General features: G+C 60.6%; 91 protein-coding genes. 43 read left to right on the top strand and 48 right to left on the bottom strand.

Annotation, left to right across the window (positions count from 1 at the left end; genetic code table 11):
• Positions 1-179 precede the first annotated feature (179 nt).
• From BMZ24_RS08060 to BMZ24_RS08020, 9 genes are all read right to left on the bottom strand, one after another.
• Positions 180-1,151, bottom strand: a complete 972-nt coding sequence (locus BMZ24_RS08060) for a hypothetical protein (RefSeq protein ID WP_092191073.1) — start codon at positions 1,149-1,151, stop codon at positions 180-182.
• Position 1,152: 1 nt separating this feature from the next.
• Entirely contained in the window at positions 1,153-2,157 is a 1,005-nt protein-coding gene (pyrC, locus tag BMZ24_RS08055) for a dihydroorotase (protein WP_143077855.1), read from the bottom strand.
• 4 nt (positions 2,158-2,161) lie between these two features.
• Positions 2,162-2,596: a YqaA family protein gene (locus tag BMZ24_RS08050; protein WP_092191069.1), complete on the bottom strand. Its 435-nt coding sequence runs from the start codon at positions 2,594-2,596 to the stop codon at positions 2,162-2,164.
• Position 2,597: 1 nt separating this feature from the next.
• On the bottom strand, positions 2,598-3,617 hold the full coding sequence (locus tag BMZ24_RS08045; protein ID WP_092191441.1) for a tRNA dihydrouridine synthase: 1,020 nt from the start codon (positions 3,615-3,617) through the stop codon (positions 2,598-2,600).
• 123 nt (positions 3,618-3,740) lie between these two features.
• Positions 3,741-4,166: a hypothetical protein gene (locus tag BMZ24_RS08040; protein ID WP_092191067.1), complete on the bottom strand. Its 426-nt coding sequence runs from the start codon at positions 4,164-4,166 to the stop codon at positions 3,741-3,743.
• A 121-nt stretch (positions 4,167-4,287) separates the two neighbouring features.
• Positions 4,288-7,413, bottom strand: coding sequence for an efflux RND transporter permease subunit (locus BMZ24_RS08035; RefSeq protein ID WP_092191065.1), 3,126 nt, complete (start codon positions 7,411-7,413; stop codon positions 4,288-4,290).
• Entirely contained in the window at positions 7,410-8,510 is a 1,101-nt protein-coding gene (locus BMZ24_RS08030) for an efflux RND transporter periplasmic adaptor subunit (RefSeq protein ID WP_244150307.1), read from the bottom strand. The genes BMZ24_RS08035 and BMZ24_RS08030 overlap by 4 nt, the downstream gene beginning before the upstream one ends.
• Positions 8,507-9,256, bottom strand: a complete 750-nt coding sequence (locus BMZ24_RS08025) for a TetR/AcrR family transcriptional regulator (RefSeq protein ID WP_092191063.1) — start codon at positions 9,254-9,256, stop codon at positions 8,507-8,509. The genes BMZ24_RS08030 and BMZ24_RS08025 overlap by 4 nt, the downstream gene beginning before the upstream one ends.
• Positions 9,257-9,722: 466 nt before the next feature.
• Complete coding sequence (locus tag BMZ24_RS08020) at positions 9,723-11,132, bottom strand: mannose-1-phosphate guanylyltransferase/mannose-6-phosphate isomerase (protein ID WP_092191061.1); 1,410 nt, start codon at positions 11,130-11,132, stop codon at positions 9,723-9,725.
• 231 nt (positions 11,133-11,363) lie between these two features.
• Here BMZ24_RS08020 and BMZ24_RS08015 point away from each other — a divergent pair, with 231 nt between their 5' ends.
• The 7 genes from BMZ24_RS08015 (at position 11,364) to mltG (ending at position 22,458) form a co-directional block, all read left to right on the top strand.
• Positions 11,364-12,197 (top strand): rhodanese-like domain-containing protein, encoded by an 834-nt coding sequence (locus tag BMZ24_RS08015; protein ID WP_161949085.1) that lies wholly within the window; start codon positions 11,364-11,366, stop codon positions 12,195-12,197.
• Positions 12,190-13,101: a DUF362 domain-containing protein gene (locus BMZ24_RS08010; protein WP_143077854.1), complete on the top strand. Its 912-nt coding sequence runs from the start codon at positions 12,190-12,192 to the stop codon at positions 13,099-13,101. The genes BMZ24_RS08015 and BMZ24_RS08010 overlap by 8 nt, the downstream gene beginning before the upstream one ends.
• A gap of 51 nt (positions 13,102-13,152) precedes the next feature.
• Positions 13,153-15,453, top strand: coding sequence for a carbamoyltransferase HypF (gene hypF / locus BMZ24_RS08005; RefSeq protein WP_092191055.1), 2,301 nt, complete (start codon positions 13,153-13,155; stop codon positions 15,451-15,453).
• A gap of 14 nt (positions 15,454-15,467) precedes the next feature.
• Complete coding sequence (gene sppA, locus BMZ24_RS08000; RefSeq protein WP_092191053.1) at positions 15,468-17,303, top strand: signal peptide peptidase SppA; 1,836 nt, start codon at positions 15,468-15,470, stop codon at positions 17,301-17,303.
• A gap of 168 nt (positions 17,304-17,471) precedes the next feature.
• The gene (locus tag BMZ24_RS07995) at positions 17,472-21,023 is read left to right on the top strand and encodes an FAD-binding and (Fe-S)-binding domain-containing protein (protein WP_092191051.1); all 3,552 of its coding nucleotides are present in this window, start codon (positions 17,472-17,474) and stop codon (positions 21,021-21,023) included.
• Positions 21,020-21,421, top strand: coding sequence for a Holliday junction resolvase RuvX (ruvX, locus tag BMZ24_RS07990; protein ID WP_092191049.1), 402 nt, complete (start codon positions 21,020-21,022; stop codon positions 21,419-21,421). Before BMZ24_RS07995 ends, ruvX begins: the two co-directional genes overlap by 4 nt.
• Positions 21,418-22,458, top strand: a complete 1,041-nt coding sequence (gene mltG / locus BMZ24_RS07985) for an endolytic transglycosylase MltG (protein ID WP_092191047.1) — start codon at positions 21,418-21,420, stop codon at positions 22,456-22,458. The genes ruvX and mltG overlap by 4 nt, the downstream gene beginning before the upstream one ends.
• A 21-nt stretch (positions 22,459-22,479) precedes the next feature.
• Here mltG and BMZ24_RS07980 read toward each other — a convergent pair whose 3' ends face one another.
• Genes BMZ24_RS07980 through BMZ24_RS07970 form a run of 3 tightly spaced genes read right to left on the bottom strand, consistent with a single transcriptional unit; the run spans position 22,480 to position 28,520 of the window.
• Positions 22,480-23,589, bottom strand: a complete 1,110-nt coding sequence (locus BMZ24_RS07980; RefSeq protein WP_244150306.1) for an HD-GYP domain-containing protein — start codon at positions 23,587-23,589, stop codon at positions 22,480-22,482.
• Entirely contained in the window at positions 23,589-27,677 is a 4,089-nt protein-coding gene (locus BMZ24_RS07975) for a hybrid sensor histidine kinase/response regulator (protein ID WP_092191043.1), read from the bottom strand. Before BMZ24_RS07975 ends, BMZ24_RS07980 begins: the two co-directional genes overlap by 1 nt.
• Positions 27,678-28,520: a PhnD/SsuA/transferrin family substrate-binding protein gene (locus BMZ24_RS07970; protein WP_208599816.1), complete on the bottom strand. Its 843-nt coding sequence runs from the start codon at positions 28,518-28,520 to the stop codon at positions 27,678-27,680.
• 328 nt (positions 28,521-28,848) lie between these two features.
• Between BMZ24_RS07970 and BMZ24_RS07965 the strand changes: the two genes are divergently transcribed.
• From BMZ24_RS07965 to BMZ24_RS07930, 8 genes are all read left to right on the top strand, one after another.
• Positions 28,849-30,393, top strand: a complete 1,545-nt coding sequence (locus tag BMZ24_RS07965; protein ID WP_092191041.1) for an ABC transporter substrate-binding protein — start codon at positions 28,849-28,851, stop codon at positions 30,391-30,393.
• A gap of 142 nt (positions 30,394-30,535) precedes the next feature.
• Complete coding sequence (locus BMZ24_RS07960) at positions 30,536-31,510, top strand: ABC transporter permease (RefSeq protein ID WP_092191039.1); 975 nt, start codon at positions 30,536-30,538, stop codon at positions 31,508-31,510.
• Positions 31,510-32,427, top strand: coding sequence for an ABC transporter permease (locus BMZ24_RS07955; RefSeq protein WP_092191037.1), 918 nt, complete (start codon positions 31,510-31,512; stop codon positions 32,425-32,427). Before BMZ24_RS07960 ends, BMZ24_RS07955 begins: the two co-directional genes overlap by 1 nt.
• A gap of 3 nt (positions 32,428-32,430) precedes the next feature.
• Complete coding sequence (locus tag BMZ24_RS07950; protein ID WP_092191035.1) at positions 32,431-33,405, top strand: ABC transporter ATP-binding protein; 975 nt, start codon at positions 32,431-32,433, stop codon at positions 33,403-33,405.
• A gap of 3 nt (positions 33,406-33,408) precedes the next feature.
• Positions 33,409-34,431: an ABC transporter ATP-binding protein gene (locus BMZ24_RS07945; protein WP_092191033.1), complete on the top strand. Its 1,023-nt coding sequence runs from the start codon at positions 33,409-33,411 to the stop codon at positions 34,429-34,431.
• 38 nt (positions 34,432-34,469) lie between these two features.
• The gene (locus tag BMZ24_RS07940) at positions 34,470-34,931 is read left to right on the top strand and encodes an acyl-CoA thioesterase (protein WP_092191435.1); all 462 of its coding nucleotides are present in this window, start codon (positions 34,470-34,472) and stop codon (positions 34,929-34,931) included.
• Positions 34,932-35,044: 113 nt separating this feature from the next.
• Positions 35,045-35,668: a queuosine precursor transporter gene (locus tag BMZ24_RS07935; RefSeq protein ID WP_092191031.1), complete on the top strand. Its 624-nt coding sequence runs from the start codon at positions 35,045-35,047 to the stop codon at positions 35,666-35,668.
• 249 nt (positions 35,669-35,917) lie between these two features.
• Positions 35,918-37,924, top strand: coding sequence for a methyl-accepting chemotaxis protein (locus BMZ24_RS07930; protein ID WP_092191029.1), 2,007 nt, complete (start codon positions 35,918-35,920; stop codon positions 37,922-37,924).
• Positions 37,925-38,041: 117 nt separating this feature from the next.
• On the opposite strand, the gene BMZ24_RS07925 is transcribed toward BMZ24_RS07930, so the two are convergent.
• Positions 38,042-39,298 carry an OmpP1/FadL family transporter gene (locus BMZ24_RS07925; protein WP_092191027.1) on the bottom strand — a complete coding sequence of 419 codons (1,257 nt, stop codon included), beginning with the start codon at positions 39,296-39,298 and terminating at the stop codon, positions 38,042-38,044.
• A gap of 267 nt (positions 39,299-39,565) precedes the next feature.
• On the opposite strand from BMZ24_RS07925, the gene BMZ24_RS07920 reads away from it, so the two are divergent.
• Positions 39,566-40,216: a TetR/AcrR family transcriptional regulator gene (locus tag BMZ24_RS07920; RefSeq protein ID WP_161949084.1), complete on the top strand. Its 651-nt coding sequence runs from the start codon at positions 39,566-39,568 to the stop codon at positions 40,214-40,216.
• An 81-nt stretch (positions 40,217-40,297) separates the two neighbouring features.
• Here BMZ24_RS07920 and BMZ24_RS07915 read toward each other — a convergent pair whose 3' ends face one another.
• The 4 genes from BMZ24_RS07915 to BMZ24_RS07900 form a co-directional block, all read right to left on the bottom strand.
• Positions 40,298-41,380, bottom strand: coding sequence for an LptF/LptG family permease (locus BMZ24_RS07915; protein ID WP_092191023.1), 1,083 nt, complete (start codon positions 41,378-41,380; stop codon positions 40,298-40,300).
• The gene (gene lptF, locus BMZ24_RS07910) at positions 41,377-42,546 is read right to left on the bottom strand and encodes an LPS export ABC transporter permease LptF (protein ID WP_244150305.1); all 1,170 of its coding nucleotides are present in this window, start codon (positions 42,544-42,546) and stop codon (positions 41,377-41,379) included. Before lptF ends, BMZ24_RS07915 begins: the two co-directional genes overlap by 4 nt.
• 5 nt (positions 42,547-42,551) lie before the next feature.
• The gene (locus tag BMZ24_RS07905) at positions 42,552-42,734 is read right to left on the bottom strand and encodes a hypothetical protein (RefSeq protein WP_092191019.1); all 183 of its coding nucleotides are present in this window, start codon (positions 42,732-42,734) and stop codon (positions 42,552-42,554) included.
• A 68-nt stretch (positions 42,735-42,802) separates the two neighbouring features.
• A complete protein-coding gene (locus BMZ24_RS07900) occupies positions 42,803-45,133 on the bottom strand; it encodes a DNA internalization-related competence protein ComEC/Rec2 (protein ID WP_092191017.1) in 2,331 nt (776 codons plus the stop codon).
• A gap of 230 nt (positions 45,134-45,363) precedes the next feature.
• Between BMZ24_RS07900 and BMZ24_RS07895 the strand changes: the two genes are divergently transcribed.
• Both BMZ24_RS07895 and BMZ24_RS07890 read left to right on the top strand, forming a co-directional pair.
• On the top strand, positions 45,364-45,783 hold the full coding sequence (locus BMZ24_RS07895) for a response regulator (RefSeq protein ID WP_092191015.1): 420 nt from the start codon (positions 45,364-45,366) through the stop codon (positions 45,781-45,783).
• A 28-nt stretch (positions 45,784-45,811) separates the two neighbouring features.
• Positions 45,812-48,970, top strand: coding sequence for a hypothetical protein (locus BMZ24_RS07890; RefSeq protein ID WP_092191013.1), 3,159 nt, complete (start codon positions 45,812-45,814; stop codon positions 48,968-48,970).
• Between the two features lie 196 nt (positions 48,971-49,166).
• Here BMZ24_RS07890 and BMZ24_RS07885 read toward each other — a convergent pair whose 3' ends face one another.
• The 6 genes from BMZ24_RS07885 to BMZ24_RS07860 all read right to left on the bottom strand — a co-directional run bounded on the left by BMZ24_RS07885 (position 49,167) and on the right by BMZ24_RS07860 (position 55,298).
• Positions 49,167-49,619: a metal-dependent hydrolase gene (locus tag BMZ24_RS07885; RefSeq protein ID WP_092191011.1), complete on the bottom strand. Its 453-nt coding sequence runs from the start codon at positions 49,617-49,619 to the stop codon at positions 49,167-49,169.
• Between the two features lie 61 nt (positions 49,620-49,680).
• On the bottom strand, positions 49,681-50,862 hold the full coding sequence (locus BMZ24_RS07880) for a SufB/SufD family protein (RefSeq protein WP_092191433.1): 1,182 nt from the start codon (positions 50,860-50,862) through the stop codon (positions 49,681-49,683).
• Complete coding sequence (locus BMZ24_RS07875; RefSeq protein WP_092191009.1) at positions 50,850-51,617, bottom strand: ABC transporter ATP-binding protein; 768 nt, start codon at positions 51,615-51,617, stop codon at positions 50,850-50,852. The genes BMZ24_RS07880 and BMZ24_RS07875 overlap by 13 nt, the downstream gene beginning before the upstream one ends.
• Positions 51,618-51,704: 87 nt before the next feature.
• Positions 51,705-52,418, bottom strand: coding sequence for a rhomboid family intramembrane serine protease (locus BMZ24_RS07870; protein ID WP_092191007.1), 714 nt, complete (start codon positions 52,416-52,418; stop codon positions 51,705-51,707).
• A gap of 3 nt (positions 52,419-52,421) precedes the next feature.
• Positions 52,422-54,002, bottom strand: coding sequence for a dephospho-CoA kinase (gene coaE, locus BMZ24_RS07865; RefSeq protein ID WP_092191005.1), 1,581 nt, complete (start codon positions 54,000-54,002; stop codon positions 52,422-52,424).
• A gap of 171 nt (positions 54,003-54,173) precedes the next feature.
• On the bottom strand, positions 54,174-55,298 hold the full coding sequence (locus BMZ24_RS07860; protein WP_092191003.1) for an OmpA family protein: 1,125 nt from the start codon (positions 55,296-55,298) through the stop codon (positions 54,174-54,176).
• Between the two features lie 202 nt (positions 55,299-55,500).
• Between BMZ24_RS07860 and dinB the strand changes: the two genes are divergently transcribed.
• The 9 genes from dinB to BMZ24_RS07815 all read left to right on the top strand — a co-directional run bounded on the left by dinB (position 55,501) and on the right by BMZ24_RS07815 (position 64,338).
• Positions 55,501-56,739 carry a DNA polymerase IV gene (gene dinB / locus BMZ24_RS07855; protein ID WP_092191001.1) on the top strand — a complete coding sequence of 413 codons (1,239 nt, stop codon included), beginning with the start codon at positions 55,501-55,503 and terminating at the stop codon, positions 56,737-56,739.
• A 68-nt stretch (positions 56,740-56,807) separates the two neighbouring features.
• The gene (locus BMZ24_RS07850) at positions 56,808-57,566 is read left to right on the top strand and encodes a dimethylarginine dimethylaminohydrolase family protein (RefSeq protein ID WP_092190999.1); all 759 of its coding nucleotides are present in this window, start codon (positions 56,808-56,810) and stop codon (positions 57,564-57,566) included.
• A 63-nt stretch (positions 57,567-57,629) separates the two neighbouring features.
• A complete protein-coding gene (locus BMZ24_RS19890; protein WP_092190997.1) occupies positions 57,630-57,794 on the top strand; it encodes a hypothetical protein in 165 nt (54 codons plus the stop codon).
• A 35-nt stretch (positions 57,795-57,829) separates the two neighbouring features.
• Positions 57,830-58,651, top strand: coding sequence for a transporter substrate-binding domain-containing protein (locus BMZ24_RS07840; protein ID WP_092190995.1), 822 nt, complete (start codon positions 57,830-57,832; stop codon positions 58,649-58,651).
• 75 nt (positions 58,652-58,726) lie between these two features.
• Positions 58,727-59,731, top strand: a complete 1,005-nt coding sequence (locus BMZ24_RS07835; protein WP_092190993.1) for an amino acid ABC transporter permease — start codon at positions 58,727-58,729, stop codon at positions 59,729-59,731.
• A 9-nt stretch (positions 59,732-59,740) separates the two neighbouring features.
• Entirely contained in the window at positions 59,741-60,487 is a 747-nt protein-coding gene (locus BMZ24_RS07830) for an amino acid ABC transporter ATP-binding protein (protein ID WP_092190991.1), read from the top strand.
• 31 nt (positions 60,488-60,518) lie between these two features.
• The gene (locus tag BMZ24_RS07825; RefSeq protein ID WP_092190989.1) at positions 60,519-61,004 is read left to right on the top strand and encodes a hypothetical protein; all 486 of its coding nucleotides are present in this window, start codon (positions 60,519-60,521) and stop codon (positions 61,002-61,004) included.
• Positions 61,005-61,505: 501 nt separating this feature from the next.
• Positions 61,506-63,398: an RNA-binding domain-containing protein gene (locus BMZ24_RS07820; protein WP_092190987.1), complete on the top strand. Its 1,893-nt coding sequence runs from the start codon at positions 61,506-61,508 to the stop codon at positions 63,396-63,398.
• A 148-nt stretch (positions 63,399-63,546) separates the two neighbouring features.
• Complete coding sequence (locus BMZ24_RS07815) at positions 63,547-64,338, top strand: ATP-binding protein (RefSeq protein WP_092190985.1); 792 nt, start codon at positions 63,547-63,549, stop codon at positions 64,336-64,338.
• Positions 64,339-64,388: 50 nt separating this feature from the next.
• On the opposite strand, the gene BMZ24_RS07810 is transcribed toward BMZ24_RS07815, so the two are convergent.
• Entirely contained in the window at positions 64,389-65,390 is a 1,002-nt protein-coding gene (locus tag BMZ24_RS07810) for a DMT family transporter (protein ID WP_092190983.1), read from the bottom strand.
• Between the two features lie 101 nt (positions 65,391-65,491).
• On the opposite strand from BMZ24_RS07810, the gene BMZ24_RS07805 reads away from it, so the two are divergent.
• Positions 65,492-67,009, top strand: coding sequence for an AAA family ATPase (locus BMZ24_RS07805; RefSeq protein WP_092190981.1), 1,518 nt, complete (start codon positions 65,492-65,494; stop codon positions 67,007-67,009).
• 75 nt (positions 67,010-67,084) lie between these two features.
• On the opposite strand, the gene BMZ24_RS07800 is transcribed toward BMZ24_RS07805, so the two are convergent.
• Genes BMZ24_RS07800 through rpsF form a run of 5 tightly spaced genes read right to left on the bottom strand, consistent with a single transcriptional unit; the run spans position 67,085 to position 70,937 of the window.
• The gene (locus BMZ24_RS07800; RefSeq protein WP_092190979.1) at positions 67,085-68,377 is read right to left on the bottom strand and encodes a phenylacetate--CoA ligase family protein; all 1,293 of its coding nucleotides are present in this window, start codon (positions 68,375-68,377) and stop codon (positions 67,085-67,087) included.
• 39 nt (positions 68,378-68,416) lie between these two features.
• Positions 68,417-69,865 (bottom strand): replicative DNA helicase, encoded by a 1,449-nt coding sequence (gene dnaB / locus BMZ24_RS07795; protein ID WP_092190977.1) that lies wholly within the window; start codon positions 69,863-69,865, stop codon positions 68,417-68,419.
• Positions 69,837-70,346 (bottom strand): 50S ribosomal protein L9, encoded by a 510-nt coding sequence (rplI, locus tag BMZ24_RS07790; protein ID WP_192623959.1) that lies wholly within the window; start codon positions 70,344-70,346, stop codon positions 69,837-69,839. Before rplI ends, dnaB begins: the two co-directional genes overlap by 29 nt.
• Positions 70,347-70,357: 11 nt before the next feature.
• A complete protein-coding gene (gene rpsR, locus BMZ24_RS07785) occupies positions 70,358-70,621 on the bottom strand; it encodes a 30S ribosomal protein S18 (protein WP_015774011.1) in 264 nt (87 codons plus the stop codon).
• Position 70,622: 1 nt separating this feature from the next.
• Positions 70,623-70,937 (bottom strand): 30S ribosomal protein S6, encoded by a 315-nt coding sequence (gene rpsF, locus BMZ24_RS07780; RefSeq protein ID WP_177193261.1) that lies wholly within the window; start codon positions 70,935-70,937, stop codon positions 70,623-70,625.
• 148 nt (positions 70,938-71,085) lie between these two features.
• Here rpsF and BMZ24_RS07775 point away from each other — a divergent pair, with 148 nt between their 5' ends.
• Together BMZ24_RS07775 and BMZ24_RS07770 are read left to right on the top strand one after the other, a co-directional pair.
• Complete coding sequence (locus BMZ24_RS07775; RefSeq protein WP_092190971.1) at positions 71,086-73,470, top strand: ATP-binding protein; 2,385 nt, start codon at positions 71,086-71,088, stop codon at positions 73,468-73,470.
• Complete coding sequence (locus BMZ24_RS07770; protein ID WP_092190969.1) at positions 73,467-74,828, top strand: sigma-54-dependent transcriptional regulator; 1,362 nt, start codon at positions 73,467-73,469, stop codon at positions 74,826-74,828. Before BMZ24_RS07775 ends, BMZ24_RS07770 begins: the two co-directional genes overlap by 4 nt.
• A gap of 28 nt (positions 74,829-74,856) precedes the next feature.
• Here the strand turns inward: BMZ24_RS07770 and BMZ24_RS07765 are convergent, their stop codons facing one another.
• From BMZ24_RS07765 to BMZ24_RS07755, 3 genes are read right to left on the bottom strand one after another with little or no spacing between them, the layout of a single operon-like run.
• Complete coding sequence (locus BMZ24_RS07765) at positions 74,857-76,239, bottom strand: sigma-54-dependent transcriptional regulator (RefSeq protein ID WP_092191431.1); 1,383 nt, start codon at positions 76,237-76,239, stop codon at positions 74,857-74,859.
• Positions 76,239-78,449, bottom strand: a complete 2,211-nt coding sequence (locus BMZ24_RS07760) for a sensor histidine kinase (protein WP_092190967.1) — start codon at positions 78,447-78,449, stop codon at positions 76,239-76,241. The genes BMZ24_RS07765 and BMZ24_RS07760 overlap by 1 nt, the downstream gene beginning before the upstream one ends.
• 21 nt (positions 78,450-78,470) lie before the next feature.
• On the bottom strand, positions 78,471-78,998 hold the full coding sequence (locus tag BMZ24_RS07755; RefSeq protein WP_161949082.1) for a DUF4390 domain-containing protein: 528 nt from the start codon (positions 78,996-78,998) through the stop codon (positions 78,471-78,473).
• Between the two features lie 230 nt (positions 78,999-79,228).
• On the opposite strand from BMZ24_RS07755, the gene sucD reads away from it, so the two are divergent.
• Positions 79,229-81,298 carry a succinate--CoA ligase subunit alpha gene (sucD, locus tag BMZ24_RS07750; RefSeq protein WP_092190963.1) on the top strand — a complete coding sequence of 690 codons (2,070 nt, stop codon included), beginning with the start codon at positions 79,229-79,231 and terminating at the stop codon, positions 81,296-81,298.
• Between the two features lie 100 nt (positions 81,299-81,398).
• On the opposite strand, the gene BMZ24_RS07745 is transcribed toward sucD, so the two are convergent.
• The 7 genes from BMZ24_RS07745 to potA all read right to left on the bottom strand — a co-directional run bounded on the left by BMZ24_RS07745 (position 81,399) and on the right by potA (position 88,312).
• Complete coding sequence (locus tag BMZ24_RS07745; RefSeq protein WP_092190961.1) at positions 81,399-82,724, bottom strand: UDP-glucose dehydrogenase family protein; 1,326 nt, start codon at positions 82,722-82,724, stop codon at positions 81,399-81,401.
• Between the two features lie 32 nt (positions 82,725-82,756).
• Positions 82,757-84,064 (bottom strand): L-cysteine desulfidase family protein, encoded by a 1,308-nt coding sequence (locus tag BMZ24_RS07740; protein ID WP_092190959.1) that lies wholly within the window; start codon positions 84,062-84,064, stop codon positions 82,757-82,759.
• A 63-nt stretch (positions 84,065-84,127) separates the two neighbouring features.
• On the bottom strand, positions 84,128-84,325 hold the full coding sequence (locus BMZ24_RS07735) for a hypothetical protein (RefSeq protein WP_092190957.1): 198 nt from the start codon (positions 84,323-84,325) through the stop codon (positions 84,128-84,130).
• A gap of 211 nt (positions 84,326-84,536) precedes the next feature.
• Positions 84,537-85,565, bottom strand: a complete 1,029-nt coding sequence (locus BMZ24_RS07730; RefSeq protein ID WP_092190955.1) for an extracellular solute-binding protein — start codon at positions 85,563-85,565, stop codon at positions 84,537-84,539.
• Positions 85,562-86,326 (bottom strand): spermidine/putrescine ABC transporter permease PotC, encoded by a 765-nt coding sequence (potC, locus tag BMZ24_RS07725; RefSeq protein WP_092190953.1) that lies wholly within the window; start codon positions 86,324-86,326, stop codon positions 85,562-85,564. Before potC ends, BMZ24_RS07730 begins: the two co-directional genes overlap by 4 nt.
• Positions 86,326-87,177, bottom strand: coding sequence for a spermidine/putrescine ABC transporter permease PotB (gene potB, locus BMZ24_RS07720; protein WP_092190951.1), 852 nt, complete (start codon positions 87,175-87,177; stop codon positions 86,326-86,328). Before potB ends, potC begins: the two co-directional genes overlap by 1 nt.
• The gene (gene potA / locus BMZ24_RS07715) at positions 87,167-88,312 is read right to left on the bottom strand and encodes a spermidine/putrescine ABC transporter ATP-binding protein PotA (protein WP_092190949.1); all 1,146 of its coding nucleotides are present in this window, start codon (positions 88,310-88,312) and stop codon (positions 87,167-87,169) included. Before potA ends, potB begins: the two co-directional genes overlap by 11 nt.
• Positions 88,313-88,579: 267 nt before the next feature.
• Between potA and BMZ24_RS07710 the strand changes: the two genes are divergently transcribed.
• The 4 genes from BMZ24_RS07710 to BMZ24_RS07695 are packed head-to-tail and all read left to right on the top strand — an operon-like array spanning position 88,580 to position 92,305.
• Positions 88,580-90,136: an NAD(P)H-hydrate dehydratase gene (locus tag BMZ24_RS07710; RefSeq protein ID WP_092190947.1), complete on the top strand. Its 1,557-nt coding sequence runs from the start codon at positions 88,580-88,582 to the stop codon at positions 90,134-90,136.
• The gene (locus BMZ24_RS07705) at positions 90,112-90,567 is read left to right on the top strand and encodes a CBS domain-containing protein (RefSeq protein WP_092190945.1); all 456 of its coding nucleotides are present in this window, start codon (positions 90,112-90,114) and stop codon (positions 90,565-90,567) included. The genes BMZ24_RS07710 and BMZ24_RS07705 overlap by 25 nt, the downstream gene beginning before the upstream one ends.
• Positions 90,564-91,040 carry a tRNA (adenosine(37)-N6)-threonylcarbamoyltransferase complex ATPase subunit type 1 TsaE gene (gene tsaE / locus BMZ24_RS07700; RefSeq protein WP_092190943.1) on the top strand — a complete coding sequence of 159 codons (477 nt, stop codon included), beginning with the start codon at positions 90,564-90,566 and terminating at the stop codon, positions 91,038-91,040. The genes BMZ24_RS07705 and tsaE overlap by 4 nt, the downstream gene beginning before the upstream one ends.
• 14 nt (positions 91,041-91,054) lie before the next feature.
• Positions 91,055-92,305, top strand: coding sequence for a replication-associated recombination protein A (locus tag BMZ24_RS07695; RefSeq protein WP_425266266.1), 1,251 nt, complete (start codon positions 91,055-91,057; stop codon positions 92,303-92,305).
• Between the two features lie 233 nt (positions 92,306-92,538).
• Here the strand turns inward: BMZ24_RS07695 and radA are convergent, their stop codons facing one another.
• From radA to BMZ24_RS07670, 5 genes are read right to left on the bottom strand one after another with little or no spacing between them, the layout of a single operon-like run.
• Entirely contained in the window at positions 92,539-93,870 is a 1,332-nt protein-coding gene (gene radA / locus BMZ24_RS07690) for a DNA repair protein RadA (protein ID WP_092191427.1), read from the bottom strand.
• A gap of 53 nt (positions 93,871-93,923) precedes the next feature.
• Entirely contained in the window at positions 93,924-95,048 is a 1,125-nt protein-coding gene (locus BMZ24_RS07685) for a DUF3426 domain-containing protein (RefSeq protein ID WP_092191425.1), read from the bottom strand.
• 38 nt (positions 95,049-95,086) lie between these two features.
• Entirely contained in the window at positions 95,087-95,611 is a 525-nt protein-coding gene (hpt, locus tag BMZ24_RS07680) for a hypoxanthine phosphoribosyltransferase (RefSeq protein WP_092190941.1), read from the bottom strand.
• Between the two features lie 30 nt (positions 95,612-95,641).
• The gene (locus BMZ24_RS07675; RefSeq protein WP_092190939.1) at positions 95,642-96,109 is read right to left on the bottom strand and encodes an N-acetyltransferase; all 468 of its coding nucleotides are present in this window, start codon (positions 96,107-96,109) and stop codon (positions 95,642-95,644) included.
• Between the two features lie 28 nt (positions 96,110-96,137).
• Positions 96,138-98,549 (bottom strand): homocysteine S-methyltransferase family protein, encoded by a 2,412-nt coding sequence (locus tag BMZ24_RS07670; RefSeq protein ID WP_092190937.1) that lies wholly within the window; start codon positions 98,547-98,549, stop codon positions 96,138-96,140.
• A gap of 179 nt (positions 98,550-98,728) precedes the next feature.
• Here BMZ24_RS07670 and BMZ24_RS07665 point away from each other — a divergent pair, with 179 nt between their 5' ends.
• The 8 genes from BMZ24_RS07665 to glpX are packed head-to-tail and all read left to right on the top strand — an operon-like array spanning position 98,729 to position 106,805.
• On the top strand, positions 98,729-99,799 hold the full coding sequence (locus BMZ24_RS07665; protein ID WP_192623942.1) for a sigma-70 family RNA polymerase sigma factor: 1,071 nt from the start codon (positions 98,729-98,731) through the stop codon (positions 99,797-99,799).
• Complete coding sequence (locus tag BMZ24_RS07660; RefSeq protein ID WP_092190935.1) at positions 99,789-100,562, top strand: HD domain-containing protein; 774 nt, start codon at positions 99,789-99,791, stop codon at positions 100,560-100,562. Before BMZ24_RS07665 ends, BMZ24_RS07660 begins: the two co-directional genes overlap by 11 nt.
• Positions 100,559-102,256 carry a tetratricopeptide repeat protein gene (locus BMZ24_RS07655; RefSeq protein ID WP_092190932.1) on the top strand — a complete coding sequence of 566 codons (1,698 nt, stop codon included), beginning with the start codon at positions 100,559-100,561 and terminating at the stop codon, positions 102,254-102,256. The genes BMZ24_RS07660 and BMZ24_RS07655 overlap by 4 nt, the downstream gene beginning before the upstream one ends.
• Complete coding sequence (locus BMZ24_RS07650) at positions 102,253-103,023, top strand: hypothetical protein (protein WP_092190930.1); 771 nt, start codon at positions 102,253-102,255, stop codon at positions 103,021-103,023. Before BMZ24_RS07655 ends, BMZ24_RS07650 begins: the two co-directional genes overlap by 4 nt.
• 20 nt (positions 103,024-103,043) lie before the next feature.
• Entirely contained in the window at positions 103,044-103,370 is a 327-nt protein-coding gene (locus tag BMZ24_RS07645; RefSeq protein WP_092190928.1) for a hypothetical protein, read from the top strand.
• Positions 103,371-103,820 (top strand): ribose 5-phosphate isomerase B, encoded by a 450-nt coding sequence (gene rpiB, locus BMZ24_RS07640; protein ID WP_092190926.1) that lies wholly within the window; start codon positions 103,371-103,373, stop codon positions 103,818-103,820.
• A 29-nt stretch (positions 103,821-103,849) separates the two neighbouring features.
• A complete protein-coding gene (gene tkt, locus BMZ24_RS07635) occupies positions 103,850-105,823 on the top strand; it encodes a transketolase (RefSeq protein WP_092190924.1) in 1,974 nt (657 codons plus the stop codon).
• Position 105,824: 1 nt separating this feature from the next.
• Positions 105,825-106,805: a class II fructose-bisphosphatase gene (glpX, locus tag BMZ24_RS07630; protein ID WP_092190922.1), complete on the top strand. Its 981-nt coding sequence runs from the start codon at positions 105,825-105,827 to the stop codon at positions 106,803-106,805.
• An 881-nt stretch (positions 106,806-107,686) separates the two neighbouring features.
• On the opposite strand, the gene BMZ24_RS07625 is transcribed toward glpX, so the two are convergent.
• The 4 genes from BMZ24_RS07625 to BMZ24_RS20350 all read right to left on the bottom strand — a co-directional run.
• A complete protein-coding gene (locus tag BMZ24_RS07625) occupies positions 107,687-108,217 on the bottom strand; it encodes a DUF6691 family protein (protein ID WP_092190920.1) in 531 nt (176 codons plus the stop codon).
• Positions 108,214-108,753: a YeeE/YedE thiosulfate transporter family protein gene (locus tag BMZ24_RS07620; protein WP_244150303.1), complete on the bottom strand. Its 540-nt coding sequence runs from the start codon at positions 108,751-108,753 to the stop codon at positions 108,214-108,216. The genes BMZ24_RS07625 and BMZ24_RS07620 overlap by 4 nt, the downstream gene beginning before the upstream one ends.
• Positions 108,754-109,126: 373 nt before the next feature.
• Positions 109,127-110,515: a TolC family outer membrane protein gene (locus BMZ24_RS07615; protein WP_244150318.1), complete on the bottom strand. Its 1,389-nt coding sequence runs from the start codon at positions 110,513-110,515 to the stop codon at positions 109,127-109,129.
• Between the two features lie 548 nt (positions 110,516-111,063).
• The coding region (locus BMZ24_RS20350; protein ID WP_143077853.1) for a tandem-95 repeat protein at positions 111,064-115,343 on the bottom strand (4,280 nt) is incomplete at its 5' end.

The raw sequence follows: 115,343 nt of genomic DNA, 5'->3' as shown, positions 1-115,343 counted from the left end.
ATGCGACGGCTCATATGCCTTTCCCATTTTCTTGTCATCAGACTTATGCCCCGGACGGCGCAAATTTTTTGAAATTTTCAAAAATATTTCAAAGAGGCCCGCCAAGGGCGCGAAGGAAGGAAAAAATCCAGTGGTTCAAGAGGGTTCAAACCCAATGAGGCAGGGATGATCGAAGGACCCTATTCGGGCTTTGAGGACACGATGCGCTTGTAGGTTTCGAGCAGTTCCACAAAGGCGTCATGATCCCCGCCCTTGTCCGGATGCATGGACATGGCCTTCTTGCGGAAGATGCGCGCGAACTCGCGCCTGGTCATGCTTCGGATCTCGGCCATGCCCATGCCGAAGAGTTCGCGCACCCGTTCCGGAGCGACGGTTCTCGGACGTGGACGGGGACGGCGAAAATCGTTCATGAAATCGCGAAAGATGCGCTCGAAACCAGCCGACGCGGCAAAATCGAAATCATAATGCAGACACGCATAACGCCGCAGATACGTCCGCGCATCGGTGTGGCCGAAGGCAAAGCCCGCATCGTCCCACAGGGCGCAGAATTCATGCATGAAGGCTTCGTCAAGACCGGCCGGGTCCAGGGCTTCGGGCATGGTCCGGGCCGCCGGGGAAGTGAAATGGCGTTGCAGATTGAACACCGCATGCACGTAGCCGCGCACCTCCTCCATGGGCAGGGAGCGCTCCAGACGCAGGAAGAGCTGCTCGATTTCGTCCCGGCTCTTGTCCAAGAGGCTCAAAAACAGCTTGGGGCTGACTTCGTCGATGCGGCTCAGGTTGATCTCGCCCGAACGCATGAAAGCCATGCGTCTGCGATCAAAGGGATGCAGGGCGCGGATGAGGTCTTCCTGCGTGCGGGTCAGCACCGTTCGCGTCCATGTCCGGGAGCGCCCGGCCCGGTCCCTGAAATCCTGCGGGGCAAAGGGAGCAAACGCCTCGTCGAGCTCATCCATGTCCAGGTCCAGACCCGCCAGCGCCTCAAGAAGCTCCTCGGCATAGGATATCCCGAAACGGCCGAAACGGACCATGCGGCCAGGGTCCGCCCCCAGGTCTAGAAGGGTCTCAAAACCGAAGCCGCCGTCCACCGGCACGGAACGCCGCAACTCGAAGCGCAACGGCCTGCCTTCTCCCAGCACCGCCACGTACATGTCAGTTCACCACCTGCCAGGCCAGGGTCTGACCCGCAAGATAGGGCACGACGGAACCGAAGCGCTCCGGCACGGTCCAGGCGCGGCGCTCAAGACGCACCTCCCTGGCCATGGGGGTCAGGCCGTAGGCGGCGCGGGCGCGGTCCGAAACAAAGGCCTGCAGCAGGTCCAGGGCGTCCAGCTCCTCGAAGAGACCGGCCAAGGCAGGCAAGGCCACGGGCGCGGAAAAGATTCCGGCCGCGCAGCCGGGCGCTTCCTTGGCCGTGATCGGATGCGGGGCCGTGTCGCTGCCGAAGAACGCCCGGGGGTGATGCAGCGCCGCCTGTCGCAGGGCGTCGCGATCCTCCGGACGTTTGGCCACGGGCTTGCAGAAAAGATGGGGCCGCATGAGCCCGCCGAGCACGTCATCAAGGGTGATGAGCAGATGGTGCAGGGTGACCGTGGCGAAAAGGTTGTCGAAGCGGTCCAGCAGCTCCACCCCGGCGCGGGTGGTTACGTGTTCGAGAACAATGCGCAGCCGGGGAAACGAGCGCGCCCACTCCGCCACCACGGGCAGAAAAACCGCCTCGCGGTCCATGACGAATCCGCATCCCTCCCCATGGATCAAAAGGGGGATGTCCAGCTCCTCCATGATGGCCAGGGTTGCGTGGGCCTGCCGCATGTCGGCCAAACCGGCCTCGGAGTTGGTCGTCATTCCGGCGGGATAGAGCTTGAGCCCGATGATGTGCGGCCTTGCGGCCAGCAGCTCGTCCCTGGAGTAGGACTTGAAAAAAAGAGTCATGAGCGGGGAGAACGATTCTCCCGCCACGCGAAGTATTTTCTCCCGGTAGTCCAGCACCTGCGTAAGCTCGGTCACTGGCGGGGTCAGGTTGGGCATGACCACGGCGGCGACGAAGTCCCGGGCCGTGTGTGGCGCCACCAGGGCCAGCATGTCGCCCTGGCGCAGGTGGACATGCATGTCCAGGGGAGAATGCAAGATCAGCATGAAACCTCCAGGAAATACCATTATGTCAGGAAAGAAGATAGGCAAGTCCGGCATAGCGGGCAAGCTTGCCGAGCAGCACAGGCGGGACAAAGCGCTTCAGGGACAGCCCGAAGAGGCCGGCCACGGCGCAGAGCGGGTCCCCGAGTATGGGCGTCCAGGCCAGCAGCAGGCTCCACGAGCCATAACGGGCGAAAAGGCGCACCGCCCGCTCCCGCTGCGCGGCGGAAAGGCGCAGCATCCGGGTCAGAAAGGGCTCGCTCCCCCACCGTCCGATCCCCCAGGTGGTCATGGCCCCCAGGGTGTTGCCGGCGGTGGCCGCCGCTACGCAGGCATATGGATCGACGCCGGCCAGAATCAGGGCTGCAAGGGCGGCCTCGGAGACCACGGGCAGAAACGTGGCGGCCAGGAAGGACAGGATGAAAAGCCCGGTCAGTCCGTAATCAAGGAGCAGCTCTTCCATGTCAGGACGTGAACAAAAAGGCGTTGGGGGTGGACGCGACCCGGGGCCTCTTGCCCAAAACCCGCATGGCGTTCTCGGCCATGTCCTCGCGGGTGAGCCCCCGTGCCAGCTCCGGCCAGAGGCTGTGGCCGAAGACGAAATTGGCGGCCAGATAGGGCAGGTATTTCTTGTACATCTTGATGGCGCGCGTGGGCTCGAAATGCTTCCAGATGGCGTCGATGATCTTCAGCGCCGTGTTCAGAAAAATGTCCTCGTCGGGCTCGAAGCCATGCACCAGCTGGGCGAAAATCCAGGGCCGGGCGATGGCCATGCGGCCGATGGACACTCCCGCGCAGCCGGTCTCGGCGACCATCCGGGCGCAATCCTCGCCGGAAAAGGCGTTGCCGTTACCGAGCACGGGAATTGAAACGGCAGCGGCCACGGCCCGAATATGCGCCCATTTGGGCGGACGGGACCGGCGATCCGGCGCGATGCGCGGGTGAAAGGTCAAGAGGTCCGCGCCCGCGTCCTCGAAACGCCTGGCCAGATCCACGGCCAAATCCGGAGAGTTCTCCCAGCCGCTGCGGAATTTGACCATGACCGGACAGCGCACGGCCTGGCGCACGGCCCGCACGATGGCCACGGCCCGCTCCGGGTCCTTGAGCAGCGCCGCCCCGTATCCCTTCTTGCAGATGGCGGCCACGGAGCAGCCCATGTTGATGTCCACGCCCATGAGCCCTTCGGTCTCGATGCGCCTGGCTGCGGCGGCCATGACTTCGGGCTCGCCCCCGAAAATCTGGCAGACAAGACGCGTCGCCTCCTCGTCGCGCCAGCGGAACACGGGGGAATGATGGCGGCTTTCCTGCGGCACGGCGCGGGCGTTGCACATCTCCGTGACCATGAAACCATGCCCTCCGAATCCTCCGAGCACTTCCCGAAAGGCCACATGCCCAAGACCTGCCATAGGCGCCAGGACAAGGCGCGAAGGCAGAAGCACGGAGCCGACGCTCAAGGGATCCGAAAAAAAGGCGGGGTGCTGCATGAACACGTTCTCCACAAAACCGGAAAAATCGGGGACAGGAGCCGAAACGGCCAGGAACGAAAAAGCTGAAAAAGCGCCCTCCACCGGGGAAGAGCGCTTCGGAAACGAACCGAACAAAAAGGATCAGGACAGCATGAAAACCCGGATGACGCCGATTCCGGTGACCACTTCCGCCAGCGCCAGGAGTACGGCCACCGAATTGAAGACGGCGTGCACCAGAGGCAGGTAGCGGCGTTTCATTCTGTTGCGATCCATGATCACGCCCGTGATGTACCCACCCGCGATGCAGGGCATCATCATCTGGCCGATCCAGTAATGGTTGCCGGTGATGGTGTTCTGGCCCCAGTGCTGGCCGACGGCATAGAGGCCAAGGACCAGTCCGCTCATCCATAGAATATGTGCGTACTTGCCGAGCCGGACATGTTCGGCCCACATGAACTTACCTTTCTTTCCCAAGTGGTTGGCCTGAAAACGTGGCCACCCGAGGGACAAGACGTACAGGGCCAGACCGGTGGCCGCGAGTTGAAGCAGAGGATGAATCCAGAGCATTATGCACTCCTTGAAAGGCAAAGTGTGGGCGAAAGCATCCGCCGCGATGGTAGCGGACAGGTGAGTGCATAGATGAGGGGGGCATGATTGACAAGGCCCCCATCACACGTCGGCAGGCGTCCTAGCCGGTTGCCCCGGCCCTTGCCGCCCTGCGCCGGGCCATCCATCCCCTGGCTCCGTCCTGTAATGAACACAGCACCGGCACCACGACCAGAGTCAGCAAAGTGGCCACAAGAAGCCCGAAAATGACCGCCACGGCCATGGGACCCCACCACTGCGCCGACTCCGACTCCGTGATCAGCTCCAGCCTGAAGAAGTCGAAGCTGACCCCGAGGGCCATGGGCAAGAGGCCAAGGATGGTGGTCACGGCCGTGAGCAGCACAGGGCGGAAGCGGGTCAGCCCGGCCGTCATCAGCGCCTCGCGCGTCTCCATGCCCGTCGCTTTGAGCTGCTCGAAGTAATCAATGAGCACGATGGCGTTGTTGACGACCACCCCGGCCAGGGAGATGACGCCCACGCCGGTCATGATGATCCCGAAAGCCGTGCCGGTGAGCAAAAGCCCCGCGAAGACCCCGATGAAGGACAGCACCACCGAGGTCAGCACGATGAGCGGAGTGACCATGGAGTTGAACTGGGCCACCAGCACCATGAAGATGAGGAAAATGGCGACCACAAAGGCCTCGCTCAAGAATTCCTGGGCCTTGCGCTGCTCTTCCTGCTCTCCGGCGAAGCTGTAGGTGTACCCACGCGGCCAGGCCAGGGTCCCGAGCCTGGCGTCCAGTTCGCGGATGATGTCGTTGGCGAGCCTGCCGCTGACGTCGGAGGAGACCGTGACCACCCTTTTCTGGTCCTTGTGGTTGATGGCCCCGAGGCCGCTGGCCAGTTCCACCCGGGCCAGAGTGGTCAGGGGCACCGGTTCGCCGTCCGGACCCGAGACCGTGATGCGCTTCAGGGATTCCACCGACTCCCTGTCCTTGCGCGGCAGCTTGGCGACGATGTCGTATTCGTCCTTGCCCTCGCGGTACACGCCGACCTTGGCTCCGTTGATGGCCGCCTTCACGGTGTAGGCCACGGTGTAGGTGTCGAGGCCCAGGAGCGCGGTCTTCTCCTTGTCCACCCGGATCTGGATCTCCGGCTTGCCGGTGACCAGGTTGTCCTTCATGTCGACGATGCCGGGGATGTCGCGCATGAGCTCGCGGACCTGCTCCACGATCCCGGCCAGCACCTGCATGTCGTCACCGTAGATCTCAAGGCTGACCGGATCGCCGGTGGGCGGCCCCTCGTCTTCCTTCTCCACGCGCAGTTCCACCCCGGTGATCTGTGCGGCAAGCCTGTCTCGAACCTCCGAGACGATCTCCGAGGAATGCCTCGTGCGCTCGCCGATGGGCTTGAAATCGAGGGTCACGGAGCCGAGGTGCGTGCCGCTTCCGCCCCCGCCGAAATCCCCGCCCGTGGCCGCGCCCGTGCTGCCTATGACGTAACGCACGTCCTCGTACTCGGAACAGACGTCCTCGATGATCCTGATGTAACGGTCCGTGGCGTCAAGACCAGTGCCGACGGGCAGCTTGACGTTGGCGTAGGCCCGCTTGGGCTCGGTTTCCGGAAAGAACTCCACGCCCTTGCCGAATTTGCCGAAAGCCAGGGCCGAGCCGAAAAACATGACCACGCAGACCCCCAGAACCAGCGCCCTGTGGTTCAGGGCCCAGCCCAGAAGCCACATGTAGACCCTCTTGGACCTGGACCGGGCGACGTTTCCGTCACCGGCGAAACGCGGGGGCGCGGCGGTCTGATAGCGCGCGGACAGGACCGGATTGATGACCAGGGCCACGAAAAGGGAGCCCATGAGCGCCAGAATGACCGTCTTGGGCAGAAAGGACATGAATCCGCCCATGATTCCGGGCCAGAAGATCATCGGAAAAAACGCGCCGATGGTGGTCAGGGTCGAGGTGATGACCGGCCAGGCCACTTCGCTGGTCCCGTCGAGGGCCGCCTGGAAGCGGTCCTTGCCCTCCTGCATGTGACGGTAGATGTTCTCCACGATGACGATGCCGTTGTCGACCAGCATGCCAAGGGCCAGGATGAGGGAAAAAAGCACGACCATGTTCAGGGTGATGTCCAAAAGGCGCAGGAGCGCGAAGGTGATGAGCATGGACACCGGAATGGCCACGGAGACGAACACGGCGGAGCGCCCGCCGATGAAGATGAGCACGACGAACAGGACGAGGATGAGCCCTGTCAGGATGTTGTTCTCCAGATCGGCGACCATGTTGCGGATGTCCTCGGCCATGTCCGCGGTCAGACTGATATTCAGGGAGGGAGGAAGAAGCTCGCGCATTTCCTCGACGGCGGCCGCGATCTGGTCGTTGATGTCGATGATGTTCTCGCCGCTGCGCTTGATGACCTGCAGGGTCACCGCGTTCTCCCCGTTCAGGCGGCTCAGTGTTGTAGGGTCCTTGTAATGATCGCGGATGGCGGCCACGTCGCGCAGATAGACGGGCTTGCCGTCACGCACGAAGGCCACGATGGAGTCGATCTCCGCCGGATTCTGAAAATCCTCGGGCACGCGCACCTGATAGCGCATGTCGCCGATATCCATGGACCCGCCGGGCATGTTCACGTTGCCCCGCTCCACGGACTGCAGCATGGCGGTGAAGGGCACCCTGTAGGCGCCGACGCGGTCGAGGTCGAACTCGACGTGGATTTCACGCTCGAGACCGCCGATGATCCGGGCGTCGAGCACTCCGGAAATGGACTCGAACCTGTCCTCCAGGTCCTCGGCAAAGACCTTGAGACGCTTCAGGCTAAAAGGGCCTGACAGGACCACCTGAATGATGGGCATGTCGGAAAAATTCATTTCGCTGACGACCGGATCGTCCTCAAGGTCCGACGGCAGGTCGCCGGAGGCCTGATCGACCTTGTCGCGCACCTTCTGCAGCGCGTCGTCGATGTCCTCGCTGGGCAGAAACTTGATGGCGATGGTGGACTCGCCGTCGTTGGACTGCGAGGTCAGTTCCTCCACGCCCTCCAGTCCCTTGAGCTTGCGCTCCAGGGGGATGGTGACCAGCTTCTCCATGTCCTCCGGAGCCACGCCCTCGTAGGTGGTGGTCACGAAGATGTAGGGGATCTGGATGTCGGGAGCGGCCTCGCGCGGGAGCTTCACGTAGCTGTAGAGCCCGGCCACGATGATCAGAACCAGGGTGACCAGGACCAGGGGTTGCCGGTGCTGTGCGGTTTGATTGACGATCATCGCACGTTCACCTTTGTCCCGTCCTCCACCTCGGTGTGCCCGGCCACGATGAGCCTGTCCCCGGCCTTGAGGCCGCCGAGCACCTGCACGCGGTCACCCTCGATGACGCCCAGCTCGACGGAACGCGCCTGGGCCACTCCGTTCAGCTCCACGAAAACGATCCGTTCGCCTCCCTTGTCCTGCACGGTGAAGAGGGGCACGGTCACGGCATTCTCGATCAGGCGTCGCAAAAAAGCCGCCCGTGCGATCATGCCGGGCCGGATGCTGCCATCGGCATTGTCCACCACCACCCGGACCTGAAAGGTGCGGGTCGCGGGGTCCGCCTTCCAGGCCACGAAATCGATCTTTCCCATCCACTGCCGCTCGGGATAGGTGTCCACGAGCACCGTGACCTTTTGCCCTTCGGCCAGGAAACGCACATCGCCCTCGGGCACGTTGAAGTTGATGCGCATGGTGGCCACGTTGACGATATCAGCCACGGGTCCGCCCTCGGCCACGAATTCGCCGGGGTCGACATGGACCTTGTTGACCACGCCGTCCAGGGTGGACGACACCGTGCCATGTCCGTACTCGACCTCGGCCTCGCGCAACCGCGTCACGGCCGAGGTCAGCTCGTTCTGGGCCTGCTCCAGTTCTTCCCGGGCCAGAACGCCCTGCGCGTGAAGCTCGCGTCTGCGCAGCAGCTGATCTTCGGCCAGCCGCACGTTCGCCCGCGCGCGGTCACGGGCGGCGCCCAGGGCGGACAGGTCGATGCGGGCGATGTGATCTCCGGTGCCAACGACACTCCCTTCGGTCACCCCGACCCACTCCACGACGCCGCCGCGCTGGGCGGCCAGGCGCACGTCATGCAGAGCCTCGGTTTCCCCGGGCAGGACCAGCATGTCGCGCATGGTGACGGTCCTTATCTCCTCGGTCACGACATTGACCACGTGCACAGGCCTGGCCGGTACCGCAGCCTCGGAGGCAGGGCCTGCCGTGCCGCCTTCGGCCACGCCGGAAGTGTTCGCGGGCGCATCCGAACAGCCGGCCAGAAAGCCGCAGATGCAAAGGACAAGCGCCACGCGATTCAAGAAATTCTTTTCCCGGGTCATTTTCATTTCATGTGCTCCGAAATATGAGTGATCCCACCCAGTGAAAAACGGGTGATGTGCAGGGCCGCCTCCGAAACCTCGTCGGGTGTGAAAGGCAGGCCGTCGCGCTGGGCCATGAGCGCGTCCCTGTTCGTGTTGTAAAAAAGAATCTGGGCAACGATGGAACGCCCCATCATCTGGATGCGCATATCGTCCCGGCCATCCGCGATCATGCCCCCTTCCCGGGCCAGATCGAGCAGCAGCGGCGCCAGAAAATTCCGGACATCCTCCCTGTGCTTCCGGGCGTGAACCTCGAAAGGCGGCATGGGATGGACAAAGGCCTCGGACAGCATCCGCCCGAGCATGCACTCGTCCTCACGGCCCTCTGGAAACAGGATGCGACACAGAAACGCGAACACGAAACCATGCAGCCGCTCGGCCGAAGGGGCATCGTCGGGCACCCCGCCATTCATGGGGTATATGGCCAAAAGCTCGTCCAGAAGAATGCGCAGGACCTCCGCCAGGAGCTCCTCCTTGCCGCCGAAATGGTAATTCACGGCTGCAACATTGGCGTTGGCGGCGCGGCATATCTCCCGCACCGTGACCCCGCCCCCCTTGCGCCCGAACACCTCCCGCCCCGCCAGCAGGAGCCGGTGGCGCGTCTGGACGTCCGCCGCCGGGTCCCTGGCATCCTGTCCGAGGCACGAACCACGGCCGTCTATAACTCCCCGCGCGGCCTTCAGCAATCGCTCCGCCACCTTCTGCATCGTCATGGGCACCCCCTGTTTCAAACGGCGTTTGAAACAAGGTTTTGATCACGTCAAGCAAAAAATTGCCCAACCTTCGCACCCCGGCGCCACAAAAAAAAACCCGCCTGGGCACGTGCACAGACGGGAAAGCAAAATTACGGAAATAAAGCCTCAAGGCGCTTTTAGCGCCCGTAGACGTCCTCGAAACGCCTACTACATTAATCTATAGCTTTTGCCCGCAGCGACGCAGCAATCGGGCCTTTCTCGCCTGCCCGGCGAAAAGTGCGATCCAAACTTTTTCTTTCCACCGTCAGCACACCACGGTGAGGGGCGATCCCAAACTTTTTTTTACACCGTCAGCACGCCACGGTGAGGGGCGAGAAAGGTTCGAGGGCAAGGAGCGTGGGTAAAAGCTGAGCCGAAGTGTAGCCGACTACATGAGGCTCAGCTTTTGCCCGCAGCGACGCAGCAATCGGGCCTTTATCGCCCCTCACCGGCCGTAGACGTCCTCGAAGCGGACGATATCGTCCTCGCCAAGGTAGCTCCCGACCTGCACCTCGATCAGTTCAAGCGGAATCTTGCCGGGATTGGCCATGCGGTGCACCGCACCCAGGGGCAGGTATACGGACTCGTTCTCGCGCAGCAGGATCTCCTCGCTGTCCCGGGTAACCAGCGCCGTGCCCTGGACCACCACCCAGTGCTCGGCGCGGTGAAAATGCTTCTGCAGGGACAAAACCTGCCCCGGCGCGACCACGATGCGCTTGACCTGGTAGCGCACGCCATCGCCGATGGACTCGTAATGCCCCCAGGGCCTGAAGACCTTCTTGTGGGAGACGGCCTCGATGCGATTCTCGGCCTTGAGCTTGTCCACGATCTTCTTGACTTCCTGCACCCGGTCGCGCGGCGAAATGAGGACCGCGTCGGAGGTCTCGACCACGATGTGGTTCTCAAGGCCCACTGCGGCCAGAAGGCGCGTCTCGGCGTGCAGATAGGAGTCATGGACGTCGCAGAGAACCACGTCCCCCTTGCTCACGTTGCCGCTCTCGTCCTTGCTCCCGGCCTGCCACAGCGCGTCCCAGGAACCCAGATCGTTCCAGCCGCAGGACAGGGGGACCATTACCCCCCGGTCCGTCTGCTCCATGACCGCGTAATCCACGGAATCCTCGGGACAGGCGGCAAAGGCGTCCCGGTCCAGCCGCAGAAAGTCCAGGTCCTGTCCGGCAAGCTCAAGAGACTTGCGGCAGGACTCCACGATGGCCGGTGCGAAGCGGTCCAGTTCGGACAGCACGGCCTTTGCGCGGAACACGAACATGCCGGAATTCCAGAAATATTGCCCAGAGGCGACATAGCTCTCCGCCGTAGGCAGGTCGGGCTTTTCCACGAAACGCTCGATGGCGCGGGCCGAGGAGTCCGGAAGCGCCGGTCCCTGGAGGATGTAGCCATACCCTGTCTCCGGGGCCGAAGGGACGATGCCGAAGGTGACCAGATGGTCCGCTTCGGCATGCACGGCGGCTTGGCGCACGGCCTCGTGAAACCGCTCCGGTTCTCCGATGAGGTGATCCGCCGGAAGCACGAGGAGCACGGCCTCAGGGTCGGTCTCCAGGGCCTTCATGGCCGCGATGGCCACGGCCGGGGCGGTGTTCCTGCCGACGGGCTCAAGGATGATCGCCGCCGGCGACACGCCAAGGGCCCGCATCTGCTCGGCGATGATGAAGCGGTGTTCTTCGTTGCAGATGATAATGGGCCGTGCGACCTCGTCCAGTCCCTGCAAGCGCAGCAGCGTGTTCTGGACCAGGGTCCGGTCGTCGATGAGCGGCAGCAGCTGCTTGGGGTACAGTTTTCGCGATAGGGGCCAAAGCCTGGTGCCGGAGCCGCCGGCAAGAATGACTGGAATGATCATGTTCTGCTCCAAAAAAAAGAAATGAGGGCATGCGCGCCAAAACTCGGCTTATGTACCTTGGATGATGACAAAATCAAATGGCAATTTCAGCGCCCCTTGCCATGCGGAACGGGGTGTGCGACCGTCGCCGGACCCTTGCCGGTCATGCCCGGCCAGGGGGTCTGGATTTATGAATGTCTTTGCCGTACAGGAAGGGTTAACGCCAACCGAGGCACACAAAGAGGCAGGGTGATGAGCAGACAAGTTATTGATATTTTTCCAGATGAACTCGAAGAACTCAAGAACAAGACCAGGGAGCGCGACTATCTGCTGATCGATGTCCGACAGCCTGGAGAATTCGCCCAGAGCCACATTCCAGGCGCCCAGCTCATCCCGCTGCCGGAGATCGAAAACCGCATGACGGAGCTGGCCGGGGAAAAAAACCTGATCCTCTACTGCCGCACCGGCGGCAGATCCTCCGTGGCCGCCGCCCTGATCAAGGACGCCGGACCAAGGCAGGGCGCGCTCTACAATCTGGTCGGCGGAATCGCCGGCTGGGAGGGCAAGGCCCTGAAAGACATCCCGCATCTGGAGCTCTTCCCCCGGGACATGGCCTTGAGCCAGACCCTCTACCGGGCCATGAACATGGAAAAGGGAGCCTGGCTTTTCTACAACGAGCTCGCCCAGGAATACAAGGGGAAGGAACTCGGCGACATGATCAAGGATCTTGGCGGCATGGAAGAGGTCCACGCCCGCGCCGTCTTCACCTACTGGAAGAAAAACAGCCCCACACCCATCACCGACGGCTTCGAGGAAACGTTCGAGCGCCTGGACGGCCGGATCATGGAGGGCGGCAAGCCCATTTCGGCCTGGATGGCCCGTCTGGGCACGGATCCCGAAGACCGAATGCTGCGACTTCTGGAACTGGCCTGCGAAATCGAGTACTACGCCTACGATCTCTACCGGGGTCTGGCCAAACGTGACCGCGACAGCGAAGCGGTCCGGACCTACCTCATGCTCGCCGAGCAGGAAAAAGCCCACGTCCGCGTCGTCACCAAGGCTCTGGACCGGTTCTTTGGTGATTGAAGTCTTCCTGAGGCAGACGCCGGACTACGCCCATGCCGCAGGCATGATCCCGGAACTGCTCGACAACGTGCTCCCGGACATCGCCGGATCCCGGCTGCTCATCAAACCCAACTTCGTGGCGCTGCGCGGGGCGCACCCGTGCTGCACCCATCCCGTGGTCATCGCCGCCGTCGCAAGGCACTGCATTGAACGCGGGGCGCACGTCACCATCGGGGATTCACCCGCATTCGGAACCGCCCAGGCCATCGCCCATGGCATCGGGCTGACCGAACTGCTGCGCCCCCTTGGCCTTGAGGTCGTCACCCTGAACAGCGGCGTTTGCGTCAAGAGCGGACCCGTGCGGGTCCAGGTCTCGTCCGTGGCGCTAAACGCCGACCTGATCCTGAATCTCCCCAAATTCAAGGCCCATTCACAGATGCGGTTCAGCGGCGCGGTCAAAAACCTGTTCGGATGCGTGACCGGGGTGCGCAAGGCCTGGCTGCACGCCCTGCACGGCGACAAAAAGGACCGCTTCGTGGCCATGATCTGCGGACTCATGCAAGTCCTGCCGCCCACGGTCAGCCTCATGGACGGAGTGCAGGCCATGCATCGCACCGGGCCCATCTCAGGCGAGGCCTATCCGCTCGGCTTCCTCGGAGCGAGCGCCAGTCCCGTGGCCATGGATGCGGCGGCGGGCATGGTCCTTGGCGCGCAGCCGGAATTTTTTCCCATCTGGGCCCATTGCCTGCGCGAAAGGCTGCCCGGCGCGGACACGGCGGCCCTGGACTTTCCCGGGGACAAACCCGAGGATTTCGACGCCGCGGACTTCATCCTCCCGGCGTCGCTCAAGCCGGAGTCGTTTCGGCCGGACATCCTCTTTCGCAGCCTGGTCAAGCGCGCGTGGCTGGCTCGATGCAAAAGCTGACCAAACCGATACGATTTATCTCAATAAAGGACACAACACCGGATATCTCAAATGCTCATGCAACGCTGGAAATGGATCATCACCGGAGGGGTGCAGGGTGTGGGCTTTCGGCCCTTCGTCTACAAGGCGGCACTGCACGCCAAGGTCACGGGGCAGGTCCTGAACACGCCCGAAGGAGTGCTCATCGAGGTTCAGGGCACGCCGGACCGGCTTGAGGCCTTCGAAGACACCTTCTCCGCCACCATCCCCCCCCTGGCCCGCATCGTGACCTGGGACCGGGAAGTGACCTCGCCGCTGCCCGGGGAGGACGCCTTCCAAATCCTCAAAAGTACGGGCGGGCACGGGCATCAGGTCCTCATCAGCCCCGACGTGGCCACCTGCGACGACTGCATCGCGGACATGCGCGACCCGGGCAACCGCAGATACCGCTACGCGTTCACCAACTGCACCAACTGCGGGCCGCGCTACACCATCACCCGCTCCATCCCCTACGATCGCGCCTGCACCTCCATGAGCTGCTTCCCGCTCTGTGCGGACTGCCAGGAGGAATACGAGAACCCGCTGGACCGGCGCTTCCACGCCCAGCCCAACGCCTGCCCCGAATGCGGCCCGAAACTGTGGCTGACGGACAGGACGGGCCGGACCCTGTGCGAAAACGACGAAGCCGTGCGCCGCACCGCCGCCCTGCTGCTCGAGGGCAGACTGTTGGCCATGAAGGGCCTGGGCGGTTTCCATCTCGTCTGCGACGCCCGCGACCAGGAGGCCGTGCAGGAACTCAGAACCCGCAAGAACCGCAAGGACAAACCCCTGGCGATCATGGTCGCGGACCTCGATGCGGCCCTGTCCTTCTGCGTTTTGTCCGAGGCTGAACGGGAACTGCTGACCGGCAGGCAGCGGCCCATCGTCCTGGCCCGGGCCCGCAAGGACTCGGGGCTCGCGCCCGGACTGTCCCCGGACACCGCCTTTCTGGGCGTCATGCTGCCCTACACGCCCCTGCACCATGTGCTCTTCGATGAACTCAAACGCTCAGGGATTCTCCCGGCGGCCCTGGTCATGACCTCCGGCAACCTGAGCTCCGACCCCATCTGCCTCGGCAATCGCGAGGCCTTGCGCCGTCTGGGGAGCATCGCCGACAATTTCCTGCTGCACGACCGCGACATCCTGATCCGCTGCGACGACTCGGTGCTGCGGGTGGTGGACGAAAAGCCCCAATTCATCCGCAGGGCGCGCGGCTACACCCCGGCACCCATCGATCTGGCCAAGGACGGCCCGACGGTGCTTGGCGTCGGCCCCCTGCTCAAGAACACCCTGTGCCTGACCAAGGGTCGGCAGGCTTTTGTTTCCCAGCACATCGGCGATCTGGACCACCTCGAAGCCTACGGCTTCTTCCGGGAAATCCGCGCCCACCTGCAGGACATCCTGCAAGTCGAACCGCAGGCCGTGGTCCACGACCTGCACCCGGATTTTCTAAGCACCGGCTTCGCCCGTGAGTCCGGACTGCCCTGCCTGCCCCTGCAGCATCATTTTGCGCACATCCACGCGGTCCTGGCCGAAAACCGGCACATCGGGACGGCCATCGGACTGGCCCTGGACGGAGTCGGGCTTGGCGACGACGGCACCATGTGGGGCGGCGAGGCCCTGCTGGTCGATACGGCGAAACTCGAACACAGGCGTCTGGCGCGCTTTTCCCAGGTCATGCTGCCCGGCGGGGATGTGGCCACGCGCGAACCCTGGCGGCTGGCGCGGGCCCACCTGCATGCCCTTGGCATCCAGGCTCCGGGCGAAAAGCCCTGGCCCTGGCTGCAGAAATACGCCGCCGCCGACAAGGTCGTCGCCCAGGTGCTGGGGCGCCGCATCAATTCGCCGCTCTCCTCCAGCTGCGGAAGACTTTTCGATGCAGTGTCGGCCATGCTCGGCCTTTGCGAACGTATCTCCTACGAGGGGCAGGCGGCAATCAGGCTCGAAGCGATACAGGACAAAGAGGAAAAAGGTGTTTATTCGTGTCCCGTAATCGAATATGACGGGATCGTGGAACTTGATACCCTTGAACTTTTTGCGCAGGTTCATGCCGAGTGGCGCGACGGTGAACGCCCGGCAACAATAAGCAGGCGCTTTCATCTTGGTCTCATTGACGGACTGTGCAGGCTTTGCCTCCATCTGGCCGAGAGGTGCTCCTGCACCACCGTGGCCCTGAGCGGCGGGGTCATGCAGAATCTGACCCTGGCCACCGAGCTTCCCAGGGCCCTGGCCGCGCAGGGGGCAACCGTCCTGACCCACCGCGAACTGCCGCCCAACGATGCCTGCATCTCACTTGGCCAGGCAGCCTACGGACAACTGGTCCTGCAACCCTAACAGGAGTGCATCCCGTGGAAATACTCGCCCGCATGAAAACAATACTGAGCATACTGTGGAAGGTCCTGAGCACCACAAGAGTCGTCGTCGCCAACATTTTCTTTCTGGTGGTGGTCTTCATCCTCCTCGGGGTATTTTTTACCGATACGGAAGATGCGTTGCGCCAGAACTCGGTCCTTCTGGTCAACCCGGCCGGAACCCTGGTCGAACAGCGCAGCGCGCCGGAAGCGGCCGAGGCCCTACTCAAGAAAATGGGCCGGGAGACGGCCAAGGCAGACGAGACCAAAACCCAGGACGTCATCGACGCCATCCGCAAGGCCGCCACGGATCCCAAAATTCTGGCCCTGGTCATCGACCCCCGGGACCTTCAGGGCTGCGACACGACCAAAATCCTCGACATCGGCAAGGCCATCCTCGATTTCAAGGAGACGGGCAAACCCGTGCTCGCGCACTCCATGGTCTACACCCAGGGCCAGTACCTGCTGTCGTCCTATGCCGACACGATCTCCGTCAATCCGCTGGGCGGAGTGCTGATCACCGGATTCGGCATGTACCAGACCTATTTCAAGGGCCTCCTGGACAAGACCCGCATCAATTTTCACGTTTTCCGCGTGGGCGACTACAAGACCGCCGTGGAACCCTTCGTACGCGAATCCATGTCCGAAGAAGCCCGGGAGTCCGGGCGGGAATGGCTGAACGGTCTCTGGCAGGCCTATCTTGACGAGGCGTCCAGGAACCGTGGCGTCTCCCCTTCCGACATCGTCTCCTACGTGGAGAACATCGACACCAGACTTGCCGCGACGGGCGGCGATGCCGCGCGCCTGGCAGTGAATGCGCAACTGGTCGACGAAATCAAGACCTCCACCCAGTTCGACCAGTTGCTGGCCGGCAAGACCGGAAAGAGAATCCAAGACCTGCACCGGGTCGGCTTTCAGGACTACCTTGCCATGTCGCCCTCCTCCGAGCCCTCGGGCAAGGAAGTCATCGGCATCATCAGGGCCCGGGGAGCCATCCTGCCCGGCAAGCAGCCGGAAAACATGACCGGCAGCGAATCCATCGCCGAACTTTTCCAGAAGGCGCGACAGGATCCCGCCATTCTGGCCGTGGTCCTGCGTCTGGACAGCCCCGGCGGGAGCGCCGCCGCCTCCGAGGAAATCCACCACGAGATCGCCCGCACCCAGGAGGCCGGCAAGCCCGTCGTGGTATCCATGGGCAGCGTGGCCGCCTCGGGAGCGTACTGGATCGCATCCGGCGCCAACCGCATCGTGGCCGCTCCGACCACCCTGACCGGCTCCATAGGCATTTTCGCGGCCTTCCCCACTTTCGAAGACACGGCCATGAACCTTGGCATCACCACCGACGGCATCGGAACCACCGCGCTTGCCGATCTGGGCAATCCCCTGCGGCCCCTGTCCGCCCAAAGTGAGAGGGCCATCGGGCAACTGCTGCGTTTCGGCTACGACCTCTTCATAAACCGCGTGGCCAGCGGCCGCAGACTGCCCGCGGCCGAAGTCGAGAATTCGGCCCAGGGACGGGTCTTCCTGGGCCGCGAAGCCCATGACCGCAGGCTGGTCGATCAGCTCGGCGATCTGGACGACGCCCTGAAGACCGCCGCCAGCCTGGCCGGACTGACCGTGGTCAACAGCAAGGAACTGCGCCGGGAGCCCTCTCCCCACGAAAAGATCCTGCAGGCCTTTTTCTCGACGGCCCAGGCCCTTTTCACGCAACAGTCCCCAGCCGTGTCCAGACTGCTGAACATGGTCGAGACCCAGGCCCGGGTTCTGGAAAGCTTCGCCGATCCGAACCACATCTATGCACGCAGCATGGAGTGCGAGGGCTCTCTCTTCTGAGCCAATTCCCCGCCCGGCGCCGGTCGCCGGGCGGCCCCTCTCTTTTTGCGCCTTGCCAACCCCTCGCCTTGTGTTTAAAAATACGGGTTTGCCTAACCGCGAACCCGCTTATCGCGTCCCGTCCAAAAACCGCAGCGGCCGCCTGCCGGCCTTATATATGGAACCGACATGCCTCAAAAAGGACCACATATTTCCCTTGCTCCCGAACGCTTGGTCAAACGCGTTCTGGGCCTCCCGCTCGAAGAATTCCAGACCTGGCCCGAATACCTGCAGCAGCTGGCGCTGGATCTGGCCGAAGAACTTTTCATCATCCGCTACAACCCCTTCATCCCGGCCAAGGATGTTCGCCAGAGCGTAAACGCCCGGTTGCAGGCCGAACGCGCGGCCCTGTCCCCGGAGTACTACCGCGAGCTGTCCGGTTGTCTGGAGCGTTTCTGGCAGAGCTACGAAGCCGACCAGAAATTCAAGGCCACGCTGATCTCGCGCCTGTCCTCGATCATGAACAAGGAGCAGATCGTCTCGACCTCGAACAACCTGATCGAGTGCTCCACCGACGCCACCGACCTGCGCATGGAATTGCCCGCCCTGGTCGTCTTTCCGGAAAACACCACCCAGATTCAGGGCATCATCCGTCTCGCCAACGAGATGGGCTTTCCCATCGTGCCCCGTGGCGGAGGGTCCGGCCTGACCGGCGGAGCCGTGCCAGCCAAGCCGCGCAGCGTGATTTTAAGCCTGAGCCGCTTCAAGGACATCCTCGACATCGACGTGCAGGCCCGGACCATCACCGTGCAGTCCGGAGTCATCACCCTGACCGCCATCCAGGCGGCGGCCGCCAAGGGCCTGCTCCTGACCGTGGACCCGGCCTCCAAGGCGGCCTCGTCCATCGGCGGCAACGTCTCGGAGAACGCCGGCGGTCCCTTCGCCTTCGAATACGGCACCACCCTCGATAACCTGCTGTCGTACAAGATGGTCCTGCCCACGGGTGACGTGATCCAGATCACCCGCAAGGACCATCCCCGGCACAAGATCATGCCGGAAGACACGGCAGTGTTCGAGATCACGGACGAATTCGGCAACAGCCGCGAGACCATCACCCTGCAGGGCGACGAGATCCGGGGCACGGCGCTGGGCAAGGACGTGACCAACAAATTCCTGGGCGGCCTGCCCGGAGTGCAGAAGGAAGGCGTGGACGGCATCATCACCGAGGCCACCTTCACCCTGTACCCCATCCTGCCCCACTCGCGAGTCATGTGCCTGGAATTCTACGGAAATTCCATGCGCAACGCCATGTACGTCATCAAAGACATCGTGGCCCTGCGCGACGAGATCCGCACCCAGGGCGACCTGGTCAAGCTCTCGGCCCTGGAGGAGTTTGGAATCAAGTACGTCCAGGCCATCGAATATTCGAAAAAATCGCAGCAATTCGACGGTATCCCCATTTCGGTCCTCATCGTGCAGCTCGATTCCATGGATGAAGAGGCCGTCCTCGATGCGGTGCACCGCATCACCGAGATCTGCGAACGCTACGACAACGTCGACAGCTTCATCGCGGCCGACGCCCATGAAGCGGAGGTGTTCTGGCACGACCGTCATCAGCTTTCGGCCATCTCCAAACGCACCAGCGGATTCAAGCTCAACGAGGATATCGTCATCCCCCTTGAGGTCATCCCGGATTTCGCGGACTTCCTGGAGGAGCAGAACCTCCATTACCTGGCCATCGCCTACCGCGAAGCCCTGCAACAGGTTCAGCTCCTGCCCGGCATCGAGGTCGACGACGAGTTCATCCGCATGGAGATGGACGTGGCCTCGTCCATCATCAAGGGCAAAACCACCAAGGAGAGTCTGCCCGAGCAGGAGCTGGAGCTTCAGACCTCCTTCTTCTTCCAGCATTTGAAATCCAAGTACCCCAAGGTGCACGAAGAGCTGACCAAGATCTTCGACAACATGCTGGCCACCCGCGTGGTCATCGCCAATCACATGCACGCGGGCGACGGCAACTGCCACGTCAACCTGCCGGTCAACTCCAACGATCCGCGCATGCTCGGGCTGGCCGAAGAGGCGGTGGAAAAGATTTTCCACAAGGTGCTCGAATTCAAGGGACAGGTCTCGGGAGAACATGGCATCGGCATCACCAAGATCGGCTTTCTGGCCGAGGAAAAGATCGCGGCGCTGCGGACCTACAAGAAAAAGGTCGATCCCAACAACATCTTCAACCCCGGCAAGCTGACCCAGCGCGACCTGGTGGTCGTGCCCTACACCTTCTCCTTCAACCGGCTGATAAAGGACATCAACAAGACCGCGCTGCCGGGCAAGGAAAGCCTGATCAACCTGCTCCTGAACGTCCAGACCTGCACCCGCTGCGGCAAGTGCAAGCAGGTCTGCCCCATGTACCTGCCCCAGAAGGGGCTGCTCTTTCATCCGCGCAACAAGAACATCACTCTCGGCGCGCTGGTGGAGGCCATCTACTACTCGCAGTTGCAGAACGGCGAACCCGAAACGCGCCTCCTGGGCGAACTGCGCAAGATCCTGGAACATTGCACGGCCTGCGGCAAATGCTACGCCATCTGCCCGGTCAAGATCCGCACCCAGGACGTGACCCTGCAGATGCGCGCCTACCTTGAGGAAAAAGGCGCGGGCGGACACCCGTTCAAAAACCGGGTCCTGAACCTTTTGAGCCAGGACCCGCAGACCACCCTGCCCAAGATGGCCAAGATCGCGGGCATAGGCCAGGAGATGGGCAACCGTGCCGTCGGACTGTTGCCCGCCAAATGGCGGGAGCGCCTGGACAGCCCGCTGCTGCGCGGCAAGGGCCCAAGCACCCAGTTCCGGAATCTCAAGGAAGGTCTCGGCCTGGCTAGGGGCAACATCATCACCGCCGAGAACCTCGGCAGCAAGCGCGCGGTGATCTATTTTCCGGGCTGCGGCGCGGGGCTCTTCTACCGCTCCATCGGCATGGCCGCGGTGCGCCTGCTGCTTGACGCGGGCGTGAGCGTGATCCTGCCGCCGGACCACCTGTGCTGCGGGTATCCGCTCCTGGCGTCGGGCTGCAAGGATCAATTCGAACGCATCGGCATGGAAAATCAAAAGGTCATGGAAGGGCTGATCCGCCAGGCCGAGGCGGCTGGATTCGTCATCAAGGCGGTGCTGACCTCGTGCGGCACCTGCCGTGAAGGCATCCGCAACTATCGGCTCAAATCCCTGGAAACGAGGCAGGTGGAATTTCAGGACGTGGTCCAGTTCATCATCCAGCAGGGCAAGGGCAAATTCGGGCAGGGACCGGAGCAGCTTCTCTACCATGCGGCCTGCCATCACGAATGGACGGGAGTTTCTCCCCTCAAGGCCGGGGAAATCTACGCGTCGGAACTGGGCAAGATGGTCGGCTCCAAGGTTGCCATTTCGCCCCACTGCTGCGGCGAATCGGGCCTGGGCGCGCTAACTTCGCCCAAGATCTACAACCGTCTGCGCTTACGCAAGAAGGAGCAGCTCGCCACCGACCTCACGGGCTACTCCGCCGAAAGCCCCGTGGTCGTCGGCTGCCCGTCCTGCAAGATCGGCATCAGCCGCACCCTGCTTGAGATGGGCGTGAAACGCGATGTCGTGCACACGCTCGAATTCCTGGCCCGGCTCAGGCACGGCGACACCTGGCGCAAGGACTTCCACAAGCTGTTGGCCAAGTCTTCAGCGCAGAACGACGTGCAGACGCTGACGCGGATTCCATGAAGATACTCGGCATCGATTACGGCCAAAAGAGAATCGGACTGGCCATGGCCCGGCACGGCATGGCCTTTCCGTTCAAAACCGTGGAAAAAAGCACCCGCGACAAGCTCTTTGCCGACCTCATGGGCATCATCGAGAGTGAAGGCGTGGAGGCCATCGTGCTGGGCCTGCCCCTTGACATGAACGGAGCCGAGACCCTCACCACCCGCCAGGTCCTGAACTTTCGCGACAGCCTGGCCAGGCGAACCGAGATTCCCATCCATCTGGTCAACGAGGCCCTGACCTCCTTTAACGCCCGACAGCGCCTCAGAGAAGCCGGCGTGCCGGAACGAAGGCACAAGGAAATGCTCGATCAGATGGCCGCGGTCTGTATTCTTGAAACGTATCTGGGGAATTCATGAAACTTTGGCTGAAGCTCTTTCTGGCAGGAATCGCGCTCATGCTGCTCGCAGCCGGGGCCACGCTCTTCGCGGCCCGGCAGTTCATCGAGACTCCGCTCGACATGGCCGCGAACGCCACGGTGATCTTCAATGTGGAACCGGGGGAAAACCTGTTCACGGTCTCCGCGCGACTGGAACGGGAAGGACTTGTACGCTGGGGCGAGGCTTTCCGGACCTACGGACGTTTGCGCAAGGCCACCTTGCAGGCCGGAGAATTCGAGCTCTCCGCGAGCATGTCGCCACGGCAGATCCTTGAAGTCCTGGCCTCCGGCAAACCCATCCTCTACCGTCTGCACTTCCCCGAGGGGCTGACCATGCGCGAAGTGGCACTGGCCGTGAATGCGACCGGGCTGACCACGACCGAAAAGTTCCTCGCGGCCTGCCGCGACCGGGACTTTCTTGTTTCACAGGGAATAAACGCCACAGACGCCGAAGGCTATCTCTTCCCCGAAACCTATTTTTTCCCGCGCATCCCGGACAAGAATCCCTACCCCATCCTGAAAGCCCTGCTGGGCCACTTCAAGGACACCGTCGCGGATCTGCCGCAGGCGCGGGACCCCGAAGAACTGCACCGCATGGTCATCCTGGCCTCGCTGGTGGAGAAGGAGACGGCCGTGCCCTCCGAGCGTGGCACCGTGGCCGGAGTCTATGCCAACCGCCTGCGTGTCGGCATGCTCCTGCAATGCGACCCGACCATCATCTACGGCCTGGGTGAAGATTTCGACGGCAATCTGCGCCGCTCCCATCTTCAGGACCCCAAGAATCCCTACAACACCTATGTCCACCCGGGGCTCCCCCCCGGCCCCATCTGCTCCCCCGGCGCGGCGGCACTGCAAGCCGCTTCCAACCCGGAAAAACACGACCTGTTCTACTTCGTGGCCAGACAGGACGGTTCCCACCACTTCAGCCGGTCCCTGCGTGAGCACACCAATGCGGTCATCAAGTACCAGCGCCGGGGCAAGCCGTTCCCGGACAGCTCGGGCGGGAAAGGCAATTGACACCGCGACGACGGGGCATTTTCAGCACATAAGGGCTTCGCGCTGTTCGTCGGACTCGGAATTGAACAGCGCCACCTGCCTGAAGCCCGGAGCGAACTCGCCGAAGACACTCACCAAATCGGGATCAAAATGCGTCCCCGCACCGTCGATGATTATCTCCATCGCACGGGTATGGGTAAAGGGCGCCTTGTAGACCCTGCGGCTGATGAGCGCATCGTACACATCGGCCAGGGCCATGATCCTGCCCGAAAGAGGAATGTCGGTCCCGGCAAGTCCTCTGGGATACCCGGTGCCGTCCCATTTTTCGTGGTGGGTGTACACGATGTCCTCGGCAATCTTCAAAAAAGGCATCGAGCCGAGCTTCTTCTGCACGGAGAGGATGGCGTTGCGGCCATAATCGGTGTGGCGCTGCATTTCCCGGAATTCATCGGCGTTCAGCGGACCGGGCTTCAGAAGAATCTGATCCGGCACTCCCACCTTGCCGATGTCGTGCAGGGGCGAAGAGAGGGCAAGGATTTCGATGTAGTCACGGCTCAGCAATCCGGCGTAGTTGGGCAGACTTCGCAATTCCTCGGCCAGCAAGGTCACGTAGCCCTTCACGCGATGAATGTGCAGTCCGGTTTCGGGATCGCGATACTCGGCCAGTGCGGCCATGCTCTCGATGGTGGCCTGCTGGGTCAGGATGAGCTCCCGCGTTCGCTCCCTGACCTTTTCCTCCAGAATTTCGTTGTGCCGCCGCAGATCCTTGTGAGCCTGCGCAAGCGACAGATGCGTCCGCACCCTGGCCCTGAGTTCCTCGACTTCAAAAGGCTTGCTGACATAGTCCACGGCTCCGAGCTGGAAACCCCTGGACTTGGTGTGCAGGTCCGAGAGCGCCGAAATCATGATGACCGGCACCGCGCTGGTCTCGGGGCGGCTCTTGAGCTTGGCCAGGACCTCATAGCCGTTCATGCCCGGCATCATGATGTCGAGCAGAATCAGATCAGGGGGTGAGGCCTGCACCATCTTCAGGGCCGTGACCCCGTCAAGCGCCACGGCGAGCTCATAGTCGGCCCCAAGAGAGTTGACCAGTATGTCCAGATTCAGCTTGGTGTCGTCGACCGCCAGCACCCTGCAATGCGAAAGCTCCATCATCGTCCCCTGTGCATCCTTTCCAGCATGTTTTCCACAAGCGCCAACGCCGGCGCGTAGTTGTACTGATCCATGAGAGCGCAAACCCGGGCCACATCTCCCTGGTAATTCCTTGAAGGAATCGCGTTGCAGAGCTTGTCCGCCACGGCCTGACAGTTCATGGGCGTGCGTGAGCGCAATCCGGGCAAAAGTTCCTCCAGCAACAGAGCCAGATCCCGGTCATCCAGAGCGGGAAGCCGACGGTCCTTGGCCGTGAAATCCCCAATTCTGCCTATTTCGCTGAGCATGGCATCAAAGCTGATGCGCATTTGAACGTACAGGGCGTCAACCTCGTGCAGGTTTTCAGCATCCAGAGCGCGTTCAAGATCAGCGGCCGCCGTCACGACCCTGTTAGCGCCAAGATTGCCGCACATCCCGAGCAAAGTGTGCACATACATTCTGGCTTCCTTGAACGCTCCGCCCTCAAGCTGGGCGCGCAGCACGGACATGGCCTGTGAATACTCCCGGCGCACCTGCAAAAGAGTCTTGAAATACGCATCCTTGTCGCCCAGAAAACGCCTCACTCCTCCGCACGTGTCGATGTCCCGCAAGACAGGAACGTCCTGACTTTCCGGCATCTGGACAGGCAGGGCCACGCGGCAGGCCTTGGGTTGCAGCCAACGGTTCAGCACGCGATACACCTCGTCCGGATCGATGGGTTTGAAGACATGATCGTCCATGCCTCCTTCCCTGATCCGCTGTTGCTCCTCGGGGAGGACATGAGCCGTCATGGCCACGATGGGCAGGCCGACCAGGCGCGCGATGGACTTTATCCGCCGCGCGGCCTCGAAACCATCCATGAGGGGCATCTGGATATCCATGAAGATCAGGTCGAACTCGCCCTCCTCGGCCATTTTCAGGGCCTCCCGGCCGTTCGACGCCAGGACCACGGTCAGGCCTGCCTGCTCCAGAATGCCCTTGGCCACCTGCTGATTGAGTTCGTTGTCCTCGGCCAGCAGGATGCGTCCGCCATCATACAGGGACCGGCTCTCACCGGCGAGATTGACGGGACAATACTGGCCGAGCTGCAAATCAACGCCCAGGGCCTCGGACACCCCGTTGGCCAGGGATGTGCGGCTCACGGGCTTGGTCACCACGGCCGCGAACCCATGTTCGGGGGCGCTCTTGATCAACGTACCCTGGCCGAAGGGGCACAGCAGGATCGCCCGGTGAGCAGGATCAGGGCCGGGAAGACGGGCCATGCGCTCGAAGAGATCAAAGCCGCTCATATCCGGCAACTTCCAGTCCACAAGCGCGAGCCAGGGCGCGCCGTCTCGGTTGTTTTCGAGCACGTCGAGCCCCAGAGCCGCCGAAGCCACCCCCACGGCATCCAGACCCATGCCGTGCAGAGCATCCAGAATGACTTGGCGGGATGAATCCAGGTCGTCGATGACCAGCATGCGCCACTGACGGGCCTCTTCCAGAATTCCGGAAAAATCGCCGGCGGACGGAGCCGTGGATGAGAGGAGAAAGTCAGCCTTGAAAGCGAACGTGCTTCCCTTTGCAGGTTGGCTGCTCACGCTCAATTCCCCGCCCATGAGTTCCACGAGGTGCTTGCAGATGGACAGCCCCAACCCGCTGCCCCCGTAGCGTCTTGTGGTCGAGGCGTCTCCCTGGGAAAACGGGCTGAAGAGGGTTTTGATCTGTTCCGAAGTCATGCCGATGCCGGTGTCCATCACTTCGAAGCCAAGCCGCGCGGACTGGCCCGCAGTAATGTCCTCAAGGGAAACGCTGACCCGAATCTCTCCCTCGTGCGTGAATTTGGCGGCGTTGCCCGCCAGGTTGATCAGGATCTGGCCCAGGCGCAAGGGATCTCCGATAAGCACACGCGGCACATCGCCGCCGACCATGATCACAAACTCCGGCCCCTCCTGGACGCGCACGCCCACGACCGCAGCCAGATTATCCAGAACCTCGGTCAGGTCGAACTCGACATTCTCCAGGGCGATCTTGCCCGCCTCGACCCTGGAAAAATCAAGGATGTCGTTCAGGATGCCAAGCAACGCCTTGGCCGAGCGCTCGACCTTGGTCAGATAATCGCGCTGGCGGATGGAGAGGTCGGTGCCGAGGGCCAGGTGGACCATGCCGAGAATGGCGTTCATGGGCGTGCGGATTTCATGGCTCATGATGGCCAGAAAACTGCTTTTGGCCTGGTTGGCGACTTCCGCCTCGCTGGCCAGCTTCTCGGCGCGGGCGATGGTTTTTTCGAGCTGCCGGTTGAGCATCCGCATGGACTCCTCGGCCTCCTTCCTGTCCCGGATGTCCACCAGACACTCAAGCAGCTTGTCCGTTCCGCCGACACTGATCCTGGTCACGGTCTTGAGCACCGGAATGCCTGTTCCGTCCGAACGGATCATCATCCGGTCGGAATTGTCCATGTTGCGGCCCAGATCCACTATGGGGCAACGGCTCTCGCTGGCCGGACACAGGAAGCGGTGACAGCGCTTCCCGACGATCTCCGCTTCGGGCGCGCCAAAAAGCAGGGCCGCGGCCGGGTTGACCTTCTCGATGATTCTGGTCTTCGCATCGATGATGATCAGCCCCACCGGGAGATGCTCCATCAGGCTGCGCTGCAGAAATTCGCTCTCCTGCAGTGCCATTTCCGTGTGCTTGCGCTCGGTGATGTCGTGAAAGGCCGTCACCGTGCTGACGAAAAGCCCCTTGCTGAAAATTGGACGGCTGGCCACTTCCACCTGCAGGAGTTTTCCGTCCTTGCCCAGAAAGCACTCCTGCGCGTCGTACGGCTCACCACGGCTGAGCGCCTTCAGAAACGGGCAGTCGACCTTCGACAGGTACGTGTTCCCTTTGTGGCAATGAAAGATATCGTGACCGATCCGCCCCAGAAGTTCCTCTTCGGAGTATCCGAGAATCTGGCACCCGGCCGGATTGATCCGGGTTATGACGCCCTCGGGATTGGTGACGTACACGCCTTCGGCCAGTGCGTCGTTCATTGCGCGCAGATTGCCGCGCTCTGCATCAAGGGCCAGACTTCGCTCACGCAGCCTGGAAATCAGCACGAAAAGCAGGGCCAGAACCCCGGCCGCAAGAAACATGGAGGTATGAAACTCCCGCCGGTATGAGGCCACGGCCCGATCACGCGAGTAGCTGACCAGATAGCCCGTGGTGCGCTCCAGGATATCCTTCAGAGGCAACAGGATCACATCGAAATCGGCGCCATCGACATTGACGCTGGTGGCGAAAGACAGGCCCTGCTCCATGGCGGCATCCAGGTCCGGATCACCGGCGAGGGCCTTGTTGATGCTCAGAGCCTGCGGCGACAGGGGCGGAGGGCTGGTCGGCAGAAAGGCGTTGGCGTCCTCCACCAGAAAATCGGGATTCAGGGTCGATGCGCTGTAGAGCCATTTTTGTTCGGGAAAAAGCAGCGCGTCGTTCAATTCGCCGGATAGGATGAACGAACTTTCGCGGCCGGGGTCGATGCCCGCCAGCGCGTCGCGCAGTGCCTTGGTGGTGATGAGCGTCTCCACGCTACCCAGATGCCTGTCCCCCTCGCCCAGGGGAAATATGTAGCGGAATCCCGTGGCCGTATGACCGATTTCAAAGCCCTGCGCGGGCTTTTTGAATTCGCTTGCGTACTTCACCAGCGGGCGGGTTTCGAAAAGCCGGTCTCCGTAATGCTCGGACATGTTGAAGCGCAGGAAACTCGTGCCGTCGGCCAGATGAAAATGCAGCTGGCGCAGGTTTTGACGCTGCATGGCCTCGAAAAGCGGAAACAGCTTTCTGTAGAGACGCCCGCGCGCCAGCGCCTTTTCGTTCTCCTGCGCCCCGGAAGCTTCGCGCATGAGTTCGAGCACTTCCCCGGTATTCAGGGACGTGTCGTAAAATCCCTCCATGGCCAGTCGGTACATCTGCACGCTGGCCTTGAAAGCCGTCTCAAGGACGCTCTTCTTCTCGGAGAAATGAGCCCGCTCCTTCTGGGCGAAGTGCGTGTACAGAAAAAAACAGGCGCCAAGGCCGATGACAAGGGTGAGCACCACCAATAAGTGGCGCTCGTTGATGGACTCACGGATGGATTCGCGGATGGAAGCCATCTAGAAGTTTCCGGTTTCCGGAATGAGGGTGTCTCCAAGCAGCTCGCGCACCGGAGCATAATCGCCGTCCCGGGCAGGCACCGCCCCATGGCGGATGTTCGCGCCCCAGGTTTCGAGCAGCGCCTTGTCCCTTCCGGCCGGATCAAGGCGGGTCAGGGCATCGCGGATGGCTTCTCGCTCCGCGGCGCTCAAGGTCGCGCCGTTGCCGATGAGGGCGAAGGCAGGAAGCGGGGACGTGCGGGCCAGCACGACCAGCCCGAGGTGTCCATATTTCTCGGCGATGGCGGTCTTGAGCCCGCCGATATCGAACTCGCCGCGCACCACGGCCATGGCCACCTCGTCGTGCTTGCTCACGTAACGGTACAAATTTCCGGCCAGACTGGAGCCCTGCTTGCGCAGCAAGCCGTTGGTGGACAGAAAGCCGCAGGTGGACAAAGGCTGGGTCAAGGCGACCTTGCGCTTCTCCATGTTGGCCAGGGTGAAATTCGCGTCGGCGAGGGCGACAATGGAGCATGTGTAAAGAGGCCTTCCCGAAGCTTCGTTGAAATGAACCAGCGGCACGGCGTGCTCGTCGATGCTGCGAAGCGACACGTAGGGCAGCGGCCCCAGGTAGGCCAGATCGACCTTGCCCTGCCTGAATTTTTCCAGAATCTGAGCGTAATTGTCAGAGTAATCGAATTCGATTTCATGCCCCAGGGTCTGCTTCAGGTAGAACGCCAGGGGCATGAACTGCTTGAGCACCGTCTCCCGGCTTTCCATGGGCAGAGGGGCGAAAACGATGGTCCGGGCCTGGAGCGGGCACGGAAGCAGCAAAAAAATCATCCAGAAAAATATCGATCGCATGCGAAGTCTCCACGGACAAGTTCAAGCGCTGATGCAGTGAAAGTGCGGCACGTTAGCCGCGATGCTTACGGAAATCCAGCCCACAGGCGGAATTCGGCGGCGGGGCCCTGGTCATCGACCAGAACCGATTATATATAGTCCGGGGAAATTTTTCGCTTCAGTTATTTTCCATAATCAGCTATGCGTATTGCCGCCTTGTCATCTACGGCCAGGCACGAATCAGATTGTTTTGCCAAATACTTATCAACCAGCCCAAGCTCATGTGAAAACCCCGCCGGGATGTTCCCGGCAGGACGTCATACCGATTCATCATTCAAGGAGGTTGTTTGTGAAAAAACTGCTCTTTTTCGCACTGGCATTCATTTTTCTTGCTACGTCCGCCCAGGGCAAGACGCTGAAAATGGCCCTCGACGCCGACCCGGAATCCATGGACCCGCATGTCCAGCTCTCCGGCGGCATGCTGCAGTACACCCATCTGTGCTTTGATCCGCTGATCCGCTGGACCAAGGACATGAAGTTCGAACCGCGCCTGGCCACCAAGTGGGAGCGCATCGATGATTTGACCGTGCGTTTTTATCTGCGCGAAGGCGTCAAGTTTCACTCCGGCAACACCTTCACTGCGGCCGACGTGGCCTGGACCATGGACCGCCTGAAGAAGAGCGAGGACTTCAAGGGTCTGTTCACGTCCTTCGCCGAGCCGAAGATCATCGATGACTACACCATCGACATCATCACCACCGAGCCCTATCCGCTGGTGGAAAACATGGCCACCTACATTTTCCCCCTTGATTCCAAATTCTACACCGGCACCGACGAGAAAGGCCTGCCCAAGGACGCCATCGTCAAGACCGAGTACTCGTTTGCCAACCAGAACCAGTCCGGCACCGGTCCCTTCTACGTGGAATCCCGCGAGCAGGGCGTGAAGATGGTCTACAAGCGCTTCGCCGACTACTGGGACAAGGACAGCAAGGGCAACGTGAGCGAGATCATCCTCACCCCCATCAAGGAAAACGCGACCCGTACGGCGGCTCTTCTGTCCGGCGGCGTTGACTTCATCGCCCCTGTTCCTCCCCAGGATTTCGATCGCCTGAGCACCAACAAGGACATCAATCTGGTCAGCATGGCCGGCAGCCGCATCATCACCTTCCAGCTCAACCAGAAGAGAAAGCCCGAATTCGCCAACCTGAAGGTTCGCCAGGCCATCATCGCGGCCATCGACAACGCCGGCATCGTGGCCAAGCTCATGAAGGGCACCGCCACCGCCGCGCAGCAGCAGGGTCCCGAAGGCTTCGACGGCTATGTGGAAGGTCTGACTCCCCGCTTCGATCTGGCCAAGGCCAAGCAGCTCATGAAGGAAGCCGGATTCGAGAAGGGCTTCGAGGCGACCATGATCGCCCCCAACAACCGTTACGTGAACGACGAAAAGATCGCCGAGGCCGTGGTTTCCATGCTCTCCAAGATCGGCATCAAGGTCAGCCTCAAAACCATGCCCAAGGCCCAGTACTGGGATGAGTTCGACGCCCAGGTGGCCGACATCCAGATGATCGGCTGGCATTCCGACACCGAGGACTCCGCCAACTACTCCGAGTACCTGCTCATGTGCCCCAACAAGGACACTGGCAAGGGCCAGTACAACAGCGGCAACTACTGCAACGCCAAGCTTGACGAACTGGTCAACCAGGCCAACGTCGAGAACGACCGCGTCAAGCGCAGAGCGCTGCTGCAGGAAGTCGAGAAGATCGCCTACGAAGATGCCGCCTACGTGCCCCTGCACTGGCAGAATCTGTCCTGGGCAGCCAAGAAGGGCGTGGACATCGAGCCCGTCGTCAACATCATGGACTTCCCCTACCTTGGCGACCTGGTCGTGGAATAGTCCCGTTTGAAGACTTGATCCATTCGCCAAGACTGTGTACGCGGGGCAGGCTTTTCACGAGGCCTGCCCTTTTTCGAACAAACACCCCCCGTCCGCGCGGCCGCAGGCGCTCCTGACCGTCAGGACGGCAACGGATTCACACATGTTTGCATTCACTGTCCGCCGTATTATTCAAGCCATCATCGTCATGCTCATCATCAGCTTCATCGGCTTCGCCCTCAAGCAGAGCGTGGGCGACCCGGTGCGGGAACTGACCGGCATTTCGGTTTCAGCCGCCGAGCGCGACGCCATCCGCGAGAAGCTGGGGCTCAACGACCCGTTTCTCATCCAGTACGGACGCTTTTTGAAAGGCGCCATGCAGGGCAACATCGGCCAGTCCTTCTTCTACAAGAAGCCGGCCATGGAAGTCATCCTGAACAAGGCTCCGGCCACCATCGAGCTGGTCATGTGCTGCACTTTCCTCATTGTCGTCCTGTCCATACCCATGGGCATCTACAGCGCCATCTATCCCAAAAGGCTGCTTTCAAGGCTGATCATGGGCTTGAGCACCATCGGCGTGTCCGTACCAATTTTTCTCATCGCCATTCTGCTCATCTACGTCTTCGCCATCGAACTGAACTGGTTGCCGTCCTACGGGCGCGGGGAAACCGTGAACGTCTGGGGCTGGGAATCCGGGCTGTTGACCCTCGACGGCCTGCGGCATCTCATCCTGCCGACCACGGCCCTGACCGCGCTGATGCTGCCGCTCTTCGTGCGCCTCATCCGCTCGGAGATGATGGAGGTGCTAGAGACCGAATACGTCAAGTTCGCCTGGGCCAAGGGCCTGCCGCGCATGCGCATCTGGTTCGTGCACGCCTTCAAGAACACGCTCCTGCCGGTCATCACCGTGGGCGGCGTTCAGATCGGCACCATGATCGCCTTCACCATTCTGACCGAGACGGTTTTCCAGTGGGGCGGACTCGGCTTTCTTTTCCTGGAAGCCGTCGAGCGTGCCGACACCTCGCTTCTGGTGGCCTATCTGATTTTTGTCGGCATCATCTTTGTCGTGGTGAACACCGCCGTTGACATCATCTATGGCCTGGTCAATCCCATGGTCCGCATCACAGGAAGGAAATAATGAGACTTTGGAAGCAATTCCGCGGCTCGTACTTTTTGTACAGTTTTCTGCATGACCCCGTGGCCATGAGCAGCTTCGTCGTGCTGACCGTGCTGACCCTGTCCGCCTTCGGCGCGCCGGTCATCGCTCCCCACGACCCCTATGACACCACCACCATCAACATCATGGACTCGGAACTCCCGCCCGTGTGGATGGACGGAGGCGACAAGAGCTTCACCCTGGGCACCGACGCCCAGGGCCGGGACATGCTCAGCACCATGCTCTACGGCATGCGCATCTCGCTGATCATCGGCGTCGGCGCCGTGTTCATGCAGGCAGTCATCGGCATCGTGCTCGGCCTTCTGGCCGGATACAAGGGAGGGAAGATCGACAATTTCCTGATGCGCATGGCCGACGTGCAGCTCAGCTTCTCGACCCTCATGGTGGCCATCTTCCTCTCGGCCATCTTCCAGGCCGTCTTCGGCGTGGCCTCTTTCGAGCGCATGGCGGTGCCATTTCTGGTGCTGGTCATCGGCATCGCCGAGTGGCCGCAGTACGCGCGCACCGTGCGCGCCTCGGTCCTGGCCGAGAAAAAGAAGGAGTACGTGGAGGCGGCGCGGGTCATGGGCCTGCCCGCGGGCCGCATCATGTGGCGGCACATCCTCCCGAACACCATGTCGCCCATCCTGGTTCTGTCCACCGTACAGGTGGCCCACGCCATCATGAGCGAGGCCGCCCTGTCCTTTCTGGGGCTGGGCATGCCCATCACCAAGCCGTCCCTGGGATCGCTCATCAACTCGGGCTTCGACTATATCTTCAGCGGTTCGTGGTGGATCACCATGTTTCCCGGATTTCTGCTCGTGCTGCTGATTCTGGTCATCAACCTGCTCGGCGACTGGGTGCAGGACGTTCTCAACCCCAAACTGTACAAAGGATGACCAATGACCCATCTTCTTGAAGTGCAGGATCTGGTGGTCAAATTCGGCCTGCGTTCCGGAGACCTCACGGCCTTGAACGGCATCAATTTCACGCTCAATCCCGGCGAACGCATGGGACTGGTGGGCGAATCGGGCGCGGGCAAGTCCGTGGCCGGGTTCTCCATCATCAACCTCATAAGCAAGCCCGGATTCATCGCCTCCGGCCGCGTCCTCTTCGAAGGCGAGGAGATCAGCTCCTATCCGCTGGAGCAGATGCGCGACATTCGGGGCAACCGCATCAGCATGATCTTCCAGGACCCGATGATGACCCTGAACCCCGTGCTGACCATCGGCACCCAGATGGTCGAGACCATCCAGGCCCACAATCAGGTCAGCACCGCCCATGCCCGCGAGATCGCGCTCGAAAAGCTCCAGAAGGTCTACATTTCCTCGCCCGGCAAACGCCTCGGCCAGTATCCTCATGAACTCTCCGGCGGCATGCGCCAGCGCGTGGTCATCGCCATATCGCTCCTGACCAACCCGAGCCTGATCATCGCCGACGAGCCCACCACGGCCCTTGATGTGACCATCCAGGCCGAGGTCATGGCCCTGCTCCTTGAACTGTGCAAACACGAGAACATGGGGCTCATCCTCATCACTCACGACCTTGGCGTGGTCTCGCAGGTCACGGAGAAGATCGCGGTCATGTACGCCGGGCGCATCGTGGAGCAGGGTTCGACCACAAGCATCGTCGGAAGTCCCCGGCACCCCTACACCAAGGGCCTGATCCAGGCACTGCCCCAGGGCGGGAGCGGGCGCGGCAGGCTGCACCAGATTCCGGGCATGATGCCCAACCTGACCAGCATCCCCCCGGGCTGCGCCTTTCATCCGCGCTGTGAACACGCCATGGACATCTGCCGGCGCGAGACGCCCGGACTCTTCGGCAATTCGGACAACTCGGGCCTGGTGGCCTGTCATCTTTACGCGCAAACCAGGTAGATCATGACAGCACAAAACAACTCCCTCGTGCGGATCACCAATGTGGTGAAGCACTTCGACATCTCCGGCGGCTTTCTGGACCGGATCAGCTTTTCCGGCGCGATGCCGACCCTGACCACGACCACGGTCAAGGCCCTGAACGACGTCTCCCTCGACATCGTGCAGGGCGAGATTCTCTCCGTGGTCGGCGAATCCGGCTGCGGCAAGTCCACCCTCGGGCGCACGGTGCTGGGCCTTTACCCGCCCACCAGCGGCGAAATCGCCTTTCGCGGGCAGCGCATCGACAATCTCTCGCCCAAGGAGATGCTCCCCTACCGCCGCAAGATGCAGATGGTCTTTCAGGACCCCTATGCATCGCTGAACCCGCGCATGACCGTGCGCCAGATTCTCGAGGAACCGACCCATTTCCACTTCCCCGACCTTTCGAATTCGCAGGTCCGGGACAAGGTGGCCGAGGTCATGCGTCAGGTGGGAGTCGACCCGGCCTGGGCCGGACGCTTTCCTCACGAATTTTCCGGCGGCCAGCGCCAGCGCATCAGCATCGCCCGCGCGCTGATGGTCGACCCGGAGTTCATCGTGGCCGACGAGCCCATCTCCGCCCTGGACGTATCCATCCAGGCGCAGATCCTGAATCTGATCATGGACTGTCAGGAACGCTTCGGCCTGACCTACATGTTCATCACCCACGATCTTTCGGTGGTCGAGCACATCAGCACCCGCGTGGCCGTCATGTATCTGGGCACGCTCTGTGAACTGGCCAGCAAGGAAAACCTCTACGGCGATCCGCGCCACCCCTATTCCCGCGCGCTGCTCTCGGCCATCCCCAAGCTCGGCGGCAAGGGATTTTCGCACATCCGCCTCAAGGGCGAGGTGCCCACTCCCATCCTGCTGCCCACGGGCTGCGTCTTTCACACCCGCTGCCCGTTCGTCGACGAACGCTGCCGCCGTGAGATTCCGCCTCTGCTGCCCCAGCCGGGCGGCAGTCAGGCCGCCTGCCACGCACTGGAAGAAGGACGGCTCTCGTGAGCTCTATCGCCCGCAAGGTCAGCGAAAGCGAGACCCTGATGACCCACCGCGCCCTGCCGGAAGACGCCAACCCGGCTGGGAACGTGCACGGCGGGGTGATATTGAAGCACCTCGACCTGGCCGGGGCAGTCTGCGCCATGCGCCACGCGCGCATGAGCGTGGTCACGGCCTCCATCGACCGCATGGAGTTCAAGGCCGCCGTCAAGGTGGGAGAACTCATGCTGCTGCACGCCAGCGTGAACAGGGTCGGGAAACAGTCCATGGAGATCGGGGTTCGCGTGGTGGTGGAAAATCTCATGACCGGAGAGCAGCGTCACGCGGCCTCGGCCTACCTGACCTTCGTGGCCATGGGCCCGGACAAGAAGCCCGCGCCCGTGCCGGACCTCATCCTTGAGACTCCGACTCACCAGCGCCGCAACCGCGAAGCCATGATGCGCCGCGAATTGCGTCTGGAAGAACGCAAACGCGAACGACTGGCGCAGGAATCCGAACAGGCCTGACCGGAAAACCTGTCGGACCCCTTTTTCTGATCGTGCGCATGCCCAAATCCGGCATTTACAGCCCAGCCGCTTCAGTCTAGGGAAAGGCCCGAATTCATCTTCCGGAGCATCCCATGAACGCAATCGTCATTCTCGTGGCGTCCTATATCGCCCTGCAGATATTTTCCGATGTCGGTTCCCTGCGCATCGTCATGCTCGGCGGCATGTCCATCGACGCCGGCACCTTCATCTATCCCCTGACATTCACCCTGCGCGACATGGTCCACAAGACCATGGGCAAGCAGGGCGCGCGGCTCATGATCATCACCGCCGCCGGCTTCAATCTGCTCATGGCCGCCTATTTCTGGATGGTCTCCATTTTGCCGCCGGACATGGGCGTGGGCTCGCAGGCGGAGTTCGGACAGGTGCTGGCCCCCCTGTGGCGGCTTGTTTTCGCGTCCATCATCGCCGAAGTCATTTCCGAACTGACCGACACGGAAATCTACAGCCTGTGGAAGGAAAAGGTCACGGCCCGGCATCAATGGTCCAGGGTCCTGGTCAGCAACGCGGTCAGCATCCCGCTGGACAGCCTCATCTTCTGCTGGATCGCTTTTGGCGGCCTGTTCGAGGGGGCCGTGGTCTGGTCCATATTCTTCAGCAACACCCTGATCAAATTCGCCACCACCCTCGTGTCCCTGCCTGCCATATATCTGGTCAAGGAAAAAGAAAGCGATCCTGCAGCCACAAACAACTGCTGACCACATTTTCGCACCAGAAAAGAGCACTGAAGTGCTCCTGAAAGCCGGGTAACCGGCTTTTTTTTGGCTCTCCGCCCTGCGCCGATCATACATTCATGACCGACCGCAAAAGCCGATTCTGTGACAAGAGCATTTCCTCTCAAAAAACACTGGATTTATCCTGCTCTACTCATATACATAAAAATATGTACCCCCCCTTTGAACCAGCCCGTCACATCAGCCCATCCCCAAACGGGGAAGGAGATCCGCATGAAGCTCTCCATTCGAAAAAAGCTTCTTTTGGCCTTCACCACCACCATCCTGACCTCGATCCTGATCATATGTGTCGTGCTGGGGCTCCAGATTCGTGAATCGTCCATCGACACGTTTCACAATTCCGCGGGCAAGGAATTATCCCAGATAGACCGGGCCATCGGCATCTTTGTCGACAAGGCGCTGAAAATGACGACCATGATCGCCCGCGACGCCCTGGTGCTCCAGGCCGATGAAAGCCTGCACAGCTATGTCGAGGAGACCGTGAAGAAAGCTCCCAAGGACATCGTGCGCAGTCCGTTGGAAGAAAATATTGCGCGGTTTTTTAAAAATATCCACACCACGCATCCCGAATACGTCGAAGTGTTTCTCGGCACCAAATGGGGCGGCTTCGTCTCTTCAGGCGAAAGCGAGATGCCTCCCGGTTACGATCCCCGCAAACGCCCCTGGTACACCACGGCCATGGCTACTCCGAACAAGGCATCCATTTCTCCTGCCTATCTTTCGACGACGGGCGAGGCGGTCATCAGCAACATGTTCCCCATCACCACCGAAGGCGGCGAGATCATCGGCTGCACAGGGCTGGACGTGGGGCTCGGGGTGCTGACCGAATTGATCGAAAAGTCTCCCATGGGCCAGACAGGATACGTGATTCTCGTACAGGACGACGGGACAATCCTGGCCAACCCCAGGCATGAAAACCTCAATTTCAAGAAGATGAATGAAAGCGATGTCCCGGCATTGGCGCAACTGGACACGATCGACCAGGGAGGAATGGAAGTGGTCATGGACGGTAAGGACTGGTTCGCCCAGGTGCACACCATCGAGGGACTGGGCTGGAAGCTCATTGGAGTCATCGAAAAAGAGGAGGTCATGATCGGATTCAACTCCATGCTGCGCAAGATGGCGATCATGGCCGTGGTGCTCGTGGCCATATTCCTGACTCTGGCCGCATTCTTCGCCAACACCATGGCCAGACCCGTCATCAACGCCACCGGCATGCTCAAGGATGTGGCCGAGGGTGAAGGAGATCTGACACGCAAGCTCGAAGTGACCTCCAACGATGAGATCGGCGAGATGGCGCGCTGGTTCAACACCTTTCTGGAAAAGCTGCGCGTCATAATCAGCGAGGTTGTCTCAAACGGCGGAAGCCTGAACAACGCTTCGGACCGCCTGCTGTCCATCTCCCAGGCTTTGACCTCCGGTGCGAACGAGGCGGCGCGCAAGGCAGAGTCCGTGGCCGCCGCGACCCAGGATCTCAACACAAGGTTCGGCAGCGTGGCCGCCGCCATGGAGCAGACCACCCAGAACACCAACATGGTGGCCACGGCCACCGAAGAAATGGCTGTGACCATAACCGAGATCGCCTCCAACACCGAAAAGGCCAGAACCGTCGCCGGGCGGGCAATGACCGAGGCCGATGCCGCGACAGCCGCAATGAGCGCGCTGGGCGACGCGGCCATGGATATCGGCAAGGTCACCGCCATCATCACCGAGATTTCGGATCAGACCAACCTACTGGCCCTCAATGCCACCATCGAGGCCGCGAGAGCCGGAGAGGCTGGGCGCGGATTTGCCGTTGTCGCCAATGAAATCAAGGAACTGGCCAAGCAGACCGCGACAGCCACGGAGGAGATCAAGGAGCGCATCGTCGAGGTCCAGGGAACATCCAAGACCACGGAAGGTCAGATCATCACCATCTCCAAGATCATCGAAGAGATAAACAACATCATCGCCAGTGTGGCGGCCGCCATCGAAGAGCAGTCCGTGGCCACACGCGACATCGCCGGCAACGTGGCGCAGGCTTCACAAGGACTGCAGGAAATCAACGTGAACGTGGCCCAGAGTTCGGCGGTCATAAGGGACATCTCGGACGAAATAGCGGACGTGAACAGCGCGGCCGAAAGCACCAACCGGAACACTGCGGAAGTGGCCCGCAACGCGGAAGAGCTGCGCCGGCTGGCCTCCAACCTCTTCAACCTGCTCGGGCGGTTCCGTACCTGAGCCGAAGCGTTGCAAAAACCGGAAACCCTCCTCCTTGCGCCGAAAACAGAGCATAAAAAAACGCCCCGCGATGCGGGGCTTTTTTTTGACTTCAAGTGCCTGATTCCTGGATAAGAGCTAGAACTTGTAACCAATGGACAGGCCGACCATATGCGCATCGGCGTTGTCGATTTCACCTTCACGCACATAATCCGCTGCCCTGGCGTCAATGTCGCGATCCATGATCATAAGGTAAGTGTAGTTCACGTCCACAACCCAGCTGTCCCAATGAAAACCAAGACCACCGTTCAACAAGTGACGGTCATTGGCCGGGACCATGTAGTCGATGGTGTCGTCCTGAAGAGGAGACTGGTCATAGACGTATCCGACGCGCAGATCGAGCCAATCCAGAGCGGCATATTCAACGCCGATGTTGAAGCGCCATACGTCGTCCCAATTTTTGGGGGTCACGGTTTGATCAACAAGGACAACATTTCCTGGTTTATAAATAGTGGCATCGCCGAAATTAATCTTCAGCTCATCATATTTGCTCCACAACGTATAAACGGCACCAACTTCAACACTAAGTTTCTCCGTTGGATACATTGCGACACCAAAAGCGAAAGAATCAGGCAGTGTTACAGTGCCACTCGCGGAAGTGTCCTCAAAATAGCCTGCAGGCAACGGCAAACCGGCAGGAATATCAGAAAAATTTGCGTCTCCTGTAACCTTCATTGTCACCGGGCTGCGATAGGAAAGTCCCAGTTTAGCGTAAGAACAGGGCTGATAATGCAAGGCCATATTGAAACCATATCCCATGCCATCAGCATCAAGGTGCGCATCACCATCTACTGCGCCCAGTTTAAGCTTCTTCTTCTGCGAAAAATTCAGATACATGGCCTCGACACCAAACGCGGCGGAAAAATTATCCGTAACTTTCACGGCCACGTTGGGATTGATGGAAACGGATTCAATGATGGCTTCGTAGGAATTGTAACGGCCGCCCCAATCTTCATCGAAAACGGAACCCAGGCCGAAGCGGGAGAACGTTCCAAGGCCTATGGAGTAGCGGTCGTTAACCTTCCAGGTGGCGAAAAAATGTGGCGGAATCCAGAGGGAATCCTTGTCCGAGGAATACCATTTGCCGTCAGCCTTGATGTCAAGCACCGGATGAATTGCCGTGAACCCGCCCAGAACCTGCAAGCCATCAAGCTGGGTTATGCCTGCCGGGTTTGTGGCAAGGGCGGATGGATCGTCAGCACGGCCCACCGTGGCCCCGCCCAGGGCGTTGCCGCGAGCGCTCCATTCATAAATGCCGAACCCGGCCGCAAAGCCGAATTGCGCGGTTAACAGCACCAGACTCCAAGCAATGACCCACGATTTCAAAGTTTGCATCCATCCTCCCCTTAGTTGCACTGTTTTCGCCACAAGCGAAGCACCTTAAGTGCGCGCTCAATATATTTTTGCTAGAGCGCTAAATGAAGAAGGTTTCTGCGTCAAGAGTTTTGCAACGCACCGCCATTAAAGAGCATTGCCCGTACTCATCCTCATTTTCAGGCAATCAGCTTTATTGAACGGACAAGCAGGATTTAGACGGAAAAATGGTGGACTGGTCAATGGGGGCTGGGTACAAGTCAGAAAAAAAACAAGGGGAGAAGGCAAGTGGCCATAGGCAACAAAGAACGCATTCTGAAGACGGCCAAACGGCTTTTTGGGGAACTGGGGTACGCGGAAACCACCTACAAGCGCATCGCCCAGGAGGCGAGTATCGCCGACGGACTCATCGCCCATCACTACGGGAGCAAGGAAAACCTGTTCCAGTTGGTGGAGATAGACATCCTCTCGAACCTGCTACTCAAGATCGACGAGAGCCAGTACTATGCATCCGACGGACTGAGCGGCGTGCTAAATTTCGCCAAATGCATCCTGAAGGCGTCCACGGAGCCCGACTCAGGCTTCCTGACCCTGCTGCGCTGCTCCCCGTTTCTGGCCAACACCGTCGACGCGGACAACTCCGAAATCCTGAATGTCTGCTCCAAGGTAGTCGAAAAGATGCTTGAGTGCCTGCGCAAGGGCATCGCCGACGGCTCCATCCGCGCGGATCTGGAGCCCAATCTGGCCGCCAGCGTCATCTTCTCCACGGTCTTCGGCTCGACCCGCGCCCGCCTGCTGGCCAAGGAAAACATCCTGGGGCTGAGCTTTTCTGACGATTTCTATCCTGAAATCCTGCGGATTCTCACCAGGTACCTGGAGCCCGTCGAAAAGACCCTGCCTCAGGGCTGTGAGTCATCGTCATCATCCGAGCTCCCCTGAATCATGGCATAGGCAACCAGACATCCGAGCAAAAATCCGCCAATCGTAATCCACCAGACCATCCCAGCCCCCTGTCGGCAATCAACCCAGATGAAAGGACCGGCCGCGCAGCATCCATCCGCCTGCGACGGCCGTGAAGAAAACATTGGCCGCCCAGGCTGCCAGCATCGGCGGCACAAGGCCCTTTTCCCCGGCCGAGGCGCACAGCACGAACAATCCGTAATAGCAGAATGTGGCCACCAGCCCAATGGGGATGATGACGAAAAGCGACCCGAAAAGGGACACCACGGCCAGGGCGATGAGCGCCATGACCAGGACCGAGCCCGCATAGGCCAGCTTCATGTGCCAGGCGGTCTGCAAACGCTCGATGTTCGAGCCGGAATCTTGCAGCCGCTGTATTTCGGCGCCCAGTTGCCAGAGCGGCAACGACTCAAGCCGGGTCTTGGGATCGACGATCAGAAAGCTGCCCAGATCGGTACGCAGGTCAAGCTCCATTTGCGCCGCTTCGAGCACCTCGAAGGACGCAGGGAACGTGCGCGTCACATCCGTCAAAAGCCAGCCGGCGGCAGTCGACTTGAATGTCCGGGCACGCAGGATCTCTTTTATGCTCCCGGCGTCGTCATCTTCCAGGACATGCACCGTCAGTCTTGAACCCTGACCAGCGGCAGGAGTCACTTCGCCCATGTGCACGATGCGATTGCCCTCGCGAAACCAGATGTCGGCCAGCTGCCGTTTTTCAATCTGACGGTTGCGCACCTCCTCGTTCCAGATCCGATCCGCGGCCCTGTGACCGCTCACGCCCAACGCCTCGGAAAAAAGAAGCTGCGCCACGCAGAGGGCAAGGGCGTACCAGATCACGGATTTGGCCACAGCCCCCGGTGACACGGAACATGCTTCCAGGGCCAGAAGCTCGCGGCTGCGCAGCATGAGCCCCATCTGCACCATGAGCGCGATCAGGAAAACCGCAGGAAAGATCTGGGCCAGGATAAAGGGCGTGCGGTAGAGAAAATAGGCCCCAACGGAAGACAGACCTACCCCCGCCTCCAGAAAGTCATCGAGCCTGTCGAAAAGATCGATGAAGACATAGATCCCAAGGCCGATGCCGCAAACCAGCAGAAGAAGAAAAAGATTTTGCCGCAGGATGTAACGTGTCAGCAGCTTCATGCGTCTGCCCCCTTCAGGCCCAGGGTTCTGAGTACCCAGAACCGCAGCATCCGGAAATTGACCTCCTTCTCCGTCGCGACCAGCCACATGCCCACCGCCGCGGCCAGCAGGAAAATGAAGTTGGGCAGCCACAGGGCCAACGCCGGTGTCAACACCCCGCTTTCAGCCAGGGACATGCCCCCGGACAAAAGCACGTAGTAGAGGAAAAATGCGCCAAGGCAAACGATCAGCCCGAACTGGCGCTTCATGCCCTGAAAGAAAAAGGCCAGCGGCAGGGCGAAAAATCCAAGCACGATGCAGGCCGCGGGCAAGGAAAAGCGTTTGTGCAGTTCTATCTCCACCCGGCGCTGAAAATTTTCGCTCCTGTCCTTGAATCCGTCGCCCTTCAACGCTTGAAGATCCTTCCAGGACATCTCCTTGGGGGCCTTGTCACTCAACTCGAAACCGCCCAGCAAGCGTGTCATGTCCAGGGAAAGGATGTAGCTTTCAAAGCTTATGACGCTCAGCTCACCACCCTCCTCGCGGTAGACATGCCCGTCCTTAAGGCGCACGAAAACCTGGCCAAGATCCGGGTCGGAATCAATCTGGCCGACAGGGGCGACAATGGTCGCACGGGCCTTGGATCTTGAACTGTCGAGAACGAAAACGTCCAGCAACGCGCCGCTGCCCGGGTCCGCCTGGCGGGCATACACGGTCAGGCCGGGAAAGGAGGTGTTGAAGACTCCGGGTTGTACGTTGACGGAAGTCTTGTGGCGGGCCAATTCCACCACCGTCTGCCGGAAATTGTCCATGCCCCAGGATATGCCCGAGAGGGAAATCCATACCGTCAGCGCGGAACACAGCAGGCACAGGAGCATGGGCGCGGGCAAGAGAGGCCAGATGCTGACTCCCCCGGCGCGCAGGGAAATGAGTTCCCGGTCGGCGCCCATACGCAGGAAAGTCAAAAAAAGTCCAAGCATGCACGACACCGGTATGAGCATGATCAGGAAAAAAGGGCTCAGATAGGTAAAGAGCTTGACCAGGTCGAAAAAAGTCACGCCCTGGGCCATGAACAGATCCCGCAATTGCAGGAGGCGGCCAAGCAGGATGAGACACAAAAAGCCGCCAAGGCAAATGGAGGCGATTATCCCCATCTCCTTGAAAAGCTCCCGTTGCAGAAGAGGCACTCGAATCACCGGGACACGGCCTCCTCGCGGTAGAATCTCGCCAGAGCCAGCTCTTCCGGCGGGGTCAGGTCGAACCGCATGGCCGCCTGGGCCATGAGCTTCTTCAAATCCGGGTCTTCGCGGCGATGCTCCTCGATCCAGGCGATGGCGTTGCGCAGGTTCTTGTCACCGGGCATGATGGTTGTCATCTGGTTCTCCTTCTGGGTTGTCCGTACCGCCACGCCCATACAGGAAAGACCCGCGAGGCACAATCGGATCAATCCCTGCAAAGCGCCCCGAAGCGCGCGCTTTCGACCCGCACCGCCTTCTCCCCGCGCCAGCAAAATCTGAGCGCGCCATGTTCGGCGGTGGTCAGGACCTCAAGCCCCGCCCGCTTGCAGGCCAGCACCACGGAAGGATGAGGAAAACCGAACCGGTTGCCCGGCCCGCAGGCCGCCACGGCCCATGCCGCTCCGGCCTTGCCCAGGAAGCGGGGGTGCAGGCTCGATTTGGAGCCATGATGAGGAAGCACCAGCACTTCGGCCGTCAACGCACTTCCCTGCCTCATGAGCCGCTCCAAAGCGCTTTTTTCCAGATCGGCGGGCAAGAGGGCCAGGCCGCGCCCATTCCGCACCAGGCGCAGCGCCAGCGACGTGTCGTTGTCGGAAATGCCCGTCTCGGCGGGTGCAGGATAAAGCACCTCCAGATGAAGACCGGGCTCGATGACCACCTTGTCTCCGGCGCGCAACCGGTGCGCCGGCCAGGAGTTTTGCGCCAGCCTCTCCACCAGCCGCCGCGAATCATTCGACTGGTCCACAAGTCCGGACCACCCGAACCAGGCCACCTCAAAAGCATCCAGAATGTAAAAAAGACCCCGCAGATGATCGGCGTGAACGTGGGACAACAGCACCCTGTCAACTCGGGGAGGATGCTGCCAGCTCAAGGCCGGGCCAACCACGGCCCGCCCCGGATCATAATCGGCGCTCCAGCCTCCCCCGCCATCCACGAGCACCGTCCGGCCGGTACTGCCACGCACCATGATCGCCTGACTCATCCCCGTGTCCAGGACCGTCAATTCAACCTCGTCGCGCCACTGCCTGCCCTCCTGCCACAATGGCGGAACGGCCAACAAAGTCAGCCCCAGCCCCAGAAATGCAAGCGCCCTTGCCCTGGGCCGGGCGGGACTCAGGAGCACGCTTCCCGCCACCAGCACGACCCCGTACCCGACCACCTGCACCCCTGAAGGCCGCAGCACGGGCGTTACGGCAAGAAAACCCGCCCCATCGAGCAGCACCAGAAAGCGATCCAGAACGTCCACACCCCAGGCGGCAGCGAAGAAACATCCTTTGGCCAGGAGCGGGCAGCACGGCGACGCCGCAAGCCCCAGAAAGGCCAGGGGCAGCACCGCCAGGCTGAGCACCGGCAGCCACAAAAGATTGAGCCACAGGTGCGCGGTGACCTCGGAAAAATACAGGACCTGCGCCGGCAGGATGAACAGGTTGGCGCAGCATGTCACCGCCAGAAGCGTCAGCAGCCCATGAATGGGCCGCCAGAGGGCGCCGCGATCTCGCAAGGGAGCGATCAGGGCCGCAGCGATTGGCATGAACAGAACGAGGCCTCCGACGGCCAGCACGGAAAGCTGCAGGCTCAGATCGTGGGCCGAGGCGGGATCAGCCATGATCAGCACGGCCATGGCCGCAAAAAGAGCATCCTGCGGATGCGACCGTGAGCCAATAAATAGATGCAGGGACACGGCGGTAAGCATGACAAAGGCGCGCAGAAGCGACGGAGAAAAATCGCCGAGCCACAGATAGGCGGCGACAAGAGGAAAAGCCGAAAGGACGGCCAGTTTCCGGCGCGGCAGGATCAGAAGCAGCCAGGGACAGACCCGGCTCAAGACCGAGGCCGCGCCCAGGCCAAAGCTCGCGACCAGCGCCAGATGCAGCCCCGACAGAGCCAGGCTGTGGGACAGCCCGGCCCTGCGGATGCGGTCCATGAAGTCTGCCTCAAGCAAAAACCTGTCCCCGAAAAGCAGAGCCCGGACCGCCGCCCCGCCCTGGGTATCAGGCATCAGCGGACTGGCCAGATTCAACAGCCAGGCCCGAGGGCTGATCCGTCCTTCTTCCCAGGTTACGTGGGCGGCTCCTCGTGAGTACGCGCGGTGCCGAACGCCCTTTCGCTTCCAGTATGCCTCACTCGATGAAAGACCAAAATTGGCCCTTGAGCGCAGTTCGCGGATGCGCAGATCGGCCGTGAATTTCAGGCCAGCCTGCGGAATGAAGGGCGGATCCGTCCAGCTCCAGAGCAGCCTGCCTGGCAGGGTCGCGTTTGTGTCCAGCTCCACCACATCGCGGACCAGAACACTGATCCTGCGCCCCGGATGCGTGCGCACCGCATCCACTACTCCCTGTATTCGAAACTGACCATTCAAGAGCGCCATCTGATCATCCTCCACCCCTGGCATCCCCGCGAGCAGCCCGAGCCCGAAACACGACACCATGAGCGCAAAGGTCCGGCCGCGACGGGCAAATGCCAGCGCGGTCAACATGCAGGCGATCACGACGGGGAGGGCGTGGGCCCAGACCAGAATACCGCCGAGATAGCCCATTACGCCAAGTTGCCAGGGAAGTGGGGGGATGGGGCCTTGAATGCGCGTACGCTGTTCCTCCTAAACGGACAAACTAGCAAAACGCATCTCGGGTGTCGTACGTAAAAGTCCGTATTGTCGGCGACAAAGGACCAACAAGGGCGTTGCCTCCCGGCCGCATCTCGGGCTATGCATGCCTATAGGCAATTACGTGATGTCGGAGCCTGTTCGAAAGACTTCAAGGAGCCCAAATGGAAGAATTTTCTGTATTGCTTGTGGATGACGAGGAAGACTTCCTGCGCACTATCATCAAAAGGCTGGCCAAGCGGGGCCTGAAGGCCCAGGGCGCGTCGCGGGGAGAGCAGGCGCTGGCCATGCTGGCCGAGGAACCCCGGGACGTGGTTGTCCTGGACGTGAAGATGCCGGGCATGGACGGACTGGAGGTCCTGAGAAGAATCAAGGCCAACTGGCCCAGTACCGAAGTGATCATGCTTACCGGCCATGCCAGCATCGACGCGGCCATGGAAGGGATGAATCGTGGCGCCTTCGACTACCTGATGAAGCCAGCCGATTTGGAAGACCTGCTCTACAAGCTTGAGGACGCGTACCGCAAGAAGTGCGTCAACGACAGCCGCAAGGCCTCCTCCCCCACGAACAACGAACCGGCTTAGGCCAGGCTCGTCTACAACAGGACCAGACGTGGCGCATTCCCGGCTCTTCTTCGATTCCAACGACTATACGCTGCTGCGCATCGTCAACGATGTTTTGGACCGCACGGCGCAAAACACCAATATCCGTTCCCTGCTCGATTCGTGCATGCATCCGCACGGCATCAAAGAAATGGCCGCGCCACGGGTACTGCGCATCGCCTATGCCATCGCGAGCCTCCTCGGCTCCCTGGAAGTGGGCATGTCCTCCGACCGCCTCAACGCATTGCGCGCGCTCAAGGACGAGGTGCTTCTCGCGGGCAACGCCTACCTGCAGAAAAACACGTCGCGGGTGCTCCTGCAGATCATGAAGGAGCTCATACGCCACCGGGAAGACGAGGAAACCCAGCTGCGCCTCGCCCACGACTTCCGCATGGCTTCCTCCGGCAAGCCCCGCGTGGTCCGGGCCGAACTCGACAAATACCACCTTCTGGAAATGCCCGAGGAGTGGAATCAGCTCGCCTTCGACCACCATGTCCACGACGCCAACACCAAGGGCCGCAAATCCCCGACCCATCTTGTCATGGACGCATGGATCAAGGGCGTGCGCTTTTTGACCGTTGTCTATTACAACTATGTGGACGCCGAGGTGGCCGAGGAACTTCTGGAAGCGGGCTGCATACTGGGCATGCACATTCGCATCGGCATCGATGTGTCCTCGCGTTTTCGGGGCAAGTACGTACGCGTGATCTGGGAACCCCAGAGCTACACCGACCCCAAGTCCTTCCGCGCCTTTCTAGAGGAACAGCCGGTCAAGGCCTTCATGAAGGAAGGGCGGATGGTTTCCGCCTACCAGCAGAAATACGTATTCGAGGCGTTGCAGGCATACAACCGCATCCACCGCGGAGAATTGGCCCAGGAGTACGGACTGGAACTCGACCTGCTCGACGAAAAGGCCTTCGCCACCTTCGTGGGCACGGGCCAGCCGTCCCTCCTGCACCTGGCCAAATACATCCAGAGCGGCATGCAGCCAAAGCTCAAGCAGATCGCGCAGGTCATGGCCCAGGAGTACGAAACCGCCACGCCAAAAAGGCGCAAGGAATTGATTGAACGCCTCGACGCCCTGAACTCCATCGACTCGGAACTGCTCATCAACCGCTACCTGCAACCATGCCGCAACCCGGAACTGCACGACCCGACCATTCCCCAGGACACTCCCGAGGTTCCACCCCTGCTGCGCCTCAAGGTCGGGGAACTGTTGCCGAGACTGGCCAAATTTCACTCATCGTCACATTTCACGCTGAACCTGAGCAATCTCTCCACGGCCGATGCCCTGGAAATCCTGTATGATTGCCAGGGACATATCAGCAACATCGAACTCTACAATCTCAAAGACGCATCCAGGGGCAAATGGTCGATGCCCGTGTCCTCGCAACTGGTCTGTCCCGGCGATGCCGTGGACGCCATCAGTCCGGAGCGAACCTGCGCCCAGATCGCTGAGCTGCAAAAAGCCCTGAACGAGGACAACGTCATCGCCTTGAAGCGGGCCATCCGTGCCGTGATATGGTCCTTCGAGGAAGACCGCCTGGCCCTGGAAAACACAGTGGCCCATTCGCGAAACAAGAATGCCCTTTCACACGCGACCGAGCTTGAACGCGAACTACTGCTCATGGAGGCGCGCAAAAACAAGCTTCTCGACATTCTTTTCAACATCGAAGCATTCCATAAGTACTACAAGAAGCGGCCCCTCGGCTCGCGCATCGGAAGCGGCTCCACGGGCCAGTCCAGGCACCAATACGGGATGGGCGTGGTGGTGCTTGAAACTCTGCCCAAGCGAGCCCAGAAAATCGCGCTGAACCAGTCTCAAAGGCAGCGCAAGCAGCTTCCGGTCACCGCCAGGATGACGGTCCATTTCCGCACCCGCTGTCACGCAAAAAATGAAGATACTTTCCTTTTGAGGCTGGCGCGAAAGATCCCAGGAATGGAACTGGCCGGATGCTGCCGGGAGCAGGAATGGTTTCTCGACAGCATCGACATCCATCCCAAACGCCGTGGCAATATCGTCACCTTGGGCGGCGTGCAGCTTGAGCACGACAACGGGCTACGCATCACCAAAAAAAGTGGTGCGGCCGGCGATAACCATCTTTCCTTGAAGTACCTGAACACGGGGCTGAAAAACGTCCTCAAGATACTGGTCGGATTCATTCCGGCCTTCCTGACCTTTGCCCTGACCAAGGACTGGTGGGTCCTGGCCTATTTCGGAGGACTGATCTGGTTCGCCATCACCGGAGTGCGCAACATCCTGCAGGCAGTGCTCGGCGGGGGCGGCTTGACGCGCTCACCTCTTTTGCAGTGGAATTCCCTGATCAGCTGGAGCCGCGTTGCCGACGATCTGCTGTACACAGGCTTCTCCGTTCCCCTGCTGGACCTCCTGGTCAAAACCATCATACTGGATCGTGGCCTGGGCATCACCACGGCCACGGACCCGGTCCTGCTTTTTGCGTCCATGGCCCTGGCCAACGGCATCTACATCTCCAGCCACAACACCTTTCGCGGCCTGCCGCGTGCCGTGGTCCTGGCCAACTTCTTCCGCAGCATCCTGTCCATCCCCCTGGCCGTTCTCTTCAACAGCGGCATAGCCGGCAGCATGCACCTGGCCGGAATGACCGGGGTGGAGCAGGCTCTGCAGAAATGGGCCGCCATCATCTCCAAATTCGCCTCGGACTGCGTGGCGGCGGTTATCGAAGGGCTGGGCGACCGTCACAACAATGTAAGGGTGCGCCTGGCCGACTACCGTGCCAAACTCATCGCCATGTTTGACGCCTTTGCCCGCCTGGATGTCCTTTTCCCGGAAGAAGACGTGCTGGACATGCTCCAGTCGCCCAAAATGTTCATGGAAACGATTTCCTACGAAGCCCGCGACCTGGAAAAGGTGCTCATCGTCAACGCCCTGGACCTGATGTATTTCTGGCTCTACCAACCCCGCGCCTCCAAGGCCCTGGAATTCATATCCCAGGACATGAGCAAGGAGGAATGGCTCATCTTTCTGCGCTCCCAGTACGTTCTCAAACGCTACCGAGAGATCAGCCAGATGTTCGTGGACGGTCTGGTGGGCAAGAACTTTTCCCGGGCCCTGGCCTTCTACCTGGACAGGTCGGATGAATACCTGCGGGAGGTGGAAAAGATGGGGAGCAGCCGCAGGCTGCGCTGAAGAGAATCAGAAATCTGGATCTGAGCGGACATGGAGAGCTGAAGCACCCTGGATTCCCGCCTTCGCGGGAATGACGTCGAGGCGGATTCTGCGACTCAATCCCGCGAACGTTTTTCCTGCACAGGTTGCAAAGGCTTGCGCCCGCCCGGATGGTTGAATTGTTCAAGGGCACCCGAGGGCGCAGGCTCCCGCCTCTTCAACTCCACTTCCTGTCTATCATCAGATGCGAGAAATACCCCAGCACGGCCGCCCCGTAAAAAGGCGCCATGGCCTTGGGCGTTGCGCCGTACAGCCAGACCGGAAGCAGCACCAGGGGCAGGGGTACGGCGAGCATGGCCCACCAGGTGTGGGTCCAGCCGCGATGCGGGCCGATGGCCGGGAACATGGCCGCAAACCCCAGCACCGCCGCCCACTTGTAATAGCCCTGCACGATGAGGGCGAAATCGAGCACGGCCAGGGTCAGATAAAAGATGTGCTGGCCCTTGGAGTCCGTATCCACATCCGGAAAGAGGCTCCCCAGCAGCACCAGCGCGCCGAGCACGGCCAACTGCGGCATTTCCGGGACATACGTCCCGGTCCAGAACAATCCCCCCAGCACCGCGCCTCCCGTCAGCACCCCGCCGACCAGATGTCCCTTGTATCCGGGCATGGCATCCTCCAGAAATGCAAAAGCCCGGTCAAGCCGGGCCATTGCGAATGAATAAAGACGATTACATGGCGTCGCTGGCGTCCAGTTCGGCGATGGTCCGGTCGATGGACTCGCGCAGTTCCTGGGGCAGCCCCATTATCTCCACGTTCAGAAAGCCGCGCACGATGGTCGAGGTGGCTTCGTCCTCGTCCAGGCCGCGCGCCATGAGATACTCGATCTCCTCCTGGGCGATCTTGCCCACGGCCGCCTCATGAGACAGCTCCACACCGGTCACGCAGCCCTGCAACTCGGGGATGGCGTGGATCAGTCCGCCGCCGAGGATCAGGCCCTTGCACTCCAGATGTCCGCGCGCCGGAACCGCATTGCCGATGATCTCGCCGCGCGCGACGATGGTCCCGCCGGTAGTGATGGTGCGCGAAATGATCTCGCCGCGCGTGTTCGGGGCGTTGAGCACGATGCGGTTGCCCGTGTCCACATGGGAACCGGTGGGCGTGACGATGACGGAATTGAAGCGGGCCACGGCTCCGTCGCCGTTCAGATATATCGTCGGATAGGACTGCACGGACTTGACCTTTTTCAAGAGGACGTAGTTGTTCTGAAGAACCCCGTTCTCCTCCACTATGCCCACCGTGCGCGGCCGGACCATGACGTCCTCGCCCCAGTTGTGAACCATGGTGAAGGTCAGCTTGCCGCCCTTCTTGATGTAGAATTCGGAGATGCCCAGATGCAGAGCCGAAGTCACGTCGTGGGAAGTGGCGCAACCGGTGATGATGTGAACCTCGGAGTCCTCCTCCACGACCACGATGTTGTGCACGTTCTGGCCCACGTTCTGGCCTTTTATGAACAGGCAGGTCTGGACCGGCTCGGCGACCTTGACCCCTTTCTCGGTACGGATGAAATAGCCGCCGTGCAGCTCTTCCTTGGCCGCCGTGCGGGTGAAATCGTCCTTTTCCGGATCCATGGCCTTCCAGAAATATTCGGGCAGGCCGTCGTATTTCTTGAGTGCCTGACGAATGCCCAGCACCTCCACACCCTTGCCCGAGCTCTTGCAATGCACGGTGGAGTGGTCAAATTGCACAAACGTGCCCGAGCGCTCGCCGGTGGCGTCGACGTCCACCCCGACCATGCGCAGCTCATGCTTGCTCTCTTCGGACAGGGAGGAAAAATCGGGCAGCTCGGGGCTCTGGCGACCGGTGAAGGAATAGGAGTTCAGATCGACCAGGGTTGGGCTTAGTTCAGACATCTGATGCACTCCTTGTAGCCGTACTTGCTGATGTGATCCAGAATGTCGCGGGGTCTGGTCGGCCGCGTGTCGCAGCACAACACACCGTTGTACATGACCTGGCCACGGTCGGCGTTGACGTAGTCGAGGATATAGCCGGTGTGGGTGATGATGAGGCCCGAGGTCTTGTTGCGGCGACGCAGGTCGCGCATGCACGTTTCGGGCGACGGAGCCGCCGCGCCGTCGAGCAGGGCGCGGGCCGTGTTGCCGATCAGGACCATGTTCTCCAGATCTACGCCCGATTCCGGCTCATCGAAGAGGATGAGGTCCGGATTCTGGGCCATGAGCTGCAAAAGCTCGGAGCGCTTGATCTCGCCTCCGGAAAAGCCCGAATTGATGTCACGATTCAGAAAGTCCTGAAAATTGACGGTCTTGGCCATGCCGTCCACGTCAATCTCACGGCCACGGGCGCACATGGAGACAAGATGGCGGGTTTTGAGCCCATGAATGGTCGGCGGCCGCTGGAAGGACATGCCGATGCCAAGCCGGGCCCGTTCGTAGGTGGGCATTGCGGTGATATCGACACCCTTGAAGACAATCTTGCCCGCGGTCACGGTGTAGCCGCCAAAACCCATGAGCGTCATGAGCAGGGTGGTTTTTCCGGAACCGTTGGGACCGAAGAGAATGAACGTCTCTCCTTCGTCGATGTTCAGGTTGATCCCTTTCAAGACTTCCCTGTCACCGATACTGACATGCAGGTTTTCAATCTGAAGCATATGGTATCCTTGTGGTATGAAAGGCAGGACGGCGCGACAAAACAAGAATCAGCGCTTAATTGAGGCAGGGCCAAATGTCCAGTCGCCCTACTTCCACTCCTTCCAGGTTTCGGAACGGTAGCAATAATAGCAGCGCGAATCGTCGCGAAAAAAACGCAGCAGGAGCATGCCGACCACGAAGCCGCCGATGTGCGCCCACCAGGCCACTCCCCCGCCGCCGGCCGGAGCAAGCATACCGGAGAAGACCTGGGTCATGAACCAGGCTCCAAGATAAAACACGGCGGGCAGCTCGAAGATGAAGGGAATGATCAGGATGGGCAGGAAAGTGACCACCTTGGCATGCGGATACAAAAAGAAATAGGCGCCCATGACCCCGGCGATGGCCCCGGAAGCCCCAACCACGGGCATGGTGGAAGAGGAGTTGGTGAGCATGTGCACCGCCAGCGCTCCAAGGCCGCACAGCAGGTAGAAAAGGAGAAACTTGAAGGGGCCCATCACGTCCTCCACGTTGTCCCCGAAAATCCAGAGCGTCCACATGTTGGCGATGAGGTGCAGCCAGCCGGAATGCAGGAACATGTGCGTTGCAAGAGGCAACAGCAGCCCTTCGGGATAGCCCTGGAACATGGCCCACTGAGAATCGAAATAACGGGCCGGGACCACGCCGTAAAGATGAAAGAGCCTGAACTCCTGGGCGTTGCTCAGGCCGAGTCCGGCCAGAAAAAAAGCGATGTTCAGGGCCAGCAGGGTCCACATCATGTAGGATCGATGCCGGGAGGGGATGTTGTCGCGCAGAGGAAACATGGGTCAGCTCCCCTCTTCCATGGTGTCCGGATTTTCAAAAATGTCCTGCAACTCCTCCATGCACCGCTCGGCATGGCCGAGCAGCATCCCATGCACGACCCGGATCAGGGCCCGCGCGCGGGACTCAAGTTCCTCCAGGGAGCCGGAGTTGTCGACCACGAACTGCGCCATGCCCACCTTTCTGGCCTGGGGCCACTGCCAGGCATCGACCATGACTATCCGCTCCGGACTCCATCCCCGGCCCTGAAGCCTGGCATGCCGCAGGGAATCCGGGCAGTAGACCACCGCCAGCAGGTCGATCTCGCCGGCAAGCCCGGCTTCGCAAAGCAGGGGGATCTCGGCCAGGGTCACGTCCTCGTCATGCGCGGCCCGAAAGGCATGCAGGGCATGTCGCACCAGGGGATGAACCAGGCGCTCCACCTCACGGCGCAGGCTGTCGGATTCGGCCAGGGCGTCACGCAGCAGGTCCTTGTCCACGCCACCTCCGGGTTGCGTGAAGCGGCTTCCGAAATGATGCTCCAGAATGGCGCAGCCCTCCCCGCCCCTGGCGTAGGCTTCGGCCACCACCCGATCCGCGCAGAAAACCGGCACGCCCATCTCCTCGGCCACCGCGCGGACGGTGGACTTGCCGCTGCCCACTGCTCCGGTCAGACCGATGCAGGCCCGCTCGCGGCAAAGCCCGCGCAGCACCTGCATAAAATCTTCCGGCGGGGAAGCGCAAAACTCCAGGGGCTCAAGTCCCCGGGGATGCTCGAAACGCAGCTGCCAGGCATGCAACATCTGCCGGGGGGCGCGCGCGGCGGTCGTCTTGTCGGCATAGACCGAGTCCCCCAGCAGGGGATGGCCCAGCGCGGCCATATGCACGCGGATCTGGTGAGTGCGGCCCGTCATGATGCGAACCCGGACCAGGGAAGCGCTCCTGTCCGAGGCGCTCCAGAGCAGCTCGTAGCGGGTCTCGGCCGCGCGTCCCCCACGTTCGACCACAGCCATGCGCGTCTTGATGCTCGGATGCCGCCCCAGGGCGAGATTCACGGTACCGGAAGAATCGGGCACTCCGGCGACCAGGGCCAGATATTCCTTGTAGACCTCGCGGGACGCGAAGGCCTGGGTCAGGCTCAGACGCGCCGACTCGGACAGCGCCAGCACGATAAGCCCGGAAGTGTCCTTGTCCAGGCGATGCACGACACCAGGACGCTCCCCGGACTGGGACAGCAAGGCCGGAAAATGGTGGGCCACGCGGTGCACAAGCGTCGGTTCAGCCACCGACGGCGCCGGATGCACGGTCATGGCCGGAGTCTTGTTGATCACGACCAGGTCGTCATCGGCGAATAAAACGTCCAGGGGGCCGTCATCGGGAACGATGCTCGAATCGATGTATTCCGGGGCCAAGGTCAGAGTCTGGCCGGGTGTGAGCCGGGTTGCCGCCTTGGTGCAGACCTGCCCGTTGATGCGCGCCCGTCCGTCCTTGATCCAGGCCTGAACGCGGCTTCTGGCCACGCCCTCCTCTTCAAGGCAAGCCTGCCAGAAAACATCCAGACGCTGCCCGACGTCCGTGACGCCAACCTTTTCCACGTATTCCTGCATGCAACCTTCCCATTTAGACCGTCATCGACCGCGCTCAAATCCGCAAACCAGCCAAAGATGCTCACTCTCATCACAACACGCCTTGCGTAGTCACCTTTCGCGCCGCTGACAAATAGAAAAGGCGGCCCCCCGCAAGGGACCGCCTCTGACGGTTTCAAACGTCCTGAAAGACTACTTCTTCTTGAAGACGCCCTTCAGTTCGGCGAGGATGCGACGGTTTTCGGCGCGGCCTGCGTCGGTGTCATTGCTGGCAATGGGCTTGCTCTCGCCATAGCCTACGGCGGAGAACAGCTTGTCGTCCATGCCGAGTTCATTGACCATATAGTCGCGAACGGCCTTGGCGCGACGCTCGGACAACTTCTGGTTGTATTCATCGGAACCCACGGAATCGGTGTGACCGGCGATTTCAACAACAGTGAAGGACTGCTGCTGTCTCATGTAGGAGGCGAAATCAGCCAGTTCCTGGTAGTACTCGGGCTTGATGTCGGACTTGTCGAAGTCGAAGTTGATCTTGAGGGTCACGATATCGGCAACAGGGCAACCATCGGCGTCAACAGCCAGACCCTTGATGGTGTCGGGGCACTTGTCGATGCAGTTGTTCACGCCGTCGTTGTCGTCGTCAAGGGAGCAAGGGTCAACCGCGGCCGTATCGTAGAACACGTCCTGCACGAACTGCTTCAGAGCGGCGTCATCGGCCAACTGGGCAGCGGAAGCTCCAACGCCGCAAGGCTTCAGAGCGGTGATGGCATCAAGCAGGGCCTGGTTGCCGTTGACAGTGTCGGCAAAGCTGATGGTGTGGAAACACACGCCGTATTTTTCAGCCAAGGCGGCGGCAACCTGCAAGGAGCCTTCGCCGACATTCTCACGTCCGTCCGACACAATGATAACCGCACTGCGGCCCACGGCGCTCTGCAGGGCAGGCTCAAGAGCGGCGAGTCCATGGCCAAGAGGGGTGGGATTGGAACCGATCAGTGTAGGAACCTTGGCCAGGGAAGCACCGTAACCGGCATTGGAATATGCTTCCATACCCTGGAGTTCACCTACCGGAGCGGCAGTATTCAGGCCGCCCATGTAACCAAGCTCGGGAATCATGCCGTTCATGCGCTCAAGCAGGGCCTTGGCCAGAACGATTTTCTTGTCCTTGGTGCCTACATACTTTTCATCCATGGAACCGGAGCGGTCCACCAGGATTATGAAGTTGTCGACCTTGCGCACGTAATTTTCGGCGGCCACCGCCACGGAGGCGGAAAACATGGCCACGAGCAGTGCCAGAAGAACCAATTTTTTAACTTTCATACGTCCTACTCCTCGGGTTGATATTGCTACTCAGATGAAAAAGGGACAATTCTCTAAAAACGTGTCTCATTATCTTTAGCTCTATCACATTTTATTGTCAAAGACAGAAAAATGAAAGAAATATAAAATCGCCTTCGGCAAAGGGCGGCACCGCGACAAATACGACTTGACCCAGGACTGGGCAGCGCCGACAATCAACAATATGCAAGATCCTCTCAATGATGCCCCGGACTTTAAACGGGTCATTTTGCACTTGGACATGGACGCGTTTTTCACCTCCGTGGAACAGGCCGACGATCCGAGGCTGCAGGGACAACCTGTAGTGATCGGACAATCCCTGCGCGGAGTGGCTTCGGCAGCGTCATACGAAGCCAGGAAATACGGCATCAGATCCGCCATGCCCATCGTACAGGCCAAAAAACTCTGCCCTCACGCAGTGTTTCTGCCGGGCCGCATGTCCCGCTACCGTGAAATCTCCGGCAAGATCATGAACATCATGCGCGCGCTGTGTCCCGTGGTCGAGCAGGCCTCCGTCGACGAAGCATATGCGGATATAAGTGGCACGCTGCGAATCTTCGGACCTCCGGAAAACCTCGCCCGACGTCTGAAGGCAGAGATTCTGTCCGACACCAATCTGACCTGCTCCGTGGGCATCGCCCCCAACAAGTTTCTCGCCAAGATCGCTTCGGACTGGGACAAGCCAGGAGGCCTGACCAGCATCCGCCCCGCCGACGTGCCCACGTTCCTGCACGAGCTCCCGCTGGGCAAAATCCCCGGGGTTGGAAAACACTTCCAGGAGGAGCTGCGCCGAATCGGTGTGACCACGGTTCCCCACGTGCTGGCCCGCCCCCGGGCCTACTGGAACGAGACCATGGGCAAACGCGGAGCGTTTCTGCACGACAGGGCGTGCGGCATCGATGATTCGCCGGTGGTTCCCGGGCACGACCCCAAGTCCTGCAGCGCGGAGAACACGCTGGAGCGGGACACGCTGGACCGGACCCTGCTTGAGCGGTGGTTGCTCATCCAGGCGGAACGCATCGGGCGGGAGCTGCGCGGGCTCGGAAAAAAAGGGCTGACCGTGACCCTCAAGATCAAATTCAAGGATTTCTCTTCCATCACGCGCAGCAGGACCCTGACCCGGCCCACGGACATCACCACGGAAATCCTCGAAGCCGCGCGCAAACTCCTGGCGGCCGAAAAACTCCCCCAGCCCGTTCGACTCATCGGCACCGGGGTCTCCAATTTTCGCTTCGTGCAGGCCGAACTGCCGCTCATGCCCGATGCGAACCGCAAGCGCAGTCAAAAGCTGGACCAGGCCATGGACCGCATCCGGGACAAATTCGGAAGCACGAGCATCCTCCGAGCCGAGGCCGCGGTCAGGGAAACGGAGGCCATCGAGGACCTTTTGTCCCAAAAAAACCGTACTTTGAACGGACAATAATACTTGCCAAAGAAGATTTTTCTTGCTTGGGATTTCCGCTTCGAACATCAAGCATATAAGGATATCCCATGTTCTCTCATGCCATCACCCGCATTCCCGGTCCCGATTACTCCAAAGGTCTGACCACCTCCACCCTGCCCGCTCCGGACCTTGAGCTGGCGCTCCGGCAGCACGGCGCATACGTGCGCTGCCTCGAATCCCTGGGGCTGACCGTAGAAGTCCTGCCCGCCGCGCCCGGCTTTCCCGACGCCTGCTTTGTCGAGGACACGGCCGTGGTCACCCGCGAGATCGCGGTCATCTCCCGGCCCGGCGCGCCCTCCCGCCGCGATGAAATCCTGTCCATGATCGGCCCGCTGTCCGCTCACCGCCCCCTGGCCCGCATCGAAGATCCGGGGACCCTCGACGGCGGCGACATCCTGCAGGTTGAAAAGCGCTTTTTCATCGGCGTCTCCGATCGCACCAACGAGGAAGGCGCAAGGCAGCTGGCCGCCATTCTGGCAGGCCACGGCTACGAAAGCAGCATCATCAAGGTCGCAGCCGGCCTGCACCTCAAATCCAGCCTTAATTTCGTTGGCGAAAACACCATGCTGGTCACCCGTGATTTCGCCGGGCATCCGACCATCTCCAATTTCAGGCAGATCATCTGCCCCGAAGGCGAAGAGTACGCGGCCAACACCCTGCTCGTGAACGGCACCCTGATCATGCCCACGGGCTATCCCCGGACCAGGGTCCTGCTCGAATCCCTGAGTCTGCCCATCGTGGAACTGGACACCAGCGAATACCGCAAGATGGACGGCGGCCTGACCTGCCTGTCACTGCGTCTCTAAAGCCCTGTTTCTTGAGTTTTCAGCCATCACGGCGTAGGGGAATCAACGCGAGGGGGATATGTAATGGAACTGTTCAAAAATCGGTACAAGCGTGAATTCGTCGAAGTCGCCTGCCCCAAATGCAAGCAGACCAAAATCATCTGCCTGCCCGAGGAGGAGATACCCACCTGCGAATACTGCAAAGTGAAGATGAACATCAAAGAGGTTCTGACCGAGGGAAAATATTGACCCCTGGCAAGCCTTGTAACCAAAGAGGAGGCTTTATGCGTTTTATGACGAAGATTGTTTTGGCCCTGCTCCTGGTCGCCTTCGCGGCCATGCCGATCATGGCCGCGGACCATGAACTCGCCCAGAAATCCACCCTGAACCAGATTCTCAAGCGCGGCGAGCTGCGTGTCGGTCTCGATGCCGGCTACATGCCCTTCGAGATGACGGACAAGAAAGGCGACATCGTCGGCTTCGATGTCGACATGGCCAAGGAAATGGCCAAGGCCATGGGCGTCAAGCTGACCATCGTCAACACCGACTATGACGGCATCATCCCCGCGCTGATGGCCGACAAGTTCGATATCATCATCAGCGGCATGACCGTGAACCAGGAACGCAACCTGCAGATCAACTTCGCCGATCCGTACATCGTTGTCGGCCAGGCCATCCTGCTGTCCAAGAAGCACGAAGGCAAGATCACCTCCTACAAGGACCTGAACGATCCCAAATACATCGTCGCCTCCCGCATCGGCACCACCGGCGAGCAGGCCGCCAAGCGCATGATCCCCAAGGCCCAGTACAAGAGCTTTGAGAAGGAATCCGACGGCGCCATGGAAGTGGTCAACGGACAGGCCGACGCCTTTGTCTACGACCTGCCCTTCTGCGCGGTCTTCATGGCCCAGCAGGGCGGCGCCAACCTCGTCCTGCTGGACAAGGTCTTCACCTACGAGCCCCTGGGCTTCGGCGTGAAGAAGGGCGACCCCGATTTCCTGAACTGGCTGGACAACTTCCTGACCCAGATCAAGGCCGACGGCCGCTTCGACCGCATCTACGACAAATGGATCAAGGGCACCGAGTGGCTCAAGGAAATCCAGTAATCAAGCAATGTTGAGGGATCCGGCTTTCACGCCGGATTCCTCGTTTTCATGACTTAAGCATCACTAGGACGGATAATGGCCACCTACACCGGACTCGATCGGCCCAAAAGCAAGTTTTATTACCAGTTCTGGAGTTTCGCCTTCGTGATAGGGCTCTGCGGCGCCATGGCCCTGCTCTACTACTCCACGAAAAAAGTGGAGTACACGTGGAGATGGAACCGCGTGCCACAGTATTTCATCTACGACGAAAAGGTGAACATCCGCGCCGAAATGGAAGGCACCATCACCTCGATAACCAAGTCCGGCGAGAACGTGCTTGTTACGGTGCAAGGCGACGACGGAGAGGAAAGCCATACTCTGCCCGGCACCTCGCTGCTGCTGGCCCAGGGCGACTATGTCTATGCGGGCGACAACATCGGATTCTACACCCAGACCAAGCCCGGAATCCTGATCGAGGGGTTGCTGCTGACTCTTGAGGTCAGCGCTCTGGCCATCGTCTTCGGCATCCTGCTCGGCCTCTTCACGGGCCTGGCCCGCATCTCCGACAACCCGGCCCTGCGCTGGGGAGCCATCGCCTACATCGAGCTCATTCGCGGTTCACCGCTTCTGGTGCAGATTTTTCTCTGGTATTTCGTGGTCGGCACGGTCATCAACAGCATGCTGTCCCAATACGGGATCGGCCAGATTCCTCCGCTCTGGTTCGGCGTCATGGCCCTGGCCATCTTCACCGGCGCCTACACCGCAGAAATCGTGCGCGCGGGCATTCAGTCCGTGCACCGAGGCCAGATGGAGGCCGCGCGCTCTCTTGGAATGACCTACCCCCTGGCCATGCGCAAGGTCATCCTGCCCCAGGCCTTTCGCCGCATACTGCCGCCCCTGGCCGGACAGTTCATCAGCCTGGTCAAGGACTCGTCCCTGCTCGGCGTCATCTCCATCCGCGAACTGACCAAGGCCTCCCGCGAGGTGGTGTCCTCGTCCCTGCAGCCCTTTGAAATCTGGATCGTGTGCGCCATCCTGTACCTGGTCCTGACCTTTACCCTGTCCATGTTCGTGCAATATCTCGAACGCAAGGCCATCTAGAGGATATTCATGCACAAGCAGCCCATCATCGACGTACAAAGCATCGACAAGTTCTTCTACACCCCGGAGCGCCTTCAGGCCTTGAACCGCGTCTCCTGCACCGTGGCGCACGGCGAGGTCGTGGTCATCATCGGACCGTCCGGGTCCGGCAAATCAACCTTCCTGCGCTGCCTGAATCGGCTGGAATACGCCGATACCGGCCACATCATCATCGACGGCGTGGACATTCTCGATCCCAAATGCGATATCAACGCGATTCGCGCCGAGGTGGGCATGGTCTTCCAGTCCTTCAACCTCTTCCCGCACAAGACGGTGCTGGAAAACCTGACCATGGCCCAGATGACGGTCCGCGGGCGTTCCAAAAAAGAGGCCGAGGCCAAGGGCATGGCGCTCCTTGAAAAGGTCGGCATCGCCGAAAAATTCGCGGCCCGGCCCGAGCAGCTTTCCGGCGGCCAGCAGCAACGCGTGGCCATCGCGCGCTCCCTGGCCATGGATCCAAAGATCATGCTCTTCGACGAACCCACTTCCGCCCTCGATCCGGAAATGGTCGGCGAGGTTCTCGACGTCATGAAGAACCTGGCCCGCGAAGGCATGACCATGGTCGTGGTCACCCACGAAATGGGTTTCGCGCGTGAGGTGGCGGACCGGGTCCTCTTCATGGACAAAGGCGAAATTCTGGAACAGGGCGCGCCCGAACATTTCTTCACCGCGCCCACCCTGGAACGAACCAAGGAGTTTTTGGGGCAAATTCTCTGATCTGACAACGACAAACCGAGGAAGGAGCGAGATGAGCAAGGCGCTACAGAATCAATTGGCCAAGACCATCAAGGAACAGGGGGACATGGCCCGGGACATGGCCATCGCGGAACTCAAGGATCTGAAAAAAGACCTCTTGGAACTGGAAAAAGCCCTGGGTACCAAGAAGACCCCGGACCAGGGTCTGCTCATGGACATCTCCCACGGCGCCTTCGAGCTCTTCCGCACCGCCTCCATCGTCCTTGAGACGGACAACCTGCAGGAACAGCTCCAGCACGCTGCCGAAGCCGGCAAGGACCTCGAATACCTCGAAAAGAAAGGCGCCATTCTGCTCACCAAGCCCGAAGGCTGGCACTGGTTCACACCCAAGGGCGAAATGCTCTTCCTGGCGGCCCCGAACGAGACCAGGCTGGCCGCCCAGAAGCTGCAGGAACGCATCAGCCGCAAGACCCCGGCAAAACCAGCCCCCAAACCCCAAGCAACCCCCAAAGCCCCACCCATTTCGCTGGAAGATTGACCCCGGCTTAAACGCAAGAATGCCCGCCGGACCGAAAGGTTCGAGCGGGCTTTTTCATTTCTGATCTCCTTGCAAATAATCCCGCGCAACAAAGCCAAGCCCGAGGTTGAAGCCGAATATTTACAGAGAGATCCGCTAAACAGTTTACATGTTTCAGTATAGATATGTGCACGTATAACTGGGCAAGAAATATAAGTCCTCCTACTAGGTCGACTAATGTCTTACAGCTTATTATTCTTGACGATTCTGATTCCGAGGAACTTAACTTCAGCGGGCATAATTTATAGGTTTTTCTGATGTTTCAGCGCATGGAACAAAATAAAAAAATCAAATGATAAAATCTACTATTTCTCCAAGTCTTCTATCTTTGAGAAATTTGGAGTACTTCGCGGCTGCGTTGCATAGCCGGTGATTTGAATTGAACGATCTGATATTTTTGTCCACTTCCGTACATGGCAAAATCGATGTTCACTGATTCCAAGCCATATCTGAGGAGACTTCATGAACGCCACGGAAGCCATCAATCCAATCAATATTCTTGAAAAACTGGACTGGCTCGAAAAGGATGACTTGGAATTCAAGTCCGCGCGCGGGGGTGTGCCAAAAAGCCTCTGGGAAACATACAGCGCAATGGCAAACACTCACGGCGGCGTGATCTTGTTGGGCGTGGAAGACGACGGCCATATCAGTGGCGTCAGCAACCTGAAGAACATCAAAAAATCGTTCTGGGACACCATCAACAATCGCGGAAAAGTGAGCATTAACCTGCTGGCCAGCCGGGATGTCCAGGAGGTTGTCCATCCTTCCGGAACCATTCTCGTCATCAAAGTGCCGCAAGCCAACCGGTATCAGAGGCCTGTTTTCCTAGAAAGAAACCCCCTTACGGGTACCTATCGTCGCAATTGTGAAGGCGATTATCACTGTTCGGAACAGGAAGTCAGCCGCATGTTGTCGGACCGAGCCGAAGATCCAGCCGACAGCAGGATACTGAAACATTTTTCTCTGGCAGACCTTGATCAAACAAGTGTGCAGCAATACCGGCAACGTTTCGCGTCGCATAAACCGACTCATCCTTGGCTTGGCGAAGATGACCGCGGGCTGCTGCTGAAGCTCGGAGGTTGGCGTCGCAATCGTCATGACGGAAGCGAAGGACTCACAGTTGCCGGTTTATTGATGTTCGGCCGGGAGGAGACAATCCGCGAAGTTCTTCCTCAATACCATGTGGATTTTCGGGAAAAGCTTTCAGACGATCCCCAAGTGCGCTGGACTGACCGGCTGACTCTAGACGGTACGTGGGCAGGTAACCTTTTTCAATTCTATTTGCGTGTCATCCAACGCCTGTCAGTCGACCTCAAACTTCAATTTCAACTCGACACGGATCTTTTTCGCAAAGGAGAGACAGTTGTCCATGAGGCCATCCGCGAGGCTCTGGCCAATGCCCTGATTCATGCCGACCACCAAGGCCAGGGAGGCATCATCGTTGAACGGTACCGCGACAGATTCGAGTTTTCCAATCCCGGCACCCTACTGATTTCCATCGATCAATTGCTGCGAGGAAATGTCAGCGAATGCAGGAATAAATCCTTGCAGCTTATGTTCATGATGATCGGTGGCGCGGAAAAGGCGGGTTCAGGTGTCGACAAGATCCGCCGTGGTTGGGAATCCCAGCATTGGCGCTCCCCGAAAGTCAGTGAACAGGTTCAGCCTGATCGTGTTTTGTGGATGCTGCCGATGGTCAGCATGATCCCGGAAGTCTCGTTGGAGCGTCTGAACGCGCTGTTCGGAGCAAGGTTTCTAAAATTCGACAAACTTGAAGTACAAGCTCTTGTAACAGCGGATCTAGAGGGGAGCGTGGACAATGCCCGCATGCGACAGATCACAGATGGACATCCCGCCGATATGACGAGGCTGCTACAATCCCTGGTTGCAAGAGCGGCATTACTTCAGGAAGGACACGGTCGCTGGAGCCGTTATCGCCTTCCAGTTTCAACCGGTCTTTCCGCGAAGAAAAGTCACTCCCTACATAACGACGTTGACTCCCTACATAGCGACGTTAACTCCCTACATAACGACGTTGACTCCCTATATGAAGACGACCGTTCCTTATCCAAGGTCCAGAACTCCCTGCATAACGAAGAACTTCTGACCTTGGCTGCTCCGGCCAGGGAGCGTCAACGCATGTCCCCAAAGGATATGGAAAAAATCGTATTGGATCTCTGCCGGGGAAGATGGCTCTCACGCAATGAAATCGCCACGCTTGTGGCCCGCAATTCCGAAGGTTTGCGCCAGCGTTTTTTGAATCCCATGGTTGAGCATGGACTCTTGCGGCTACGTTACCCGGACAAACCAAACCGGACCGATCAGGCATATACTGCGGCAAATGGGGAAAATTGATGTCCCAGGCCATGCGCGCCTCGTTTAAAGATCAATAGCACGAGCCACTGATCCTACCCACAAAATCTTTCTTTTTTTGACATGGCTCAAAGCGGGCATATCCCGAAGTCTATAGACAGGACTCACGCAACAAACAGCGGAGGAACACATGAAAAGAAAAATCATCGAGATAGACGAAGAAAAATGCACGGGCTGCGGCCAGTGCGTGACTGGATGCGCCGAGGGCGCTTTGGCCATCATCGACGGCAAGGCCAAGATCGTAAGGGATATGTTTTGTGATGGGCTTGGGGCCTGCATCGGGCACTGCCCCGAGGACGCGCTGCATATCATCGAGCGCGAAGCCGAAGAGTTCGACGAAGACGCCGCAATGGAGCATGTGCGCAAGATGGGCGGATCGGGCCATCACTCGGGATGCCCCTCGGCCCAGATATCGACCCGCGCTCCCGGTCACGGGGGATGCCCTTCGGCCGGCATGATGCAGATGAGCCCCTGCGAGCAGGCCAACGTGCCCGCCGGACAGGTCGGTTCCGCCCTGACCCACTGGCCGGTTCAGATTCGTCTGATCCCGCCCCACGCGCCCTTCCTGCAGGACGCGGACCTGTTGATCGCTGGCGACTGCTGCCCTGTGGCGGCCCCGGACTTCCACGCTCGGTTCCTGGCCGGGAGGACCATCATGCTCGGTTGCCCGAAATTCGACAACGCCGGGGAATACGTGGAGAAATTGACGCAGGTCTTTGCCCAGAACAGAATCAAGTCCGTGACCATCCTGGAGATGGAAGTGCCCTGCTGCTCCGGACTTTCGCGCATCGTCGCCCAGGCCCTGACCGGAAGCGGCAAGAACATCCCTTGCGTGCGGGCCATCGTGGGCCGGGACGGCAAGACCACCGAAGAAGCGTTTACTCCCGCCGTGGCGGCTCCCGCAGGACTGACCCGGCTCTAGACTCACCCGCCCGGTTCACGACGCCCCCCTTGAACCGGGCGCCCGTCCAATCAATCCTTGCCGCGCACCGGAACAAGGACACTTTCAAGAGACGTCCCGTCGAGGGATACCGTCACGGATTCAACCAGGGCACCCTCTTCCGCCAGATCGCGGACGAGGGTGTTTCTGTTTTCAGTCTCCGGCCACTGCTGACACAGCAGCACCCCGGCAAAAACCACTCCCACTCCCGCAAGTTGCGAAAAATTGAGCCGTTCATCAAGGCAAAGCCAGCCCAGGAGCATGGAGAAGACCGGGATGAGGTTGACAAAAGCCGAAGCCTGCCAGGCCGGAAGCTTGCTGATCCCGTAATTGTAGAAACCGTACGCGCCGATGCTTATGAACACGCACAGGTAGAGCACGGCCAGACTTGGACCAACGGGAAAGGCCACCGGCAAGGCCGTCGATGGCAGAAAAAGAAGCGGAAAAAAGAAAACCGTGCCTACCATGGACTGCACGGCGGTCAGAAACCATGGGGAATAGCGGGCGCAGAGCTTTTTCATACTCACGGTGTAGCCAGCCGCGCAAAACATGGCCAGCAGCTCAAGAAAATTGCCCAAAAGCGGACGTGGCGCCGCTTCCGTGGCAACTCCCGAGATGCTGACCCAGACCACTCCGGCCAAGGCCAGGACAAGCCCGGTCCATGAGCGCGAGCTCAGTTGCTCCCCAAGAAAAAAGCCCGCGCAGACCGCCACCAGAATCGGCAGCGTAGCCGCGACCATGCCTGCCTGGGAAGCCGAGGTCAGGGTCAGGGCCTGGCCCTCGAACACAAAATAGAAACACGGTTCGCACAGGGCCATGAAGACCATGAACCCCAGATCCTCCCTGCGCAGGTTCCGGGGACGCCAGCGCGGCAGCACGAGCAGAAACAGAAAGGCTGAAAGAGCCATGCGCATGAAGACGACGACAATGGGATCGAAAAACATCACGGCATACTTGAAGGCCACAAAAGAGCTGCCCCAAAGCAGCATGCCGACAAAGAGTGAAATAAAGGGAAGGGCTGGAAAAAATGTCATCGTGATCCACCAAACCATGCATAATAGCAGTATATTTTAAAAAAAAGCTTGCATAGAATTAAGGCTGCACCTACGTATTAAGCGAAGGCTCATAAATAATCATGAGTATCAGACGCCACCCCGATAACTTTTCGAAAAGCAGACATTCCATGCACGACTCACCTTTTGAAAACATGTCCGAAACTGCACAGCACTTCAGTACTCCGCAGCTTGAAGACATTTTTCAATCTGTCTTGAGCGACATACAAAGCCATCGTCTGCTGAGCTGTGTGATCGGATTTCCAAAATCAGGCAAGACTTTTTTTCTGAACCGCCTAAAGTCTGCCCAAAGCGCCCACACGTTAAGCATCACCGCATCATCCGGACTGACTCTTTCTCAAACAATAAATGAAAATTTGTCTCCCGAGAAAGAAAATAAAGCGGCTTTGACCCAACTGCTTCGCGAAAAGAAGCACGTCATTCTCTTTGTCGACAATGCCCATCTGCTCACGGATGCGGATTTCGCCTTTCTTGGAGGTCTTTTCAGCCTGACAAAGCACCTCACAACAGTGCTCCAGGTTGTCCTGGTCGGAAACGGAGAGATCGTGCACCGGCTGGCCCGACCCGAAAACCGGCCCATCTACAACATGCTCGGAGCCATCTGGACTCTTCCCAAACTGACCCGCGAACAGTCGCTGGCCTACATCCGCTTTCTCCTCGACGGGGCCGGGCTGGCGACAGACCTCATCGGCAATCCCGAAGCGGTGGCCAAACGCGCGGCCGGAGTGATCGGCATCCTGCGCATGCTGACCATGACGCTCGCCTTGAAGGCCCTGCATTCGGATCAATGCTGCGATGCCGAAGAGGCCCTGAATTTCAAAACCAACTGCCCGGACACTGAGGCCCCGATGCCGGACGAAGCCATGCCGACCCAGAACATGGCCTCCGGCAACTCCTGGATGGCAGGCGTGGTCCTGGCCCTGAGCATGGCGGCAATCATCGGAACATTTTTATTCTTTTTTTCCTGGCTCATGCCGGAGGCGCGCATGAGCGACCTTTTCCATGCCTTCACCGGAACGCCACGGGAAACGACTGTCGAGCCCGCTCCGAGCGCTCCCGCCCGCCCGGAAAACATCCACACGGCGTCCGGGTCCGTACACTGGCAGAGCGTGGCCAAAACCGTCTTCCGCAAGCGCACCACCGACGGCCCCTATTCACTCCAGCTCGGCGCCTATCCGACCATGGAATCCCTCTTGCTGCACCTGCCGCGCTTCATGGACCAGAAACAACCCCTGTTCTGGAACCAGGACCAAAGCGGCGAAGCCCCCTTCACCCTGTTCGTGGGCCGCTTCGAAAGTTTCGAGCAGGCCGGAAGATTCGCATCCCAAAACAGCCTGGCCGATACGCCGGTGGTCTTCAGGCCATTTGTGGCCACGGTGGGCCCGCTCACGGATCAGCAGCAGATCGACCGCGCAAGCATGAGCCTTGGACTGCCAGAGCAGCTGAACATTTTCGAACGCGAGCTGGTCAGCGGCATTGAGATCCAGTTCGCCCTCGAACGGTCCCGCGACGATGCCCTGGCGCATTGCACCCGCGCCGAGGAAAAAGGGCTGTCCTGCGCGGTCACGCAATACGAATGAAAAAAGGACGACCCCAGCCATTTGCGGCCAGGGTCGTCCCGAACGTCTGATCTGAAATCAGTTGCCGACTGCTCTTTATTCGCGCAGATCCAGAACCCGCTGTGCCTTGCCTTCCGACTTGGGCAAGGAGTTCTGCTCCACCAGATCGATGCGCGCGGTAATGAGGATCTCGTCGCGCAGCCTGGAGCTGATGCGACTTTGCAGGCTCTTGAGTTCACGCATGTCTTCCACGAAGTACTCTTCCTTGACCTCCACCTTGACGCGCATCTGGTCCAGATAGCCGTCACGCTCCAGCACGATCAGATAATTCTGCCCGACCTCCGGAATGCTCATCAGCACCTGCTCGACCTGCATGGGGTAGATATTGACCCCCTTCAGGATGATCATGTCGTCGGCGCGGCCCATGATGCGGTCCAAGCGGCGATGCGCGCGGCCGCAAGCGCAGTCGCCGGGAATGAAGCGGGTCAGGTCCTTGGTGCGATAGCGAATCAGCGGCATGCCCTCGCGGCACAGGGTGGTGATGACCAGCTCGCCGACTTCGCCGTCCGGCAACTGCTCGCCCGTTTCCGGATCAACGATTTCGGCCAGGTAGGCGTCCTCCCAGATGTGCATGCCGTTCTGCTCAAGGCACTCGAAAGCCACGCCCGGACCGTTCATCTCGGACAGCCCGTAGGAGTTGTAGGCCTTGATTCCGTAGACTTCCTCGATGCGCTGCCGGATGGCCGCGGTGTGCGGCTCCGCACCGATGAGGGCCACGCGCAGGTTCAGGCGATCGGGAGTGTAGCCAAGCTCGTCTTTGACCGTGCCCAGATGCAGGGCATAGGACGGGATGATATGGACGACGGAAACCTGAAAATCTTCCAGCAGCTTGAGCTGGCGCTTGGAATTGCCCGCCCCGGCCGGGATGGTCAGACAGCCCAGCCGCTCGGCTCCGTAGTGAATGCCAAGACCGCCGGTGAAGAGGCCGTAGCCGGACATGTTCTGAAAAGTGTCCTCGGCCCTGATTCCGACCATGTGCATGCACCGGGCCATGAGATCGGCCCAGGAATCGATGTCGTTTCTGGTGTAGTAGATGACCGTGGCCGAACCCGTGGTACCCGAGGATGCGTGCAGGCGGACCATGTCGGTCACGGGCCGCGTCAGCATGCGCGCGGGGTAGGCGCTGCGCAGGTCATCCTTGGTGGTGAAGGGGAGCCGCGTGATGTCGGCGGCGGAAGTGATCGCCTCGGGGCGTATTCCCGTTTCGGCGAAGCGGTGGCCATAAAATTCGGACTTGGCAGCACGTTCGAGAGTGGTTGCAAGACGCGTTTTCTGAACCTTGTCCAATTCGCTGCGCGAAAAAAACTCTTCCGGGCAATAGGCTTTCATGGGTTTGTCCGCTCTTGAGTTGAAGGTACGCGGGATTGGTCAGTACACGCCACCGTTCTCGGACGGCAACCCCACTTCCGTAAGATTCTCGAAAACAGTGTACTGACCGAAATAGCCCAGACGGATGGCCCCAACAGGGCCGTTACGCTGTTTGCCGATGATGATCTCGGCGATATTCTTGTTCGGATTGTCCTCGGCCTTGTTGTAGGCCGCGTCGCGGTAGATGAAGACGATGACGTCGGCGTCCTGCTCGATGGCCCCGGATTCGCGCAAATCCGAGATCATGGGCCGCTTGTCGGAACGCTCCTCGACCTTGCGGTTGAGCTGCGACAGGGCGATGACCGGCACCTCAAGTTCCTTGGCCAGGGCCTTGAGGTTACGCGAGATATCCGAAATTTCCTGCTCGCGGGAGTCGCTCTTGTGGGAAGAGCGCATGAGCTGCAGATAGTCGACGATGATGAGCCCCACGCCCTTCTCGGCCTTGAGGCGCCGGCTGCGGGCCCGTATTTCCATGGTCGAAAGGGCCGGAGTGTCGTCGATGTAGATGGGCGCCCGGGAAAGATCCTCGGCGGCCTGATAGAGCCTGCTCCAGTCCTCGTCGTTCAGATAGCCGCTGCGCAGACGGCTCAGGTCCACGCGTCCGTGACAACCCAGAAGGCGCATCATGAGCTGGTCCATGGACATTTCAAGCGAGAAGACCGCCACGGGTACATCGTGCTGAATGGCGGCGCGCATGCCCATGTTCAATGCCAGGGCGGTCTTGCCCATGGACGGACGGGCCGCGAGAATGATCAGGTCGGACTTCTGCAGTCCGGCGGTCATCTGATCGAAATCGGTGTAGCCCGTGGGCACGCCCGTGACCAGCTCGCCCTGCCCGGCCCGCGTCTCAAGCTGTTCGAAGACCCGCTGGACCAGGTCCTTGCTGCTCATGAAGACGGGCTTGCCCTTAGATTCGGCGATGGAGAAAATCTGCTGTTCGGCCTGATCCAGCAGGGATTCTGTCTGCTCGCCGGCTTCGAAACAACTGGTCAGGATCTCGGAAGAGGTCTGGATGAGCCTGCGCCGCACGGACTTGTCGCGCACGATCTGGGCGTGAAAGACGGAGTTGGACGCCGAGGCCACGGACTCGGCCAGGGAGGCGAGATAGACCGTGCCGCCGACCTCGTCGAGCTGGCCCTTGGTCTGCAGATATTCGGCCACCGTGACCAGATCGACGGGCTCGCGGCGGCGGTAGAGTTCCTGGAAGGCCTGATAGATGGTGCGGTGCACCGGAGAATAGAAATCCTCGTCGTTTATCGTGTCGACCAGAGTATGAAAAATGTCGTTACGCAGAAAAACCCCGCCCAGCACCGCCTGTTCGGCTTCGGTGTTGTGCGGGGGGACTCGGCGCAACAAATCAGAAGAGGCCTTTTGCAAGGCCTCCTCTGGTTGGATTCGAGTTTCGAGGCGCTGCCCGAACTTATTCCGCGGCGGCTTCTTCGGTTGCATCGGCCTGCGGTTCGGGTTCGTTCACCTGCTCAGGACGACCAAACTTGACCACGTTCACGGTCAGCTTGGCCACGACTTCGGGGTGCAGCTTCACGTCGATGACGTATTCGCCCAGGGAGCGGATGCCGTCTTCGAGCTGGATCTTGCGGCGATCCACTTCCACGCCCTGCTCTTCCAGGATCGTGGCGATCTGGGGAGTGGTGACGGAGCCGTAAAGCTTGTCGCCGTCGCCCACGCGCACTTCGATCACGACCTTGGCGGCCTCGATCTTGGCGGCCAAAGCGGCAGCCTCGGCCTTGACGGCGTCGTTCATGGCCTGCAGCTTGCGGCGTTCCTGTTCAAAGACCTTCAGGTTGCCGGGAGTTGCCATGGAGGCAAGACCCTGAGGCAACAGATAATTTCTGCCATAACCGGGACGGACCGCGACGATGTCGCCAAGTCGGCCCAGATTATCCACGTCTGCTCTCAAAATGACCTTCATGATCAAATCTCCTAGACTCTAGATTTTTTGAGCACGTCGGTGCTGTGGGTAGCCGTGTAGAACATCAGAGCCATCTGGCGGGCGCGCTTCACTTCACGGGTGAGAGCCCGCTGGTGCTTGGCGCAGGTGCCGGTGATGCGGCTGGCAATGATCTTGCCGCGATCGGTCACGAAATCGTTCAGGACTTCGGGATGCTTGTAATCAAGCAGAATCTCGGGATTCTCGCAGAAACGGCAGTACTTTCTCCGGGGTGCGAATTTCTTCTTAAAGGACATGCTATGCCTCCTCGGTTGCCGCAACAGGAGTCTCGGCGAGTCTGACGGTGATGAACTTGAACACGCCATCGGTGATGCGGACATTGCGTTCCAATTCCGCGACAGCCTTGCCGGGCATGTTCAGTTCCATGCGGACGTACCGGCCACGGTTGAACTTGCGCACCGGATATGCCGTATCCTTGACGCCCCAGTCGTCGATCTTGAGGACGGTGCCGCCCTCGCGCTCGACAATGGCGCTGAAGTTGTTCACGATTTCGCGACATTCTTCCACACCCAGCTCGGGGCTGAGCAGGATCAATTCCTCGTACCTGGTCATCATTATAAATCCTCCTTACGGGTAAAAGCCCACCCCATTCCATTCGGGGGAGCAAGGAAACAAGGATGGTTATTCCCATCCTCCTGACCTGTCAAGGACAGCGGCCCTCAGACTTGAAGGTCGCACGGATTGCGCTTACACCGTGCCCATGACGCGCATCATTCTTTTCCTCCTGCTGCTCCTGCCGCCCCTGCCGCTCCTGGCCGCACCGCCAAGCGTACTCGTCCTGCACTCCTATCATCCGGGCCTGTCCTGGACCGACACCCTCAACACGGGCATCAGCGAAACTTTTCGCGCCCAGATGCCCGGAGCCCTGCTCTGGGTTGAATACCTGGATACCAAGCGCAACACCGACACGTCCTATCTCTCCCTGCAGGCCGCGCTTCTGCGGCACAAGCTCGCCGAGAGCACCTTCAACCTGATCGTCACCACGGACAACGACGCCCTGGACTTCGTGCTCGAATATCGGGACAGCATCTTCCGCGGCGCGCCCGTCGTCTTTTGCGGCGTCAACGATTTCACACCCGGACAATTGCGCGGCCAGAAGGACATCACCGGCCTGGCCGAAAACCCGGCCTTTGCCGAAACCATGCTCACGGCCCTCTCCCTGCATCCCGGCACACGAGAGTTCGTGGTCATCGGCGCGGACCAGTCCATCACCGACCTGCTCACGGACCGTTCCCTGCACGCCCTGGAACGGCAGTTTCCGGGCATCCGCTTCACCTATTGGAACAACCTCGAAGCGCTGGAACTGCGAGACCGGCTCAAGGAGCTGGGCCCCGGCCAGGTCATCCTCATCCACGGAGTCATGCGCAACGAGGAAGGGGTGCTGGTCGATTATCGCGGCAAGAATCTCTTCCTCTCCACCCACACCAAAGTGCCCATTTACGGATTCTGGGATTTCGAGATGGGCACGGGCTGCGTGGGCGGCAAGATGGTTCAGGGGCGCACCGAGGGCGAACGCGCGGCCCGGCTGGCCATGGAGGTCCTCGGCGGAACCGATCCCGACGACATCCCCGTGCACACGAAGACCCCTTCGCGCTTCATCTTCGACTACATCCAGTTGCAGCGCCTTGGAATCAGCGAGAAGGCCCTGCCCGCAGGCAGCCTCGTTCTCAACCAGCCCGCCCGTTTCTACCAGATCGACAAACGCTACATCTGGACCGCCACCGTGGGCGTGGCAGTACTTCTGGCCGCCCTGGCCATGCTCCTGAGCTCCATCCGCCGCCGTCAGGAGGCCCAGGCCGTGCTGCGCCGTCACAAGGAGCAGCTCGAAGAGGCGGTCCGCGCCCGCACCGAGCATCTGCGCACGGCCAATGACGAACTTGAACGCGAAGTCCACGAGCGCATCCGGGCCGAAGGCGATCTGCGCAAGGCGCGCGCCAGCCTGGAGATCGAGGTGGACCGCCGCACCACCGATCTGCGCTTCGAGATCGAACAGCGCCGCCTGGCCGAGGCCCATATCCGCGACCGCGAGGCCAAGGCCCGAGCCCTCATCAACGCCCCGACAGAAACCCTGCTGCTCATGGATCAGGCCGGAATCATCCTCGACATCAATGAAACAGGGGCATCACGCCTGGGCAGAAACCGGGAGTCCCTCTACGGGCTGTCCCTGTATGCCCTGCTGCCCGAAACGCGCGCCGAGCGATTTCGGCAGGCCGTGGACAAGGTCTTCGCCAGCGGGGAAGTTCGCTCCATCAACGAGTACGGGGAAGAGCGCGATCTGGACCTGCGCTTCTACCCCGTCCTGGACGATCTCGGACAGGTCACGCGCGTGGCCGTGTTCATGGCCGACGTCACGGGAGCCCGGCGCATGGCCCGGCAGATCATGCTCCTCGACAAGATCAATTCCCTGGGCCGCATGGCCGCCGGCATCGCCCACGAAATCCGCAACCCCCTGACCGGCATCCACGGATATCTCTACGCCATGGACGAGATCTGCGACGACCTTCCGGCCACGGAGCCCGCCTCGGTCCTGCGCGAGACCATCGCCAAGATCCGCAAGGCCGCCGGCAAGATGGAGTCCGTCATCCGCAGGGTGCTGGATTTCTCCAAACCCGGCACGCCGCGCCTCGAACTGCTCGACCTGTCCGTTCCGGTGCAGGAGGGCCTGAGCCTCATGCTCCCGACCCTGCGCAAGGCCGGAATCACCGTGGATACGGATCTCACCGCCGCGCCGGCCATCCTCGGAGACCGCATGCAGCTTGAGCAGGCGGTCATCAACATCGTGGACAACGCGGCCCGGGCAGTGCGTCACAACGAGGGCGCCAAGAACATCTCGCTGCGCGTCCTGTCCGACCAGGACCGGCTCAGCCTGTGCATCGCGGACAACGGGCCAGGCATAGCCCCGGCCGACCGGGAACGCATTTTCGACCCGTTCTACACCACCGCGAACGACGGCACCGGCATCGGCCTGTCCATCGTGCAACGCATCGTCGCCGACCACAGCGGCACCATCCACGTGGGCGAAAGCCCCTCGGGCGGAGCGGAATTCAGACTCGAATTCCCCCTCCCGGCCCCGGAGCACCAATGAACTATTCCCTGCTCATCATCGACGATGAAGAATCCATCCGCGACAGCCTGTCCATGGCCCTCGGGCGCCACTACACGGTCAGCGCCCTGGCCAGCGGCAAGGAAGCCCTGGCAGCGCTGCCCGCCCTGGCCCCGGACCTCGTGCTCCTGGACATCGGGCTGCCCGACATCAGCGGCCTTGAGGTGCTGGATCACATCCGAGGGCAGGCGCCCCATGCCGCCGTGATCATGATCACGGCCTTCGAGGATCTGGACACGGTCATCTCGGCCATGAAGCGCGGCGCCTTCGATTATCTTCTGAAGCCGCTGCGCATGGATGCCCTCAAGCTCTGCCTGGAGCGCGCGGGAAGTTCCATCCGCCTCGGCAAGGAGATCCGCCTCCTGCAGGACAAGGCCCTCAGGGAACAGATTCCCTTTTTCGTGGCCGAGAGCGAGGCCCTGACCGATGTGGTCCAGACCGTGGCCAAGGTCGCGGTCAGCCCGGACACGCCGGTGCTCGTCGAGGGCGACACGGGCACGGGCAAGGAGCTCATCGCCAGCGCCATCCATTACCGCAGCCCGAATTTTCGCGGCCCGCTGATCTCGGTCAACTGCGCGGCCATCCCCGCTGAACTGATCGAAAGCGAACTCTTCGGCTACGCGCCGGGAGCCTTCAGCGGCGCCGGAAAAAGAGGCAAGACGGGACTGGTGGAGGAAGCGGCTGGAGGCACGCTCTTTCTGGACGAAATCGGAGAATTGCCGGGCAGCGCCCAGGCCAAGCTGCTGCGCTTTTTGCAAGAGGGCGAATTCTACGCCCTGGGCTCCACGGCCAAGCGCACGGTGCGCACCCGGGTCGTGGCCGCGACCAACCGTGACCTCGAAGACATGGTCCGCACCGGGACTTTCCGGCAGGACCTCTTCTATCGGCTGGCGGTGGTCCGCATCCGCGTGCCCTCGCTGGCCCGCCGCAAGGAGGACATCCTGCCGCTGGCGCGGCTCTTCCTGCATCAATACGGGGAAAAATTCGGCAAGAAATTCAACGACCTCACCCAGAGCGCCCGCACCGCCCTGCTCGGCCATTCATGGACGGGCAACGTGCGCGAACTGCGCAACATCATGGAGCGGGCCACACTCATGGCCTGCGGGCCGGATCTGGATGCCGGGGATCTCGGGCTTGCGACGGACTGCGCGCCGGTGGCTGAAAACCGGGCCGCGCTCACGCGGGAGGGGGTGAATCTGCCGGCCCTGCTGCACGATCTGGAACGCGGGTATTACGAGCAGGCTCTGGCCCTGGCGGAAGGAAACGAATCCCAGGCCGCCAGGCTGCTGGGAGTTTCAAGGGACACCTTCAGATACAGACGCGGCAAGCTGGGCGTCTAGAAGCCGGCAAACGCATTCGCCTGCCGCGCTAGCGCCCCTCTTCAGCGCCAAAGCCGTAGGTCTTGAGCTTGCGGTACAGATACGTCCGCTCCAGCCCTATGTTTTCCGACATCCGCGCGACGTTTCCGTCCGCGCGGGCCAGCTCGCGGCGCAGGAAGGCCTCCTCGAACCGGGCCCGGGCCTCCTTGAAGTCCGTGATTCCGTCCGGGACCATGGCCAGGCTGTCAAGGGCGGCGCTGGCCCGGTATTCCGGCGGAAGCATGGAGACGTTCACTTCCTGCCCCTGATAAAGAATGAAGAGCCGCTCCACGAAATTCTTGAGCTCGCGCACATTGCCGGGCCAGGCGTAGCGTTTGAGCAGATCCAGGGACTCCCGATCGAAACGCACGGGCCTCAAGCTCTGCTCCTCGATCATGCGCCGCGAGAAAAACTCGATCATCTCCGGAATGTCCTCGGCCCGCTCGCGCAGGGGCGGAACGCACACTGGAAAGACATTGAGCCGGTAATACAGATCCTGCCTGAAACGCCCCTCGACCATCTCCTGCACGAGGTCCTTGTTGGTGGCCGCGATGACGCGCACGTCAACCTTGAAGGTCTTGGTCCCCCCCACCCTCTCGAATTTCTGCTCCTGCAGGATGCGCAGGATCTTGGCCTGGGTCTTGAGGCTCATGTCGGCAATTTCATCCAGAAACAGGGTGCTCTTGTCGGCCAGCTCGAATTTGCCCTTCTTGGCCTTGTCCGCGCCGGTGAAGGCGCCCTTTTCGTGGCCGAACAGCTCGGATTCGATCAGCTCCTCCGGAATGGCCGCGCAGTTGACGCAGATCATCTCCTTGGAAGCCCGTTTGCTGGCGCGGTGGATGGCCCGGGCCGCGATCTCCTTGCCGGTCCCGTTTTCACCGGTGATGAGCACCCAGGCCTCGGTGGGGCCGACCTGGGCGACAAGCTCGCGCAGCCGGACAATGCCCGGCGAAGACCCGGTTATGGTCGGAGCCTCTTCGGGCTGGATGCGGGAACGCAGCTCCCTGTTTTCACGCTTGAGCAGGGACAGCTCCAGGGCCTTGCCCGCCGTGACCAGAACGTTGTCCAGGGACAGGGGTTTCTCGATGAAATCGAAGGCTCCGTTTTTTAGAGCCGTGACCGCGGTCTCGATGTTTCCGTGGCCGGAGATCATGATCACCGGAGTGTCCACGCCCTTGTCCCGCAGCGCGCACAAAACCGCCATGCCGTCCATGCCGGGCATCCAGATGTCGAGAAAGATGAGATCGAAATCCCCTTCCAGCGCCAGCCCAAGCCCCTCGGTTCCGTTGCCGGCCTCGGTCACCTGCCAGTCTTCGTCCTCGAAAATCCCGCGCAGGGACAGGCGGATGTCTCGTTCATCGTCGATAATGAGAATGGAAGCGTTGGTATGCATCATGCCTCGCCGCGTGCGGCCGGAAGTTCAATGACAAAGGTGGTGCCGGCCGGTTCGTTGGGTTTGACCCGGATATGCCCGTGATGGTCGCTGATGATGGATTTGACGATGGCCAGGCCAAGGCCGGTGCCGCTGCGCTTGGTCGAGTAGTAGGGCTCGAACATGCGCGACTGTTCCTCGGGCTTGATGCCAGGGCCGTTGTCGCTGATCTCTATGTAGATCCTGCCCTTGCGCTTGCGCGCATAGAGAACGGTCTCGACCCGTCCGTCTTCCTGATCGGCCAACACTTCGGCCGCGTTCAGCAGGATATTGTAGATGGCACGGCCCATGGCTTCGCGATCGAGCATGACCGCAGGGACATCCTCGGCCCTAAGGACCCAGCGAATGGAAGCGTGACTGTTCGAAAAAACCGAGATGGCCTCCTGCAGCAGGGGCTCGACGCGACCGGCGGAAAGCATCACCTCGGGCAGTTTGGCAAAGCTTGAAAATTCCCGCACCATTTCCTGCAGATGCTCGACCTGCTTGACGATGAGCCCCGTGCACTGGGTGAAGACGGGGTCCGCCACCACGGGCCCGAACTTGCGCTCCAGCCGCTCGGCCGAGAGCTTGATAGGGGTGAGCGGATTCTTGATCTCATGGGCGATGCGCCGGGCCACTTCCTTCCAGGCGTCGAGACGCTGCATCTTTTCAAGCTCCGAAATGTTCTCGAAAACCGCGACGATGCCGCTGTCCCCGCCTTCGTTGTCCATCAGCGCCACCGCGTTGATCAGAAGCTTGATGGTTTCGCCGCCGACCTCCAGGTCGAGCCTGCGCTGCCACTGGGATCCCGGACTGCCGCGCAGCAGCTGACTGACTTCCTGCACCAGCCCACGATGGGCCGGGCCCATCAGGTCCAGGGCGGACTCGCCGATGAGCGCACCGGCTTCAAGCCCGAGAATGCCCTCGGCCGCGCGGTTCATGGTCGTGATCCGTCCGGCCCTGTCCAAGGAAACAACGCCCGCAGTGATATTCTCCAAAATGGCCTGTACGTAGTGATTCTTGGCGATAAGCGCCTGATACTGCTCTTCGAGCTGCAGATTGGCGCGGGTCAGGTGCGTGCGGCTCTGCTCCAGATCCTCGGCCATGCTGTTGAATGACTGGACCAGAAGACCGAGCTCGTCGCGGGACTCGTCCATGAGCCGGACCGAAAGGTCACCCTGGGCGATGCGCTGGGTTCCAGCGGCCAGCGCCTGGATGGGGGCGCTCAGTTCCCGGGCCAGCCGAAACCCGAACCAGGTCGCCCCGAGAAAGATGAGCATGGTCATGAGTCCAAGGACCATGTAAAGGGTCATTTTCAATGGATATTTGAGACTGCGCAGCTGTTTGTACTCGCCCACGCCCTGGGCGATCAGTTCCAGCCGGTCCAGAAAACCCGCTCCCACCTCCGCGCCTACGACAAGAAAGGCCGACCCGGCCTCGTCCACGGGCATGACCCCGATCACCAGATCCGAATCCGGATGCGGCCAGAGGGTGCTCCAATACCGGGCGCCCTTGGCCAGCTCGGCAAAAGGCACTTCGCTTCTGATCCGGGGCCAGATGTCGTTCCAGACCGGAGTGGACTCCCATTGTTGTTGCTGCATGGTGCCGGTGATCACGCCGCTCAGGCTCAGTCTGTACTCACGACTTTTTTTCCGCAGGGCCTCGTCCGCCCCCTTGGCCTTGAAATCCAGCTTCCGTTCCCGCAAATGCTCAAGGATTCCCAGTGCCTTGATCTCAAGACCGGATTCGGCGGACGCATAAAAATCCTGCCCCACGCTCAATGCCTGATCCATGGACGTCTCGACCTGGGCCTGGAACCAATAATCGACGGAGGTCTGCACGAACCAGGTCGAAAGAACGAACATGATGAAGGTCGGGACCATGGACAGGGTGACGAAAACAAGGACCAGCTTGGCTCTGAGGCCCGACCCGAGCACCCTCCTGCGCCGGTCCAGCACGAGTTTAATGACATTGCGCAGGACCAGGAAGAGAACCAGAATGAGAAGAATCAGATTGACGTTGAAGAGGGCGAAGAAAAGGTAGGAATTGAGGCCCAGCAGGCGCAGCTCGATCCAGGTCAGGATGACGATAAGGAAGATGCCTACGGCGGCCAGGGTGATTTCCCGCTGCCGCTTGCGACGTTCATGCGCGGTGCGTTCCTGCACGGGAATGTGACGAGATGACTTGTCCATGCTCCTCGCGGCTGGTTGAAATCAGAAATCGAAATCCAGTACGTACACCACTTCGGGGACCAGGTCCCAGCTGACGAAAAAGAGCGGCTTGCTGACCCAGCCCGGAACATTGGTGCGCGTGACGCTGAACGTGAGCACGACGCGGTAGGCCTGTCCGCGCTCGATGGCGTCCCAACTGCCCATGGGCAAGGACAGTCGCGACCAGAAACGGTTCAGTTCGTCCTCCAGGCCCGTGAACTCGAAGGTATGGCTGCCCCGGTGATCCGTGATCACGCATTCACGCGCGATGGGCTTGCTCGCCACGGTGCATGAGTACTCTGCCTCGGCCAGGAAGGCGTCCCAGAAACCAAGGCGGCGCTTGTAAAGCTTGCCGGAACAGCGCACCTCGTATTGTCCGCCGTTCTGCAAGGCCTCCATCAGGGGGGCCATTTCATTGATCACGACGCTGAAACCCACTGAGACGGAGCCTTGGGCGTTATCCACCCCGAGATCCGTAAGCGCGATGGAATCGGCCCGCAGCACCGACGCCGAAAAAAGATTCAACGTCAAGGCCAGTCCGATGGTGATTAAAATTCTTAATTTTTGCATTTTTGACGGATTACATGAATAAAAAAAGAGTGTTGTCGTAATTTTTCTTGATTTTCAACCCAAGGCAGGTATGCAACAGACAAAATCGCGAGGCCCGGGGAGTCACCACCCGGAAGCCCCGTCCCGAATGTCATTTCGCGGTGATAGTCCAAGGCATGGTATTTGACAACAGCTGAAGCGAGGAGAGAGTCATGAAGCTCAATGAACACAACAGCAAGCGACTTTTCAAGGAGGCGGGCATTCCTGTCCCCCGAGGGACGCTTCTCGGGCCGGGAGACGAACCGGCCCCCCCTTTCGCGCTGCCCTGGGTCCTTAAATCGCAGGTCTTGAGCGGCGGCAGGGGCAAGGCCGGCGGCATCCGCATGGCGGATACCCTTGAGCAGGCCGAAAGCGAACTGACCAAGCTCTTCACGCTCGCCATCAAGGGCGAAAAAGTCCAGCTGGTGCGCATCGAACCCAAGGCCGCGTACACTCGCGAACTGTATCTCTCCATAACCCTGGACCGTCAAAGCCGCTCTTTCGTCATCACCGCCGGACGCTTCGGCGGGGTGGACATCGAGGCCTGCGCCCCGGAAACCCTGCTGATCGAACACGCCGCCCCCGACACCGGACTGGCCCCCTTTCAGATCCGCAACATCTTTTTCCACCTGGGCCTGCCCAAGGAACTTTCCAAACCCTTCCATGCCCTGCTCACAAACCTCTTCGATTGCTGCCTGCGCCATCGTCTGCTCCTGGCCGAAATCAACCCCCTGGTCATCACCACGGACGGAGGGCTTCTGGCCCTGGACGGCAAGGTCGAGATCGACGGACACAGGATCGGCATCGATCCTTCCCTGAACCGCTTTTTCGAGGCCGCGCACTTAAGCGACGAGGAAAACAGGTCCCGCGAGGCGGGCCTCAGTTACCACAAACTCGACGGCTATGTCGGGCTCATGGTCAACGGCGCGGGCCTGGCCATGGCCAGCATGGACATCCTCAATTACTCGGGCCTGGAGGCGGCCAATTTCCTGGATCTGGGCGGAGGCGCGGACAGCGAAGCCATGCGCACGGCCCTGGACATCCTTTTTGACGACTCCCGCGTGGGCATGGTCTTCATCAACATTTTCGGCGGAATCCTGTCCTGCCACAAGGTGGCCCGGTCCATGCTCGAAGCGCTGGACGGGCAGGAGCCGCGCAAACCAATCGTAGTCCGCTTCGCGGGCAACGGCTCGGTCCAGGGGCTGGAACTCCTGAACCAGGCAGCCCTGAACGGACTGCATCTGTGCCCCGATCTGACCTCGGCCCGCGCCGCCCTGGAAAAACTCAAGGGCGACAGGCCCGAAGCCCGGCACAAGCCCCTGATCGTCCCGTCCACGGCCCCCCTGCTCCCGGCCCGGCCGCGCCAGACGAGCACGCCCTTCCCCCTGCCCGACGATTGCCGCATCCTGGTCCAGGGCCTGACCGGCAAGCAGGGGCAACTGCACTGCCGCCTGATGCAGGAATACGGCTCGAAGGTCGTGGCCGGAGTGACCCCCGGCAAGGGCGGTTCCGAGGTCCTTGGAGTCCCGGTCTTTGACACCGTGCGCGAGGCCGTAAAAGCCATGCGCATCGACGCGTCCATCATCTTCGTGCCCGGAGCCATGGCTCCAGATGCGGTGCTGGAGGCCGCTGCCGCGGGGATCGGCTGGGTGGTCTGCATCACCGACGGCATCCCCCAGCTCGACATGCTGCGCGCCCTGGAGCGCCTGAAAGGCAGCCCGACACGAGTCATCGGGCCCAACTGTCCCGGCCTGGTCATGGCCGGCAAGACCAAGATCGGCATCATGCCCGGCGACATCTTCACCCCCGGCCCGGTGGCCGTCTTCTCGCGCAGCGGCACCCTGACCTATGAATGCGTGGACCGGCTGACCAAAGCGGGGATCGGGCAATCCGTGTGCGTCGGCATCGGCGGCGATCCTTTCGTGGGCACCTCCTTCACGGACCTGTGCAAGCTGGTGCGCCACGATCCGCAGACCCGCGCCGTGGTCATCCTGGGCGAGATTGGCGGAAAGGCCGAGGAGGAGCTTGGGCAATACATGCGGGAAAGCGGCTTCGAACTCCCGGTCTTCGGCTTCATCGCAGGGCGCACGGCCCCTCCTGGCAAGCGACTGGGCCACGCCGGAGCCATCCTCGAAAAAGGGGCTGGCGGCATAGAGGTCAAACTCCAGGCCATGGCCGACTCCGGCTTCCACCTCATCGACGACCTGGACCAGATCGCAGGGGCGGTGGCGCAGGTGCTCTAGCCCCGCGTCACGACGTATCCACATGCAGACGACAAAGCCCCGACCGGAGAGTTCCGGCCGGGGCTTTGCTTGTTATGAGAGGCGATTTTGCGCCGGAGTCTCAGCGGCCCACGCAAAAATAGGCGAACCCTTCGGCTGCAAGGAGCGCCGGCGAATAGAGGTTGCGGCCGTCAAAGAGGATGGGAGCGGCCAGGGCCGCCTTGATCCTGGCGAATTCGGGATTCCGGAACTGGTTCCATTCCGTGACCACGGCCAGGGCCTCGGCGCCATTGAGCGTCTCGTACTGATCCTCGCATATCTCCACCAGCGGGTTGTCCTGAAGGATGCGGCGTGCATTGGGACCGGCCACCGGATCGAAGGCGCGCACGCGCATGCCAAGATCAGTCAGGTGCCGGATCAGCTCCAGGGAGGGGGCCTCGCGCATGTCGTCGGTGTTGGCCTTGAAGGCCAGACCCCACAAGGCCAAGGTCTTGCCCTTCACACCGCCCTGCTCGGCGAAATAGGTCTCGATCTTGCGCGCGATGACGGTCTTCTGGCGATCGTTGACCTCGTCCACGGCATTCAGGAGCTGCGGCTCGTAGCCCACGCCCTGGGCCGTGCCGATGAGCGCCTTCACGTCCTTGGGGAAGCAGGACCCGCCGTAGCCGACGCCCGGATAGATGAACTGGTAGCCGATGCGATGATCCGCCCCGATGCCGTGGCGCACGTCGCGCACATCGGCCCCGACCTTCTCGCAGATGTTGGCGATTTCGTTGATGAAGGAGATCTTGGTGGCCAGCATGCAGTTGGCTGCGTACTTGGTCATCTCAGCGCTGCGCACGCCCATGACGATCATTTTCTCGCGACTGCGGGCGTAGGGTGCGTAGAGGCTCTTAAGAAGCTCGGCCGTGCGCACGTTGTCGGTGCCCACGACCACGCGGTCGGGTTTCAGGAAGTCGTTGACCGCGTCGCCTTCCTTCAGAAACTCGGGGTTGGAAACCACGTCGAACTCGATATTGAGCCCGCGCTTGTCCAGCTCCTCCTGCACGGTGGCACGCACGCTGTCGGCGGTGCCCACGGGCACGGTCGATTTGTCCACGATGATCTTGTAATCGTTCATCTGACGGCCCACGTCGCGGGCCACCTGATGGACGTAGCGCAGATCGGCGGTGCCGTCCTCGCCTTCGGGGGTGCCCACGCAGCAGAAGACGAAGAGGCTGTCTTTCAGGCCTTCGGCCAGATCCGTGGTGAAGGTCAGGCGGCCTTCCTGGAAATTGCGGCGGACCATGGCCTCAAGGCCAGGCTCGTAGATGTGCACCTCGCCCTTCTTGAGCCGCTCGATCACGTCGGGGTTGATGTCGACGCAGGTCACCGCGTTGCCCATCTCGGCGAAGCAGGCCGCGGACACCAGTCCGACGTACCCCGTTCCGACAATGCATATGTTCATTGGTATGTACTCCTTTTGGCCGGCGTCCGGTATCAGAATCCGGAGAAGCGTTTGGCCAGCATTATTTTTAAAATGGTCCGATCAGTCTCGATCATGCCTTCGGTGCTGAGCATGCCTATGTTCTGCATGGTCTGCTCGGGCGAAGCGCCGATGATGCCGTCGGTGTCCATGACATTGACGCCTTGCAGCGAAAAAAGTGCGGCCTGTACGGCCGTTCCCGCGGCCGTGGCCAGCTTCAGGGAGCAGCCGGCCTTGGCCCCGTCGCAGATGACTCCGGCCAGGTCCTCGATGATGTTCTTGATGGCCCCTGCGATATGCGCCAGATTGCCGCCCAGCAGATAGGCCACCCCGGCGCTGGCTCCGGCCCCGGCCGCCACGGAGCAGCCGCAGACGGCGGAAAGCCGTCCGGTGTGGGCCTTGACGTAGGCCGTGACCAGATGACTGAGCGCCATGGCTTCAAGCACGTCCTTTTCCTCGCAGGTGATGAATTCGCGGATGGCCCAGATGGGCAGGATGGCGGTCAGACCGTGATTTCCGCTTCCGGCGGAACTCATGGCCGGAAGCTTGACTCCGCCCATGCGCGCATCGGAGGCGGCGGAGGTCAGGATGCGCGCGGCCAGAATCATGTCCCGGCAGACGAGCTTCTGCCGGACCAATCGGTCCAGGGCCTTGCCTATGCCAAGGCCGGGGCCGAACTTCAGCCCATGCTCGGCAAGACGCACGTTGGTGCGCACGCCTTCCATCAGAAATTCGCGGTCCTCGTCGTCCAGATCGTCGAGCAGGCGGACCAGATCCTCCAGGGCGAGGCCCTTGATCCATGCCTCCAGACGCGGCATCTCGCTTGAGACGGCGACTTTCCCGGAAGTCTGGGCGCGAGGCAACAGGGTGCCGTCAAGGCTCACGCTGACCACGTTGTCGTGCATGTCGCGAACGACCGCCTCGGCCACGTGCGAGCCGTCGAAAACCTCGGCGCGGATGAAAAGCCCCCGCTGCTCATGCAGCAGGTTGAGGGTCACCCTTCCGTCACGCACCAGGGTCCGGGCGGCCTGCACGGACTCGTCGTTTAGCGGTTCGAGGACTTCCAGGCCCAGCGCGGCGTCCCCGCCGAAAACGCCCAGCGCCCCGGCCAGATCCAGACCGCTCAGACCTCCCGTGCCGGGAATGATGACGGCCAGACCGTTCTTGTAAATATTGGGATCGACCCACAAATCCAGCCGCTCGGGTCTGCCGGGCAGAACAGCCGTGGCAGCGGCGGCAGCCAGGGCCACCGCCACGGGCTCGGTGCAGCCCAATGCCGGCGCGACCTGCATGCGCAGAATATCCTTGACGCAAAAGCTCATTGCTGCCTCACGAAAATGTTCGCAAAAGCCGAGTTCATGGCCGACTTGCCCGGGGCTGTCAATTCAGCGCTCGTCGCGTACTTCGAGCCGGGGCTCGAAAAGCTGAACCAGCCGTACAAAGAGGTCCGGAATCTTGTCCGGATCGGCGGCGGCCGATCCGGCGTAAATCTTGGTGATCTCCAGAGCCGTGTCGATGCCGGTGGTCTTGCCGAAACCCACATCGAAAAAATCATCCAGGCGCTTGCGCAATTCGGAATCCATGGCCACCCCCCAGAATAAATTCGTGTCGGCAAAGAAGCTTCGCCGCGTTGGTGCTCACGCCGAGCCTGTTACCATGACCAGACACGAATTCCAACGCCAAACCTGCGAAAAGCTGATTTGAAACGCAATCGATGGAAACGAAAACAACAAGACCAAAAAAAGGCGCGCCCCCACCGGGACGCGCCGCGAACATTCATCCGAAACTTTGTCGCTATCTGGTCTTGAGTCGCATCCAGCATTCTTCGTAGGCCTTCACGGCGGGTCCGAGATCGGTCTCGAATTCGCCCCGGGCCATGTCTTCGGCCCCGGGATAGACAATGGCGTTGCCGCGCACGTCCTCGGGAAGGATCGCCTGGGCCGCAAGGTTCGGGGTGGAATATCCCATCTCCTGGCAAATGAACGCCGCCACTTCGGGACGCAACAGGTAGTCGATAAAGAGATGGGCGTTGTCCGCGTTGCCCGCGTTCTTGGGGATGCAGAGGTTGTCGATCCAGAGGCTGTAGCCTTCGGTCGGATAGATGTAGCGAATATCCGGATTTTCGCCGGTGGCGATGTACGCCTCGCCGTTCCAGAGCACCGCCGCCTGCACCTCGTTGTTGAGCATGGCCTGCTTGGGCGAATCGGAATCAAAGACGCGCACGCTGGACATGAGCGGCTGCAAAAGCTCACAGGCCTCGGCGACCTTGGCCGGGTCGGTCTCGTTGAGGGAATAGCCCAGGCGCTTGAGGCCCATGCCGAGCACGCCGCGCATGTCGTTGGGCAAAAGAATCTTTCCTGCCAGCTCAGGCTTCCACAGGTCGGCGAACGACGTCACCGAGGCCGCGGCCGGGTCCTTGGTGTTCACGGCGATGGCCGTCGATCCCCACATGTAGGGCACGCTGTAGTTGTTGTCCGGATCGAAGGACTGATTCATCAGCTTTGGATTGAGATTGCCAAGATTGCTCAGCTTGGACTTGTCCAGCTTCATGAGCAGGCCTTCCTTGTGCATGCGCGCCACGAAATCGGTGGACGGCACGATAAGATCGTATCCCTTGGCCTCGACCATCCGTATCTTTGCGTACAGGGCCTCGTTGCTGTCATAGGTCGACATGATGACCTTGACTCCGGTCTCCTTCGTGAAATCCTCAAGCACGCTGTCCGGCATGTATTCGGACCAATTGTAAACATACAGTTCCTTGGATGCCGCAAGAACCTGGGTGGCCAGCATGAGGCACAGGGCCGTCAATACCAATCGTTTCATGATTTCTCCTTCAAAAAGCGCTGCGATGCGAAGACCGCCACAGCGGTTATAAGAATCATGATCGCGCACAGGGCGTTGACCTCGGGCTTGAGCCCCAGTCGGACCATGGAATAGATGCGCAAGGGCAGTACCTCGAACGTGGGTCCGGTGGTGAAGAAACTGATGATGACGTCGTCGATGGACAGGGTGAAGCTCAAAAACCACCCGGCCAGAACGGCGGGAAAGACCATGGGCAGGACCACGTGGCGGAAGACCTCGTACTCCCCCGCACCAAGATCACGCGCGGCCTCCACCACATGCGGGTCGAACCCTTGAAGCCTGCCGTAAACCGTGATGCCGACAAAGGGCACGCACAGGGTGACGTGGGCCATGAGCAGGGTCCAGAAGCCCAGGGGCAGGGACAGGGCCATGAAGAGCACCAGAAGCGAAATACCGATGACGATGTCCGGAGACATCATCATGACGAAAAGCGAGGTGCGGATGACCTTGCGCGACGGAAAGCGCCAGCGCTGCAACGCCATGGCTATGAGCGTGCCCAGGATGCTGGAGCATGTCGCCGCCAGAGCCGCTATGAAAAGCGAGTGCAGGGCCGCCTGCATGAGCGCGGTGTTGCTGAAGAGCTTGACGTACCAGTCCAGGGTCAGGCCCTTCCAGGCCATGGAAAACCGGGACGAGTTGAAGGAATAGGCGATCATGACGCCAAGCGGCAAATACAGGAAAAAAAAGACCAGCGTGGCGTAGAGAATGCGCAATTTTCGCATCATGCCTCCTTCCTGCCCAGCCGGGCGGCGCTTTTCCAGTACAGGAGCAGCATGAGCCCCATGAGCACGGTCAGGGTCACGCTGGCCGCCGCGCCCAGAGGCCAGTCGCGGGTGGTCAGGAACTGGTCGCGGATGAAGTTGCCAAGCAGCATGGCCTTGGCCCCGCCAAGCACGTCGGACACGTAGAACATGCCGATGCCCGGCAGGAAGACCAGCATGCAACCGGAGACAATGCCGGGCATGGTCAGGGGCACGACCACTTTCCAGAACGCCCGCCAGGGGCTCGCGCCCAAGTCCCGGGCCGCTTCGAGATAACGGCGGTCCAGGCGCTCAAGGGCGGCGTACAGGGGCAGGATCATGAACGGCAGCAGCGTGTACACAAGGCCCAGGACCACGGCGCCGGGGGTGTACATCATGGCCAGGGGCGCATCGATGACGCCCAGAAACAGCAGCACGTTGTTCACGATGCCGCTGGAGTTGAGCATGGCGGTCATGGCGTAGGTACGCACCAGGGAATTCGTCCAGAAGGGGATGACCACCAGCAGGAGCAACGTGTTGCGCAGCGGCTTGCGGGTCCGGGCCAGGATGGCGGCGAAGGGATAGGCCGTGACCAGGCAGATGACCGTGACCAGCCCCGAGAGCCGCAGGGATGACAGCAGAATGTCGAGATGCGTCGTGTCCATCAGCCGGGCGTAATTGTTCAGGGAAAAGCCGGGCTCGATGAAATTCGCGGACGAGGTGGAGCTGAAACTGGCCAAAAAGACCAGGACATTGGGCACAAAAGCGAAAATCGCCATCCAGGAGATGACGCCGACTATGACGGCAAGCTTGAAGAAGCCGTCATTTTTCATACGGCAGCACCACTTCCCAGCCTTCGACCCAGCTCACTGCCACCCGATCCGAGGCCTTGAAATAGACGGTCTCGTCGTCCTCGTTGAAAAATTCCGTGGCCGTGACAATGCCTCCGGCATCCAGCCTGACCACGACATCGTAGGTCGCGCCCTTGTAGATGGTCTCCTCCACCGTGCCGACGAGGGAACGGTCGCGGGAGAAGACATCCTCCAGCTCCGGGTCCTCGGCCAGATCCTTCAGGGTCTCGACCCGCAGATCCTCGGGGCGCAGCAGGATGTGCACCTTCTCGCCCGGATGGAAGGCGTGGCTGGTGCGCATGAACACGTCCAGCCCCTGCGCCCTCACCCTGGCGCGCCCCTCGCCAAGCTCAACCACCTCGGCATTGATGATGTTGATCTCGCCCACGAAGCGGGCCACGTAGAGATTGCGGGGCTCCTCGTAAACGCTGACCGGGGTTCCGATCTGCTCGATGTGGCCGTTGTTCATGACCACGACGCGATCGGACATGGAAAATGCCTCCTCCTGATCGTGGGTGACCAGGACGAAGGTGATGCCGAGCTTGCGTTGCAGGTGTTTGAGATCGAGCTGCATCTGCTTGCGCAGCCGGTAATCGAGAGCGGAGAGAGGTTCGTCCAGAAGCAGGACGAGCGGCCGGTTGATGATGGCCCGGGCGATGGCCACGCGCTGCTGCTGACCGCCGGAGAGCTTGCCGACCATGCGAGTCTCGAAGCCCTCTAACTGGACCAGACGCAGGGTTTCGCGCACTTCGATGGCGATCTCGGCGGCGGGGCGCTTCTTCATGCGCAGCCCGAAGGCCACGTTGTCGAACACGTTCATGTGCGGAAAAAGAGCATAACTCTGAAAGACCGTATTGACGTTGCGACGTTCCGGAGGAAGGTCGGTCACGATCTTGCCGTCAATGGTGATGACTCCGGCGGTGGCGCTCTCAAAGCCGGCCACGAGGCGCAGGATGGTCGTCTTGCCGCAACCCGAAGGCCCAAGAATGGTCAGAAACTCGCCGCGCTGCACGTCGAGGGATACGTCCGTCAAGGCATGCTGCCCGTCGTAACTCTTTGCCACGTTTCGCAATTGAACAACCGGCAATGCCTGGCTCTGCGCCGCCGAATCCGTCATGACCCCTCCGGACAAATAATTCAGCCGGGGCGCGGACATGGCGACACTTCCCAGCAAGCCCTTTTTTTTGGAGAAGATAGAGTGTCGAGTCAAGGACAATTTTCACGAAATCGGCATGGTTTCGACGCAAGATCGTGAGGAAAAGGACATGGGTGGCGCGTGACAAAAAATAATGGCACAGAGCCCTCTCATATGCACAAGGCCGCAACCGGGCCTCGGCTTCCGCTTTGGAAGGCAGCGACGACGACCTCACACGAAGGAGATCAAATGGTTACCCTTTTGCCCACTCCCGAGGAAATGTCCCGTTGGGACAGACTGACCATCGACGAATTCGGACTTTCCGGACAAATCCTGATGGAAAATGCCAGCAGGGCCGCTCTTTACGCCCTCAAAAAAGAATTCGGACCTTTGCGTGACGCATCGGTCATGGTTTTTGCCGGTCCCGGCAACAACGGAGGCGACGCCTTCGCCCTGGCCAGGCATCTGGTCAATCTCGGAGCGACTGTGCTCATCCTGCACGCCAAGCACCTCGCGCAGTACACCCATGACTCAGCCTACCACCTGAAACTGGCCATGGACATGGGCATCCCCTGCTCCTACCTGCCCGAATACGAGATGGATCTGGTGCCAAGAATCGACATTGTCGTGGACGGCCTGCTCGGAACCGGCTTCGAGGGTCCGCTGCGCCCCAACATGCAGGGCTGGATCAAATCCATCAACAAACTGGGCGTGCACTCCCATGTCCTGTCCCTGGACATCCCCTCCGGGCTGAACGGCACCACGGGCCAGCCCATGCCGATCGCGGTCGAGGCCGACATGACCGTGACCTTCGAGGAGGCCAAGCTCGGGCTTTTCCTGCCTCCCGCCAAAGCCCATGTGGGCAAGCTGGTCACCTCCAAGATCGGCATTCCCCGGCACATCAAGGACCGGCACCCCACAGCCCACATCGCCCTGGGGCCGGACCTTGCCAACCTGCTGCCCGAACCCGGCTCGACCATGCACAAGGGAGAGGCGGGACACATCCTGGTCCTGGGCGGCTCCCCCGGACTGACCGGCGCGCCCATGCTTGCGGCCCGCGCGGCCTTCCGCTCCGGCGCGGGACTGGTCAGCATCGCCTGCCCCAAGGCCCTGACCCCGGCCTACGGCAGCTTCCCCGAAGTCATGACCCTGGGCCTTGGCAATTCGGACCAATGGAGCTCCGAGTGTTTCGATTCCCTGCAGCCGCAACTTGCGCGCTTCTCGGCCGTGGTCTTCGGACCCGGTTTTGGACGCAGTGACGGAGCCATGGCATTCCTGGAACGCTATCTGGCCAATCCGCACGCCAAAACCCTCTACGACGCCGACGCCCTCTTTCTCCTGGCCCAGCGCCCCGACCTTTTAGCCCTGGTCGGGCAGGACGCCGTGCTGACCCCGCATCCCGGTGAGATGGCCAATTTCTTCGGCGTCACGGCCGGGGCCATCAATCTGGCCAGAGCCCGCTACGCAAGGGAATTTTCTTTCGGACACCGCGTCAACCTGGTCCTGAAGGGCGCGGCGACCATCGTCGCCGGACACGAAGATCCCATCGCCATCTCGCCGTTCTGCGCCCCGAACCTGGCCATTGCCGGATCGGGCGACGTGCTCTCCGGGATCATCGGCAGCCTCGTGGCCCAGGGGCACCCGCCATTGACCGCCGCCCGGATCGGCGTGTACTGGCATGGATATGCGGGCACTCAGCTCGCCAATGATTTCCCGTACCGGGGCAACACCCCCATGGAAATCGCCGATCACCTGCCAACCGCCCTGAAGGAGTGGAAAAAATGCGTACAGCTCAAGATATCATGACCGCCGAGGTCATCACCATCAGCCCCGATGCAGACATAACCGAAGCCGTGAAGATCCTGCTCGACAAGGGCGTCAACGGACTCCCCGTGGTCGATGAAAGCGGTCATCTGGTCGGCATTCTGTGCCAGAGCGATCTGGTCCGCATGCAGAAAAGCCTGCCCATCCCCTCTCTTTTCACCCTGCTGGACGGCTTCGTGCCCCTGTCCTCCTCGGCGCTGCTCGAAGCGGAGGTCAAACGCATAGCCGCTTCCAAGGTTTCCGACGCCATGAGCACCAAAGTGGTCACCATCGCCCCGGACATGACCATCGACGAAATCGCGGCCCTCATGGTCGACAAGAAATTCCACACCCTGCCTGTCGCGGACAACGGCAAGCTGCTGGGCATTGTCGGCAAGAAGGACGTCCTCAAAACCCTGATCCCGCGTTCATGATCCTTGTTCTGACCTCTCTGGAGGCCACGGCAGCCCTGGCCCGGGCCTTCGCGGAATGCATCGCCGACAGTCCGGCCCTGCCCCCCGTGCTCCTGCGCGGACAGCTCGGGGCCGGAAAGACGACTTTCATCCGCGAGCTGGTCCAGGCCCTGCCGGGAAGCGAGAACGCCGAGGTCAGCAGCCCCAGCTTCAACATCCTGAACCTCTACCCCACGACGCCGCCCGTGGGGCATTTCGACCTTTACCGCACCGAGGGCCGGGACTTTGATCCCGATCTGGAAGAAACCCTCTTCGCCCCGGACCATTTCTGCCTGCTGGAATGGGCCGAATACCTCCCTGCGGACTGCATGCCCGACTCCCATATCGACATGTCCTGGACGGCCGAGGGAGAGACCAGGACCGTGGAGATCACCGCCCACGGACCCGAAGCCCTGGCCCTTCTTGGGTGTCTGGAACAGGCCACAAGCATTTAGCCGGAATTATCATCGTGTCCCAAAAACGACCTCTCGCCGAATCCCTGCGCCCGGAGTCCCTCGACGACTTCATCGGGCAAAGCCATTTTCGCCAGCGCCTGCGCACCCTGATGCAGTCCAAGGACCTGCCGAGCCTTCTGCTCTTCGGTCCTCCCGGCTGCGGCAAATCCACGGTGGCCCTTCTTTTGGCCAGACATGCGGGCAAGCCCTTCGTGCGGGTCAGCGCGCCCGAAGTGGGCATAACCGCCCTGCGCAAACAGATTCAGGACAAGGAAATCCTCATCCTGGACGAACTGCACCGCTATTCCAAGGCCCAGCAGGATTTCTTCCTGCCGCTCCTTGAGACGGGTGAACTGACGCTCATTGCCACGACCACGGAAAACCCGTCCTTCAGCGTCACACGGCAGCTTCTTTCACGGCTGCACGTATTGCGTCTGCGCTCGCTCGGCATGGCCGAACTGGTGGATGTGGGCAAACGGGGCATGGAGAAGCTGGGCCCTCGCATCCCGGAAAAAAGCCTGGAGCTTCTGGCCACCCTCTCGGGCGGGGATGCGCGCACCATGCTCAATCTGGTGGAGTTCGCGGCGGGGCTTGAGGAAAAGGATCTGGAACCTGACCAGCTCAAGACCCGATTGCCGGAGATCGTGCTGCGCGGAGACCGGGAAGGTGATTCGCATTACGAACTGGCGTCGGCGCTGATCAAATCCATCAGGGGCTCGGACCCGGATGCGGCCCTGTATTATCTGGCTTGTCTGGTGGAGACGGGCGAGGACCCGCGTTTCATCTGCCGCAGGCTGATTCTCTCGGCGGCCGAGGACGTCGGCCTGGGCGACCCCATGGCCCTGCCCCTGGCCGTATCATGTGAACAGGCGGTGGAACGCATCGGCATGCCCGAGGGCTGGATTCCAATGGCCGAAGCGACCGTGTATTTGGCCCTGGCGCCCAAAAGCAACTCGGCCTACGCAGGGTATCTCGCGGCCATGAAGGAAGTCCGGACCAATGGCGCAAGGCCCGTGCCGCTGCATCTGCGCAACGCCTCCACAAGCCTGCAAAAGGAGTGGGGCTACGGCCAGGGCTACAAATATCCCCACGCCTACCCAGAGGCATGGGTCGAACAGGATTACCTGCCCCCTGAACTCAAGGGACGCATTTTCTACCAGGCCAAAACCAGCGGCCACGAGGAACGTCTGTCCCTGTGGACCCGCAAGCTCAAAGCCTCGCGCAGCAAGCCCAAATCCAAGGACGCAAAGGATTGGGCGAGATGAAAGAATGCCAAATCCCGATCCGCGCGTTGCCGGCTCAGCCGGACGGGGGGCGCCGACTGTCTGACTGAGTCAGGCATCGTTTGCCGAACCGTTGCCGCTCGTCTCATCCCGACTTCCCGACCCGGCACGCAACGATTCGGCATTACGAGGCCCACGAAGGAGTTTCGGCGGCCCCCGTCCGGCTGAGCCGGCAACGCGACCGTCACTCCTCGATCCGTTAACGCATCAAATCCTCACTCCTTCCCAGTCTGCCCGAACAGCATCCTCTGCACATCCCCGAGCCGCGACCATCCCTTCCCCCTGGCTCCGGTCTTGGGGTGGACCATGGGCGCATAGCCCAGGTTCGCGGCCTGGCGCAGCCTTACATCATGCCCCGTGACCGGCCTGATCTGGCCGTTCAAATCCACCTCGCCCCAGAACACCGCGCCCTCGGGCAGGGAGCGGTCATAAAAAGACGACAAAATGGCCGCGACAATGCCCAGATCAAGGCCAGGGTCCTTCATGCGCAGCCCCCCGCCGACCTTGGCGTAGACATCGACCTGCCCCAGACTGATTTGCAGGCGCTTCTCCATGACCGCGATCAGAAGATGCAGGCGGTTGGCGTCAAAGCCCAGGGCCGTACGCCGGGGAAAGGCCAGGAAGGTGCGCGTGACCAGCGCCTGCACCTCGACCACAAAGGGCCGCTGGGACTCCATGGACATGACCAGTGCCGTGCCGGAGAGCGCCGTGTCCCGGGCCTGCAGGAAGAAGGTAGAGGGGTCCTCGATGACGCTCATGCCCTTTTCCCGCATCTCGAAAAGCAGGATCTCGTTGGACGGACCAAAACGGTTCTTGACCACGCGCAGGATGCGGAAAAGGTGCTCCTTGTCGCCTTCGAGGTACAGCACCGTGTCGACCATGTGCTCCAGCAGCTTGGGGCCGGCGATCTGGCCGTCCTTGGTCACGTGCCCGACCAGGATGACCGTGACCCCGGTCTGCTTGGCCCGCTCGGTCAGGGCCGTGGCCACTGCCCGGACCTGGCTGACGGAACCAGGCAGGCCTTCGACCCTGGATGAAATCATGGTCTGCACCGAGTCCACGACAATGAGCGCGGGGGCGTCCTCCATGCAGGCCAGGATGTCGTCGACCTGGTTGGTGGCAAGAGCGGTCAGCCTGTCTCCGAGCATGCCCAGGCGTTCGGCTCGGCCGCGGATCTGAGACAGGGACTCCTCACCGGAAACATAGATGACGCCCTTGCCGGAGCGTTCCATGGACGCGCCCACCTGCAAGAGCAGCGTGGACTTGCCGATGCCCGGCTCCCCGCCGAGCAGGATGACGCCTCCGGGCACGAACCCGCTGCCGAGAATTCCGTCAAGCCCGGACAGCTGAGAGCTGACACGGTCTTCAAGGAGTGTCGGCAGCTCACGCAGATCGACGGGACGGTTCAGGGGCATGTCCATGGCCGAACCGGACTGTCGTATTGCCGGCTCCAGGGTGTTCCAGGCCAGACATTTGGGACACTGCCCCTGCCAGCGGGGACTGACAGCCTTGCAGGCCGTACACACATAAGCGCTCTTTGTTTTCATGAGGGAATAAAAAAGGCAGACTTGCGCCTGCCTTTCGTGGGTCAAAAGTTGTGCTATTGCTGCGGAACGCTGGATTGGATCACTTCCAGCCCGAATTCCTCGACAGAGTCCGGGGTCTGGAAAAACACGGCCATGAACGGCACGGACGCGCCGGGCTGGATATTGGTGTTGTTGGTCAGAATGCCGACCTTGGCGGTAAGGGCCGTCTCGATGTCCGCCCGGGTCGAAACCTGAAGCTGGTACAGGGAAACGACATTGCCGCACATGAATTCCTGGGTGGCGACCTCGCCTCCCTGCCTGTCGAAGAGGGAGGCCTTGATGCGAATGAGTTCACGCGCCTCGGGAAAACGATTCACGGCCTTGCCTTCAATGATGAAAAGCTGGCCTTCCTTTTCGTTAGGGACAAAGTACTGACGCACGTTCTCCAAGGCGATCTGGGCCGCACCTTCACGCGCGACGGTTTCCTGGGTCGCGGGAGCGTCCGGAACCGAGGGCGCAAGCCCGAGCAGGCCCGGCTGGAAGAAATAGACTCCGCCCAGGCCGCAGGCCAGAAGCAGGACAACAAGGCCGATGATCAGGCCTGCGGCCCCGGATTTTCGGGACTTGCGGGCAGAACTGTCGGCGGATCGCAAATCGTGATCGAGCTGATCGGTCAAAGGCTGCTGAAAGGCGCCCTGAAGATCGGCCAGCATTTCCTGATCCGCCGAGGACTTCGATCCGGCCTTGGTGCTTTTTTCTTCCAGCATGGCCGTCAGGTCGTCTTCAAAGGACTCGTTTGCGGCGGATTTCGGCGCGGGCCGAGACTTTTTCCCATCCAGCATGGCCGCCAGATCATCTTCAAAAGCGTCGGCATCGGCAGACTTCCTGGGGGCGGCCGCAGGCTTCACATCCTCGAACATGGCCGCGAACTCTTCCTCGAAGGAATCCTTTGAGGCCGGGGGAGCACCTTTTTTATCCTCGAAAGCCGACGCCAGATCGTCATCAAAAGAATCGTCCTCGAATGCGCCGGCCGCGGAGGCTGGTTCGGGAACCTCCGGCGTCACGACATCCTCGGAGATGGGGCGGAACACGGTGAACACGTTCTTGCAACGCGTACAACGGACCTTGCTGCCGTCGTGTCCGATCTTGCTTTCATCCAGATTGTATTTGGTGGTGCACTCAGGGCATTGAACGAGCATGGCCTTTCCTTGAAAAAGTTCAGTCTGGAGGCAGGGGTCTATGCTTCCGAGAATTTGAGATCGTATATACCGTCAAGTTCTCTGTATTGCTCGGCGTAGTCAAGTCCATAGCCGACGATGTATCCCTTATCCAGTGGGAAACCCACAAAATCCACATTCACATCAACCTCGCGGCGCTCTCTCTTGTCGATCATGGCCGCGATCTTGATGGATTTGGGACCACGCGCCTCGAGAACCTTGGTCAGAAAGCCCATGGAATGGCCCGTATCGACGATATCCTCGACCACGAGCACATGCTTGTCCCTGATATCGATTTCCATGTCCTTGGAGAAAACCATCTTCGATTTGCGTGAAGTCTGATCCGCATAACTGGAAAGACGAACAAAATCCATGCTTGGATGGATGCTCAAATTACGCATCAGATCAGTAAAAAATGCGTAGGCGCCTTTAAGCACGCATACGCAAACCAAGGGCTCGTCGCCATAATGGCTGGATATTTCCCGACCCAATTCCTGGGCCCGTGCTTCAATTTGCGAACGGTCGAAAAGCTGTACAAATTTCATGAATTCTCCCGGAGAACCGATATGTCAAACTTACAATTCAATCATCATGGCCACTTCGTCACATTCGGGAAACTGGGGGCATTTGAGACAATCGGCCCACACCTTCTGCGGCAGGATGTCCTTGCTCACTTCCGAAAAACCCAGTTTCTGAAAAAAGGGGACCTGATAGGTCAAGGCGAATACCTTGTAAACACCAAAGGTCACGGCGTCGCTGACGCAAAACTCCACCAGCCTGCGCCCCAGGCCCTGGCCCTGGGCGCTCTCGGCAACCACCAGCGACCGGACTTCGGCCAAGGCTTCCCAGGTGATGGTCAAGGCGCAGCAGCCGACCACGGTTCCGGACTTTTCATCCTCGGCCACGATGAAATCCCTCAGGTGGGAATAGAGTTCACCGAAGGATCGGGGCAGAAGCAACCGTTTGGTGGCGCAATCCATGAGTAGCCGGTGAATGGCTTTGACATCGGCGATTGTCGCCTTTCTGAGTATATATTTTTCCATGCTTGCTCCCGCGTGATTCCTTGAAAGATCAGGCCGACCGGACCTCGGCGCACAACCGGGTGGCCACGCGCACCGCCGCCACCGCGTCGTCGGCATAGCCGTCGGCGCCGATCAGGTCCGCATAGGACTGGCTGACCACCGCGCCACCGACCATGACCCGGCAGGGAAGGCCCTGCTCGCGGACCAGGCGCACGGTATCCTCCATGCGGACCATGGTCGTGGTCATGAGCGCGGACAGGCCGATGACCGAGGCCTTGTGGGCCACTGCCGCCGCGACGATGTCCACGGCCGCAACATCCTTGCCCAGATCGACGACATTGTAGCCGAAATTCCTGAGCATCAGGCAGACGATATTCTTGCCGATGTCGTGAATGTCGCCCTCCACCGTGGCCATGACAATGGTGGCCTTGACCTCCTGCCCCTCGCGCACGAGCAGATGCTTGATGGACTCGAAGCCGATCTGCATGGTTTCGGCGCAGAGCAGGAGCTGCGGCAGAAAATACTCTTTCTTCTCGTACTTTTCCCCCACCTTGGCAATGGCCGGGATCATCTCTCCGTCGACAAGGACAAACGGATCCTCGCCCGCCGCGATGCGCTCGCGCAGCATCTCGACGATGCGATCCTTCTGGCCCTTGATCACCGCCAGCGCGACAGGACTGCCTTCCTCTTCGGCCGGTCCGGAAACGGCCGCGGCCACCGGATTTCCAGGATTCCATCCGGCATAGGAGGCGATGAAGCCCGCGGCCTGGCGGTCCCGGCCAAGGAGCACCTCCGCCGCCGCCAGATTCTCGCGCAGGCGCACGGCGTTGGGGTTGGCGATGAACGAGGTCATGCCGACGCCCATGGCCATGGCCAGGAAGGTCGAGTTGATCAGATCCCGCGCAGGCAGGCCAAATGAGATGTTGGACAGGCCCATGGTCGAACCCAGGCCCCAGCGCTCACGGCAGTGCCGGATGACATCGAGGCAGGCCTTGGCCGCCTCGGGCTTGGAGGATACGGTCAGGGCCAGGGCATCGACCAGGATGAGGCGCCTCGGGATGCGGAGGCTTTCGGCCTTGATCAATAGTTCCTCGATGATGGCCAGCCTCTCGGCCGCCGTGACGGGCAGCTTGCGGCCTTTGAGCGGCAGCAGGATGAACGGCGCGCCGTAGTCGCGACAGAGCGGGCCAAGGATATCCATCCGCTCTTCCTCGCCGCTGATGGAATTGACCAGCGCCGAACCCGGATAGGCCTCAAGGCCCGCCCGGATCGCCGAGATGTCGCTGGAGTCCAGGCACAGGGGGATGGAGTGGGCGCTGGTCAGGGTGCGCACGGCCAAAGGCAGCATGCGCGCCTCCTCGACCATGGGTGCGCCCACGTTGACGTCCAGAAGATCGGCTCCGCGCTCGACCTGCTCCTCGGCGTAGACCATGAGGCGACGGGTCTCAAGGCGTTGCAGCTCGGCCGTGAGCTCGGCCTTGCCCGTGGGGTTGATCCGCTCTCCGATGATGCGGCAGGGACGATCAAACCCGAACTCCACCGCCCGGGAACGGGAGGTGACGATCAGGCAGGGAGGATCGGAAATCTCGGGCCGCGACACGCTCTTGCCGGTGCAAAGCGCGTTCAGGGCCTGGATGTGCTCAGGCGTGGTGCCGCAACACCCGCCGAGGCAGGAAACGCCCACTTCCACAAGGGTCGAGACCGTGGCCGCGAAAGGATCCGGGGGCAGGCGAAAAACCGTGGCCCCATCCACCAGTTCGGGCAGGCCCGCGTTGGGCTCGATGAGCACCGGAGTCCGGCTTACGCGCAGCATGGCCCTGGCGACCTCGATCAGCTGCTCTGGTCCGGCGCTGCAATTGGAGGCGATGAGGTCCACGCCCATGTTTTCCATGGTCTGGGCAAAGATTTCCGGGGTGGTTCCGGTCAGGCTGACTCCGCCCTCGAAGGTCATGCTGATGCCCACGGGCAGATCGCAGACTTCGCGCGCGGCCACGACCACCGCCCTGGCCTCGGCCAGATCGAAATGGGTCTCGCCCAGGATCAGGTCCGCGCCGCCTGCCGCCAGGCCACGAATCTGCTCCTTGAAGACGTCCACCAGCCCGCGAAAGGAGATGTCGCCCAAGGGCTCGATCATCTTGCCCGTGGGCCCGACGCTGCCGGCCACGAAAACCGCGTCACCCACGGCTTGACGCGCGGCGCGGGTCATGGTCTCATTGACTTCGAACACGTCCAGGCCGTGCGGAAGCTTGTAACGGGTCGCGCCAAACGTGTTGGTGGTGACCACATGCGCCCCGGAACGGGCGTATTCGGCATGGATCGCCGCGACAACATCCGGTCGCGCCATACCGAATTCCTCGGGGGACTGTCCGGCCTGAAGGCCGCGACGCTGGAGCAGGCTACCCATGCCCCCGTCAAAAATAAGAACGTTTCCGCCCTTGAGTGCCTGGCGAAAATCGCGCATTTCAACACCTCACGTAGTTCAAAAATTCACACTCCGGTGAACGAAGGGCCCTACTGAAAATCATTGAAAAGGACAAACAAAAACTCTATGATGGAAAACTCCGAAATAACGGATAGCTTCTCCAGAGAGCTTCTCGCGGAACAGCCCCGGGCACATTTTTTTCACCATTGCAGCACGTGATGCCCAAGAACCACCTCCATTCACGCACCATCATGAATCCCAATAAAAGACCCGAAGACAATGCTCTGGATGAAGAGCTCGAAACACCCTTGTCAGAGGATACCGAAGAATTCGACGACGATGATATCGACGATTCCGACAAGATCGACACTGTCGATATCGACGAAATCGCCCCGCTGGTCCTGGCCACCGTTCCCAAACGGGAAGTCGCGACCCTGGACCCGCTGCACATCTACCTTCAGGAAATAAAGAAGTTCAAACCGCTGGAACAGGACGAAGAATTCGACCTGGCCCGGCGCTACCGGGATGAAAAGGAAGAGCAGGCGGCCTTTATCCTCATCACCTCCAATCTGCGGCTGGTGGTCAAGATAGCCATGGACTTCCAGCGGCGATGGATGAAGAATGTGCTCGACCTGATCCAGGAAGGCAACGTGGGCCTCATGAAGGCGGTCCAGAAATTCGACCCGGACAAGGGCATCAAATTTTCCTATTATGCCTCGTTCTGGATCAAGGCCTACATCCTGAAATTCATCATGGACAACTGGCGCATGGTCAAGATCGGGACCACCCAGGCCCAGCGCAAACTCTTCTACAACCTGGGCAAGGAGCGCCAGCGCCTGCAGGCCCAGGGTTTTGACCCGAGCACATCGACCCTCTCCAAGAATCTGCAGGTCTCCGAAGCCGACATCGTGGAGATGGGACAGCGCCTGGGTCAGCACGACGTGTCCCTGGACATGAAGATCGGGGACGATTCGAGCTTCACGCCCATGGACTTCATACCGGCCCTTGAAGCCGGAATCGAGGAGCAGATGGCCGCCGACGAGATCAGTGTGCTCATCCATGACAATATTGATGCCATACGGGACGGCCTGAACGAAAAGGAACTCGACATCCTTGAGCAGCGTCTTCTGGCCGATTCGCCCATCACCCTGCGTGAAATCGGCGACAAGTACGGGATCACCCGCGAGCGGGTACGTCAGATCGAAGCGCGCCTGCTGCAAAAGATAAAGGCCCAGATGTCGAGCACCATCCAAGATTTCTCCGCAGAATGGATTGAACATGAAGAATGAAACTCTCCTTCGCATCAAACAGGAAAGTGCAGCCGTCACCCCTGACGCCCTGCCCAGCTTTTATACGGCCATGAGCGCGGAGCTCGCCTCCGCCCGGGACACCTTCTTTTCGCACCCCATGGTCCTGCGGTGCCGCGAGGACGTGCTGCCCTTTCTGAACGACGAATTCGGACACGGCATCGACCATTCGAAAAAAGTCGCCATCGAATGCAGCGCGCTGATCCTTGGCGAGGCAGAGGCGCTGGGGCTGGAGCAGGCGCGGCGGCTGAGTCTTCTGGCCATGCTCGCGGGCCTGTTGCATGACACCTGCCGCCTCGAAGGCGATCACGCCACGCGCGGCGCCGACCTTGCGCTGCTGATCCTCCGGGACTATCCCCTCACGGACGAGGAAAAGCAGATGATCGCCGACGCGGTGCGCTGCCACGAAGCCTTTTCGCCGCCGGCCGAGTTTGCCCACCACGGGACGCAGGTCCTGGCCGACGCGCTCTATGACGCAGACAAATTTCGATGGGGACCCGACAATTTCATCACCACCCTGTGGGAAATATGCAATTATCAGGAGTGGACCCTCGAACAGATTCTGGATAAATTTCCTGCCGGGCTTGAGGTCGTGGCTTCCATCCAGAACACGTTCCGCACTTCCGCCGGAAAAATTTACGGTCCGGAATTCATAGAGTTGGGCCTCGACATGGGAAAAAAAATTTACCAAATAATCCAGGCATTTTGTAGAAAAAATGACTGCTCCGGACACATCACTGCATGATCAGAAAGCTTGTCCAACGGCTCCTTCTTCCCGCCGCCCTAGCGGCTTCCCTGGGGTGCGCCCATCAGGCGGCATCGACGCCTTTGCCCATGCCGCCCACGCCAGTGCCGGCCTCTGCCGAAGCCGAGGCCATCTATTCCTATCTGGCCTACCGAGAACTGCTACAGGAAGACAAAAAAGACCAGGCAGCCCAGGCGCTTGAGCAGGCCATCGCCCTCGCACCCACGCCGGAGCTCTACCTTGAACTGGGCAACCTGCACTGGCGCGCCTCCAAGTTTGCCGATGCCCTGGTTGTCCTCAATCAGGGTCTGGCCAGATACCCTGATTTTGAAGCGCTGGTCAGCACCCTGGCCAAGACCTATGCGGCCCAGGGGCGTTTTGACGACGCAGTGCTCGTTCTGGACGACTACCGCGAGAAGCACCCCGAGCAGATCGATCTGGCCCATGAAGCCGCGCTCTATCGTCTTGAGCAGGGAGAGTTCGGCGAAGCCGTGGACAGGCTGAACGCCATCCCCCAAAAAGACGCCAACGCGACAACGAAATTTCTCCTTGGAAAGGGCTTTTTCGGCCTCGAACTCTATGACAAGGCCATCACCGCCTACCAGCAGGCCGTAGCCGCGGACCCTGAGTATTACAATGCGTGGATAGAGCTCGGCCTGACCTACGAGGTCCAGAAAAACTATATCGACGCGGAACGCGTCTTCGCCAAACTCGTGGATTCGGGAATCGGGAACCAGCAGATTCTCTTTCGCCTGATCGAACTCAACCTGAAGCTCAACAATCCCGATCAGGCTCTTGCCTATGTACAACAGGGCGCTGATGACCAGTCGCTGGTCCTGGAAGCGGCCAATCTGCTGCTCAACCAGGATTTCTTCGACCACGCGGCGGAGCTTCTGGACCCCATGGCCCGGGAAAATCCGATCCCCAGCGACGCGCTTTTTTTCCTGGCCGTGCTCGAATACGAAGGCCGCGACAATGCGGACAAAGCCATGGCCTATCTGGAAGCCATACCCACAAGCCATCAGCACTATGAGCGCAGCCTGATATTCCGCATCCATCTTCTCTACCAGAAAAACCAGAGGGAAACGGCCAGGGAGCTGTGCCTGTCGGCCATGACGCTTTTTCCCAGACAGCCGGAATTTCGCATCATCATGGCGGAGATGCACGAGTTTGAAAAAGAGTACCAGCAGGCGCTGGACGTACTGCTTAAGGCCACGGCCCTCTGGCCGGAGAACACGACCATCCTCTACCGCCTGGGCCTGATCTACGATCGCATGGAACACCGGGACCAGGCCATGATCATGATGGAAAAGGTCATCTCCAAGGATCCCGAACACGCGGACGCGCTCAACTACCTCGGCTACACCCTGGCGGAACAGGGCCTCGATCTGGAAAGGGCGCAACTGCTGATCGAAAGCGCCCTCAAGGTCAAACCGGACAACGGCTACTTTGTCGACTCCCTGGCCTGGGTCTACTTCAAGCAGGGCAAGAACACGCTTGCCTGGCAGGAAATAAGGCGCGCCGTCCAGCTCGTGGATTCGGACCCGGTCATCTGGGAGCACTACGGAGACATCGCCCGCGCCATGGGTCTCATCTCCCAGGCCCGCGAAGGCTATGCAAACTCGCTGGATCTTGAAGGCGAAAATGCCGAGACAGTGCGAACCAAACTCAATTCCCTGGGCCGGACGCGATGAGAGCTTTTGCTCTGTTCATCCTGCTTGCCGTCCTTGGGGGATGCGCCCCGCAAATACCGATCCGGGACCCGGAAGCGGTTTCGCGCATATGGTCCACCCTGCATCCCAGATCCTCGGCCGCGGACCGCATCACGGCCCGGTTTTCCATGCACGTGGCGACCAGCGAGCGCACGGGGCGCCTGGTGGGGCAGCTTTGGGGCTATCCTGCTTCCGTCATCCGCATGGATCTGTCCTCGGGCACCGGTGCATCGGTGGCCATGATTCGTGAAACCCCGGACCTCTGGACCGCCTTCATCCCGTCGGAAAACAAGGCCTACCACCACGCCCAGGCCCGGGCCGGGTTGGCCCTTTTCCAGATTCCCGTGCCGTTCGACGCCAGACAGATCGGCAGCCTGCTCGGCGGAGATCTCGGGCCGGTCCTGCCGCCGGAATACACCTCTGTAGAGGGTACCCGGGAAGGCCGCATCCGTTTCAATTTTTCCTCGGGCGACGTAGCCTACATGGAAACCCCGGAAAACATGGAAATGCTGATCCTTGGCGGCAGGCAGGGCTGGACGCTGACCTGCGAAGGGGCCTACTCGGCACCGGCATTTCCCGACCATGTCCTCTATGACAAACACACTTTTTCATCCCCCAGGGATGGCAAGGCCGTGCTCAGGGTCAAATCCCTTGACGCCGGCGGAGAATGGCAAAACCGCGACCTGGACTTAAGTCTACCCCAGGACGTGCAATGGATGCGCATCACATCCACGCCTCGGAACAACTAAAACTTCATTGGAGGGAGTGAATGCTCAAGGACACGTTAAAACCCGTCACCAACGGATTCAAGCTCCTTGCCAGCGAGGGCAAGTGGGTATTCATCAAGGGCTTTCGGCGCTGGGAAATCCGGCAGATGGAAAAACGTCTGGCCGAAGAATTCCAGAACCTTGGCCGCAGCTATGCCGCAAGCCGGAACAAGGGCGAATCCTTCGACCCCAAGGCCAGCGACAACGACCTGACCCTGAAGCAGATCAGCTTCCTGCAGGAAGAAATCGCCCATCTGGAGCAGGAACTGGCCTCCACCCGGGCAGAATACATCAAGAACCGCGCGGAAAAACGCGGCGCCGAGGTCTAGATGCGCACCATCGTCTTCGGCTCCGACCACGCGGGTTTCGGCCTCAAGAACATTCTCATGGAGCACCTCGCGGGGCGCTTCAAAACCATCGATGTCGGCACGCACTCTCTTGAGAGCTGCGACTACCCCAATATCGCGGGCAAATTGGCTGAAGAGGTGCTGAATCTTGAAGCCACGGGCATACTCATCTGCGGCTCCGGGATCGGCGTGTCCATCACCGCCAACCGCTTCGAGGGCATCCGTGCCGCCCTGTGCGCCAACGAATACATGGCCCGCATGAGCCGTATGCACAACGACGCCAATGTGCTGTGCATGGGCGAACGCATCATCGGAGTCGATCTGGCCAAGGCCATCGCCGACGCTTTCCTGGACACCGAGTTCGAGGGCGGGCGGCATCAGCGCCGTGTAGACCTGATCGACCGGCAGACTCCTGCACATAAACAATCATAACGCCTTTTCCGCACATCACGAGAATCATCATGACCACCAACGCTTCCCAGATAGATACCAAAGCCGTCAACGTCATCAAGGGCCTGATCATGGACACCGTCCGGGCCTCCAACTCCGGGCATCCCGGCGGAGCCATGTCCTCGGCCGACTTTGCCTATGTCCTGTTCAAGGAATTCCTCAACTTCGATCCCAAGGACGCCAAGTGGTTCAACCGCGACCGCTTCGTACTGTCCGCTGGTCATGAATCCGCCCTGCTTTACGCCATCCTGACCTTGCAGGGCAGTCTGAGCGTCGATGACCTCAAGGCATTCCGCCAGTTCGGCAGCAAGACCCCCGGGCACCCCGAACACGACATGACCGACGGCGTCGAGGCCACCACCGGCCCACTCGGCCAGGGTTTTGCCATGGCCGGCGGCATGGCCGTGGCCGAGGCGTTCCTGCGCGACTATCTGGACGCCCAGAGCGCAGGGCACTTCACCTACGCGCTGGTTTCCGACGGCGACGTTCAGGAACCCATTTGCCTTGGCAGCGCCGCCCTCTTCGGCCATTGGGGACTGGGCAGGCTCATCGCCTACTATGACAGCAATAAGATCCAGCTGGCCGGTCCCACCTGCCGGGCGGACAAAATCGACCACAAGGCTCTTTTCGAGAGCATGCACTGGCAGGTCATCGAGATCGACGGCCACGACCACGAGCAGATCCGAAAAGCCATCCTTGAAGGCCAGGCCGAAACGGCAAAGCCGACCCTGATCATCGGTCACACGACCATGGCCAAGGGCTGCGCCACTCTGGAAGGCAGCGAATCCACCCACGGCTCTCCGTTGCCCGAGGCGGAAATCACGGCCACCAAAGCCAAGCTCGGACTGCCCGACGAGAGTTTTTATCTCCCCGAAGACGTACTCTCGCACTTTCGCGCCCGCTTCGCCTCCCTGGGCGCGGCCCGCAATGACTGGGACAAGCTGATCACAGCCAGGCTTTCGGATGCTGACTTCGCGGCCAGATGGGAAAACGCGACCACTCCGGTCTGCCAGCGCAGCCTGAACTGGCCGGAATTCGAGTCCGGATCCAGCGTGGCCACACGCAAGGCCTTTGGCGCCTGCCTGGGGGCCATGATGGAGCAACTGCCCACGCTCATGGGCGGTTCGGCCGACCTTGATCCGTCCAACCAGACCGTCAAATTCCGCGAGTTTGCAGGGATTTTCAATGCCGCCAGCAACGCAAAGGGCCGCAACCTCTGCTTCGGCGTGCGCGAATTCCCCATGGGCGCGATCCTGAACGGCATGTCCCTGCACGGCGGCATCGTTCCCTTCGGTGCGACCTTCCTCGTCTTCTCGGATTATGAAAGAAACGCCATCCGCATGTCTGCGCTGCAGCATCTGCCGGTCCTGCACGTCTTCACCCACGATTCCTTTTTCGTCGGCGAGGACGGCCCGACCCATCAGCCCATCGAGCATGTCAGCTCCCTGCGTCTCATCCCGAACCTTCTGGTGCTGCGCCCCGCCGACGCCCGCGAAAGCGCGGCCTGCATGGCGGTGGCCCTGAAACAGAAATCACGGCCCTCCGTGCTGATCTTCACCCGCCAGGGCCTCCCCGTGCTCGACCTGCCGAACCCGCTGGAAGAACACGTGAGCAAGGGCGCATACGTTGTCCGCGACCCTGAAGATGCAGCTCCCCAGATGCTGATCCTGGCCTCCGGCTCGGAAGTGCACCTGGCACTGGAAGCCGCCGAGGCGTGCCCGGAGCTGAAAATCCGCGTCGTGTCCGTTCCGAGCATGGAACTTTTCGACGAACAGAGCGCACAGTACCGCGAATCCGTCATGCCCCGCTCCATCACCCGCCGCGTGGCCATCGAGGCCGGACGCTCGGACCTGTGGTACAAATACGTCGGCCTGGACGGAAAAGTGTGGGGAATCAACCACTTCGGAGCTTCAGCTCCGGCTGGCGTGCTGAAGGAAAAATACGGATTCACCACCGCCAACCTGATCAAGTTCATCAAGGAATAGCATGGAAGCCCCGCAACGAAATCTGGCCATGGACCTGGTCCGGGTCACTGAAGCCGCGGCTCTGGCCTCGGCCCGTTGGCTCGGCAAGGGCGCCAAGAACGAGGGCGACGGAGCTGCCGTGGACGCCATGCGGCTGTCCTTCAACACCCTGGATATCGATGGCCGCATCGTCATCGGCGAGGGAGAGAAGGACGAAGCTCCCATGCTCTACAACGGCGAGCACATCGGCACGGGCCGTGGCGCGGCCGTGGACGTGGCTGTCGATCCTGTCGAGGGCACCAATCTGCTGGCCTACGGACGGCCCAACGCCATTGCCGTGGTCGGACTGGCTCCAGCCGGAACCATGTTCAATCCGGGCCCGAGCTATTACATGAAGAAGCTTGTGGTTCCGGCTCCGGCCAAGGGCGTGGTCGACATGAACGCCCCCGTGGCCCACAATCTTGAGGCCACGGCCAGGGCCCTTGGCAAAAAGGTCGAGGATCTGGTCATCTTCGTTCTGGACAAACCCCGCCACAAAGACCTCATCGCGCAGATCCGCACCGCCGGGGCGCGCATCCAGCTGCACACCGACGGTGACGTGGCCGGGGCGCTCATGGCCGTCGATCCATCATCCAACGTGGACATGATGTTCGGCACCGGCGGCACTCCCGAAGGCGTTTTGGCGGCCTGCGCCATCAAGGCCCTTGGCGGAGAAATCCTGGCCCAATTCGATCCCCAGTCCGATTCCGAACGCAAGAACGTGCTCGACTTCGGACTGGACCTGAACCAGGTGCTGACCACTGACATGCTCATCCGCGACGACAACGTCTTCTTCGCGGCCACGGGCATTTCGGGCGGCACGTTCCTGGGCGGCGTTTCCTACACCGGCACGGGAGCTACCACGCACTCACTGGTCCTGCGCGGGAAGACCGGCACCATCCGCCGCATCACCTCTACCCACCAGTGGGACAAACTGATGCGTTTTTCGTCCATCAAGTACTAGACTCGCACGCTCACAAAACATCAAGCGCCTCCAGCCGAAACCCGGCCGGAGGCGCTTTTTTCATTTCTGTACTTGCCTTAAAAAAACTCTTCCAAGCTCTCAGCAAAACACCCTCAAACCAATCCGGAAATCGTACCCCATCGACGCCACAAGGCCCGGGGGCGTCATGGCCTTGGGGTCCGTCGGCTGTCTGACTGAACCAGGCATCGTTTGTTGAAACGTTGCCTGTGAGCGACCTCGATTTCCGTCCGGCACGCAACGATTCAACTCTACGAGGCCGGAGAAGGAGTTCCGGCGGGCCCCAAGGCCATGACGGCACCGGGCCGCTTCCCGCAAAAAAAACTCTTCCAAACTCTTAGAAAAAAACCGTCAAACCAATCCTTAAAATCAAAATCTTACCCCATCGAAGCCACAAGGCCCGAGGGCGTCATGGTCTTGGGGCCCGTCGGCTGTCTGACTGATCCAGGCGTCGTTTGTTGAATCGTTGCCTGTGAACGACCTCGATTTTCCGTCCGACACGCAACGATTCAACTCTACGAGGCCGGAGAAGGAGTTCCGGCGGGCCCCAAGGCCATGGCGGCACCGGGCCGCTTCCCGCAAAAAAACTCTTCCAAACTCTCAGCGAAACACCGTCAAACCAATCCTTAAAATCAAAATCGTACCCCATCGACGCCACAAGGCCCGGGGCTGTCATGGTCTTGGGGCCCGTCGGCTGTCTGACTGATCCAGGCATCGTTTGTTGAATCGTTGCCTGTGAACGACCTCGATTTCCGTCCGGCACGCAACGATTCAACTCTACGAGGCCGGAGAAGGAGTTCCGGCGGGCCGCAAGGCCATGGCGGCACCGGGCCGCTTGCCGAAAAATATCGAATTGAAAACGCCTAGAGCCCCCGGCTCTCAAACCAGCGGAAAAGCCCCAGCACAACGCAGATAAACACGATAATCACGACCCAGGGCGAAACGCCCAGGGCCTCGGGCAGTCCAATCTTGCCGTAGTCGGCCCAAGACAGAACCGTGCGCTGAAAAAAGGGATACAGTTCCGCGTAGATTGCCGCGCCCGCCAACATGCCGGCAATGGCGAAGATGGCGTGCCAGCGTCCTTCTCCAAGCGCCCCCATGGAGGTGCCTGGGCAGTAGCCCATGACTGCCCAACCGGCACCGAACAAAGCTCCGCCGACAAGAACCGCGCCCACGTTCATGGACTTGTGGCCCAGGGTGATCATCCCTGCGCTGGACATCAGGGCAATGCCTACCATGCCGACAATGATGGCGGAGAACATGAACTTGAGAATGGTCATGTCTTTAAGCAACATGGCCCCGACCTGTTTCTCGAAGCGCAATACCCGGCCCTTCTGCAACAAAAAACCAAAGAGGATGCCGGTCACCAATCCGAGGATTTGATCCGTGCTCATCGTGACCTCCTTCCGTAAATGAACCCCGCCACGATTATGCCCACGCCAAAAAACATGCCCAGAGCCACAAAAGCGCTGACGGAAAGCTGCATCATGCCGCTGAGACCGTGACCACTCGGGCAGCCGCTGGCCATGCGCGCGCCCATCATGGCCACGATCCCGCCCAAGAAAGCCCAGACGGCGCGTTTTCCAACTGATGGCCCGAAATGTTTTTCCCAGGTTGGAGGAACGCTTTCGAGCTTGAAACTCTTGTCAGTGCATGAGGCGATGAACGCTCCGGCAAAGATACCGAGGACCAGCATGAACTGCCAGTCAACCTTCACCTTTTGTTTAACGAAATATTCGTTGGCCTGTACGTGCTCCGGAGCAATCTGCTGTTCAATCACACCCGCGCCGCGCACAAATGTGGTGGAAGCTCCCAGATAACTTGTTTTCCCGAGCCAGACCGTCGTGGCATAGGCTGACAAAATGGCCAGCACGCCAACCAGGGCTCCGGCCAGATATGGATTCCATCCACCGGAATCCTTTTTCTTCATTTGCATGCACCATACCTCCTGTTTGATTCCCGACAAATTAACCCAACAGAACAAATTTAAGCAAGTACATCCTCCGTCACGTCGTAATCTGAAAATATTGAAAAGAGCTTGACCCGGCCAATGTTGACGGGACCGGCTTAGCTGCCGCGAATCATGCAGAGACGTCCGGCGGCAAGGCGCCAACCGGACGAATATGGACATATCCGGAACACGTGAAAAGTTGGGAGAACCCTAATGCCACTATAAGGTGATCCAACGGAACGATCTTCTTGCTCCAGCAAATAAATTTTCCCTGAACAGCCGTTATAAACGGCCATTCAGGGAAAATGAAGGGAGACAGGAACGGTGTATCCTTGACAACGCCCTTGGCCAGCTATTTGGCCTCGCCAAGGTCCTTGACCTTGAGATCCACGCCAAGGGCGCTCATGAGCTGGGAAACGGGCATGCAAAGTCGATAGTATGAAAAAGTATGCGCCGTCATGCCGTTCAGGTACACCTGCTGTGAACTGAACAGACTTTTCTGTGCAGAGACAAGATCGACAAGAGTGCGCTGCCCCATGCGAAACTGATCCGTGTAACTCGAAACCACCTGCGCATTTTCGTTCGTCAGGTTGCGCAGCACAGGCAGCAGCTTGCCCGTGGCCTTGTAGAAGCTGTACGCCGTGCGCACATCTTCCTCCACCTGACGCTCGACATCCAGGGCATCCTGCTCGGCGCGCATCTTCTCATTTTTGGACTTGCGGATGGAAGCGGCGTCAGAACCGCCGCGGTAAAGATTGAGGTTCATTTCCAGCATGGCGGAGGCGTCGTGGTAGCTTGCCTCGTAACCACCCGTGTTGTCCGAACGGGCGGCGGAAACCTTGGCATGCAGCTTGGGCATATACGCACCTTTGGCCGACTTGATCTCCAGTTCCTTCTGCTGCACGGCCAGGCGGGCCGCCTTCAGGGCGCGGTTGCCGTCCCGGGCCATGCTGATGGCGATGGCCTCGCTCTGCGGGATGGCCAGCAACGGCGGCTCGGGCATGGATAAAACACCGGGCTTGTCACCGAAAAATCGGGCATAGCCCGCCTCGGCGTCGTCCAGGGCCTGGTTGGCCTGGATCAGCCGTGAACGCGCCTCCTGCAGCGCCGCTTCGGCCTGGGTCACGTCAGCCTGCGTGCCGCCACCGCTCCCGAGGCGGATGCGTGTCAGGTCAAGCAGCTTCTCGTGCTCCTCGATGTTGCGCACGCAAAGCTCCACCAGCCCCCGGGCCCGGATCACATCCAAAAAATACTGAGTGGCGCTGAGACCGACATCCTCGGCCGTGTTGAAGAGCTCCTCCTTCTTGGACTCGGAGTACAGCTTGTCGGCCTCAACCCTGGACCGCGTCAGGCCGCCGTCGAAGAGCAGCTGGGACAGGACCAGACGCTGCTCGTCGGACCATTCCTCGCCCTGACCGTCAGCCTCCCTGGCGATGGTCGTGTCGTTGCGTCGCAGGCCATAACCGCCCCTGGCCATGAAATCCAGCTGCGGCAGAAGCGCGCCGTAGGACTCGCGGTATGCATCGTGCGAAATTGAATACGCGTGCTTCTGACTCAAAAACTTGGGATTGGAATCCATGGCGGACTGGATGGAAGCCTTCAGGGAATCGCCGCCCTGGGACACGTTCATCAGCACCGACTCCACCCCCGGGGCGCCCAAGGGCTCGATCCCGGTGCTTCTCTCCTGGACCACGAGTAGTTGAGCCGGGGACAGCGCCGGAATCAAAAACACGACAACCATCACCCAAAACATCCCGTGGTATACAAAACGCCTGTCTTTCATCTTGCCGTTCCTCCTTGGTGCAATCCCGGTTCGGGTCATCCGATTATCCTGTGTTTGATAGTATGAATCAAAGATTCAGCATGACTTCTTACTGCGCATCCATAACGCGCTGAATTCATATTAAAATATATATTCATAAATTAAACATACATATCTGAATAAGTAGCTGAACAAAAATCTACAAAAATATACTTATAGCAGCATTTGTTGCAAAACTATGAGCCACCTTTCATCGCAAGGAGAAATCACCCCAAAAAAAACAGCCTATATAAATTTCAAGTCACGCCCTGCGTGTTGAAATCCGTATGATCAATGAAGCCGGGATCGATCCAAGGCGTTGGCGTAGTGCAAAGAAAAAGGGCTCTTCGGGATGTTTCCGAAAAGCCCTTTGGCGTTCAGCGATGAGTTCGTGATGTTCTGGCTTGTGGCTTCCTCGGCCACCATGGGCTGGATGACGCTTAATCCGGTGGTCTTCGTATTTCTAAAAGCCCTCAAGCGTTCCAGAGTCAGCCCGTGATGTTCTGGCTTGCGATATCCTCGGCCACCATGAGGTGAACGACGCTAGGTCCGACGGTGTTCGTGTAATGATTGTATTCAAAGCCGTCGGAACCGACCACGTCCGAGGCAATCAGCGACCAGCCCGAATCCGTCGTGGACACTTGATCGGTGCCGTCACCGTACACCCAAAGGGTATCGGTGTCCGAAACAGTGAGCACATCGCCGGCCCGCAGGGTCAGCACATTGGCATCGTCCGCTCCGCCCTGCATGTCGACGCGCTCGATGCCGGAGATCCTTCCGTCCGAGACCATGGCGCTCAGGTCCAGAGTCTGGCCGAGACCGGAATGGTCTTCGAGCTTGAAGACGTCAAACCCGTCTCCTCCATGCACCGAATCGTCGGGTCCGCCGAGAAGCAGATCATCTCCGGAGTCGCCATGGAGCAGATCCTGGCCCGGGCCACCTACCAGCGTATCATGGCCGTCGCCGCCGTACAGCGAATCGTCGCCGCCAAGGCCCACAAGGCTGTCGTCGCCGCCGAAGCCGCGCAGCTCATCTTTGGAGCTCATCAGGAACACTCCGTCCCAGTCGGTGTCGCGGCCCAGCAGCGTGTCGCCGTGCTCGGAGCCCCATACGCCGTCCATGTACCACAACCAGTCGCCGTGTTCCTCGCCAGTTGGGTCGGCACCGGTCTGGCCGGGTTCGCCCCGGCCCGGATAGGAGGGGTTGGGTGTGCCGGGATAGGCGTAGTTCTGATCGTCCAGATCCACGAGCACTCCCAGCGCGGCATTCCGGTAGCTGGCGATGTCGTGGCCGCCCCCGCCATGGATAAAGTCGGAGCCGACGCCGCCCTCAAGGGTATCATTGTCTGAATCCGAAGATGTATTCCCGCCATCGCCCCACAGACTATCCTGCCCCTCGCCGCCGGTGATGAAGTCGTCGCCTCCCATGCCTTTGAGCTCGTTGTCGGTTTCGAAGCCGAGGATGGTGTCGTCGAAGCCGGAGCCGGTAACGTGATGGATGCCCAGCAGCGTATCGCCTTCGGCTTCGCCGCCGCTCTGGGCCGCGATACCGTCCTGGCGGGTCAGGTCCACGTAGATCGCCGACGGCGAGTTGGCGTAGTAGGCCAGGATGTCCCCGTCCACACTGCCGAGAAGCAGATCGCCGTCCGCGCCACCCTCCAGGGTCTCACGGCCATGGTACCCGAGGCCCCCCAAGAGGGTATCCCGCCCCGCGCCGCCGGAGAGGAAGTCTCCGCTGTTGTCGAAAGCTTCGCTGTCGACAGGAATTGTGTTGCCGCCGAAGAGGGTGTCCATGTGGTAGTTGCCGCCCGCGATGAAATCGTCACCATCCCCGCCATACAGGCTGTCTTTCTCGGTGCCGCCAATCAGGGTGTCATTCCCGGAATCGCCCCACATCCGGTCTTGCCCGGCGCCTCCGAACATGGCGTCGTCGCCCGCGCCGCCCCACATGCTGTCGTTGCTTGTCTCCCACCAGTTGAGACTGGACGGGTCATCGCCGCTCATCGTGTCGTTGCCATCCAGGCCCACGAGCCAATTGTCGGCGTTGTCGCCCACGATTGAATCGTCATTCTCCGAGCCCATCACGTTCTCGAAACCCGTGAGCGTGTCGCCCTGGGCGTCGCCTCCGCTCTGGGTCGCGATCCCGTCCTGGTGGTACAGGTTCACGCTCACGCCCGCCGTGCTCGTGCTGTAGTCCACCCAGTCGCCGCTATTGTGGAGATTCGCATCCGTGTTCGTGCCGCCGTCCAGGGAATCGGCCCCGGAACCGCCGCGCAGCGTGTCGTCTCCCGCGCCGCCAATGAGCGTGTCCGCCCCGGCCAGGCCGTCCAGGAAATTGTGGCTCCCGTCGCCCGTGAGCTGGTCGCCGTGGACGTCGTTCGTGCCGATGACGTGCTCGATGCCCGCAAGGGTGTCGCCCAGGGCGTGGTTGCCCGTGCCGCCGCCCGTCTGCCCGACCGCGCTGTTCAGATCGACGTTCACCCAGGACGGGCTCTGGCTGTAGTCGGCCGTATCCGGGTAGTAGAAGTTCGTGGTCGCAGTCCAGCCGCCGTCGAACACTTCAACGACGTCCAGGATGCTCTCGCCGCCCACCAGGGAGTCCGCCCCGGCCAGGCCGGCGAACACGTTGCTCACATAGTCCTGGCCGATGAGCGTATCCCCCTGGGCCGAGCCGGCCACGTTCTCGATGCCCGTCAGCACGTCGCCCTCGGCATGGCCGCCGCTCTGGGCTCCGGAACTGGTCAGATCCACGTGCACGGCCGCGCCGCTCGCGCTGTAATCCGCCCAGTCGCCCCCGGGCGTCGCCTCGTAGCGGATCACCGGATTGAGTAAAACGCCACCGAGCTCATTGTAGTGGTATTTGATGGCCTCGACGACGGTGTTCGAACCCCCGTCCAGGGTGTCGGCGCCGGCTCCGCCGTTCAGCTTGTCGTCACCATCGCCCCCGGCCAGCGCATCATTGCCTGCATTGCCGAACAGGGTGTCGTCGCCGGCCAGTCCGGACAGGAAGTTGTCCGCGTCGTCACCCGCCAGCACGTCGCCGTGCAGCGTGTCGTTCGAGCCCAAGACGTTCTCCACGCCTGTCAGGACATCGGACTGGCCATGATTGCCGCTGCCGCCTCCCGTCTGGGAGCCAGTGACGTTCAGGTCGATGTTCACCCATGTGGGGTTTGAACTGTAATCGGCCGTGTCGACGCCGTCGCCGCCGTCGAGAAGGTCCGCCCCGGCTCCGCCGACCAGGATGTCGTCGCCGCCGCTGCCGTACAGCTGATTAGGGTACAGATTCCCGATGAGCGTATCGCCATGGGAGGAACCAATGACGTTCCAAATGTATTCCAGCGTATCCCCGATGGCTTCGTTCCCGTCCGCGCCGTTCCCCTGGACCTGAACCCTGTTGTTCAGATCGATTTCCACGGCCAGGCTTTGGCTGTAGCTGATCTTAGTTAAATTTTGTGACGTAAGCGTACCCGACATGTAGTCGGCTCCGGCGCCGCCCTCCAACTGGCCATCTGTGCCCCGCAGAGAGTCGTTGCCATCGCCGCCATAAAGATCCGCCGTACCGCTGGCGTAGATAGTGTCATCGCCAGAGCCGCCGTACGCTGCGCCATCATGCAAATCAAGATAATCGTTTCCGGCCCCGCCTATGAAGAGTCCTCCGCCATAACCGGTTTTGAACAGCATGTCGTCGCCGTCTCCGCCATACAAGGTATCGTGGGTACAGCCGCCTGCTAATATATTGTCGGCGTCATCGCCCATGATCACGTTGCCCAACGCCCATGGGTCATCACGATGCAGCGCGCCCAAAACATCCTCGATGCCCCGCAGGACGTCACCCTCGCCAAAATTGCCGCTGTCGCCGCCGCTCTGTGGTCCTGTGACGTTCAGGTCGATGTTCACCGATGTGGGACTTTGGCGGTAAAAGGCGGTGTCGACGCCGTCCCCCCCGTCGAGAATGTCCGCTCCCAGGCTCGCCACCAAGTAATCGTTGCCCGCTCCGCCGTACAGGGTGTCGTCGCCCGCTCCGCCATGGGGAATGAGATTCAAGCGCACGTTATCCATGTTGCCTCCGCTGAACAGCCAATCGTCGCCGTCAAAGCCGTAGACAAGAAACGTCGCGTCGGTGCGGGTGGTGGCGGTCGTGCAGGTAATGATTTCCCCGCTATCGGTGCCCCACATCTGTACGGGGATGCTGTGCATGTCGAAGGTCGTTTCGGGGGTGGCGGTCAGGCCGTCGTTCACGGTGAAGGTGAAGCTGTCGTCCTCCACGACGCGGATCTCGGAACCGGCCTCGGGAGCGAAGCGGTAGGCAACCCGCCCGGCATCGATGTCGGCCTGGGTGAAAACCGTGCCGGAGAAGTCCGTGATGGCGACTCCGTCCAGCATCAGCGTGCCGAACTCCGGAGCGTGGGTAATCGTATAGGCGAGATCCGACGCCGCATTGTCGACATCCCCGGCGTGGAGGTATCCCGCAAGGGAGACGGTGGCTTCGGCTTCCACGTTGATCGGCGCGTTGAGGTCGATGAACGGCGCGTCGTTGACCGGGTTGACGGTCAGGTTCGCGGACGTCGCCGTCGCGCCGCCGTTACCGTCGAAAATCGTATAGCCGAAGCTGACGGCGCCGTTCCAGTCGGCGGAGGGCGCAAAGGTCCACGTGCCATCCCCGTTGTCGGTCAGCGTGCCATCGCCCGAGGCGACGGAAAGTCCGGTCACGGTCAGGGCGTCGCCGTCCGCGTCCGAGGCGGTGGCCAGCAGATCGGCCCGCGAAAAGA

Origin of the sequence: Desulfomicrobium norvegicum (assembly GCF_900114595.1) — a bacterium.
Taxonomy (GTDB): domain Bacteria; phylum Desulfobacterota; class Desulfovibrionia; order Desulfovibrionales; family Desulfomicrobiaceae; genus Desulfomicrobium; species Desulfomicrobium macestii.
This window is presented reverse-complemented; position numbering and strand designations above follow the sequence as displayed.

Excerpts from the sequence above, each read along its gene's own strand:
- ruvX (WP_092191049.1), top strand. The coding sequence starts at position 21,020 with ATGAAGATACTCGGCATCGATTACGGCCAAAAGAGAATCGGACTGGCC.
- BMZ24_RS07730 (WP_092190955.1), bottom strand. The coding sequence starts at position 85,565 with ATGAAACGATTGGTATTGACGGCCCTGTGCCTCATGCTGGCCACCCAG.
- BMZ24_RS07815 (WP_092190985.1), top strand. The coding sequence starts at position 63,547 with ATGAAAAGAAAAATCATCGAGATAGACGAAGAAAAATGCACGGGCTGC.
- BMZ24_RS07810 (WP_092190983.1), bottom strand. The coding sequence starts at position 65,390 with ATGACATTTTTTCCAGCCCTTCCCTTTATTTCACTCTTTGTCGGCATG.
- hpt (WP_092190941.1), bottom strand. The coding sequence starts at position 95,611 with ATGAAATTTGTACAGCTTTTCGACCGTTCGCAAATTGAAGCACGGGCC.
- tkt (WP_092190924.1), top strand. The coding sequence starts at position 103,850 with ATGACCACCAACGCTTCCCAGATAGATACCAAAGCCGTCAACGTCATC.
- BMZ24_RS07655 (WP_092190932.1), top strand. The coding sequence starts at position 100,559 with ATGATCAGAAAGCTTGTCCAACGGCTCCTTCTTCCCGCCGCCCTAGCG.
- dnaB (WP_092190977.1), bottom strand. The coding sequence starts at position 69,865 with ATGCAACCGAAGAAGCCGCCGCGGAATAAGTTCGGGCAGCGCCTCGAA.
- BMZ24_RS07870 (WP_092191007.1), bottom strand. The coding sequence starts at position 52,418 with ATGTTTCCTCTGCGCGACAACATCCCCTCCCGGCATCGATCCTACATG.
- BMZ24_RS07685 (WP_092191425.1), bottom strand. The coding sequence starts at position 95,048 with ATGCTCGTTCAATGCCCTGAGTGCACCACCAAATACAATCTGGATGAA.
- rpsR (WP_015774011.1), bottom strand. The coding sequence starts at position 70,621 with ATGTCCTTTAAGAAGAAATTCGCACCCCGGAGAAAGTACTGCCGTTTC.
- BMZ24_RS07650 (WP_092190930.1), top strand. The coding sequence starts at position 102,253 with ATGAGAGCTTTTGCTCTGTTCATCCTGCTTGCCGTCCTTGGGGGATGC.
- BMZ24_RS07880 (WP_092191433.1), bottom strand. The coding sequence starts at position 50,862 with ATGTCTGAACTAAGCCCAACCCTGGTCGATCTGAACTCCTATTCCTTC.
- hypF (WP_092191055.1), top strand. The coding sequence starts at position 13,153 with ATGCTCATGCAACGCTGGAAATGGATCATCACCGGAGGGGTGCAGGGT.
- BMZ24_RS07645 (WP_092190928.1), top strand. The coding sequence starts at position 103,044 with ATGCTCAAGGACACGTTAAAACCCGTCACCAACGGATTCAAGCTCCTT.
- tsaE (WP_092190943.1), top strand. The coding sequence starts at position 90,564 with ATGATCCTTGTTCTGACCTCTCTGGAGGCCACGGCAGCCCTGGCCCGG.
- BMZ24_RS07860 (WP_092191003.1), bottom strand. The coding sequence starts at position 55,298 with ATGAAAGTTAAAAAATTGGTTCTTCTGGCACTGCTCGTGGCCATGTTT.
- potB (WP_092190951.1), bottom strand. The coding sequence starts at position 87,177 with ATGAAAAATGACGGCTTCTTCAAGCTTGCCGTCATAGTCGGCGTCATC.
- BMZ24_RS07980 (WP_244150306.1), bottom strand. The coding sequence starts at position 23,589 with ATGGAGCTTTCGCATTGCAGGGTGCTGGCGGTCGACGACACCAAGCTG.
- rpsF (WP_177193261.1), bottom strand. The coding sequence starts at position 70,937 with ATGACCAGGTACGAGGAATTGATCCTGCTCAGCCCCGAGCTGGGTGTG.
- potA (WP_092190949.1), bottom strand. The coding sequence starts at position 88,312 with ATGACGGATTCGGCGGCGCAGAGCCAGGCATTGCCGGTTGTTCAATTG.
- BMZ24_RS07740 (WP_092190959.1), bottom strand. The coding sequence starts at position 84,064 with ATGAGCTTTTGCGTCAAGGATATTCTGCGCATGCAGGTCGCGCCGGCA.
- BMZ24_RS07840 (WP_092190995.1), top strand. The coding sequence starts at position 57,830 with ATGCGTTTTATGACGAAGATTGTTTTGGCCCTGCTCCTGGTCGCCTTC.
- BMZ24_RS07950 (WP_092191035.1), top strand. The coding sequence starts at position 32,431 with ATGACCCATCTTCTTGAAGTGCAGGATCTGGTGGTCAAATTCGGCCTG.
- BMZ24_RS07805 (WP_092190981.1), top strand. The coding sequence starts at position 65,492 with ATGAGTATCAGACGCCACCCCGATAACTTTTCGAAAAGCAGACATTCC.
- BMZ24_RS07895 (WP_092191015.1), top strand. The coding sequence starts at position 45,364 with ATGGAAGAATTTTCTGTATTGCTTGTGGATGACGAGGAAGACTTCCTG.
- dinB (WP_092191001.1), top strand. The coding sequence starts at position 55,501 with ATGCAAGATCCTCTCAATGATGCCCCGGACTTTAAACGGGTCATTTTG.
- mltG (WP_092191047.1), top strand. The coding sequence starts at position 21,418 with ATGAAACTTTGGCTGAAGCTCTTTCTGGCAGGAATCGCGCTCATGCTG.
- BMZ24_RS07775 (WP_092190971.1), top strand. The coding sequence starts at position 71,086 with ATGACGCGCATCATTCTTTTCCTCCTGCTGCTCCTGCCGCCCCTGCCG.
- BMZ24_RS07915 (WP_092191023.1), bottom strand. The coding sequence starts at position 41,380 with ATGAAGCTGCTGACACGTTACATCCTGCGGCAAAATCTTTTTCTTCTT.
- BMZ24_RS19890 (WP_092190997.1), top strand. The coding sequence starts at position 57,630 with ATGGAACTGTTCAAAAATCGGTACAAGCGTGAATTCGTCGAAGTCGCC.
- BMZ24_RS07925 (WP_092191027.1), bottom strand. The coding sequence starts at position 39,298 with ATGCAAACTTTGAAATCGTGGGTCATTGCTTGGAGTCTGGTGCTGTTA.
- BMZ24_RS08045 (WP_092191441.1), bottom strand. The coding sequence starts at position 3,617 with ATGCAGCACCCCGCCTTTTTTTCGGATCCCTTGAGCGTCGGCTCCGTG.
- pyrC (WP_143077855.1), bottom strand. The coding sequence starts at position 2,157 with ATGGTATTTCCTGGAGGTTTCATGCTGATCTTGCATTCTCCCCTGGAC.
- BMZ24_RS07885 (WP_092191011.1), bottom strand. The coding sequence starts at position 49,619 with ATGCCCGGATACAAGGGACATCTGGTCGGCGGGGTGCTGACGGGAGGC.
- BMZ24_RS07710 (WP_092190947.1), top strand. The coding sequence starts at position 88,580 with ATGGTTACCCTTTTGCCCACTCCCGAGGAAATGTCCCGTTGGGACAGA.
- BMZ24_RS07835 (WP_092190993.1), top strand. The coding sequence starts at position 58,727 with ATGGCCACCTACACCGGACTCGATCGGCCCAAAAGCAAGTTTTATTAC.
- BMZ24_RS07930 (WP_092191029.1), top strand. The coding sequence starts at position 35,918 with ATGAAGCTCTCCATTCGAAAAAAGCTTCTTTTGGCCTTCACCACCACC.
- BMZ24_RS07960 (WP_092191039.1), top strand. The coding sequence starts at position 30,536 with ATGTTTGCATTCACTGTCCGCCGTATTATTCAAGCCATCATCGTCATG.
- BMZ24_RS07940 (WP_092191435.1), top strand. The coding sequence starts at position 34,470 with ATGACCCACCGCGCCCTGCCGGAAGACGCCAACCCGGCTGGGAACGTG.
- BMZ24_RS07705 (WP_092190945.1), top strand. The coding sequence starts at position 90,112 with ATGCGTACAGCTCAAGATATCATGACCGCCGAGGTCATCACCATCAGC.
- BMZ24_RS07670 (WP_092190937.1), bottom strand. The coding sequence starts at position 98,549 with ATGCGCGATTTTCGCCAGGCACTCAAGGGCGGAAACGTTCTTATTTTT.
- BMZ24_RS07820 (WP_092190987.1), top strand. The coding sequence starts at position 61,506 with ATGAACGCCACGGAAGCCATCAATCCAATCAATATTCTTGAAAAACTG.
- BMZ24_RS08030 (WP_244150307.1), bottom strand. The coding sequence starts at position 8,510 with ATGAAAATGACCCGGGAAAAGAATTTCTTGAATCGCGTGGCGCTTGTC.
- BMZ24_RS07955 (WP_092191037.1), top strand. The coding sequence starts at position 31,510 with ATGAGACTTTGGAAGCAATTCCGCGGCTCGTACTTTTTGTACAGTTTT.
- BMZ24_RS07900 (WP_092191017.1), bottom strand. The coding sequence starts at position 45,133 with ATGGGCTATCTCGGCGGTATTCTGGTCTGGGCCCACGCCCTCCCCGTC.
- BMZ24_RS08040 (WP_092191067.1), bottom strand. The coding sequence starts at position 4,166 with ATGCTCTGGATTCATCCTCTGCTTCAACTCGCGGCCACCGGTCTGGCC.
- BMZ24_RS07825 (WP_092190989.1), top strand. The coding sequence starts at position 60,519 with ATGAGCAAGGCGCTACAGAATCAATTGGCCAAGACCATCAAGGAACAG.
- BMZ24_RS08025 (WP_092191063.1), bottom strand. The coding sequence starts at position 9,256 with ATGACGATGCAGAAGGTGGCGGAGCGATTGCTGAAGGCCGCGCGGGGA.
- BMZ24_RS08015 (WP_161949085.1), top strand. The coding sequence starts at position 11,364 with ATGAGCAGACAAGTTATTGATATTTTTCCAGATGAACTCGAAGAACTC.
- BMZ24_RS07765 (WP_092191431.1), bottom strand. The coding sequence starts at position 76,239 with ATGCATACCAACGCTTCCATTCTCATTATCGACGATGAACGAGACATC.
- BMZ24_RS07945 (WP_092191033.1), top strand. The coding sequence starts at position 33,409 with ATGACAGCACAAAACAACTCCCTCGTGCGGATCACCAATGTGGTGAAG.
- BMZ24_RS08050 (WP_092191069.1), bottom strand. The coding sequence starts at position 2,596 with ATGGAAGAGCTGCTCCTTGATTACGGACTGACCGGGCTTTTCATCCTG.
- sucD (WP_092190963.1), top strand. The coding sequence starts at position 79,229 with ATGAAGCTCAATGAACACAACAGCAAGCGACTTTTCAAGGAGGCGGGC.
- BMZ24_RS07770 (WP_092190969.1), top strand. The coding sequence starts at position 73,467 with ATGAACTATTCCCTGCTCATCATCGACGATGAAGAATCCATCCGCGAC.
- BMZ24_RS07615 (WP_244150318.1), bottom strand. The coding sequence starts at position 110,515 with ATGGTTGTCGTGTTTTTGATTCCGGCGCTGTCCCCGGCTCAACTACTC.
- BMZ24_RS07935 (WP_092191031.1), top strand. The coding sequence starts at position 35,045 with ATGAACGCAATCGTCATTCTCGTGGCGTCCTATATCGCCCTGCAGATA.
- BMZ24_RS07665 (WP_192623942.1), top strand. The coding sequence starts at position 98,729 with ATGCCCAAGAACCACCTCCATTCACGCACCATCATGAATCCCAATAAA.
- BMZ24_RS07970 (WP_208599816.1), bottom strand. The coding sequence starts at position 28,520 with ATGCGATCGATATTTTTCTGGATGATTTTTTTGCTGCTTCCGTGCCCG.
- BMZ24_RS07975 (WP_092191043.1), bottom strand. The coding sequence starts at position 27,677 with ATGGCTTCCATCCGCGAATCCATCCGTGAGTCCATCAACGAGCGCCAC.
- BMZ24_RS07660 (WP_092190935.1), top strand. The coding sequence starts at position 99,789 with ATGAAGAATGAAACTCTCCTTCGCATCAAACAGGAAAGTGCAGCCGTC.
- BMZ24_RS07760 (WP_092190967.1), bottom strand. The coding sequence starts at position 78,449 with ATGGACAAGTCATCTCGTCACATTCCCGTGCAGGAACGCACCGCGCAT.
- BMZ24_RS08020 (WP_092191061.1), bottom strand. The coding sequence starts at position 11,132 with ATGATCATTCCAGTCATTCTTGCCGGCGGCTCCGGCACCAGGCTTTGG.
- BMZ24_RS07875 (WP_092191009.1), bottom strand. The coding sequence starts at position 51,617 with ATGCTTCAGATTGAAAACCTGCATGTCAGTATCGGTGACAGGGAAGTC.
- potC (WP_092190953.1), bottom strand. The coding sequence starts at position 86,326 with ATGCGAAAATTGCGCATTCTCTACGCCACGCTGGTCTTTTTTTTCCTG.
- BMZ24_RS07620 (WP_244150303.1), bottom strand. The coding sequence starts at position 108,753 with ATGAAGAAAAAGGATTCCGGTGGATGGAATCCATATCTGGCCGGAGCC.
- BMZ24_RS07675 (WP_092190939.1), bottom strand. The coding sequence starts at position 96,109 with ATGGAAAAATATATACTCAGAAAGGCGACAATCGCCGATGTCAAAGCC.
- radA (WP_092191427.1), bottom strand. The coding sequence starts at position 93,870 with ATGAAAACAAAGAGCGCTTATGTGTGTACGGCCTGCAAGGCTGTCAGT.
- BMZ24_RS08060 (WP_092191073.1), bottom strand. The coding sequence starts at position 1,151 with ATGTACGTGGCGGTGCTGGGAGAAGGCAGGCCGTTGCGCTTCGAGTTG.
- glpX (WP_092190922.1), top strand. The coding sequence starts at position 105,825 with ATGGAAGCCCCGCAACGAAATCTGGCCATGGACCTGGTCCGGGTCACT.
- rplI (WP_192623959.1), bottom strand. The coding sequence starts at position 70,346 with ATGAAGGTCATTTTGAGAGCAGACGTGGATAATCTGGGCCGACTTGGC.
- BMZ24_RS07745 (WP_092190961.1), bottom strand. The coding sequence starts at position 82,724 with ATGAACATATGCATTGTCGGAACGGGGTACGTCGGACTGGTGTCCGCG.
- BMZ24_RS08035 (WP_092191065.1), bottom strand. The coding sequence starts at position 7,413 with ATGATCGTCAATCAAACCGCACAGCACCGGCAACCCCTGGTCCTGGTC.
- BMZ24_RS07735 (WP_092190957.1), bottom strand. The coding sequence starts at position 84,325 with ATGGATTCCGAATTGCGCAAGCGCCTGGATGATTTTTTCGATGTGGGT.
- BMZ24_RS07830 (WP_092190991.1), top strand. The coding sequence starts at position 59,741 with ATGCACAAGCAGCCCATCATCGACGTACAAAGCATCGACAAGTTCTTC.
- BMZ24_RS07800 (WP_092190979.1), bottom strand. The coding sequence starts at position 68,377 with ATGAAAGCCTATTGCCCGGAAGAGTTTTTTTCGCGCAGCGAATTGGAC.
- BMZ24_RS07625 (WP_092190920.1), bottom strand. The coding sequence starts at position 108,217 with ATGAGCACGGATCAAATCCTCGGATTGGTGACCGGCATCCTCTTTGGT.
- coaE (WP_092191005.1), bottom strand. The coding sequence starts at position 54,002 with ATGCAGGAATACGTGGAAAAGGTTGGCGTCACGGACGTCGGGCAGCGT.
- BMZ24_RS07995 (WP_092191051.1), top strand. The coding sequence starts at position 17,472 with ATGCCTCAAAAAGGACCACATATTTCCCTTGCTCCCGAACGCTTGGTC.
- BMZ24_RS07850 (WP_092190999.1), top strand. The coding sequence starts at position 56,808 with ATGTTCTCTCATGCCATCACCCGCATTCCCGGTCCCGATTACTCCAAA.
- rpiB (WP_092190926.1), top strand. The coding sequence starts at position 103,371 with ATGCGCACCATCGTCTTCGGCTCCGACCACGCGGGTTTCGGCCTCAAG.
- BMZ24_RS07905 (WP_092191019.1), bottom strand. The coding sequence starts at position 42,734 with ATGACAACCATCATGCCCGGTGACAAGAACCTGCGCAACGCCATCGCC.